Below are 94,317 nucleotides of genomic sequence, written 5' to 3' on the forward strand. Positions count from 1 at the left end.
ATGCTTCCTCGCGATCTCAAACCCGAACAATTCAATAGTTATCCTCCTGAAGCAAGAAAGCTTATTATTTCCAATCTGAAAACTCTGCAGCAATTACCGCTGAGTTTTCTACCTGGATTGCTTCACGAGATAATTGATTATGACTATAAGTTTCCTATCGAACGGCAGGAAATTAGCAAGGAGATTGCGAAACTTGGGTCACTTTCATTGGTGCAAATGAATGAGTGGTTTCGATCATTTCAAGAAGTGTCGCTTTCAACACAATTAGAACACTCGAATTGGATTAATCAGCCGTCTCAATTTGTAGAACAGCTTTCTGCATATTTATGGTCGACACGCCAGGTGGATGCTTTTCGCAAAGCTGCGAAGGAGTATGGAGAGCGGATACGAGCGGCCGTGTCACTTGAGCAACTTCCAACGCCAAGGCTTGGTATTGCGATCATTGGGCAAGGCGGCAACGGCTACGATGGTCCTTTGTTCCGTATGCTCCGAGAACACGGAACATATTTCAGCCATATCAACCCTGAAAATGGAGTGCAACAGTTATTGCATGCAGTGGAATTGCGCGCTCAATCTTATCCAACCCCATACGGACATTGGTATATAGAGGGCGGACAGGCTGTTGAGCACAACACGATGCTCACGTGCGTTTCGTATCGAGCGCTCGCTCCGGTACGTGCTGCACTGTTACGTAACCTGCAGGCAGAGATTCAGCGGCCGGGGATGGGGCCGGAAGAGTTGCGGACCAACCTCGCTACACTACAGCCAGCCGATATCGGACTCGACAAATCAGGAGATGCAGTGCTGAATCACTTTCAATTGAAGATATTGACTGAAGGTTCGGGTACACAGATATTCAGCACAACGTTTGTGCAGTGGACAGTTCGAGAGGTACTGCGCCGCGCACAACCGCTGACTCTTTTGGCGCGATTTGGTCCTCGGCAAAGGCAGCGGCCGATGAATGAGCTACTGTCCAATGCAGGCAATGACTCAGAGGTTGACTTGATCGGATCATTGATCGATGCAGAAATGGGAGCTTACTATAACTGGCTCAATCAACAGCGATTACAAGGGCTTGTCCAATCCTCATTCATCGCGTGGCTCGAAAGTGGTTCTCAAGCCGTTGCTATTGGCCCCTCTTTTGCACGTGGTACCTCCTCGAATTCTCGTATCAATCTAGAAGAACTTATTTCTTGGGCCACGAGATAGCTCTTTTGCTCTGAATGCGTCGTCCCCAGTCCTACTGCCTCCATTTTCTACAGATTGCTGAATGTAAAGCTCGTGTTACGCGTAAAGAGAGCATGGAGACAGTGAATTGCCGCGCTTGGCTTAGGGGATGAGGTAGGAAACAGGAAAAGTGCGGCTCCCTCGTTACACTTCTCGATGGCCTTAGGTCTGGTCCCGAAGTCCGCGAAGAAAGCAGTCCTCATTTGTCGGAAAACGCACGTGGATCACGCTCGCAGGTTTCTCACGCCTGATTCGCGATTTCCGCCTGAAGCATTGAGATGCTTGTTCACATCTCCTCGAATTTATGGGCTGTCGGAAAGTTATCAGATCCCCCCGGTGTCAAGAGAGACGCCAGCAACTGCAATGCAGCCAGAATCTCTTTTGCCTTGACTCGATTGATTTGGTGCAACGCTTCCATGAATGGCATAACCGCGAGATCGTGCATTTGAGTGCTCAGGAAATCTCGCACTGGCTTCGATGCCACAAGCAAGGTCAATCGCCGGTCCGTTTCATCCGTCTTTCGTTCAAGGAATTTCTGTTTCACCAATCGGTCGACAATTCCAGAAACCGTACTGTGGGCGAGGCTAACCGCCTGGCTGAGCTGCTTGAGACTGATACCGTCATGACGAACGACCACGGACATGACAAGCCTTTGAGGGCCAGTCAGGTTGCCGCGTTCCACTTCTGCGCGGAACTTTTGCCGCATTGCACGTTGAATGAGGCTCAGTTGACGTTCCACTTCCTCTGCAATTTGACGGAGTTCGCTATCACGTATCTCCGACACTGCGGCAGGCTTAGGATGGTTCTTGGACTTTTGCTTCATATCTCAAGGATGCCAGACGACACTATGGCTTGGCGGGTGGCCGTGACGAGACTCGTCTGGTTTAGATATGGGTGATATTCGAATTGATTCGTCGCGAGAGGAATGTCCGATAGTTCAACCGCGCGTTGCAGCAATGCACGATTGAAATTGCTGACCCCGATATTGAGGACCTTGCCAGCATGTACCAATGCGTTCAACTGCTCGATCTGGTCTTCGAGAGGAACGATGCCGCTAGGCCAATGGAGCAACAGTAGATCGATGTAGTCGGTACGCAACGCCTTCAGGCTTACATTCACCGATCGCTCAAACTTAGAATGCGCATAATTGGCAACCCAGACTTTCGTCGTAATGAAAACATCCTCTCGCGAAACGCCGGATATTTGGATTCCCTCGCCAACCGCATCTTCATTTTCGTACACCTGTGCCGTATCGATATGACTAAACCCCTTACGAATGGCATGGACGAGAAGACGAGAAAGCTTTGAACCCTGCATGCCGAATGTCCCAAAACCGATGCATGGAATTCCTGCACCGTTAGCGCAGACCTGACTCGATGCCTCACTGCTCATTGCTGCTCCAGTCCATGGCATATGTTTCCTTTCCGGCTATTCCGTATGGGGAGAAAAACTCTACTGCTGGTGCAATTCCAGGTCGATCGTGATCTTGATTTCGTCGCTCAACAGACTGGTGGGATACTTCGCCCCAAAATTAAAATCGCTGCGTTTGATCGTGGTTGTCGCTGATAGCCCAGTTACAGGCTCTTCTTCCATACCTTTCTGCGGCGGCGCGGGGTTTTCGGCTTCCAAGACCACGGGCCTCGTCACACCGGCGATGGTGAGATTCCCGAGCACATCGTAGCCTCTGTCAACTTTCTTGACAGAGGTTGATTTGAAGGTGATTCGTGGGTACTTCGAGACATTGAAAAAATCCTCACCTTTGAGTGTCTTGTCGCGATAGTCGTTCGCCGTGTTGACGGTTTTCACATCCAGAGTCGCTACGACGCTGTCGCGGGATGGATGGTTGGGAAACCATTCAACCGTCCCTGTAACGTTGCTTATCGAGCCCCTGATTGTCGTTATCGAAAGATGGCGCGCCTGAAACGTTGCCTGCGTGTGGACGGAATCGATTGTCCAAGTATTTTTCTGTCCGAATGCTGGTATAGCCAGCATCGGGCTAACAATCAGCATTCGTATAAAGTTTTTCATTCGAGCTCTCTCCTAACGTCTATGTCTTCCGATTCACTGGAAGACCTATGACCTCACGATAGGCTCGAAGCTATTCAGCGTCTTACAGCTTCGTCTCAAAAAGTTTCATAGATTGTTGCTCTGCAGAGCATATGGTCAATGGCGCGTCTCGCGCGAGTACGCCTTTACCGGGTTCGGCGGTACTCAGCGGGCGCTACACCCGTCTGCTTCTTGAATGTCAATGTAAGGTGAGCTTGGCTCGAGAAGCCACAGGCAACAGCAATCTCAGCCACGCCAAGCTGATTTTCCGACAGCATCTTCTCTGCATGTGCGATACGACGCTGCATTACGTATTGGTGTGGCGTCGTACCTGTTGATTCACGGAACATGCGCAGGAAGTGGGCTCTGCTGTAGCCGGCCTCGCGTGCGAGAGATTCAAGTGTGAGATCCTGATCAAGAGAGGATTCCACGAAATCTTTCACGCGGGCGAGCTTGTTGCCGGGGAGTGCCGATACCCTTGCAGGAACTTCAATCGGAACAATCGCGCCAAGGTGCAAAAATCGTAACGCAAGAGCTTCGGCAACGGTTTCTGCATAGATTCTCCCAGTCGGATTGCCGTCCTCAAATTCCGCAACCAGTGTCTGCATCAATAAATGCATCGACTTGTCTCTAAGTCCGGAGCGGAACACCAACTGGTCGGAACGAAGATTCTTTATGTCCTCAGCGATTCGCTCAATGAATTGTTCGTCGAACGAGCAATACACCAGCTCGGCTTCCGACACCAGACGCATCTCAGGGACTGGCCCCTTGGGAATCACCGTAACCTGTCCGGCAGTCTTCCGCACAAGAGTGGTCCCCGACTTAGTCTGGTGCTCACCGCGCATAACCGGAGAGCTGACCAGGGCCAGCATGTTGTGATCTGCATGGTCGTTAATACGCATGTTGGCAGCAGCCAACTGGCGCTCCATGATAAAGCCATTCCAGGAGAAGTCAGCGCTCGATCGGACTACGGAAGACTCGCCGATGCATAAGGTGGAAAGTGCCGCACTTGCATTCAGATTCATCTCAACTGACCTGGGCCTCTCTCTGGACTCCGCCTCGAACGAGCGGTGCGACTTTAGTTCCGAGAAGCTCAATCGCTCGCATTCTGTTGCGATGAGGCAAAGATGCAATGCTCATCTGAAACGTCAATCGCGATATGCCTCCGAAAACCTCACCATAGGTGATGATTTTTTCGGCGACTCTCTCCGGCTCACTCACCAGCATTGCTCCCGTAGGGCCACGTAGGGCCTCGTACTGTGAGCGGGTCACGGGGCCCCAGCCTCGCTCTTTTCCTATGTCAGTGAAAGATTGAGCGTAGCCTGGGAAGAACTCATCGGCGGCTTGTTGGTCCGTGTCCGCAATATAGCCAAGAGCATGGATGCCAACTCGCAGGCTCCCGGGCTGGTGGCCGGCTTCCTCTCCTGCCTGGCGGTAGAGGTCAATAAGCGGTCTGAATCGATGCGGCTGCCCACCAATAATGGCTACCATCAGGGGCAGCCCAAGTTCTCCTGCTCGGGCAAAGGATGCGGCTGTGCCTCCCACGCCGAGCCAAATGGGGAGCTTCTCTTGCAACGGGCGCGGATACACAGGCTGACCTTGGAGTGGCGGACGAAATCGCCCTGCCCAATGAATGCGGGCGTTCTCACGCAACTCAAGCAGCAGTTCTAGCTTTTCTGCAAACAGTGCGTCGTAGTCCTTGAGTTCAAGCCCAAAAAGAGGAAATGCCTCGGTGAAAGAACCTCGACCAACGATCATCTCCGCGCGTCCACGAGAGATCAGGTCGATAGTCGAGAACTGTTGAAATAACCGAACTGGATCACGAGCGCTGAGAACCGTCACTGCGCTGGTTAGCCGGATCTGGTGAGTCAGAGCAGCCGCGGCAGCCAGAAGAATTTCAGGCGCCGAATCGAGAAATTCGGCTCGATGGTGTTCGCCGATTCCGAACACATCCAGACCAACCTCATCGGCGAGCTGTATTTCCTCCAGAAGATGGGCGATGCGATCCTGAGGGCTCAGGTTCGCGCCGGTTAGTGCGTCAGGGACTGCCGCAACGAAACTGTCAATTCCAATCTCCATTTCGCGTCTTCCTCAACTCGCCCTACTAAATCAGATTCCTATGAACCGTCCGAGATGCTTTAACTCAGGATTCCGGCTTTGTCGTAAAGCGAAAAGGGCCGCCACCTGGGCGACCCGTGTACTCGCGTTAATAACCAATACTGAATCGTTCACCGCGGTGCTTTGGGTTCTCCAGTTCATCGACTGCCGCGATGGCATAGTCTTCCATGGAAATCCGACTGTTGCCGCTGGCGTCGGCGATCAGCTCGTCCTTGCCAAGGCGGAATTGTCCCGTCCTCTCACCGGGCTCGAAGAGCCCCGCCGGGGCGAAATAGGTCCAGTCCGCGCTACTCACCTGGAGGTCCTTATAGACCTGCTCATGAGCCGTTGCGATCGGTAAAGCCGGTTCGGGAAGGAAGCCGCTTGCGATAACCGTGACCCCCGGCGCGACGAAGAGCCCTCCTGCTCCCCCAACAACCAGCAACCGCTGTTCGTTTTTCTTAACGGCCTCTGTGATGCGCTTGGTTGTGCCGATGATCTGATTGGAGTCATCCGTTGGGGGACGGTAGGCACTCACGACCGCATCGGTACCCTTCAGGACTTCTGCCAACTGAGCGGTGTCGCTCAAATCGCTATTCGCGACCTCGAGTCCGCTCTTCCCGGAGATGTTCTTTTGAGAGCGAACAATCGCTCGAACCTGATGACCACGCTTCAGCAATTCAGTTGTGATCCTCGAACCTGCATTGCCCGTTGCTCCAATGACTGCGACTTTCATGTTCAAACCTCCATGTAGGATGTGTAATCTTTCGTATCCACAGCAACAGATGACTCAGCCATCACGAAATATTCGTTGAGTCGACAGCCAGTGGCACGAATCACGCACGAATTTGTAAAGGCCGGCACGAAACTGAAAAAAAGGTGTCGAGGTACTGGGGGCGGCTTCGACTTCGTGGTCAACTGGCCGGCGACACCAGGAGCCGAGTCTCGATCCAATCAACCATTAGCTTGCGTTCAGCGAAATACCATCTGCCTTCTTGCTTAGCAAACGTATCGAGATAACGAATAGAAGCAACCATGAGACTGTCCGTTCCATCTCGTGTGCTGACATGATGAGCGAGACAATAGGTGACTCCGGTCGCTTTGCTTCCGTCCAACTCGACTGTGCTCTGACCATTGAAGTGCGTGGTCACCCTATAGCTATTTAAATTGTCGAAGACTGGAGCGAGAGCCTCCCGACCATGAAGCTCCTGCGAAGGAGTTCCCGCCTTCGCATCCATGTAGACCACGAAGTGTGTATCCGGTGTAAAGAGCGCCATCTGGCCCGTCGCGTCACGGCGATCAGCACAATATGCATAAGCATCGACCAACTCGCGGATAGCCAGTCGATCTGCAGCTTGTTCGGAATTAAGAGTCGAGTGAAAGCTCATACTTTTGTCCCCTGTCTACGGTTTAGAGCCTCGAATCGGCAGAGCCTTGGAGATGCGAAAGGTCACCCTTGTACCGGCTGTGCGGTTGCGTACATCCGTTTCGATGTAGCTGTTGACCCTGAACCAAAGACCGTTCCCTCCAAACTGGACACCCGGCCCAAGACCAACGGTTCGCTCTTTAGAGTTCGGGACATTCTCACCATTGATATGATGGTCCGTTAGTTGTTGCAACCAATATCCGTTGAACCCCACACGAACTCGTTTCAGCACTTCATAGGAAGTCGCGTAGTTGGTATGAAATGCCTGCCCTGGTTGCATGGCCCTGATGCCAAGCCCCACAAATGGATTCTTATTGGTGGAGTTCCACAGATAGTGAAAACGAGCACTTACTTCAAACTTCCTGTTCCACTCGTACGTGAAGGCGTAGTACGGGTTGATTGTCACGAAATTGTTCCCGATATTGACGGGGCGCCGATCACTGTACTTGCCGATTGGAACGGTTAAGTCAAGTATTGCGCGTTGCACAAAGACGCCGCGTCCAACCTGCTTTGGCGCCCATTGCAACGCGAACGGCCCCAGTACCGGGTCGGCCTCGCCTCGCACGGTAGCGTTCGTTCCATTTGCGACCTTCACCTCGACATCGACAATGGGGACGAGAAACTCTGCTCCGACCCACGCGCCGAAGAGGCGCTTGTTGCTGACGTAAGCTACGTGAGACGTTGATGCGATCGCGGTGAGTGTGTTTGTCCCCGGAACGGTGATGCCTTTGCTGTCTTTTAAAGTGCTGGCAGAATAAACGTCTGGAAACTCCTCCAGCAGGAACCCGGGACCGGCGAAGCCATCCTCAAAATTAGTGTCTCCCAAATTGACCGAAGGCAATTGAACCTGCGCCGTCAGCGGAGTGGTCGAAATGCAGCCCATGATTGCAGTGCAGATCGTAAGAACGGCCTTTACCGATCTGGTCCAGCTTCGCGAGCTTGTCTGCTTTAGTGCCGCTATAATATCGACCCTCATTGCGTGATCCTTACCCAACAATTTCTCTGCCGCTGCGTATTGTCGAGCGAGTTGGAGTCAAACTCGAACCGACACAGGCGAAAAGGTGACTACGGCCTCTCTCTTGCCTGCAAAGCAATTCTGGTTGACTACGTCCTATCGATCGCCTGTATCGATAAGGCGTAGAGCGTGCCTGGCGTGTCTACTGCACAAACGCGAACGCGAAGGCTACTCCAGCGTTGGCTTCGCGGCTAGAACATCCTTGAAGCTGGCTCGATATTGCAGAAAGACCAGTATCCAGAGCACAACTGCGACCAATGCCGGCGCGATGCTCGCCGGCGCAAGCGTTAGATGAAATGCGAGAATGTTGTAGAGCTCCGCCGCTAGCAGCGTCAGCGCAAGTGGCACGAAATAACCGGAAAGCAACAGCAGCCCGCCGATCAATTGAATGGCAAAAAAGAACGCGGCAAAATGCGACGAACTGATAGCGACGAAGAATTGAATCGCCAGCGGGTTTGTTGGCGGCGGCTGATGGATGAAGTTGAGAAACCCGTTCAAGCCAAAGACCGTAAACATCAGTCCCAGCAAATACCTCGCAATAATGGACATTATTTTCATGCATCGTCTCCCTTAGGTTGTCTTCGTGTGCACCAATGATGAGGATCGTTCGATCGCTCGTCATGGCTTAAACCTCATAAAACCGTGGCCTAAACCCTGTGCGCTTCCAATCACGCTGGAGATTTACGAACCCGGCTCGCATCCAGACTCAAGTTGCCTGCGCCAAAAGCCATCAGTTGAAAGAGTCCTCCTGTGACCGCGATGTTCTTCAGGAAGTGAAATAGCATATTGTGGTCGGCGATGTGGCGATGAAAGATGAAGGCAGTCCCAATCGCGTAGACCGACACAACAATGGCTACAGGGCGTATCTGCCAACCGAGAATCAGTAGCAAGCCGCCGCCCAGCTCGATAATGATGAAGACGACATCGGCAAGGGTTGGCATCGGCAGTCCAGTCGACGCTATCCAGGCGATCGTGGCAGTTGGGGCGACAACTTTGCCAAAGCCGCTCACAAGAAGCAGCACGGCAATCAAACAACGGCCGATAAATGCAATGGTATCCGTACTCGTCGACATCAAATCCCCTCTATAAACCAATCCGATCTAGTTCTCTCGATTACTTCAAACGACAGAGATGTGCACAGCCCACGGTAGCTGTATCCGAAGCGTGCCACCTATGAGTGAGCGACGGCGGCTTCGATATTCGAGAGCACGCCGAGCTGCGCGAAGATCACCGTTCCCGAGGGGTAGCAGTTGAACGACTGGATCTTGCCGTTTACAAGACGGAAGACGTCACAGCAGGGTGCATCCATTCGCTTGCCCGTTGGCGGAAGGGTTCCCATAGGGGTCTGTAGAGGCCCTTTGTGCGTACCCTGCAAGGCGAGCTCCACGATGACGACGTCACCAACACTGAAGAAGCGGTACAAATCACGATGCATGTCCGGAAATGCCTTCGCATAGACCTCAACTGTCTTGCCTAAGCCCGTCGGGCCAACGGGCCCACGGTAGGTAAATCCGATCGAATTGTCGGTGAATGTTCCATCGGGTGTGAAGCATTCGACCCAACCCTCGACATCCTTCTTTTCGGCCAGTTCATATGCTTTGCGAATGATCTGTTCGTTGTTCATAGGAAATCCTCTCTGTTCTGTCTGTACAAACTTTGGTTGGCTCCATGATTTACGACCTGCAGATGGTTCAGATCACGCAGAGACATCTTGCACCCGGTCTCCATGGGAAGGTTAGGTTGCATTCTTTGCCTAATTCGCTATCACATCTTGCGAATGACGGAACTCAAGCGCGGAAAAAGGTGCGTAGCATTGCGTCCGAGAATGGTGTGTCTATCCCGATCACTCAGCACGGAGCTCTCCAATATCCGTTGCTTTGAGCCAACAGCCAGATCCCGCCGAAGATACGGAAAATCCGTGCCATACAAAACGTGGTCGATTCCCACTACGTCGCGCAGCATGCGGAGCACCGGATCGCTGGCCGAAAGTGCTGTGTCCCAATACATGCGCCGAAACATATCAGCTGCCGTTCCTCGTTCATCGCCCCCCGGGACGAACCCCATTTCGTCAATGATGGCGAAGCGCGCCGCCATGTACGGTATCGATCCGCCAGCGTGGGAGAAGATGTATCGCACGCTAGGGGTTCGCGCGAATCGGTTCGTGTAGTGCATTTGCGCAACAACGCGATTTGTGTCTGTCGTGAAGTCAATCAGATTGTCGGGCAGGCCAAGCGCATGCGCAGCCGGATCGGGAGACGCATTCGGATGGATATAGACAACACACTTGCGGCGTTCGAGCTCCTGAAACACCGGATCGAGTCTGGGGTCTCCCAGATAAACGCCATTGGCATTTGTGAAGGCAACGACGCCGTCCAGACCAAGTTCGTCTAGTGCGTAGGTAAGTTCTTCCAGAGAGCTGTCGACATCGGGCAATGGAAGGCAAGCAAAACCGGCGAAGCGATCCGGCCTCTGGTGGATGAGCTCAGCTAGGAACTCGTTGCATCTCCTTGCGAGCCTCTTGGCCTTTTGCCCATCACCTACATGTACCCCCGGCGTACTGATGGACAAGACCGCAATGTCGATCCCGGCATCATCCATGAATGAGAGCGATGTCTCCTTTGTCCACGCCATTGGGGCCAGCCCTCCTACAGGGGCATGAACGTCGTTTGTCTCCTCGTAGAAGAAATCTGGAAGCAAGTGGTGATGCGTATCGATTGTCAGATTCATGTCGGCCTTATTGCTTCTGAGAGGTTTCTAAAGCGTCTGCATTCACGCGGTCTTCGACGACGCAGCGAGAATCATCTTGGCGGCTTTCCCAGCAACCATCTGTGTCGGTGCATTTGTGGGTGCGGTAGTGATCCGAGGTATGACCGAAGAATCAACGACCCGCAGGCCACGAATTCCGTGGACGCGAAGCTCCGAATCAACTACGGCGAGCTTGTCGGTTCCCATCTTGCAGGTGCCGACTGCATGACCAAAGCTCGCAGAACCGGTTCGAGCAAGGTCTCGAATATCGTCGGATGTCGCTTTTGGACCAGGAATGAGCTCGCTTTCACGGACGCTGTCGAAAGCGGTTTGCCTGCCAAGCTCGCGAGCCGCTTCAATGGCCTTCATGATCGCTGCAAGATCCTGCTCCGTCCCGAGGTAGTTGCCATCTACGATGGCGGCGTCCTGCCAGTTTGCACTCGCCAGTTTTACTGAGCCTCTGCTAGTCGGTTGCACTAACGCAGGAGCGATGGTGAATGCATCAGCCGGCGGAGCGCCGAAGCGTGCAGCAGACTCCGGGGTCACAGCAGGGAGCTGTTCGAGGACGAGATTGATGTCTGTCCCTTCCGCAGAGACACCACTCGATAGATAGACTTCGGCTTCGACTGCGTTACTGTCCGCAGGGCGATCCGGCATCTTGCCTTTGTACTTGAACACCACGCCGGATACGAGCACATGATCTTGGAGGTTTTGGCCGACACCTGGCAGGTGCTCAACAATATCTATGCCAAGTTTTTGAAGAGCAGCACGATCGCCGATTCCTGACAGCATCAGAAGCTTCGAACTGTGTATACCACCGGCTGCGACGATCACCTCTTTCGTAACAGAGATGTCTTTGACACTGCCCGCAGTAAACAATTTGATTCCGACACAACTCCTGCCCTTGAAGTTCAACTTGATTGCATTGCTGTTCAGGAGCAGGGTCAAGTTCGGCCGCGAAAGGGCTGGACGGAGGAACGCGCGAGCCGCGCTCACTCTTGTGCCATCAGCGGAAATATTCATATTGATATATCCGGCACCGGGGAGCTGAGGTCCGTTCACATCCTCATGAATCGGCATACCCATCTGCCGGGCAGCCTCAAGGAACGCAGGCGCCGTTGGATGAGGATCTTCCGGCCTTCGAATATGGACTGGGCCTCCCGCGCCCCTCCACTCGTTCGCACCACCTTCCCAATCTTCCTGACTCTTGAAGATGGGAAGAACCTCTTTGAACGACCAGCCCTTGGCGCCGCTCCTTGCCCAGCCGTCATAATCACGCTGCAGACCTCGCGCCCAAACCATAGCATTGATGCTTGTTCCACCACCGAGCACATGACCGAGCGCCATGTTGAACTTACGATTGTTCAACTGGGGCAACGGCGCGAGAGGAAGGTGGTAATCGAGCGCGCCACCGACGTTATAGAACCAGATGCTTGGGTTCATAATGGTCGGCGCATCATCCGGCCCTCCGGATTCCACAATGAGCACCTGCGCGCCGGAGGCGGATAATTCGGCGGCCACGATCGATCCGGCTGCACCCGAGCCCACCACGATGTAGTCGTAGCTGGCCCGAAGCGCGGCCTGGTTTTCACGCTGATTTTGCCCCGCAGCGAAGGCATGCTCGACCAAGGACGAAGCAAGCATAGTGGAACCAGCAAAACCACCTGCGAGGGAGAGAAACTTACGACGATCGAGACGTCCCGTCGCTACTTGGTCGAGGAGAAATTGCTGCGCTTCATTGCGTGCATTGATCATTTGAGTGCTCCCAAGAGTGCTACTGTTTATCGAGTGCCGGTGTTGCGCTTAGAAGGGATACTGGCGCTGACCACTGTGAGAGTTAATCCAAATCAGATCGCTGAAATCCTCTAAGCTGCGAGGTCCCGTGCGTCCCCAGCCGCTGTCGCGCACACCGCCCATCGGCGCGTGAATCTCGTCGTTGACGGTTGGCGAATTCACGTTCACGATTCCAGCAAGAATCTTTGGCGCCATCTCAAATGCCTTGTACGTGTCGCCCGAAAGAATGGAAGACGTGAGGCCGTACATCGTGCGATTTGCAGCAGCAATGGCGTCTTCCGCCGTATCTACGGCTTCCACAATGACGACGGGCCCGAACGTTTCTTCGTTGGCTATGGAAGCATCCAAAGGAACGTCTGTCAGAATTGTTGGGAGGTAGATCTGCCCTTCGCTCCTACCGCCAGAGTGAATCTTCGCGCCTCTGGCAACTGCATCCTTGACGCGGTCATCGATCATCTTCAAGGCGTCCCGAGTGATGATTGGGCCAATGATTGTTTTATGGTCAAGGGGATCGCCGCTCGTCAGGCCGTTGGTCCTAGCAACAAACTTCGGAAGGAATTTCTCGTAGATCTTGCGTTGAATAATGATGCGACGGGTATTCAAGCAAATCTGACCTTGATGAAAGAATGATCCGAACGTTGCAGTGCGGACGGCATAGTCCATGTCCACATCGTCCAGAATGATCAACGGGTTGAACCCGCCAAGCTCCATCACTGTCCGCTTCAATGTGCGACCCGCACGTTCCGAGAGCATGCGAGCCGTCTTCACTCCGCCAATCAGATTGATAATCCGAACTTCGGGACGATTGAAAAACTCGTCTGCAATAGGACCGGCGGCTCCCGGCGCATGCGTGACGACGTTAATTACTCCCGCTGGGAATCCGGCTTCTTCTGCAACTTCGGCGAGCATGATTCCGGCAGAAACCGGAGCGAATTCTGATGGCTTCACAACAACTGTATTTCCAGCCGCCACAGGCGATATGACCGCACGCCACGAGAGGATGTTGGCGCCATTCCACGGAGTGAAGCTTGCGCAAACACCCAATGGCCGCCGTAAACCAATCGAATGAGTGCCGGGTTGATTTGTTTCCAGAACCTCTCCCTTGGGCAGATAAACCCAGCCGGCAACCTGCTGCAGAGTCGCCGCAACCAGATCCATCTGGAACGTGGAGAATGAGATGGTTGACCCGGTTTCACGAGCGAGAATCTCAGCAATCTCAGTCCGCCGACGCTTGACGATATCGGATGCCTTTAAAAACAGACGGGCTCTTTCAGCCGGCGCGGATTCGGCCCATGCAGGAAACGTCTTAGCTGCGGCATCCACGGCAGCGCGAGCGTCTGCACGCGATGCTGCCGCCACGCGAGCAAAGAGCTTTCCGCTATACGGCTCATGAACTTCGAAGGTCTTGTCGTTCTCGGCCTTCCTCCACTGATTGTCGGCAAAATAGCTGTACGTTTTTACATCGGTTTGTAGCTCACTCATAATCAAGTCGTCTCCAGAAACAGATTGGTCTCGCGCACTAGACGGCTATTGGATTGCACGAATGAGACCACTCGCATCCATCGTGTTTTCTATGTGTTAGCAAACACGACCTATCCCCGATTTTCGTGAATTCGCAATGAATGGGGGAAAGACGCCGGGATGATGAGGGCGACAGCCGCATAAAGCCGCTAGACAGGCCTAGGCCATCTACCCCGTCGGAGTAACGGAGTCGCTATTTCTCGTCTCGACAAATTCGTTTTTCTTGAAGCATCCACTCGCGAATGTACGGAGAGCAGTTCACAACTTGAATGCCTTGCGCTTGGAACTCATTCAGTAGGCGAACTCCATCGATATCGACAACGTTAACTTCATGCAGATCCAAACTTTCCGGTTGTCCTGCCCTATCGATTTCGGCGCGCAAATCAGCGAGGTGCGAACATCGAAGCTCGCCTGACAAATAAATTGTCATTCCGTGTTTTTCGCGAGTCCGTCTGATTTTCAACGTCATTGTTTGGTCACCAAGTCCGCTGGTGTGACCGCCGACTGAAACTATGCCGCCATTCGGCGTGCGAGCCGTGAAGATGCACCAATCGTGATCGTGCGCCAGTCACGACCAGTCGGCTGATGTAGATCAAGCATGTTCTCAGCCGCATCCAGCCAATCTTCTGCTGAAAGCTTCGCCTGCTCTGAACCGAACAAGGCCTCCACAGCTATGAAGAATGCCGAAAGCTCATGCTCCGCCACGTCCAACTGATCTTTGAACGACAAAATGGAAACCGGAACGCTCACAATGCCTCCTCTCAGCTGAATGGAATACTGCGAGACAGCGGTTACATAGGCCGTGGGCAAGCCGACTATGACGGGTCGGAATCGGCGCAAGCAGCTATCAGACCAACGATGCGGTCCCCAACTCCCGAAGTGTGAGATGCAACGAAGAGGCCATTCACAATTTATTTGGCACCAATGACTTAGAGTCAGCTTGAGTCTCGGTTTTTCGGGATTTCCCGTTTGGTGGCTAAAACGCGAAGGGGATGTCTGCAAGTACCTGGACGGTAAGATCAGCCTATATGGGATTTAAAGCGATATTTGTCGATTCCCAAGCGCTTGATCTTTGCTTCCAGTGTCGAATCGGGGATACCTAGTTTCGTGGCGGCGCCAGTTGGTCCTGATATCCGACCGTGACTTCGCGCGAGTGCCGCTTCAATCACTTCCTTCTCGTGCGCCAGCAAGACACCGTTAAGGGCTACGCTCGCAGGAGGAACTTCGGACGGCCCTCGCTTGAGCCACGATTCGTCCACCGCAAACGTATCAGACTCGCTCAAAGTAACTGCACGTTCAATCACATTCTGCAATTCACGGACGTTCCCAGGCCACTCGTACTCTCGCATTATCTTCAGAGTTTTCTTCTCGATGGTCTGAAACTTCTTCCCCATCTTCTTTCCAAATCGGGCAATGAAGTATTCGACAAGAATAGGAATATCGGTTGCTCGCTCGCGTAGTGAGGGCATCGAGATTGGAACAACATTCAGCCTGTACAGAAGGTCCTGGCGAAACTTGCCCTGGCTTACGAGGTTATCGAGATCACGATGTGTTGCAGCCAAGACTCGAACGTCTACGGGAACAGGTTTATCGCTTCCAACACGTTCGATCTCCCGTTCTTGCAGCACTCGCAATAATGCGATTTGAATATCTGGAGGCAGATCCCCGACTTCGTCGAGGAAAATGGTTCCACCATTCGCGGCTTCAAACCGTCCCAAACGGTGTTGCGTGGCCCCCGTAAATGATCCCTTTTCGTGCCCGAAGAGCTCAGAAGCAGCCAGCGACGTTGGGATCGCAGCGCAATTTACACCGATGAACGGCCGCCCCGCTCGCTTTGAACGCTTGTGGATGGCGCGGGCGATCAACTCTTTCCCCGTACCCGTTTGACCCAGGATGAGAACCGTAGAGTCTGAGAGCGCGACTTTGCTGACCTGGGAAAGCACCTTGCGCAGAGGCTCCGATGACCCGACGATCTCCTCGAACATTGACGCTTGGTTAAGCTCTTCACGCAAAGCGAAATTTTCTCGTTTGAGGTTCTCTTCAGCTCGTTTGCGTTCCTCAATATCCGTACACGTGACATACCAACGTCTGACTTGGCCTTCGTCGTCGCGAACGGGATTTGAACGAGCCAGAAACCAGCGGTATGTTCCGTCCGCCCCGCGCAGACGTAACTCCAACTCGAAGCTCGATCCTGCAGAGAGAGCACGATTAAAATAATCCTCTTCTCGGGCACGGTCGTCTGGATGAACGAATGCAAAACGCTGAGTTGTCCGCTGCCACTCCTCGAGACAAATGCCCGCGTAATCAAGTGCGATACGGTTGGCATAAAGGCGTTCACGTTTTGGCCCATATACGGCAACTAGCTGAGGAGCGAAGTCCAGCATCTGCCGGAGCTCCGTTTCCTGTTGCTGAAGCCTCTGTTCCGCCTCCCTTCGCTCAGTGATGTCACTCACAGCTCCAACAAACTCGATGCCGGTCGATGGCTGACCCAATGCATGAGACCGCACTTGGATGTGCTTGGTCACACCGTTTGGCATGAGCAGTCGATACTCGTGCTCAAAATCTTCGCCAGTCTTAGAGGCACGCTCAATGACGGTTTGTGCGAGAAGCCTATCCTGCGGATGAACCCGCTCCAAGATCATTGGCAATGTGATATTGCAGGAACGAGGAAATTCGAATATTCGAAAAGTCTCGTCGGACCAGAAGTGCTCGTCCGTAGAAACGTTCCACCCGAAGCTGCCTGTGTGACTGAGTGCTTGGGCTTCGGCCAGGTGCATTTCACGACGCTGGAGTTCCTGCGTCAAAATCTCGTGCTCCGTAACATCTATGGCGATGCCAACGATTTGTTTTAGTTTGCCGTTCTCGATAGAGGGGGCACCCACGCAGCGGACGCTTCGAATCTGTCCGTCCGACCGCACGATTCGCTTCGTGAAGTCAAATGTTCGATGGGACGTCAACATTTCCTGAATCTGTTGCTCCACAAATTCCCGATCTTCCGGATGCACCAGGGCCAAATACTGTTCTTTTGTTGGCGCGTTGCCGCTTGGGTCGAGCCCGTGAATTCGAAACAACTCCAAAGACCAGTAGTCGAAGCCGGCAGCGCTGAATGCCCAGCTGCCCGTGTGTGCAAGGCGCTGTCCCTCAGCGAGGTAGAACTCTGCCTGCTTGCGTTCTTCAATATCGAGATTAATCCCGACCCAACATACCAGCGTCCCATCGCTCGTTCGCAGGGGGTCGGCTCGACTCAGGAACCACCTGTACCCCCCTTCACCACTACGAACTCGAAAGGCGACCTCTCCGCCATTACCAGTGCGCAGGCAAGTAGACCAGACTCTGCGTGTCTCTTCGTGATCCTCTGGGTGCAGCATGTGAATGTGGGAATCCCACTCTGCGCCGAGGTCGATTCCAAAACGAAGAGGATGGTCATTCGGCAGCCCGAGGTAATCGGCAATCCGCACATTCACGAAGACGAGCGCACCGGCAGGATTTGCATACCATACGTGCCCCGGAATCAGATTGGCCGTGGTTCGCAGTTGTGCTTCGATCGACGCTTGTTCACCAGAAGCACCGTCACCATTTATGTCGTGGAACCGGTCGGCATCCCATTGCAGATTTACGGCCATGCTGCACCACCACCCTAACAAATGCTGATATTACACTCCCATTCTCATTCAGAAGAGCCGATCAAACTGCAGCAACCGGTTTGCCAACGGTCATTGTTGTTCGCCGACTTTCCGAGCAAGAAACGCTTTCAGAAACGCAGCAAACTCTGTCGCCTCGGGCGGCAGCTTCCTTCCGCGGTTGCTGATCTCGTAAAAATCCAGGGCCACTTCCGGCTCAAGCTTGGTCACCCTCACCTTGCGATTGCGTGTAGCCATCACACCAAAGGATGGAATGACCGCGACCCCCAAGCCTGCTTCCACTAATCCAAGCTGCGTATCCAATCCATTCACCGTCTGGCCGCGTGTACAGGTGATACCCATTTTCTCCAGTTGCTTCCGCGAGAGCTGTTCGTAGGGATAGTCCTTCGTCACCGAGATCAGAGTCTCTCCTTCCAGGTCTTTCCATGAGTTGGCTTGCGAGCGAACAGGCCTGCCATCGTCTGGCCGCGCAAGCATGAGCGAGAAGCGAAAGAAGGGTACACGCCGCATTCCAAGAATGCGGTCAAAGATGCCCAGCGCAAAGTCCAGCTTGTTGGCCTCAACCCGCTTTGCCAGCACGCTCAGGGCGCCATCGAACAGGTGAATCTCTAGCCCGGGATGCCGATCACGAAACTCCCGGATCGCTGTGGGAAGTACATGAGCCGCAATCCAGGGAGTTGTCCCAACGGTGATGCGCCGGTTCTTTCGCTTCGTGGCCTGTTCGATACGAGACATCCCGTCATCGAGCATGTGGAGCGCCGGTCGCGTGATCTCAAGAAGTTCACCGCCCTGCGCCGTCAACACCACCTGGCGTGTCGTGCGATCGAACAACCGAAATCCAATCTGACGCTCCAACTCGCGCACCAGCACGCTCAACCCTGACGGCGTAAGAAAGAGCGCCTCCGCAGCCCGCGTGAAGTTGCGATACTCAGCGACGAGATGAAACGCCCGCAGCTGCCGTGAGGTGAATTCCATTATTGAGAATCTATCAATAAATTGTAAAAATTACGAACTTCTCTTCGAAAGCAGACAGACGTACAACCGTACTTGTCAGAGGCCAGAAGGCCAACTGCAAAAAGGAGACGGACAATGAAGAGCTCAAAGGTAAACAACATCGTGTTGGTGCATGGCGGTTTCGTGGACGGTTCGGGCTGGGAGAGCGTGTACGCGATCCTGAAGAACAAGGGCTTCAACGTTTCCATCGTGCAGAACCCCACCATCTCGCTCGCCGACGATGTCGCCGTAACCAACCGCATCATCAATGCACAGGACGGCCCGGTCGTTCTTGTAGGCCACTCCTACGGTGGCGCAGTCATCACCGAAGCCGGCAACAACCCGAAGGTGGCGGCCCTAGCTTACATCACAGCCTTTGCTCTGGATAATGGCGAGTCCGTCGGCACGCTGATCAAGGACCCGGCTCCGGGCGCTCCCGTGCCTCCGATCATGCCGCCGCAGGACGGCTTCCTCCTCCTCGACCCCAAAAAGTTCGCGGCTTCCTTCGCCGCCGATGTCGAACCCGGCTTGGCTGACTTCATGGGCGCTTCTCAGGTGCCGTGGGGACTGGAGGCTCTCAATGGCGCAGTCAGCAATGCTTCGTGGAAGAACAAGCCGACCTGGTACCTTATCGCGACCGACGACAAGATGATTCCTCCCGACGCACAGCGCTTCCTGGCGAAACGCGCTGGAGCCACTGTCGCCGAGGCGAAGGGTAGCCACGCGATCTACGTTTCACAACCAGAGGCGGTGGCCGACCTCATTGCACTGGCCGCGGAGGGCGGACGATAAAAGTCCGGCCCGGGTGTGGTTCCCATCAGGGGAAGGTGCAGGAGGAGGAACTCGACTCCTGCCGCGTGGCCGGCAATAGGAGGCTGGCAGCGGGATGAGGGTGCAGGGAGAAACCAGTACGGGTTCTCCCTGCGTGTTGTTGAGCAGCAAATCGAGGGGTGGCGAACTGCCGCCCCTCGATGTATCGTTTGCTAGGCCGCTTTCTTTGCGACTCTTGCTATGGACTGCGGTGCCTTCCCAGTCTGCTCTTCTGCCGCGAACTTCAGCCGCTAGCGCCGAGCCGCGGGAGCAGGGCCTCATCGTGCAACCCCGCTGGAGTTAGCTTCGGATGAATGCGAGGATTTCTGCGTTGATCACATCGGCATGAGTGGTCATCAAGCCATGCGGATATACTGGATAGACCTTGAGCGTGCCATGCTTGAGCAGCTTGGCCTGTAGCAATGACGCATCCTTGTATAGGACCACCTGGTCATCGTCGCCCTGCAGCACGAGGGGCGGAACCGTGATCGCCTTCAGGTCGTCCGTCTGGTCTGTCTTAGAAAAAAGCCTTGATGCCCTCGTAATGGGCGAGGGGCTGCCCATCATTCCTTGACGCCACCATTTCTCAATGATTCCCTGTGAAGGCTCAAGCTCGGTCTGTTGAAACCGTAAAACGGACCCGTAGGCAAGTCGAGGAAGAACTGTGCTCGATTGGCAGCAAGCGCCTTACGGAAGTCATCGAACGAGGCAAGAACAAGGACAGATATGGATTGCCGCCATCCGACTCGGAGGCGTTCATCTTCCCTGGCCGGTTCGGTTCGTTCATGGCCCCGAGCAACTATCGCAAGCGGGTTCTGCACAAGCTGGCTGAGGATCTCGGCTTACCGAAGCTCAACTTCCAGGTCATCCGTCGCACCATCGCGACGCTGGCCCAGAGGAAGGGCAAGGGATGTTCAGGGCGTGATGCAGCACACCCGTGTCGCAACCACGACCGACATCTATATGCAGGAGATTGCGGAGGGAGTACGCGCGACTGTCGACTCCATCCACGACGAGCTCGAAAGGCACGATGAAGAAGCTGGCCGGCAAGGTAGGCCCGCAGACGGTAACGACAGCATCCGCGCTGGTGAATTAGCGGGGGCGAAAAATTGTTGGCGATGAACTTGAAGCGCGACGCGCTTCAGAAGGGAGGCGAACGATGACCGGCACGCTTGAGCAACGCGGCAAATTGAAATTTGCTACCAAACTGTTTTTGGGGAGTCCGCTATGTTGTTGAAATAATTGGTGGACCTGATCGGGATCGAACCGATGACCTCTTCCATGCCATGGAAGCGCGCTCCCATCTGCGCCACAGGCCCACTCTCAGGAAGGACTCTATCTATTTTCATGCACGATGGGCGATTCGTCAAACCTTTGGGAACATTGGCCAACCTACTGGTGTCTAAAGCAGATAGAGTGAAGCGAGCACTCGGCCGCCGGCGGCGTTGTTCCTCGCTTGCATTGTTGGTGATGCATGTTTGCCACAGGTAGCGCAAAAGTCGTAGTGTAGAGGTCACCCGGTATGCAGGCGGGCACGTTCGTGGGAAATCTGGCCAGCGCGATAGGAATTACGACGGAAGAGGCAGCGCTCGTCGCCGATCTGAAGGCCGGCAGCGAGGAGGCCTTTGGCATCCTGATCGCGCAGTATCATCAGCCGCTCTACTCGCTGATTGCACGTAGCCTTACCGATCCTGGCGACGCTGCAGATATTACGCAGGAAGTCTTTATTAAGGTCTTTCGCAGTATTCGCGGATTTCACGGTGAATCCAGCCTGCGAACCTGGCTCTACCGCATTGCCTTACATGAAGCTTCGAATCAGCGGCGCTGGTGGTCGCGGCACAAAAAGCAGGAGCTTACGATCGATGCTCCTATGGACCGCTCAGCCTCCGATGACGGCGTTCCATTGGCCGCTACGCTTGCCGATTCAGGCGTTTCTCCTTTTGACCATGCGGCTCAAGCCGAGTTGCGCCACCGGGTGGAGCTTGCACTTCGCCAGCTTCCCGAAGCATTCCGCACGGTCGTCGTGTTACGTGAGATCGAAGGATTCTCTTATGAAGAGATAGCCGAGATTCTGAACGTTCATATCGGTACCGTCAAATCGAGACTAACTCGCGGTCGCGCCGCGTTGCGTGCCTTGCTGATTTCTGAAATGGTCGCCGGAAATTCTGATACTTCCACAGCAACTGTCTCATCCAACCATAGGTCCGGGTCCTCGTTCGCCCCGGAGACGGTGACGCGATGATCTCCCCTGGCTGCAGCAAAATTCAGTCCTCCTTCTCGGCTTATCTGGATGGTGCCGTTGACGGCAGACAGATGCAGTCCATTGCGCGACATCTGGAGACCTGTGAGAACTGCCGAAGTGAGTTTGAATCCCTCAAGCGGATGCAGCACTCGCTTGCTATGCTTGGGCCGGCCAAAGCACCTGCAGATATGGGAATGCGTCTCCGCGTGGCTATCTCGCATGAGGTTGCAGAAGCTCGTTCGAGCTGGCGCGACAAGCTCGCGCTCAAATGGGAGAACGCGTTTCGTCCGTTGGTGGTTCAGGTCTCCGCGGGGCTGGCTAGCTCCGTCGCTCTAGTCGGCGGCATCATGCTTTTGCTGGGAGCAGTTGCAGCCCCTGCACCTGTGATGGCGAATGACGAGCCTCTGATGGGCGCGATGAGCACGCCGCGGTACCTTTATTCAGCCTCGCCTCGGCCCATCGTCACGGGCAACGATACGGTGATTGTCGTCGATGCTCTGGTGAACGATCAGGGACGCGTTTATGACTACAAGATCGTCTCTGGTCCGGAAGATGCATCTGTGCGGTCACAGATCATCGATCAGTTGACGCTGAGTGTTTTCGAGCCTGCACGTGTCTTTGGTACCCCGGTACGCGGACGAGTCGTGCTCACCTACTCCGGAATCTCCGTTCGCGGATAGTGCTTTTTTATCGTGCTTTCTTTGCGGGCGCAGATGTCTGTGCCTGCCGTGCAGCCGTGTCATGCCATAGCTGCGGCTCACCCCACGCGTGAGATGAAGTGAGGTCAACCCGGAAAGGACCGGATGCATGACCAGTCCCAGCCGCTTCGATCAGATCTCCAGCTGTCGCGGGGAAGGCATGCGCCAACTGGCTTAGCCGATCCTCTGTTGCCGTCCCCTGCAGGCGCAACGTGTATGCCGTTGGATTGAGTTGACCTGTGAGAACGCCTGCGTCGTGTCCACCCAACTGAAGGCCAGTTATTGAAAGCGCGAATCCATCCTGAGCTGGCGTAGGAGCAGAAACATTGCGCCGATGCCGCGTATCGGGAATGGTCGTCTGCGGCGTCTGCAGCAGGACATCTCCCGAGACAAGGGAGGCTGCTCCTGTCTCCGTAGTTGTCAGGCCAGCGTCGTGAAGCGTCAGTTTACCTGTCCAATGATGTGTCGCCGCACCATCGTACGTCAGGCTGCCAACCAGGTTCCCCGTCGCCTCGACGCCATCGGCGATACCCGGCGTAACAACCCGCGCCCAGTTCAACAAGGTTGCTGCAGGAATACCGGATGTCCCGATCTGAACGGAGGCATCTTCCAATCGCCGGATGTTCGGAACCTCCCCAGTCAGAGCCATCGTCGGACCATTTCCATTCGGCGGCCAGGAACAGCGCACATCCTGAAAGCTGTGGAAGATCGCGGTGGCCGTCGCAAAGCACTCAACCTCTGCGGAGAGCGGTTGTTGCGGCACGAAGTCTGCCCGGCGCGCGCCAATCAGATGCAGGCGGCTGGTGACGGCACTTTCGCCCACCGTGCCGCGAATGTTGGCAGAGAGCACCAGGTTACCGCGCCATCCCGCGTCATGGCCCGTGAGTACGCGACTGGCCTCGCCTAACGGAGCATCGCGCCACTGTCCTTCAAGATTGATCGGAATGCCTGCCAGCGTCTCACCACGTCCCAGCGTTGTCTCCATCTCAATCGTTCCGGTGTCCGAGGCGTTCGAATCCGTGCGTGAGGGTTTGGCACGCAGCCGCAGCCTCCACTGATTTGGATCCGGCGACCAGAGCGCGAACTGCGATTCGATCAGCGAGAACGGTTTCTTCTCCTGCTGCTCCTTGAAGTTGATGCGGGCTCCGGTTGCTTCAATGTATGGGAAGCGTGGTGCCGGACCGGCCTTCGCCTGCGCGGTGGGAGCTGTATCGATGTGTGAGGCCTGGAGCAGAATTCCCTCGATGTTCCACTTGCCCGCAGCCGAGGAGACCAGATTCACGCTTGGCTCCGTAAAGCTGATCGTCGAAAACTCAACGCGTCGGCGCCACAGCGACGAGAGCCGTACCGTCGCATGAACCTTATTGGCGCGGATGATCGGCTCGTAACCGAATGCCGGATCTTCATCCACCACCAGATTCTCGATATCAAACCCCGGCAGCGGAAGCAGGCTGATAGAGACGCGATCCAGATGCACCGGCCTGCCTAGGCTGCCGCTGATGCTCGTTACAATCCGCCGCTGATACCGGCTGATGTTGATGAGCGGAGGAAGCAGCACAAGGCTCAGGGCGACGGCGATCGTCGCACAGATCAGCCCGAAGCGACGCAGATGACTTCGCGAGCCTCTGCGCTGCCTGAGGGTGTCATTGTCCTTATGAGTCTCTGCGTCAGTGGGATCGATCTGCTGCATCGTTATTCGATTCGGAAAATCTGGAATGCTTCGTTACCGGACGACATGGAAGGTACGCTTCCAGCGCGTCTCGTCGAAGATATGAATCAGAATGTGGCTCATAAATGCCAGCCGCTCTCCGATCGTCTGCTTGTTGATCTGGTCGGCAGGTGTCTCAAACGACCAGTAGACAAACATGGGTCGCCCAACGATATTCTCCCGCGGCACAAAGCCCCAGAAGCGTCCGTCCAGCGAGTCGGGCCGGTTGTCCCCCATCGCAAAGATCTTGCCCGGTGGGACGACCAGGTCATCGCCCTGAATGTGTGTTGGCAGCTCGTATTGCCAGCTCGCCGTTACCTGATACATCGGGTCCGGCGGAATGCTGGGGAAGTCGTCACGGTATGGCTGATACTCATGCTGCGGATTGCCGTCGGAGGCGGGCATCGCAGCGTAAGGCTCGTTTTGCGCGACTCCATTCAGGTACACAACACCGTTCCTCAGATGAATGCGATCGCCGGGAATACCGATGGCGCGCTTCACGAGGAAGAGGTCCGGTTCGCCCGGCTTCAGGAAGACGATGATGTCGCCGCGGCGAACGTCCCGGTAAAAGGTGAAGGGAGCCCATTTCGCAGGAGGAGCCAGCGAGACGCGATCGACCAGCACGTGATCGCCGATCAGCAGCGTCTTCACCATCGAGGCCGAAGGAATCTCGAAGTTCTGGAAGATGAACGTCATCACGAACAGCCCGACAGCAAGCACACTGGCGATCGACGCCAGCGACTCCAGCGGAGTCTCCTGATGCTCTGTCTTTTCTGGCTGTACGGAAGCTTCTTCGTTCTGAACCGTTTCCATCGTCTTCATCGATACATCTCTCCGCAAACTGCCTCTTGTCAGTGTAGCGCTGAAGCCTCAGGGTTTCCCGGAAAACCGTCGGCGCTTCACCGGATGACGCGCAGAATCCTGTCCCAGCGGGCAAAACCGAACAATCCCGTCGCCAACTCTCCGCTGCGGGGAAGGGCTGCCGCAACGCGGGTATCGTCGGCGTTCTGTCGCAAAGAAAAGTAGATCAGCAATGGCTTGCCGACGATGTTTTCCTCGGGTACAAATCCCCAGTAACGGCTGTCCTCGCTGTCGTTGCGGTTGTCGCCAAGCACGAAATAATCTCCCGTCGGCACGATCAGCTCGCCATTGTCGACCAGTCGCCGCATTCGCACCCACCAGCGTGAGTCGATCTCCGGATCGGCACTCTCCAGCCTCGGGAAGTTGTCGCGGAAGTTGTCCGGAGCCGAAGGCCTGTACACCGCGTATGGCTCGTCGATATTGCGGCCGTTGATCAGCACATGGCCGCCGCGCAGACGAACGTGATCGCCGGGAACGCCGACGACACGCTTGACCAGATGTATCGACGGATCGACCGGATAATGGAAGATGACGATGTCGCCGCGATGGATTCGTGTCGCAGGCAGCAGCGGGCTGGAGTCAGCTACCTGCTTGTCTACCAGTAGAAAGTCGCCGATCAGCAGTGTCGGCTCCATGGAGCCTGAGGGAATGCGAAACGGCTGCACAGCAAATGTGACGATAAAGACCGCGACGACGATGATGCTGGTCAGCGATTGAACGGCGGGCAGAAATCCGTGCCGCTGGTGAAAGTGTGGAATCGTTTTGGGCGCGGTAGATGGCGTAATTTGCGTGGAGGCGGGCGGAGCAGTGTCCTGTGACGGCGCGGTGACGATCTCCGGGCTGGTCACAGGTCCACTCATCGTGCTGCTCCCATAGCGGCCATCTTGCGTGGAGCCGCGGGCGGTGTCTCGCCGTGGCTCTGTTTCTCAGAACGCGATTCGGACAGCAAACGTTCCACGGCGATTCTAGCTGCTTGCTGCTGTGCCTGTTTCTTGGTTGTCCCTTCCGATTCGCCAAGAGCACGGGTACCTCCCTCGCCGTCCGGGATGCGGACCTCGACGCGGAAGAGCTTCTGGTGGTCCGGGCCTGTCTGCGCCTTGAGCACATACTGGGGCTGTCCGGCTCCAAGCGCTTGCAGATGCTCCTGCAGGGCCGACTTGTGGTCGCCAATGGCACCGCTGAAGGTGTTTCCCGAACGCAGGGCTCCGTGCAGCTCCGGCAGCGAAGGCTCGATGATGTAGCGCTCGATAAAACTCCGCGCTGCTTCCAGTCCTCCGTCGAGATAAAGAGCTGCAATGACGGCCTCGAGGGCATTGGCCAGCAGGGCAGGTTTCTGGCGTCCACCGCTTTGTTCTTCGCCGCGTCCCAGGCGAAGCAGCTTGCCGAGGCCGATTCGTCCGGCGACTGCGCCGAGATGACGGCGGCTGACGAGCGAGGCGCGCAATCGCGTCAGCTCTCCTTCGCGGGAGTTTGGAAACTGTTTGAAGAGGCTTTCTGCAACGGCCAGGCCCAGTACAGCGTCGCCGACGAACTCCAGTTGTTCATTGTCGGCGGTTGGATCGGGCAAGCTTTCGGGCCCACTTTCATAGGCGAGAGAGCGATGGGTCAAGGCCCACTTCAGCAGCTCGGGGCGATTAAATTCATGGTCAAAGAGAGCCGGGGTCTCGCTTGTCTGCTTGCGTGCGGACTTTTTTCGGCTGGTCATGCAGGCCCTCCCGGCTTACTCTACCGGACATACTTATTGGACGCTCGTTGAGGTAGTTAGAGTCTCAACGTTGCGGTGACGGACGGTAAGCCTCCTTTTCGGCTTTGCCTCGGGGGTCCAGAGGCTCATCGTCCTCGTTTGGTTGCGTTCTCTTCGGCAGAAGGAAAGGTTCTTTCAAGCCCTTTTCAGCGGCATCGCGGGTATCCGGCTGTGCATCGCGAACGGCCAGCGCTGCCTTGTACTCGGCTATGGCCTTCGGGCGTTCCGGATGCTCCTGATCCGGGTTGTCCGGGTTGCGGGCGATGTCGTAAAGGCGGCCAAGATAGATGTGGGTCCAGGCCAGCGTGCGGGGATCTTTGGTCAGTGTCAGCGTTTTGTTCAGGTGCTCCATCGCTGCGTTGGGATCGCCGTGGATGAGCTCGATTCGTCCTGCGAGATAGTTCGCCCGCGCATCATTGGGGTTGGCCTTGAGCGCGTCGTCGGCCATCTCTTCTGCACCGGCGGTGTCGCCCTTCATCAGCTTCATCTCCGCCAGGTCCATGCCTTTCAACTGGCGCGGAGCGCGCTTGACGAAGTCGTTGCTGCCTTCGGGAAGGAAGGCGATCTGGCGGGCTGCGTGAACCTCGCGGTCCACATCCATGCCATAGACCATCTCGGCAATGTCTTCGCGGAGACTCACGCCGTCCCTTTCCATCTGCCCGAGTTTGTCGTAAAAGTACCCGGCAAGAACATACCCTTGCCGCATGTTGAGATCAACCTGTTTCTTGCGGACGACCTCGGCTTCCTTCTCCCATGCTGCGACATTGGCGTCGTAGGCAATCATGTCGGCGCGCTGCCTGATCTGCGTGGGGCGCTGTGGCTTCGGGACACCGACGTCCATGGTGTGGGCTTCGATGGCCTTGATGAGGCATTCGGTGATCAGAGCGGCGACGTCGGACTTGTAGTTGAAGTCCAGCGGAGCGTCCTGCACGGTCTTGAGGAGAGGCAGCAGCCTGTCCATCGCGCTGGCTCGTGCGTAGACCAGCGGCTCGACCATGTAGTGCAGATAGGTATGGCGAATCTGGTCCATGTGGACCTGACCGAGCGGCGAGCCGGAGGGCGAGACGACGACGATGTAGTCGTTTCCGTAGATGCGCGCGTTGGTGGTCGCTGGCGCGAGCATCGGCTCCAACAGCACCATGAAGCGGCGTCCGTCGTAGCTGGAAACGGGCATCTTCAGGTAGATGTTTGTGTTGAGGATCGCTTTGGTCATCGGGTCGTGAACCAGCTTGACCAGATCCTCATAATCGTTGCGGTGCGTGATCCAGAGAGCGTGCAGGTTGACGTCTTCGGAGAAGCTGCGCAGCAGCGGCAGGATGTTGACGACCTGCGTTGCGTCGGGAGGAAGCTCGGTTTCTCCGGCCGAAGGGGTGAGCTGCGGCGGCGGATTGAGATAGAGCGAGAGCGAGATGTACTGCGCGATGTTTTGTCCCGGATCGTTGAGCGTGTGGTCGCGAATGTAGGCGCAGAGCGCATCGCGGTGATCGCGAGCGGCTGCGCTGCCTGAGGCGAGCGCCTGAGTGATCTCGTCGCGGACCTGCTTGCGGATCGGAGCGGAGGCCTCGAGGTCCGAGTCGTAACCGCAGGCGTTAAGCGCGGTGGCGAGATCGAAGAGCGATTCGCTGGTTTCGAGCGTGACGGCAGAGCCGGTTGCTTCGGGCTGGCTGATGCGCGGCCTCGCAGGCATCGGCTGACGATCGGTGTCGTCGGCTGGCGAGGACATGCTGCTTGAGCTGGAGCTACTGCTGGAACTGGAGGGTTTCTGCTGCGCGGAGGCGAAGGAGCTGAGAAGCAGCGCAGCCGCCAGAAGCAGTCCTGAGGTCAACGATTTGCTGGTACAAAGCACAGGCACGATACTGTTCGACGCTTTCAATTCCCTGAAGTTTAAGAGAGCGCGTGGACGGCAGGCAAACCGCGACCCCCTCCCCCCCTCTTATGTTCTGAATAAATGTCCAAGATTCAGCGATTTACGTGATTTGCACAAGGCAAAATATTCAAAACAGGGAGGTTATCCCTAAAAATATTGATTACAAAGGAGATAAGTTCCTTTGGGACTGGCGGCGTTTATCGCCTTTTGCCGATGATTTAAGTCTAGCAAAGCGGGGAGGGGGAATCGGCAGATTTTTTGGTGTTTATTTGCTTTGGAATGAGTGAGTTGTGGTTTAAGGGGGCTTGACAGGTGTTTTTGCCCCATTTGGCGGCCGTTGAATTTTGACCTGACTGAAGCCGTGTCCTTAACCAAGGGCCGCGTCCTGGCTTACCACACCAAGGGATGTTGCTTGTGCTTCATGGGGTCTGGATTTGTTTGCGGTGCATGGGAGCTGTGGTTTCGGGGACGGTTCCGTCATTGAGGATGACTTCTTCGGGGACGCCTCCGAAGACGATGCGGGTGGAGGTGGTGGAGCGGGGGGCGATGCGGACGCGCTCGGTGGTGGTGAGTGTGCCGGAGCGGACGGTGACAGGCACCTCGACGTTGACGTTGCCGGCGTTGGCGATTTCGACGGCGACCAGCCAGCTTGCAGGTTTGCCTGCCGTGTTGACGAGGCTGCGCGGCGTGACGCTGGTGATGGAGAGGTCGGCGAGTCCGCGGTCGTTGTAGACCCAGTCGTCGAAGAGCCAGGCGAGGTCTTTATGCGAGTTTTCTTCGAGGAGGCGCTGGAAGGTGCGTGGATCTTCCGGCTTGGTTGCAGTGGCCTTGCGGGCGTAGTCGCGGTATTGCTGGAGCGTCTGTTTGAGCGCAGGATCGCCGGTGATGGAGCGCAGCATGACGAGGACGGCTGCGGCCTTGGCGCGGTAGTAGATCTCGTCGTGGGCCGTGAGCAGGCTTTGGCCAGCGTCCCCTGCGGGTGGCGGAAGTGTGGAGGGTGGCGGGAGCGGTGCTTCAGTCGTTGAAGAGCTCGATGAGCTTGAACTTGAAGAGGAGTAGCTTTCGGGCGGGCCGGGGAGGATGCGCGGGTCCCAGGGCATGACGCGGGGCTGCGCGGAGGCGGATGCGTCGTCGTTGCGGTTCTGGGCTTTTTGAATGGGGCCGGAGGGCTCGGGCTCGATGAGGGTGAGGGGATTGATGAGCTGGCGCAGCTCGGCGAGGGAGCGGTCGCGGCCATCGGTGGCTTCGCTTTGCAGGAGTGCCATGAACTGGGGGACGCCTTCGTTGAGCCAGGGGAGCGAGGAGCGAAACCAGGCGTGGGTGAGCGAGTGCGTCATGGCGGAGCTGACCTGGCGCGCGTCGGTGGCGGTCATGGGAAGGACGAGGAGAGAGTCGTCCTCGAAGGGCTGGCCGGGATGGTCGAGCAGAGTGAGCGGCTGCAACGGCGCGGCTCCGAGCCAGCCGCGAAGGAGCGGAGCGACGTTGTCGGACGCTGCGGCGTAAGGGGCGATGGCCTCGGGGCGCTCGGAGATGGTGGAGAGAAGCTGGTTCTCCGTGGGCTTTGTCGGGTGCCAGGTGATGAAGAGGCTGGGTGTGCGGAAGCCGATGGGAGAGGCGGCGAAGTCGGTGGTGGCGACGCCGTGGGAGTCGGCGACGAGCGCGTTGGGTTCTTCGGTGACGTGATCGAGGGGCTGACGGCGGTTATTGAGGAAGGCGTCGACGGGGGGCTCGCCGATGTACTCGATGGTGAGGCGGGCGCGGAGCGTGCTTTGTTCTTCGGACTGGCGGGAGAGGCCGATCTGCTCGAAGAGACGGCGGCCATCGCCGAGGAAGAGCTGCGGCGCGGAGACGGGATACCAGAGGACGTTGCCGAAGCCGCGCAGAGCGACGGCGTCAGGGGAGATCTGATCCCAGTCGGTGCGGGTGGCCTGCTCGGGCGGCGCGCCGATGAGAGTGAGGCGTTTGGCGGATGCGGGGATCGTGCCGGAGTAGAGCGCGGTGAGGGTGAGTGTGGCGTCGGGCGCGAGCGGCTGCGGCAGGATGACGAGGGCTTCGGTGGCCTCGCCGGTGTGGTCGGCGTCGGTGGCGATGGTGTGCTGGGTAAAGTGCAGGGGAGCGGCTGCTGCGATGGAGTCCCACTGAAGCGTGGAGGAGAGCTGGAGGGTGAGGCGGGAGAGAGGCTTGCCGGATGTGTTGCGGACGGCGAAGCGGACGCGGGCTTCGAGTCTCGAGGTTGCGGGGGCGATGTGGAGGTCGAGGTCGCGCGAGGTGAAGGCGATGGCAGAGCGCTCGGCGTTGGAGATGGCGGCGACGGTGGTTTCGGGCGTGCGAGCCAGTTTTACTGCGGCGTTGGTCTGTGGCGTCTGATCTGCCGGGTCTTCGCTGCGATGGAAGATGACTTTGCCCTGCGGCTCGGCTGGTGCAGTGGGCTGCTGCTGTGCGGTTGCGAGTGAGGACAACAGGCACAGGGATGTGATGGAGAAGCTGGAACGAATCATTTAAATACTGCCGAGGCCTTTTGGTTTCTTTGCCGGTTTGGTGGGCGCGGTCTCCTGTTGGACGGATGAGCCGCGGCGTTGGCGCATGGCCTCGTACATGACGACGGCTCCGGCGACGGAGACATTGAGGGAGGAGACCTGTCCGGCCATGGGGATGCGGAGGAGGTGATCGCAGGTTTTTTTGACCAGATCATGGAGTCCTGCGCCTTCGCGGCCTAAGACGAGGCAGCAGTCGGTGGTGACGAAGTCGAAGTCGGTGTAGTCGGGGGTGCCGCGCTCGTCGAGGCCGACGATCCAGATGTTGGCCTTCTTCATCTGTTCGAGCGAGCGGACGAGATTGGTGACGCGGGCGATGCGGACGTGTTCGGAGGCCCCGGCGGAGGTTTTGGCGACGGTGGCGGAGATGGGTGCGCTGCGGCGCTCGGGAAGGAGGATGCCGTCGACGCCCGCGCCGTCGGCGGTGCGGAGAAGCGCGCCGAGGTTGTGGGGGTCTTCGACGCCGTCGAGGGCGAGGAAGAAGCGGCGTTGATGGAGCGGCTTGGCGGCGAGGAGGTCCTCGATGGTGAGGAACTGGCGGTCGCGAAGGAAGGCGACGACACCCTGATGCATGTCGGTCTTGGCGAGGCGCGTAAGTTGTTCACGGGGCTCGAGGGAGACGCGGATGTTGGCGGCGCGGGCGAGGATGGCGAGGTGCTCGAGCTTGGCGTCGCGGCGTTCGCGCGCGATGGCTATGCGGTCGAGCCGTCCTGTCCCGGAGCGAAGGGCCTCTTCTACTGGGTGGAGGCCATAGAGAACTTCCATGAATTCAAGTTTACCTGCCGAAAACAGTGGCTGGAGGGTCGGAGGAGGCCGTAAAATTCGGGATATCGGATGAAAATCGGGCTTCTGAAGGGTTCGCAGTGGGGATTTCTGAGCCAAAGCGGGGTTTTTTTGAGCGCACCGCGTCCAACCGAGACTTTTTTGGCGCAGAGGGCGTCTCTACCACTGTGAACGCCGCAGCCATGTCCGTGAAAGCCGCAGCCCAGGCGACGCTGACGCAGAGCGAGAACCTTGCGATTGCGCGCGGGTTGAAGCGGCAGGATCCGGCTCTCCTGGACCATCTGATCGAACAATATCAGCACCGGCTGCTGCGTTATCTGCTGTTCCTGACGGGACGGCGCGATGTGGCCGAAGACCTCTTCCAGGAAACATGGATGCGGGTGCTGGTGCGTGGCGCGCAGTACAACGGCAAGGCACGGTTCGATACCTGGCTGTTTACGATTGCCCGCAACCTGGTGATCGATCTGTCGCGCAAGCGCACGATGACAAGCCTGGATGAGATGAACGATCAGAACGAGGACGATCGTCCGTTTGAGATTACGGCGGAAGGGCCTTCTCCGCTGGAACAGTTTCAATCGCGTGAGGATTCGGCGGAGGTAGGCGAGGTTCTACTGAAGCTGGAGTCTTCGCATCGAGAAGTGCTGGTGCTGCGTTTCTATGAGGAGATGTCGCTGGAGGAGATCGCGGGTGTTACGCGTGCTCCGTTGTCGACGGTGAAGTCGCGGCTGTATCGCGGGCTGGCCTCGCTGAAGCCTCAGCTGGAGAAGCTGAGAAGCTGCCGTCCTGCGGAGGCGAAGGGATGAAAGAGACCTTCGATAAGGCGGAGCCGGAACAGGGAAGCGATCTTCTGCCGCGGGCCGAGTGGATGACGGCGACGGCGCGTGCGTCGCTGGTGAATCGTACACATCGTGTGGTGCGGGCGAAGGCCGAAGAAATGTCATTGCGGCGCAAGCATATTCGCAGCCTGGTGGCTCCGATGGTGGTGAGCGCAGCGATGGTGGTGATTCTGGTGACGGCGGTGTGGACGCTGCTTGCCGAGTATGAGCTGAATCCGACGGGGACGGTGGATTCGAGCGAACAGTTCATGGTCCTGCTGCTGTGGTTCCTCCCTGTGTCGGGCGCGTTGCTGGGCATGGTGTGGTTTACGCGGATGCGCAAACGCTCTGAGAGAGAGATCGCGCAATGACAATGCTTTGGTCACGAAAGTCCGATCACGACGAGATACGCGGTGGCCATGTGGAGTCGGAAGACCAGTTGAGCCTGATTCCCGCGTGGTCGATCCTCTTGGCTGTCGCGGTGTTTGCAGCGGTGCAGTTTCTGTTCCACGGCGTGTTGCCGCATCACCGGCACGAGATGCTGCCCATGCGGTTGCTGATGGGCTACTCGTGGGGAACGGCATTTGCGAGCTACGTCCTGCTGGTGGGTTATGTGAGCCGCGATGTGAAGCGTCGCAGGATGCCGCGTGGATTGTGGATGCTGGTTGTCGTGCTGATGCCGGGAGGCATTGGCGCGGTGGTGTACTTCCTGCTGCGTCAGCCGCTGTTGCATCCGTGCCCGCATTGCAGGACGGAGATTCCTTCGAACTGCCACTTCTGCCCGCAGTGCCAGTTCCAGATGGCTCCGGTGTGCGGCCGCTGTTATCGCGGCGTGCAGATCACGGATGTCTATTGCACGCAGTGCGGCCACGATCTGGCTGAGGACCATGCTCCAGCGAGGCTGCGAGCGTATAGTGACTAGTGGTGCGCATATTTCTATTGTGCGCTGACTGCTGGTCATGTCACTGAAAGCACTCATCATCGATGACGAACCTCTGGCCCGCCAGGAGCTGCAGTACCTGCTTGAGTATGCTGGTGGCGTGGAAGTGCTGGGGCAGGGGACGAACGGCATCGAAGCCGTGGATCTGATCCGCACGCATAAGCCGGATGTGGTGTTTCTGGATGTGCAGATGCCTGGACTGGATGGCTTCGGCGTGTTGAAGAAGCTGCTGGACCGCAAGGTGCCGATGCCGCAGGTGGTCTTTGCGACGGCCTTCAATCAATATGCGGTGCGTGCTTTTGAGGTCAATGCCGTCGACTATCTGTTGAAGCCATTCGACCGCAAGCGGGTGAAGCAGACGATCGAGAAGGCGCAGGCAAGAATGATGTCTCAGGCGGAGCCGGCAAGTGGAACGCATCAGGCAGCAGGTGCGGATGCATCGGCGAAGCTGGATGCTCTGCTGAAACTGGTAGAGGAGCAGGCCCAGGCGCCTGCCGCACGTGCGTCGACGAGCAAGGTGGTTGTGCGAGCGCAGAGCCGATTGCTGCTGGTGGACCAGAAAGAGATCTGCTTCGCCTCGATTGAAGAAGGAACGATTACGGTTGTGACCGCGACGGTCGAAGGTCATTCGAACTGCCGCACGATTGAGGAACTGCAGAGCCAGCTCGACCCGGAGATGTTCTGGCGGGCGCATCGGTCGTACCTGGTGAACATCCAGCACATCCGCGAAGTGGTGCCGTGGTTCAAGTCGAGCTATCAGCTCAGGATGGATGATCCGAAGAAGACGGAGATTCCAGTGAGCCGGGCGCAGACGAAGCGGCTGCGCGAGCTATTCAACCTGTAAAGACATCTGCTGAAAATTTTTCTGGAACCGATTTTCCCTGTTCTGCGTACCAATACCTTGACTATCTACAAAACTATTGTGTAGATAATCATAGTATGGGACGACCAAACGATCTTGTGCAGGGAACGCTGGGTTTGCTGATCCTCAAAACGATTTCGCTGGAGCCGAAGCATGGCTGGGCGATAGCGAAAAGGATTGAGCAGATCTCAAACGATGTGCTGCAGGTGCAGCAGGGATCGCTGTACCCGGCGCTGCAACGTCTGGAGCAGCAAGGCTGGATTCGCTCGAAGTGGGGCGAAACGGAGACGGGGCGGCAGGCACGTTTCTACTCGCTGACGGCTGCGGGGAAGGCTCAACTGGAGCGAGAACGCGAGATGTGGACGCGACTCTCGGCGGCGATCGATCTGGTGGTCGAGAGCTAGCGGCTACTGGCCGTCTACAGCTAGCGACTGCAAGCCGTTGAGCGTTTCGTGCGAGGCAAAACGGAGGTTTCGCGATGCGTTGGATGAGTAGGTTGCAGAAGACGCTGTCAACGCTTTTTCGCCGTGGCAGTGAGACTGCGCGGCTGGATGAAGAGATGCGCTTTCACATCGAGCAGGAGATTGCGGATCGCGTTGCTCGCGGGGTGTCGCCTGAGGATGCGCGACGCGAAGCGATGCGGCAGTTCGGGAACCCAACGCTGCTGCGTGATGAGGCTCGACGAGTGTGGAGCTGGGGATGGCTGGAAGCGTTGGGGCGCGATATGCGTATCAGTACGCGCAAGCTGATGCGTTCGCCGGGTTTCACGATTACGGCAGTGGCGGTGATGGCGCTGTGTATCGGAGCGACGACGTGTCTGTTTACTGTTGTGCGCGCGGTGTTGCTGGAGCCGCTCCCGTTTCATGATCCTGACAAGCTGGTGATGGTGTATGAGCACTTTCGCAGCAATCTCTCGGAGAATCCATATAACCCTGTAGCGTCGGGAGATTTTTACGAGTGGAGGGAGAAAACTCACGGCTTCGACGACATGGCTGCATGGCAGACGACGAGTTTCAACGTAAGCGATGAGCAGGGCAAGCTGCCCGAAGTTGCAGAGGCCGGTGCGGGGTCGTGGAATCTCTTTCGGTTGCTTGGCGTGTCTCCTGCATTGGGCCGCACTTTTACGGAGAACGAAGATCGTGTTGGACAGGCACAGGTGGCGATGTTGTCGTGGAGCCTGTTTCAAAGGCGATTTGGCGGCGATGCTTCGATTGTGGGGAAGCAAATTGATCTTGATGCAAAGCCATATACGATCGTCGGCGTTCTGCCGGAATGGTTTGCCTACCCGACGGCACGGGTGCAGTTGTGGGTGCCGTATGCGTCGATCAAGACGAGCGAATCGATTCACTGGCCGGACAATCACGATAGCTCTGTGGTTGCGCGGATACGGCCGGACGTCAGCCTGAAGACGGCGATCGGCGAGGTGAGCGCGCTGCAGTATCGCATTCACATGGAACATCAGTCGCAGCCTGTGGCGGAAGATGCGATGACGAGACCGATGATTGAGGATGTGGTGTCGGATGTGAAAACTCCGCTGCTGGTGATGATGGCTGCGGTGGGTTGCATGCTGTTGATCGGCTGTCTGAATGTCTCGAATCTGCTGGTGGCGCGGGCAGCGGCACGGCAGAAAGAGATGGCGATACGTGGAGCGCTGGGTGCGGGGCGGTTTACACTGCTGCGCGAGCAGATGATGGAGACGATGATTCTGTGCGCATGCGGCGGCGCGTTTGGATTGCTGCTGGCGATGGCGGGCACGCGATGGTTGATGATGCACTGGAAGCAGCTTCCGAGAGCAGAGGCTGTCCACGTCGATGGTGTTGTGGTGTTGTTTGCCTGCGGCGTGGTTTGTTTGACGGCGGTTCTTGCGGGACTGCTGCCGGCGATTTCGGCGACGAATAAAAATGTCCTGGGGGCGTTGCAGGATTCGGCGCGTGCGGTTGGCGGAGGTCTTTCAAAGGCTCGTTTGCGCAAGTTGTTGTTGATGGCAGAGATTGCGTTGACGGTTGTATTGCTCATTGCAGCCGGACTCTTGCTGAAGAGCTTTGTGCATCTGCGCTCGTCCGATATTGGATGCGCTTCGGAAAATGTGTTGACGATGAAATACAGCCTGCCTAATGCGGGGTATGACAAGCCAGAGCAGCAGGTGGCATTCTCTGAGTCTTTGCTGGAAGGCGTGCGACGTCTTCCTGGTGTTCGTGCAGCAGCGCTGGGCACTGTGGTGCCGGGTGCCGGGTGGGGCGGCGACCGTGTGTTCCTGATACCGGGGCATCCACTGGTGGACCCACAACATCAGCCGGATGCAGTGCAACGATGGGTTGACCCGGAGTATTTCAGTACGCTGCAGATTCCATTGATTGCCGGGAGATTTTTCGATAATCATGATCGGCTGGATCATTCGAACTACGTCATCATTAGTAAAGAGCTGGCGCGCCGTTATTTCCCGAACGAGGATCCACTGCATAAGTTCATCGTGATGGGAATCGATGTAACGAACAAAAAGAACACATACGAGGTTGTGGGTATCGTGGGCGATACGCTGTATCGGGTTGGCAGCCGTGTGAAGTCGACGGTGTATTTCCCGATACTTTCCGGCGCTCCGGATTCGCGGCGAAAAACACTGGTGGTGCGAACAGATGGAGATCCGCTGCGCTTTGCGATACCCATACAGAAGCAGATCGCAGCACTCGATCCGCAGCTGCCTGTCGTCGATGTCCTGACGATTCCGCAGATTGTTGGAGAGTCGACCATGAACCAGAGCTTTACGGCATCGCTGGTGCTGGCCTTTGCTGTGCTTTCGTTGCTGCTTGCTGGCGTGGGGCTGTATGGCGTGCTCTCGTACCTGGTGACACAGCGCGTAACGGAGATCGGCATACGCATTGCGCTTGGTGCGCAGAGAAGCCAGGTGCTTGGGTTGGTGCTGCGTGACGGCATGCGTCCCGTGTTGGCGGGGCTTGCTGTTGGAGTCGCTGGCGGCGCTGCGGTAGGTGTGCTGTTACGCACGCTGCTCTATGGCACGAAGCCGATGGACCCGCTGGTATTTTTCGGGATGATTCTTGCCCTGCTGGCGGTAGCTGCGATCGCAAGTGCAGCGCCTGCATGGAGGGCCTCAAGCGTTGACCCGATGCAGGCGCTGCGGACGGAATAAAGCGTTATGATCTAGCGCGGAGAACTGCCTGGCGTTGCTCCCTGGACTATGAGATCGTTGTCGACCGAGAAGACGCCGGGTGTTCCATTGGCCTGAATATAGGCAATGGACGCGTCGCTCTGATTGAGGACGACTCCAAAGAGCGTGACGTGGCCGTTGTTCACGATGATGTGGATTGCGTGATAACCGATGGGTGGATTCTGGGTGATGCCGCCGGCCATCATGGCAAAGTTGCGTCCGCCGGGGCCCATGGCGCGGGCAATGTTGCCCTGGTTGGCGTTGTATTTACGCAGCGCAGGCTGCGTATAGATACGGTTGTAAACCTGCGCACGAATGCGGTCGTCGAAGTTCGAGAGCGGGAGGACGACGATCTCATTTTCGACCTTCGCGATGCCGTCGATGCCCTTTACGGCACGCTCTGCATCATCCTTGAGCGTGGGGCGCGAGGCATATCCCTTGAGCACGACTGTTTTGCCATGGACGCCGAAGGTGATCCAGTCGAAGACGGAGTAGTTGACGAGTCCGCCGAGCTTCTTCTGAATGTCTTTGACGATGCGTGTCATGTCCTGCTGTGACCAGGTCGGATCAGGCTGAGGTTGTTGCTGCGCAGATGCAGCAGAGGCTCCTGCGATCAGGGTGAGGGAGAGCACTGCGGCGTGAAGGCGGAAGGCTGTCGAGCGGGCCATGTAAATCTCCTCAAAAGTATGTAGAAGTCCCGAGAGAAAACATACGCGAGGCAGCGCGCTGCGTCCAGCGACAGGTGATCCGGTATAACTGTGATGCCGGAGGGAGAGCCGATGGGCCGATTGGTCGCGCGAGGGTTGCTGTGGATGGTGATGGCTGCTGCTGCGGTGTGGGTAGCGGACTGGCTGATATGGCAGGGGCGGATGCTGGGTGGTGCCGGGTATGGCTCTGTTTCGGTGGATCGGTTTGTGGTGGCGCCGCTCAAGAACAATAAAGAGGAGTATTACCCGGACGGCAGGGTTGTGGTGCAATGCACGCGGTCTCTGTTACCTGAAGGTCTTCCACAGGCTGGAGGAAAGCCGTGCTGGTGGGTCGAGCGGCATCCGGTCGTCTTCGATCGGTGAATTCGCCTGTGGATGCAGGCTCGTCTGCGGTCTTCTAGACTGGAAGTGGCCCCGCACATTGGTGGCGAAACCCCTTGCGAGGAGACGACAGATGAGCGATGAGCAAATAAAGAAGCCGGCAAAGCCACGCGCAAAGAAGTCAGCGACGAGCGCGACGGCGACGACCGAAAAGGTGAAAGCTCCGAAGGCGGCGGCTAAGAAGGCTGCACCGACAGCAGAAAAGAAGACGGCACCGAAGAAAAAGACGACAGCGAAGACTGCGGTTGCGGTAAAGGCTCCCGAGGCTGTAGCGGTAAAGTCGCGTCCGGCACATGCTGAGATTGCCGCACGCGCTTATGGGTATTTTCTTGAGCGGAATGGCGAGCATGGATTTCATGAGCAGGACTGGTTTCGTGCCGAGCAGGAGTTGTCGGGAATTTCTTAGCGCAGCGCCAGTACTTCGCGGTTGGGAGGCATCCTCCTTGCGGGAGGCCAGCGTTTTCGGTCTCCCGCACGTTTTGTGTGGTCAGATGCGCAGGAAGATATTTCTGCGATACATCCAATAGAGCGCATACCAATAGATCAGTAGCGTGAGTCCGCCGAGCAGGAGCGGTTGAAGTCCTGTGCCGAAGATATTGAGCACGCGATCGCCAAGATGCGTGCGCAGCGAGGATTCGACGAAGTCTTCCCACAGATGCGCGATCAGGTAGGCGGCGATGGAGTTCATGCCGACGACGACGAGCGGGAAGGCGAGCCTGTGTTGTTTGTGTTTATCGACAAGCCATAAAAATGCGGCGAGGATGTAGAAGCAGAGGCCGCCGCTGAAGAGCGTCCACGCCGGTGTCCAGATGCGTTTGACGATGGGGTTGATGCCGAGAACGTGCAGCAGGACTCCGCCTGCGGTGAGTGCGGTTGCGGCGATGAGCAGGCGGCGAAAGGGTATCTGCGGTGCGCTTGCGATGAGCCAGCGTCCCGCGAAGAGGCCGAGCAGCATTGTGCCAAGCGTGGGAATAAAGCTGAGTGTGAGATAACCTCCGCGATTGAAGAGGAAGGGTGAGGTGCGCGGGAAGAGGTTGAGGAACCAGACGTCGAAGGCCTGACCGAGATTGGCGTTCTTGTTCCAGTGTGCGGCGAATCCGTGCAGGAGATGCGAGTGCCACTCGGGTGTTACGCCGACGGAGGCGTAGTCGAAGTTAGCAGGGGGCAGTGGATAAAGTGCCCACGCGAGCCAGTAGCCGAAGAGGATGGCGGCGAAAGCAATCCATTGCCAGCGCGGTTTGCACCAGGCGAGCAGGAAGGCGAATGTGTAACCGAGACCGATCTGCGTGAGCGTGTCTTCGAAGGTGAAGTAAGTGATTGGCTTGCCGATGGAGCGAAGGAAGATTCCGAGAGCGATGAGAATGAAGCTTCGGATGATCGTGTGTGCGAGGCTGTGGGCGAAGGTTTCGCCTTTGCGCTGGCGGCTTCGAATGGAGTATGGCAGTGCGACGCCGACGAGGAAGGTGAAGGAGGGCTGGATGAGGTCGTGAAGTCCGAACCAGGTCCATTCAACGTGTGTCTGGTTGAAGGCGAGTATGTGCCAGAAGAGGCTGTTTGGATAGGCGCGCGCGACGGCGGAGAGCCGCAAAACTTCGGCCATCATGAGGAGCATGACGAGGCCGCGGTAGGCGTCGACGGCGACGTTGCGTGGTGGCTTCGTGAGTAACGGCGTGGAGGATTCGATGTCGGCACCACCTGTGTCGAGTTGCTTACGGTCTGACACAGGTTAAATTCTGCAGGCCAGGATGGCTACTCGGGCTGGTAGGGGCCGCCGGGGACTCCCCAGTTCCAGGCGGGCATGGGGGCGTCGGAGACGGGAGTGTCGTTGGGCAGAGCGGCGTTGATAACGGCGAGATGGGAGCCCCACTCGAGGTAGGCGACGAGGGCGGAACGGAACTCGGGGTCGGAGGGGAGAGCCTGCTCGTCGGCGGTCTCGAGGAGGAGCTGCACCCAGCGCTTGCGCTGCTCATCAGTGATGCCTCGACCGAGGTGGTGGCGGATCATGTTGGCGTGTCCGCCGTGTTGGGCGGAGTAGTCGGCGGGGCCACCGAGGACTTCGGCGATGAAGGCGGTGACATGCTGAAAGTGCTCCGGGGGCATGCTGGCGAAGAGCGGGGCGAGGAGTGGGTCGGCGGGGACCTTCTGGTAGAAGCGCTCGATGAGGGCGCGGAGGGGTTCCGCGCCACCTAGCCATTGATAGAGGGTGGGTACGGGGGAGGCCATGAGGGGATTGTAGTCGGTTCTCCCCGCGCGCTTGAGCGCTTCTTCCATGAATATGCTTGTCAATCTTCTGAGGGTTGTGTTTAGCTATGCACTCGGCCCACTCCCCCAGTAAAAATTTATTGGTTTCCTCGGAGGTTGCAATGGCAATGTGCACGCTGTGCCATGGGCACGGTAAAGTCATCCGACGTCATCCATGTCCTGTATGTCATGATCACAAGAAGGTTCGCGAGGCCTGCCATAACTGTGGCGGGAAGGCATGGATCGAGACGTTTCCTATTGAAGTGAAATGTCAGGAATGCGATGCGATGGGGGTAGCGGAGTACGATTGCAAGCATTGCGGCGGCTCGGGTGGCGTCCCTGTAGAAGAGACCTGCTCAGATTGTCATGGCAGCGGAACGTTGCCTGACTGAAGTTTTTCAAAGGGCCATGAACCATCCGTTCTTCATTGATGTACGGAGGTGAGGTATGGCAGACAAACAACCTGAAGGAAATGAGCCGCTGCGGTTTAATCTGCAGGGCGAAGATGCTGCGCTGTATGAAAAGATGCGCGAGTCGATGAAGTTGTTGCAGGAGCACCAGACCAAGGAGCAGGAAGCTCGCAGAATTTATGAGGAGATTGCTGCTCATGCGCAACGCGAGAACGAGATGCGGGAGCGGCTTCAGCGAGAGAATCTGCAGCAGATGATGAAGACGTGGTCGCAGATGCAGACCACGGTTCCGGATTTGACGCAGAGGGCAGCGGTTCCGCAGACGAATCCGGGGCTAATCGACAACAGCTGGCTGAAACAGAAGGTTGCTGAGTTTGAGCGGGATTCTGCACAGAGCCAGGCTCCGGCGGTTACGCCTGCGGTGACGCCGGGGGTTTCCGGCATGGATGCATATATCGGGTATGCTCCCAGGCCGCATAGTCAGCAGCAGGTTGCTCCTGCGAATACGGCGCAGACTCCTTCGTACAAGGAACCGTTTTTTTGCGGCATCTGGGACATCGCGTTTCCTGACGGTGCGCGCTATGAACTGGCGCTGCTTTCGAGCAGTCTGAACAAGAGGTTCAGCTATACGAACGCGGCGATGGACAATACGTCGTGGGGGCGGTGGGTACTTGAGGAGATTGCGGGCGGATTTCCGATGCTCTTCATCACGCGCGAAGGTTTCTATCCCGCGAAGTTTTATGGCATGCTCTGGACGTCGGATCTTCCGCAGCCGAGCGATGAGGCGTGGAGCATCACGGGCATCAGCGGGGACACGGTGTATTTTCCGGGTGGCGTTTCGATGACGCGGCGGACGGCGAACCTCGCAGATACCGCAGCGAGGATCGCTTATGTGCAGTCGCAGTCGAAGCGGAATGAGATGGAAGCGATGTCGCGGTCGAAGATGGCTATCGGAGAACGCGAGGCGATTATGCGGGTGCAGGCGGCGATGTGGGGATACATCGACCGGCATCGTTCTTATTGAGGGTGCATGAGGTCTGCTTAGAGAGACAGTCGGTTGACATGGAGGCGGTGAGGGAAGAGACTCAGGACGATGCGACTTGCAAGGATGCGGTCAGAACTTCTCTGCCTATTGGCGTTTGCGTTGCTTCCGGTGGCGGTGCGGGCGCAGGCCCCGGTGTTTCAGGCGTCTCCGCAGAAGAGCAGCGTTACGTTCTTTGTGAAGGCTTCGGTTGATCTGAGAGGGACGTTCAAGAAGTGGGATGCTGCGCTGTCTTTTACCTCTGCGAATGTGACGACGGGATCGCTGAAGATCATGATTGATGCGGCTACGGTGGATACCGGGAGCGGCATGAAGAATGGGAAGCTGCGGAGCAAGGACTTCTTCGACGTGGAGCAGAACCCGACGATTTCGTTTCAATCAACGGGGGTGGTGCAGACGGGGCCGGTGACGTTCGATATTCCGGGGACGTTTACGATTCGGGGCGTGTCCAAGCGGGAGACGTTGAAGCTGACGATTACGGGCAAGGGGACGCGTACCGGCGAGATTAAGGGAACGATGGCGTTTGACCGTAAGGATTACGGGATGACGAGCGGGATTCCGTTTGTGAAGATCGCCGACCGGGTGGAGGTCGATGTCGATCTGAAGGTGAAGCAGGTCAGTGGGCCTTCCCTGGTTTATAAGGAGTAGAAAATCATTCATGGCCGGTGGCCCATTCATGCGATCTCATTACATGGGCAGGCGATGGCAGCGGACTTGAGCAGGACGGTGAGGGAGACGTAGTCGGTGTCTTCGTGCAGGGCGCGGGTGTCGGGGATGCGGAGCGAATCGAGGGTGACGGTGAAGGTGGGATGGCCGAGGATGCTGACGGGCAGGTGTGGTTTAGTGGGGAGGGACATTCGGTCTCCTCAAAGGCATTGGGATGGGAAGGATCCAAGGGACGATGGTCTCAACTGAAGGTTGGTTTTCTATCTTCGAGACGGATTTTACGAATCTAGCGATAAATTTTTGAATAATGCTTCAAAATTTTCTTTTGTAGTAGATCCGATTGTTTTTAGCAATTCTGTCCGACTTGGAGAATAGAACAGGGCTTGAATTGTTCGCTCGAAAGAACAATCAACTGGTAGATGCAACTTCTCTCTTATTAAGATAAGGTCTTTCCCGTCGAACAGATTTTGCATGATTTTGTTGCTATTGGGGGTTGTAGTTGGAAGCAATTTGAAATGTCGCGCGGAAATTTCTGAGCCAAACAACGTCTCAGCCTCCAAGAACTTTTTTCTTCCTTCGCTGTCATTGTCCCATAAAGCTCGAAATCTGACCTGCCAGGCAATCATAAGAGATATATAGAATTTGATTGAACCAGCGCCTACCGACGGTAGGATTGCAACGCTTCTTTCTCCACGAAATAGCTCTAGAGCTATGTAGTCGCATATACCTTCAACTATAATCGTCATTTCTGTGTGTATTAGATCTAAGGCATATGGCTTGATGAGTAATGCGTCGAGGACAGGTTGGAGCGCTGACCGGTTATCCAACACTGAGCCTTGATAGTTAATCATGCGGGTTAAGCCGATGTTTCCATCGCTATCTTTATCCGCAATCACGACGCTTGAGATAGGAATTTTGTCAGGGTCTAGCAAGTAGTGCGAATGCGTGCAGTAAATTACCGCATTCTTCTCGGAAAGTTGCCGTAACTTTTGACAAAGTTTTCGTTGAGCGAAGGCATGTAGATAAGAGCCTGGTTCATCCAAAAGATAGATGGATTGCAGGCCACTTCCACTTACAATTTTTGGATTGAATTCCAACTTCATTACAAAGTTGAAAAACCAATAAAAGCCTTTACTCCGATCGCTTATAAAAAAGAAATGTTCGTCTCCATTGCTGTCAGTTTCGACCACATCCAGTTTAAGAAAGTTTTTTGGTGGATTTGAATCGCTCTGGTCGAATTCAATCGCTATCTTGAGGGCATCTCGATCATCGAGACGAAAGGTTTGCCATTCTCTAGTCAAGGCATCGTTTAGATGACGTTGCACCTTCGACAAAACTGTTTTTCTTTTACGAATTTCCAGGCTAGCCAAGTTGAAAATTGAGAATCCCGGGTCGGTTTTCAAGAATAGTTGTTGAATAATTTCGAGCCACTCCGGCAGCGAATCGCTTTCTTGGTCCGGTATTTCAATTTTTTCTGCAATCTTATCCCGGAAGTCGTCGAAGTAGAGAATATAGGGCAACCCTAAAATGACTTTTCTAGCTAAGGCATCTTGGGCGTCCAAATCACCGAAGTTTTCAAACGGAAATGAATATTTTTTGCTGATAAGATTGCGCCGAATAATCAACTTCGTCGGTAAAATTCTTCTATTTTTTATTATCTCGAATGTGGATTTGAGGCTGGGAAACTGTTTCTCGCAAACTCCAAGATTCTGTTTGAGCTCATGCTTTGAGATTTCAATTTCTGCCGAAACTCCTATAGGTCCAGAGGATGTTCGGTATAGGTTCGTAACATCCTTGAGGTGGCGACCGTTATCGTTTAGATCGTCGTTGTAAGGATCAAAGGCGAATATTGCTTGGAGGACTGTAGTCTTTCCTGATTCATTGACGCCAATAATCGGCATCAATGAATTCTTTGCGACGTTAATTTCAAGCGGTCCCGTAATAGCGCGGTAGTTCTCAATTATGAAGCGCAGATAGCGCATTCTTAACCTCACGTGCATGAGCTAGCACGAAACTCATGGTTTCATGCTATTTACTTGAATTTGTTGAATGTATCGAAATCAGGGATAGTCATTCAAGCCATTTGAAGGGCAAGTGCTATTTTCGATAACTACTCTACCGTCACACTCTTAGCCAAATTTCTTGGCTGATCCACGTCGCAGCCCCTACGGACTGCGATATGGTAGGCGACGAGTTGTAGCGGAACTACTTCGAGGATGGGCAGGAGTAGTTCGGGGGCTTTGGGGATGTGGATGGTGTGTTCTACCAGGCTTGCGATCTGGTCGTCGCCTTCGGTGGCGATGGCGATGACGCGGCCGGCGCGGGCGGTGACCTCCTGGATGTTGCTGAGGGTCTTTTCGTACTTGAGGACGCTGGCGGGGTCGTCGGGGTCTTTGGTGGCGATGCAGACGACGGGGAGTGACTCGTCGATGAGGGCGTTGGGGCCGTGCTTCATCTCGCCGGCGGGGTAACCTTCGGCGTGGATGTAGGAGATCTCTTTGAGCTTGAGCGCGCCTTCGAGGGCGATGGGGTAGTGGATGCCGCGTCCGAGGAAGAGGAAGTTGCTGGCGGCGTGGAAGAGGCGGGCGAGGTGCTGGCACTGCTCGTCGAGGGTGAGGCGGGGGGCGCGGCGGCGCTCAGGGCCGGGCCATGCCGGAGTGCTGGATGACGTTGCTGCGCTGGTGAGGGTTGGGGCGGCTACGCCTTCGGACATGCCGATGGTGTTGGAGGGGTCGAGGAGCATGGACTCGAGCTTGGAGGGGAGTCGGCCGAGTTCGGTGGCGAGGCGGAGCGAGTCTTCGGGCGTGATGGTGTTGCGAACCTGCGCGAGGTGCAGCGCGAGGAGAAACAGCGCGGTGAGCTGCGCGGTGAAGGCCTTGGTGGAGGCGACACCGATCTCAGGGCCGGCGTTGGTGGTGATGGTGCCGTTGGCGCGGCGGGTGATGGCGGAGCCGACGACGTTGCAGATGGCGAGGGTTTTGGAGCCCTTGGAGATAAGTTCGGCCTGGGCGGCGAGGGTGTCAGCGGTTTCGCCGGACTGGGTGATGAGGAGGCCGAGGTCGAGGGGCGAAGGGATGGGGTCGCGGTAGCGGTACTCGGAGGCGTAGTCGACGTCGACGGGGAGGCGGGCGAGGCGCTCGATCATGAACTTGCCAGCGAGCCCGGCGTGCCAGGAGGTGCCGCAGGCGGCGATGGTGATCTGGGTGGCGCGACGGAGATCGTCGGCGGAGATATCGAGGTTGTCGAGGAAGACCTGTCCGGTGTCGAAGGAGATGCGCCCGAGGGTGGTGTCGCGGATGGCGCGCGGCTGCTCGTTAATTTCTTTGAGCATGAAGTGCTTGTAGCCGGCTTTTTCGGCCTGGATGGGGTCCCAGGCGATGCGCTGAGTTTTGAGCTCGAGTGGGCGGCCGCTGAAGTCGGAGAGCGAGACACCTTCGGGCGTGAGGACGGCAAGTTCTCCGTCGGCGAGGAAGTGGATGTTGCGGGTGTGGTGGAGGATGCCGGGGACGTCGGAGGCGAGGAAGTATTCTCCGTCGCCGATGCCGAGGACAGCGGGTGGGCCAGAGCGTGCGGCGACGAGCTTGTTGGGTTCGTGCGCGGAGAGGACGCCGATGGCGAAGGCTCCGGTGAGATGTTTGACGGCTTCGCGGACGGCTTCTTCAAGTGCTGGCCGTGTGGGCTCTGAGTTTCCGCGAGTTGATGCGAGTAACTCCTCCATCTCTTTAAGCTCTTGCTCGATGAGGTGGGCGATGATCTCGGTGTCGGTTTCGGTGACGAAGGTGTGTCCTTTGGCAGTGAGTTGCTGCTTGAGGGCGAGGTAGTTTTCGACGATGCCGTTGTGGACGACGACGAGGGAGCCGGTGCAGTCGCGGTGCGGGTGAGCGTTTTCTTCGGTGGGGCGTCCGTGGGTGGCCCAGCGGGTGTGTCCTATACCGAAGGTGCCGTGGATAGGGTGCTCGGCGATGACGGCTTCAAGGTTGCGCAGCTTGCCGGGCGCGCGGCGAAGCTGAAGGCCGTCGGGGCTTCCGGCGACGGCAATGCCTGCGGAGTCATAGCCGCGGTATTCGAGGCGGCGAAGGCCTTCGATGATGACAGGGACGACTGGTTTCGGACCAATGTAGCCAACAATTCCACACATGGGATGAGTGTAGATGGAGTGCCCGGATTTTGTGCAGGCGGCGTGTATGCCTTTTGTGGGATGGGTATGTTGTGGCGTTGTCGAGCAGGAGAAAAAGATTGACTCTCGTGAAGGCAGGGACTGGATTAAATCTCTTGCAAAATTTGTGACGGGGCATTAACGTAGCGTTACTCCTTTTCAAAAGAGCCGATTTTTAGCGGCAGGGAAGCTCCTCCCCTTTTTCCGAGACGAAGCTAATCGTGGCCTGGATGCCGCGTATTGATCTCAATCCTCCGCCCAGCGTTGCGGAAGGAACCCTCACTTTATTTCACTGCGATCGAAAAGACGCCGCTATGCGGCGGATGAAAACCCATTGTGTTTTTATTTGGAGGTCAATCATGCGTTTTTACACGCACGGGATACGTACGCGCGTCGTTCGGCTTATCGCTTTCACGATTCTTTTGGCTACGTTTGCAGCGAGTCATGCCCAGACGTTTCGCGGTGGAATCAATGGCACAGTTACCGACAAGACAGGAGCCTCGATTGCAAATGCAGCGGTAGTTGCACTGCAAACAGAGACTGGTGTAACGCACACGACCGTCAGCTCCAGCGCCGGCACGTTTCTCTTTCAGGACCTGCCGTTGGGCACCTACAGCGTGACGGTGAGCTTCAGCGGATTTCAGACAGTGAAGACGGACAAGGTGATGGTATCGGCTGGAACGATCTACACGTTGCCGGTGGTACTGCAGCTTGCAAGCTCAGATACGACGGTGGAGGTCGATGCTGCGGGATTGGCATTGGATACAACTACAACCACGCAGACGACGGTGCTTGAGGCAAGGGCTGTGGCGGATATGCCGCTCAACGGTCGTGACTTTACGCAGATGATTCAGCTGACGCCAGGCTTTGCCGGATATACCGGAGGCGGCTATGGCTCGTTGAATGGAACGCGTGCCAACCAGATGAACTGGCAGATCGACGGCGTGGACAATAACGATCTCTGGCATAACGTTCCGGCTGTCAATCAAGGCGGTGTTTCAGGCATCGCAGGCATTGTGCTTCCGCTGGATGCGGTGGACCAGTTTTCGGCACAGACGCAGGCAGGGCCAGAGGGCGGACGTAATCCTGGCGGCACGGTGAATCTGACGCTACGCTCCGGCACGAACCAAATTCATGGTTCGGTGTACTACTTCAACCGCAACGAGCTGTTTGGCGCGAAGAGTCCTTTTGCGGATACGAAGCAGAAGGTGCGCAACTACAACTATGGGTTTTCGGTAGGCGGACCGATTCTTCGCGACAAGCTATTTGCCTTTGCGACGTTTGAGAAACAGAGGTTCACGATTGGAGAGTCGGGCACGGCGACGCAGCCTTCGGTTGGTTGGCAGAGTCAGGCGAAGGCGATTCTTGCGGCGAAGGGCATTCCCATCAATGGTGTCATGCAAGATGTGCTCAACAATTTGTGGGGCAACAGCATCCTTTCGCAGGACACAGCGGGCGTAAAGAACAATTATCACTCGAACGATCCGGAGTTTGGTTACAGCTATAACGGTCTGGGCAAGGTGGATTGGCAGCTCACGCCGAAAGATCAGCTGAGCGTGCACTGGTTTGCTGGACAAGGCAATCAGGTAGCTCCTGTGGGTTCGCAGCTGCTTGCTTACTATGAGGAAGCCCCCATCCATGTGCAGAACATGGCGATCGTCTATAACCGCGTGATCTCGCCGCGTATCACGAATCAGGTATTGGCTGGAGTGAACTACTTCAATCAGGTATTCAACGACTACAAGAGTCCGCCAAGCGTACAAAGCCTGGGCTTTATTACGGGTGCGACTTTTCCCAATGCTCCGAATATCACGATTAAAAACTTTGATCCTGTCGGTCTTACGCCTCCGGAAGGCCGTAACGACATTACAGGCCATCTGACTGATCAACTCTCGTGGGTCGTCGGTAAGCATCAACTGCGATTCGGCGGCGAGTATCGTCAAGCGCAATTGGATGAGTTCTATCACCGTCATGCGACCGGCAGCTTTACATTCGATGGAACGCGTGTTGCTGCAATCGGTCCTACGTTGACACCGAATCCTGATGGATTGGATGGTTATCGTTATGCTCTGGCTGATTATCTTGCCGGTCTAACATCCAATGCGTCGATTGCAATCGGCGATCCGGAACGTCAGGTATTTGTAAACAACTGGTTCTTAAATGCAGGCGACTCGTGGCAGATCTCTCCAAAGCTGAACGTGAACTATGGTCTGCGTTATGAGTATGTGGGACCGCTGCATAATAGCAATAAAGACATGTCGGTCTTTCGTCCAGCTCTGACGGCGAATAAAGGCCTGGCTTTTCAGGGTGTCGATATCGACTCTTTATACGGACGCTACTGGAAGAGCTTGAGTCCTCGCGTAGGAGCGAGCTATCAGGCTGACCCAAATACGGTTGTACGGGCCGGTTTTGGTTTTTATTTCGATACGCCGAATCTGAACCCCTTCCTGGACAATCGGCCGGGCAATGCAGCTCCGAACGGTGTGGAAGGAAATCCTGGAGGGCCGAATCCGGTGTACACGGTGGCTCCGACCGGAGGATCGAAGACGACGATTCAGAAGGGTGTTGCGATTTTTCCATCATCGCAGGGATATCCATGCAGTCCGACTGCAACGTGCGGCGTCTTTTCGGTCAACAGCAACTTCAGGCCGGCTTACAACGTAAATTACAGCCTGAATCTGGAGCATACGGTGACGTCCAGCATCATCATGCAGCTTGGCTATGTGGGTAGCGAAGGCCGTCACCTGCTGAGCCTGCTGGATATTAACCAGGGAACGAGCCAAAGCAGTCGTCCTTATTGTGTTCTCAACTCGATCTATTGCGCATACAGCAACATTAACCAACTGGAGAGCATTGGTACGTCGAACTACAACGCACTTCAGACACAGCTGCGGTTGCAGAACTGGCACAGGCTATCCGGCTCGGTCATCTACACATGGAGCCATAACATGGACGAAGTCACGGCATATCGTGGTGCGCTTCCGCAGGATAACTTCAACTTCAAAGGTGACTACAGCAACTCGGACTTCGATACGCGCAACACCTTTGTGGCTTATCTAAGCTATGCGATTCCGGGCTCGTCGCATGCGAAGCTGCTGACCAATGGCTGGCAGGTGAACTCGTTGATGAACTTTCATGGTGGGCAGCCGTTTACGGTGCACGCCTCAGGCGATATCAGCGGTACGAATGAGGGCAACGATCGTGCGGTGCAGGTGGGCCCGATCAACAAGGGGTATCAAGGACAAAAGCCTGGCGTGAATTGGCTGGATCCTTCTGCCTTTACCGATCCAGCACCGGGGACGTTTGGGACGACGCGGCGCAATGGCTACTATGGGCCGGGCTATTCCGATGTTGATCTTTCGGTGTTCAAAGACACGAAGATCACAGAGAAGGCTACGGTTCAGTTCCGTGCCGAGATGTTTAATGTGTTCAACAGAGCGAACTATGCTCCTCCGGGATTTGGTACGGTGTCGGTGGGTGGGGACTTTACGCTCGACGATACCATCGGCGATTACAACGGAGCGCCTGGCATAGGAGCAGGCGAAGCATTCAATACGCAGTTTGCTTTGAAGGTTATCTTCTAATCTGCCTCGTTCTCTTGGGCCCAAAAAGAAGCCTCATCCGCAATGGATGAGGCTTCTTTATCTTGATGCTGTTTAGACGGGCCACTTCCAGTCGGTGATGTCTTTGTGGTCGATGCCGTGCTTGTGGGCGTAATTGACGCTTTCGATGATCTTGTCCTTGAGCCATTCCTTGGTGTGGGCGGCGGTGGCCTGTAGTTTGGGGACGCGGTCGATGACGTCGATGGCGATGTCGAAGCGGTCGATCTGATTGAGAATCGCCAGCTCGAGTGGTGTGTTGATGTTGCCTTGTTCCTTGTAGCCGCGAACGTGGATGTTGTCGTGATTTTTGCGGCGGTAGGTGAATTTGTGGATGAGCGAGGCGTAGGCGTGGAAGTTGAAGATGACCGGCTTGTCGACGGTGAAGAGCGAGTCGAACTCGCGGTCGGAGAGGCCGTGCGGATGCTCGGACTCAGGCATGAGCCGGAAGAGGTCGACGACATTGACGAAGCGGATTTTCAGGTCTGTGCAGTGCTCGCGCAGGATGGCGACTGCGGCGAGTGCTTCGGCAGTGGGAATGTCGCCGGCGCAGGCGATGACGATATCGGGCTCGGAGCCTGCGTCGGTTGAGGCGAAGTCCCAGATACCGATGCCTTTGGTGCAGTGTTTGATGGCCTCGTCCATATCGAGGTACTGAAGATGCGGCGCTTTGTCGGCGACGATGACATTGACGTAGTTGGTGCTGCACAGACAATGGTTGGCGACGGAGAGCAGGCAGTTGGCGTCAGGTGGAAGATAGATGCGCGTGACGTGCGGGCTCTTGTTCGCGACGACATCGAGGAAGCCGGGGTCCTGATGCGTGAAGCCGTTGTGGTCCTGCCGCCAGACGAGCGACGTGATGAGCAGGTTGATGGAGGAGATGGGCGCGCGCCAGCGAAGCTCGAGCTTGCTCTTCTCCAGCCACTTGGCGTGCTGATTGAACATGGAGTCGATGATGTGGACGAAGGCTTCATAGCTGGAGAGGAAGCCGTGGCGTCCGGTGAGAACATAGCCTTCGAACCAGCCTTCGAGCGTGTGCTCGGAGAGCATCTCCATGACGCGGCCGCCAGGAGCGATGTCGGTGCCGTCGGCATCTTCGGGGAAGATCTCGGCCATCCACGATTTTGACGTGGCTTCGTACATCAGCTGCAGGCGGTTGGATGCTGTTTCATCGGGGCCGAAGACGCGGAAGCTGGTCATGTTTCGCTTGATGACATCGCGCAGATAGCCACCGAGGGTAAAGGTGCTGGAGACTTCGATCTGGCCGGGCTTTTTGACCTTGATGGCGTAGTCGCGGAAGTCGGGAAGGTCGAGCGGCTTGCGCAGAAGACCGCCGTTGGCGTGTGGGTTGGCGGTGATGCGACGTGTGCCCTCGGGAGCCATGGCGCGCAACTCTGGAATGAGGCGTCCGCTTGCGTCGAAGAGCTCTTCGGGCTTGTAGCTCTTGAGCCATTGCTCGACCTGCTTGAGATGCTTGGGGTTGGTTTTGGGGTCGAGGATGGGAATCTGGTGCGCGCGCCAGAAGCCTTCGACCTTATGGCCGTCGACCTCTTTAGGGCCGGTCCAGCCTTTTGGCGTGCGAAGGATGATCATCGGCCAGCGTGGGCGGTCGGGTGATTTCGATTTACTGCTGCGAGCTTTCGATTGGATGTCGCGAATCTCGTTGATGCAGTGCTCGGTGACCTCGGCCATCTTCTGGTGCATGATCTTCGGATCGTCGCCTTCGACGATGTATGGGTGCCAGCCGTAGCCGAAGAAGAGAGCTTCGAGTTCGTCTTGCGGGATGCGAGCGAGGATGGTCGGGTTTGCGATCTTGTAGCCGTTGAGATGGAGGACAGGGAGCACAGCTCCGTCGCAGATGGGATCGAGAAATTTGTTGGAGTGCCAGCTAGTGGCGAGCGGGCCGGTTTCGGCTTCGCCGTCGCCAACCATAACGGTAACGATCAGGTTGGGGTTGTCGTACGCCGCTCCGAAGCCGTGCGAGAGCGAGTAGCCTAGTTCGCCGCCTTCGTGGATAGAACCGGGCGTCTCCGGAGTGCAATGACTTCCGATTCCACCGGGGAAGGAGAACTGCTTAAAGAACTTCTGCATGCCGGCTTCGTCCTGGCTCTTATCGGGATAGACCTCGGAGTAGACGCCTTCGAGGTAGCAGTTCGACAAGGTTGCGGGCGCGCCGTGGCCGGGTCCGGAGAGAAAGATCAGATCGAGATCGTACTTCTTGATGAGCCGGTTGAGGTGCACCCACGTGAAGGATTGGCCAGGATCGGAGCCCCAGTGGCCGAGCAGGCGGTTCTTGATGTGTTCGGGCTTGAGTGGTGTGCGGAGCAAAGGATTGTCCTGCAGATAGAGCATGCCAACGGAGAGATAGTTGCAGGCGCGCCAGTAGGCGTCTATCTTGCGTAGTTCTTCCGGAGAGAGAATAACTGTAGATGTCTTCTTTGCTTTGGCGCTTGATGGCGGCATGACGATCTCCCTTTCGAAACCGATGAGAACTGTATCGCTAAAAGCGGGGCCGTTCGTTGCTGAGCATGTGTTGAACATGCGTGGCGATCATCCAGTCTTCTTTTGCTGGAATGAGCAGAATGCGTGTCTTTGATTCTGATACGGAGATGCAGTGGATGTCACTTTGTGCACTGCGTTTTTCGGCGTTATTTAATACAGGGTCCATCTGTACGCCAAGTGTGTTGAGGCCGCTGACGATCTCATCGCGTGAACGGGCGTCGTGTTCGCCGATGCCTCCGGTGAAGACGATGGCGTCGAGTCCTCCCAGCAACCATGAGAAAGAGCCGATGGTTTTACGGACGCTGCGTGTGAAGACGTCGATGGCGAACTGCGCGCGTGGATTGCCGCTGGCTGCTGCCTCGCGTGTGGAACGCATGTCGTTGGGGAGGCCGGAAAGAGCGGCGATGCCGGAGTCGTGGTTAAGGAGTGTTTCGACGGCGCTGAATGCCTGCGTGCGATCGCCGGTCATGGCGCGCAGCAGGTAGAGGACGAGGCCCGGATCAAGATCGCCGGGGCGCGTGCCCATGACGACGCCGCCGGTGGGGGTGAGTCCCATGGAAGTGTCGACGGATGCTCCGTCGATGAGCGCGGTCACGCTGCATCCGCTACCAAGATGCGCGATGACCATGCGATGCGGGATGGGTTCGTTTGCTGTGCGGATTTGTTCGACGATGGATTCGCAGCTGAGGCCGTGGAAGCCATAGCGGCGTACACCTTGCGCGCGATACTTGTCGGGGATGGCATAGGCGGTGGCGACCTCAGGCATGGTGTGATGAAAGACGGTATCGAAGCAGGCGAAGTGCGGCACGTTCGGGAAGCGCTTCATTGTCTCGCGAATGATTTTGATCGCAGAGGGATCGTGCAGCGGCGCGAAGATCACGGCTTCGTCGAGATCGCGCAGCACTTCATCGGTGATGCGTACGTGGCGATCGAGTTTAGCGCCGGGATGCACGACGCGATAGCCGACGGTATCGATGGCGGGGATGCCCGGAGCGGAGACAGCGTCTACGACTTTGCCGATGGCCTTGATTGGATCGTCAGCTTTGACCGCAGTGGCTGGTTTTCTGTCCGGGTGGGCGATGTTGTGAAAGGCAAAGGTTGCGTGGCCGGAACCGATGCCGGAGACTTCGCCTTCGTAGCGGGACTGCGGTGTTTTGTTTGCCGCAGCGAAGACGGAGAACTTGATGGACGACGATCCGCTGTTGATGACGAGCAGGTGCAATGCGCTTCCTCCGTCGTTTAGCTGTGTTTGTCCCCGGGTTCAAGTGCGGCCGTTTCCTGACTCTTCTGCATGACGTCGATGACGGTCTGATAAAGCTTATTGCGCGTGTTGAAGCGATCTTCAGCGCGCGTGACATATCGCACGATGATGTCGACTCCTGAGGATGCAGGCCGTAGATCGATGGAGGGCGACGCGTTGAACTGGCTGAGCCCGTGAGCTCCGGTGGCGCGTCGCCATTCTGCTTCGGCGCGCTTGGAGCTTTCTTCCGTCTCCTGCAGCACAGCTGTGTGGATGTCTTCGATGGTCTGGTAGCTGTTGGGACCGGCAGGGATGTTGAGCCTGATCTCATCCCAGAGCCACTGGCCAGAGGTAGAGAAGTTGAAGTACTGGCCGCGAATGGCGAAACTGTTCATGAAGTTGACGCGGCGTCCGGTGGGGTGGCCTTTGTCGGTCCAGTTGCCGGTCTCGAGCAGCGTGGTGCGGAAGACACCGAGCTCAACGACTTCGCCGCCGACCCCGTTGATTTCGACCCAGTCGCCGACACGGATGCCGTGCTTGCCCATGAGAACGAACCAGCCGAAGAAGGCGAGGATGAAGTCCTGGAAGACGACGGTGAGGCCGGCGGTGGCGAGTCCGAGGATGGTGGGCATCTGGCTGGGCGCACCGAAGATGATGAGCAGCACCAGCAAGACGGTGATGACCTGGATGGCGAGACTGATGATGGTGCGCAGAGTAATCAGGTTGCGCCGGTCGAGATGCAGCCGGTCAAGCAGCCTGCGAACTGCGGCAGCGAGAATCGCCGCGCAGAGCGTGAGGAAGGCAATGGCCGCGATGGATTGAAGAATGAGGTGGGCGACGATCTGGTGCTGCCGGTAGACCTGATCGTGCCAGCGGCCGTAGACCGCGCCGAGCTGCTTCTGGGTCTGGATGCGGTCGTCGAGGATGGAATGGATCTGTGCGAGCGAATGCATCTGCTTCAGTCGCGTGACGCGGCTTGTTGCTACAGTGTCTTTCGCATTTGCATCATTGGCATCGGCCAATTTCTTTTCGATATCGGCGTGTTGCGTGGAGAGAGCTGCTGCATCGGCGAAAGCTTTCGCCTGAGCCTGCGCGATGGAGTCCATGCGGCTGCGTTGATCGAACCATGCGCCGACACGGCCTGCGAGCGTACCGTAGCGGCGTGCGGACTGGATGGCAGAGGGGCTGGAAGAGGCGTCGCCCTGCTCATCGAACTTCTTCATGGCAGCTTCGCGCTCGGTCAGCTCCTGCTGAATCTGTCCGCGCTTATCGCCACTGACAGTGGCAAGATCTTCGGTGGCATCGGTCAACTCGTCCGTATCGAGTTGAAGCTGGGCCTTGGCCGTGTCGAGGTCGTCGGTGCTGGGTGGGTTGGCTCCCTTGGATGCTGCATTGAGGCTGTCGACTTTTGCCTGGTCCTCTTTGACCATAGCTTGCAGCGCTACAACCTTCTGCTGAAGGATCAGGGCTTCGCCGGTAAGCGTGCGGGTGTCGAGGGTGGCCTGCCGGAGCGCCTGCGCGAAAGCCTGATCCACCTCATGGTCTGCCAGACGCTGCGCTTCACCGGCAAGCCGCTTCTCTTCTGCGGAGATGGCGAGAGGAGCGAGTGCCTCGATGGTCTGCCAGGGGCTCTGATCGACGAGGTCGGTTGAAGATTTTGCTCCCGGAGTGCGATTGCCTTTGAGCAGGAAGGGGAGGTTCGCCATGGCTCCGCGCGTGAGGAAAGAGCCGATGAGGCTTGCGATAAGAATGATGGCCGGTATAACGATGGTGAGTCTGCGCAAACCCGTCATGTTCTCACCCTACAACGTCGAGACCCCTTCCTTCAAAAGCTGAGCGAAGAAAGAAATTCTGGAAAATTATGCATCTCTTGACAACCTTTCAGGATCCAAGTAAATAACTAAAAGGTTATATAACCTGCGAGCTATGGTATGCAGTCACTGAATCGATCGATGAAACCGAATCTCGATATCATTTTCGCGGCGCTTGCCGATCCGACACGCCGGGCCATCGTTGCCCGGCTTGCGGAGGGCGAGGCGTCGGTTGCGGAACTGGCAGAGCCGTTTGCGATGAGCCAGCCTGCGGTCTCGAAGCACCTGAAGGTGCTGGAACATGCCGGGTTGATCTCGCGTGGACGCGATGCGCAACGCAGGCCGTGCAGGCTTGAGGCGGAGCCGCTGGCCGAGGCGAATGCGTGGCTGGAACGCTATCGCGAGGCATGGGAGCAGAACTTTGCGAGGCTGGATTCCTTGCTGGAAGAATTGAAGGCCGAAGAGGCACAGCCAAGAAGCGTAAAGACACGACAGAAGAGAAAGAACCACAGAAAGCACGCATAAGGACGTTCATGGCACGGTACGTTTTCGAAACGGATTTCAACCTAAGGAGAGAGAGCAGATGCTAACGAAAGAGACAGGAAAACTGAAGCTGGCCGCGATGGGCGACCGTGAGGTTGTGATCACACGTGAGTTCAAGGCATCACGCAAGCTGGTCTATGCCGCGTTTACCAATCCCGATCTGGTGAAGCGGTGGCTGGCCGGGCCGGAAGACTGGGCAATGACGGTCTGCGAGATCGATCTGCAGGTCGGCGGCTCATATCGCTACGAGTGGAAGAAGGCGTCCACGGGCGAAACGATGGGGATGGGCGGCGTCTACAAGGAGATTATTTCCGACGAGCGCATCGTGGCGACTGAGAAGTTTGATATGGCGTGGTATCCGGGCGGCGCGACGGTGACAACGTCATTTCGCGAGGGTAGTGGCGTGACTACAGCAGAAACGCGTGTGCTGTATGACTCAAAGGAGGCTTGCGAGATGGTGCTGCGTTCGCCAATGGATGTGGGCATGGAGGCGAGCTATGCGCGTTTGGACACATTGCTGGAAACGAAGTTCGCCTGAAAACAGAATGCCGATGCGGTGCTGTGCAGGTCGTGTCGGCGTTCTCGTCTGTAAGCAGCTATGACCAGCTACGCAGACCAGCTGCGTAGTGCGATCACAGCGTTGAGCCCACCGAAGGCAAGTGAGTTGGAGATCGCAACGGTTGGGCCCGTAGGGCGTGGCTCATTGAGGATGACGTCGACGTTGAGCGAGGCGTCGGGTGCGGTGACACCGGCAGTCTGCGGGAGTCGGCCTTCTTGCAGTGCGAGCACCGTGGCGAGTGCTTCAAGCGCGCCGCTGGCTCCGATGGCATGGCCGTGCAGCGATTTGGTGGAGCTGAGCGGAATCTGTGAAGCGCGTGCGCCGAAGACCTGGTGGATTGCGGCGGATTCCGTCGCGTCGTTGGCCTGAGTTCCGGTGCCGTGTGCGTTGATATAGCCCACCTCGTCCGGTGAGATACCGGCATCGGCAATGGCCTTGCGCATCGCGGCTGCGGCGCCTTCGGCCTGAGGCTGCGTGATGTGGTTGGCGTCGGCAGACATACCGAAGCCGATTAGTTCCGCGAAGATAGTGGCGTTACGTGCCTGCGCGGATTCCAGTGTTTCGATAACGAGCATCGCAGCGCCTTCGCCCAGCGTCATGCCGTCGCGGTCTGCGGCGAAGGGCTTGCACTGCGTGGGGGAGACGACTCGCATGGAGTCCCACGCGCGATAGAAGCCCCAGCTCAGCGGAGCTTCATGCCCTCCGCAGATAGCCGCAGTCGACATGCCGGAGCGCACCATGTGAAAGGCGAGTCCGATGGCGTGCGTTGCGGAGGCACAGGCAGTGGAGATGTCGAGCGTTGGGCCGGTGATCTTCAGATCGATCGAGATATTGCTGGCTCCCGCGGACGACATGGTGCGCACGATGGTTAACGGATGCGCACGGGCATTACGCGTGTAGAGGTTTTTGACTTCGCTCTCTTCGGACGAACGGCCACCGCAGGCGCAGCCCATGATGATGGCGATGTCGCCGGGAGCGTGATGCTTTGTCAGCTCGGCCTGCTGCGCTGCCTGACGCGCAGCGACGATGGCGAAGTGCGTGTTGCGGTTGCTGGCGGAGATGATGCCTGAATCGAGGTGCTGGGCTGGATCAAAATCGAGTACCTGCGCAGCCTGCGTGTAGCGGACACCGGGGTCACCGTCGGGTGCGTCGGGAACATTCGCGATGCGGGAGATGCCGGTTCTTCCGGAGAAGAGCGATTCGCGGAATGCGGAGACGGAGGAGCCGATGGGGCTGACGCAGCCGAGACCTGTGATGACAACGCGGTTCACGTTCGAGAGCCGTCTCCTGTGGGTTACGACGTGGCTGCAGGCGCGGAGCCGGCTTCTTTGGCCTCGACGAGCTGCTTGACGCCGTTGACAACATCGCCGACGGTCTTGAGCGAGCCGAGAGCATCGTCGGGAATCTCGATGTGGAACGCCTCTTCAACCTCGAAGGAGATGTTGATCTTATCGAGCGAATCGATATTGAGCTCTTCGAAGGTGGTGTTGAGATTGATATTGTCTGCGGGGATGTTCTTGGCCTTGGCGATGATCTCAATAGAACGTTTTGTAATGTCGTCCATGGTCTCTCCCCCTTTCTGGTTGCACAAAGTTACCGGGCCGCCAGAGACAGTGTAAAGGCAGTATCAGGAATTCGCTATGTCCTTGCATCGCATGAGGAACCTGACTGGTTGCTACCACTGAAGCAGAACCAGCTCGGAGCAGAAGGCCGGTCCCATGGCGGCAAGGATAGAGTACGTGCCAGGCTTGCCGGGGTGCACCTTGAGGTAGTCCTCGAGTACAGCCAGAACGGAGGCTGCGGAGAGGTTGCCGACTTCGCGAAGACTCTTCCAGGAGGGAGCGAGGGCGTCGGCTGGCAGACCGAGCGACTTCTGCATGGCCTCAAGCACTTTGGGGCCGCCGGAATGGAAGATGTAGGTCGAGATGTCGTCACGCGTGAGATTGTTGTCGGCAAGGAAGCCTTCAACGTTGCCGAGCAGGTTCTCTTCGACGACCTTTGGCACGTCAGGCGAGAGGACGATACGGAAACCGGTGTTGACGATGTCCCAGCCCATAACTCGCTCGGTGTTGCGGTAGAAGGTGGAACGCGTAGCAAGCACGCGGGGGCCGGTGCTGCGTTTAGCGAGCGGAGTCTCGGCGCCGGCGAGGACTACAGCGGCTGCTCCGTCGCCGAAGAGTCCGCAGGAGATGAGGTTCGCGATGGACTGGTCGTCGTCCTGCCAGGTGAGCGAGCAGAGCTCGACCGAAAGCAGTAGCGCGTATTGGTCGGGAAAGGCGCGAACGTAGTCGGAGGCGCGCGAGATCCCGGCGGCTCCTGCAACACAGCCCAGGCCGAAGATCGGTGTGCGCTTGACGTTGACGGAGAAGGGCAGCCGGTTGATGAGCCGTGCGTCAACGGTCGGGCTGGCGATGCCGGTCACCGAAGCGAAGAAGATGGCACCGATGTCTTCAGGAGAGATCTCGGCGTGGTCGAGCGCACGGCAGATAGCCTGCTGGCCGAGATCGACGGCGGCTTTGATCCAGGCATTGTTGGTTTTCTCGAAGGTGTCGAGAGACGGATAGCTCTCAAGCGGGAAGACAGTATTGCGGAAATCGACACCACAGTTAGCAAAGAGGCGCGTCAGCAGACGAGGCTCTTCCATTTTGTGCTCCCAGCGGCCGCGGAGGGCTTCGGCGATGACAGATTGTGGATAACGATGAGGAGGGTAGGCAGTTCCGACCGAGGCGATGCGCATGCTTGATAGAAGCCCTTTTTCTAGTTCGTGGTGACAGCCAATGTAAGGAATCGCAAACGTGAATTGATGCCACAAGCGTACATGTTGCAGAGGAAAAGCGGTTGAAAAATTTGCGAAGGGATGAGAATGTGCCCGTTTTCCGCAAGTCCTGGTCAGTGGATACGAGCCAGCTCCCGGTCATACAGGGCGTTCAACGGGAACTCTTTTTTGAGATCGATCAGAATGGCGCGGGCCTCCTGTGGACGGTTCTCGCGTAGTGCGGCAACGGCGAGCATCATGCGGGCAAACGGAGCCAGATAGTAGCCCTCTCCAGCGGTGAGCTTCAGCAAGCGAATGCCTTCTTCGCGGCTGGTTTGTGCTCCTGTCAGGTTGAGCAGCCAGCGCAGCGGAGCGAATTTCAGGCTGAGCATGTAGTTCTCCACGCCGGAGGCGAGGTAGGCATCGTACATGTGCGGATCGGCAGCCAACACCTGTTTGGAGTAGGCGCTGGCCTCTTTGCTGTAGTTGAGTGCGGCCAGGTCCTTCTTGTCGATCATCAGGGCGTAGTCGGAGCGCATGCCGCTGACCAGCGTTTTGACGTAAAGCGCGCGAGCATCGCGAGGATTGCGTTTGAGTACTGCGTCGGCGAGGTTCGAGGCCTGATTAAGACGATCCTCAAACGATTTGCGAACGTTGGGATCCGGCGTGAGACGGTTGCGACTGTCGAACCGGTCCTGGTTGGCGAAGAGCTCGACATCAATCACGTGAAGGCGCTCGAACTCGCCAAAGAGGAAGGCCGCGGCATCGGAGACAGGCCCCATTGGATCGTCAGGATGATGATTCATCCATTGCTGGAATTTCACGTGAGCGTCGTTGAATCGCAGGTTGTACATATCGCGGTAGCCATCGTCGAGTGGCGTACCCGAGAGTGCAGCTGCGGCATGCGCAGCGGGAAGAGCGATGAACAATAAAAGGAGTGACAAGATGCAGGAAAGAGAGCGCTGTGATCCGGCATAAGTGAATGCAGTCTGAGTGGAATGGTTCAACATGTTTTGAGCTGACCGTATCACCTTTCCATGCTCCATCCTGTTAGATGGCGAATGTGGCCTGTGACAACAGGTTAACAACTCTGATTCTGGAAAGAATCGGCACCGCCTGTCCATAAAATTCCCTATTACCTTGCAACGTTTTGCATGATTTTGCGCTCTCGATGTCACCAAGTGACTGAAAGCATAGCCCCTTCAGTTTGGAAGGCCATATGCTCTTACCTTCTTAGAGAAAGCCCATAAACTGCCTGCTATCCGTCCCCAGGGGCCATATTGACCTTCCGGAGGCAAGGCAGAACCTTTGGAGGGTTTAAATATATGAAGTTTCACTCGAAGCTAGTTGCTCTAGCAGCTGCGGTTGTACTAGGCACGACTTTTGCGGCAGCTGACACTATCACTTTAGGGAGCTACGCGACGATGAACGGCGCAGGAGGTTCTGCTCCGTCAACACTCCCCGACAACACCGCTGTAATGTACTCCAAGAGCAATACTTACAACATTGGTTCTGGCGCCAGCTCCACCTGGGCTGCTGCCGGACCGAACTCGAGCTGGGTTTCGTTCGATCCTCAGTCGGGGCCTACAGGCAACAGTGTTGATCCGAACGGTATTTATACATACACCTCAACCTTTACAACGACCGGCGGTAACTATAACGGCTATTTCTCCATCCTCGCTGATGATACGGCTGACGTTTACCTGAATGGCGTCAAATTGATCAGCGCAGGCACGATCGGAGGAAACTCCCACTGTGCGGACGGTACGCCAAACTGCTTGACGCCGGCTACCTACTACTTCTCAAACTATAGCCTGCTGAGTGGCGTAAATCTGCTAACGATCGACGTCTACCAGACCAACCTTGTCTATCAGGGCATGGACTTTTACGGTTCGCTGACCACAACTCCAGAGCCTGGTACGCTGCTGATGCTCGGAACCGGATTGCTGGGTTCGGCAGGGCTTCTGCTTCGCAGAAAGCGTGCATAGTTTTCAAGATTCCTGCGGAGGTGCCGGGAGCCCTTCTGCAGGAGAGATGGTCCTTCAGTGGATCCAATCAAAACAGTGCGGAGATCTTCTCCGCACTTCTTTTTTGCCCGGCAGATTATTTGTGCCGCTCAGACGGCCGTTGAACTGGGCTCCATACGCCGGGTAAAGCGATCGATGAGGTGACTCAGCGGAGACGCAAGAGCAGGTGGGCAGGCGTTAGCGATGATCTTGAAGCGGTTGCCGTCTTCGGGCTCCAGCATTTTGAAGATGTAGGCGAGCACAAAGAAGACGGTCATGGCAGTGATGCCGCCGCCAATGAGTCCGCCAAGAGGCGAGAGATGCGAGGCGACAGCGTAGGCTGCGAGCGAGGCGGTTGCACTGATCGCAGATAGCTTGAAGAAGAAGCTCCAGGGAAGCTGGATGTGATACTGGCGGATGCCGATGGCCCACATCAGGCCGATAGCCGTGATCTGCGCGGCACCACTGCCGATACAGGCCCCGAGTGCTCCATAGTGCGGGATAAGAGACCATGCGATGGCTACGTCGACAAACGAAGCAAGGATGGTTGTCATGATGAAGTACTTCTGCTGTTCTGTGCTTTCAAACAGGCTCTGAATGGGGCCGAGAAAAGCTTTTGGCAGGCAGAGCAGAGGAGAGACTGTCGCTACCAGCAGCGCGCCGACATACTGTTTGCCATAGAGCACTAAAAGCACCGGCGCTGCCAGAGGTACGGCGATGACGTGCATCGGGATGGAGATCAGCGCAATGTACCGCGCTGCCGAAGCAGCCATGGCAGGCAGCCGGCTTCGGTCACGGCCGAACTGCGCGAGGATACTTGCTCCAGAGGCCGCGGCGAAGATTGTGGGAAAGAGCAGCAGGCGCTCCGCAAGACCGATGGCAACGGAGTAGAAAGCTATTTGCCGAATATCGAGGGAGCGATGCTCCAGAAGAAATATCTCCGAACGGTCCCATACGATGAGGGCCAGCAACATTCCCACTACGCTTTGCAGGCCGAAGCGCACCATCCGCGCGCGAAGATCAGCCGGGGGATGGGCGTGGCCGCTGTCCCAGGTCAGTACGCGGCGCACGGTGGGGAAGAAGCGCACCAGGAAGTCCACCATGCGCATAGCAAACATTGCGAAAGCGATGCCGGTGACTCCCCAATGAAAGAACACTGCCGAGAGTGTGAGGATGAAGTAAGTCGCCGTGGAGGCAAGAGAGGCAGGTAGATTCGCAGAGAGGTTTTCCGACGCCACATTTGCCTGCGCCGAGATGAAGTTCACCATCGCAGGCAGAATGCCGCATACCAGCAGCAGCGCTGCAACGCGGTATTGGGCCGGAGCTCCGTGCAGCACCCAGACGACCGCGCCGAGCGTGGCTACACTCGCAAAGATGGTCTGCGTGATCAGAGTGCGGAAGTAAACAAACCGCGCGGTGGAGTAGTCGCCGCCCCCGATGTATTCGGCCAGGTATTTTCGCGTCGTCTCCGGGAGGCCAACGGAGCTGAGGCTGCTGATGATGGTCGTCAGCCAGCTGACATAGACGAAGTAGCCCATCCTGGCCGGCCCCAGCGTGCGGGCAATGGCAATCCCGGTGATCAGCGAGGTGACAAGGCCGATCAGATTCTCGAGGCCATACCAGGCCGTATTGCGGGCGATGGTTTTACTGTTCACATAAGTCCTGAGAGCATTGAACCGGGTCTGAAGTCTGGAAGCTCAGACCCGGAGGTAAGCGGTCCATCAGCTCTGGCCAAGCGCCTTTTCGGCGTCTTTCGCGGTCTGCGTGTTTGGGGCCAGTGCCACTGCTTTCTTAAGATGCAGGGCAGCGTCGGAGCTGTTGGCGAGTTTACTGTACGTCATTCCCAGGTGGTAATGCATGGCGGCACTGTTGGGATCGACTTTGAGAGCATCTTCCAGCAGATCGCGCGCCTGCGTGTAGTTGCCTTTCTGGTAGTACGCCCATGCCAGCGTATCGGCAGTGCTGGGTGAATTGGGCATGTTGCGGCGCGCTGTCTGGGCCAGCGAGAGAGCGACGTCCAGGTTCTGGCCGGTCTCCATCATCAGGTAGGCGAGATTGTTCGCGGCGATGGGCTGCTCCGGTTGAATTTGAAGGGCCTTCTTGTAGGAGGCCATTGCCGAATCGCGATCGCCCTGCGCTTCCTGAAGGCTGCCAAGAATGGTGTAGGCCGAAGGATCGTTCGGATGGTCGTGAACCCATTGCTGCCACTTGCCGAGCGCCTTGGGCGTATCACCTTCCGCGACGAGCGCATGCGTGTAGGCAACGACAGCCGAAGGATTGTTGGGGTTGAGCTGCATAGCCTTCTCGGCGCTGGCTAAAGCGCCCGCCAAGTCTCCGTTGCGTCCCTGCAGATCGGAGAGCAGGTTATACATATCCGCGTTCTGCGGGGATTTGGCAATCTGCTCCTGCACACGAGAGATGGCTTTCGCGGGCTGCTTTTCCGACAGATAGGTCGCAGCCAGTAGGCGCAGCGCAGAAGCCGAGTTGGGGTTGTGCGCGAGCGTCTGTTCCAGCAGTGCGCGACCTTCGGTGCCATTGTGCTGGGCCAGACGAAGCTGGGCGAGCTCGAAGTATCCGTTGGAGTTGTTGGGATCGACTTTCATGGCCTGCTTGAAGTCGGCTTCGGCCTTGTCGAACTGCCGCTGGTTCGCCTCAGCCATGCCACGCCACAGATAGCCGTTGGGGGACTGTGGGTTGGCTGCGATCGTGCTTTCGGCGACTTGCGCCAGAGTGGTGAAGTCATGACGCTCGATGGAGATCTGTGCCAGGCCTTCCTGCGCCTCGGTATTATGCGGAGCCAGGCGCGTCGCATCGTGGAATGCCTGCTGCGCGGCGGGAATATCGCCCTTGGCGCGCGCGGCGCGGCCCAGCCAGATCTTGACCAGGGCATTCTCCGGGTTGGCTTTGGAGGACTTCTGCAGTGCGTCGAAGGCGTCGCTGGCCTTGCCGTCGTTCAATAGCAGTGAGCCGTTGAGGATCGCGATATCGGGCAGCGTAGGATCGGCAGCGACAAGTTGCTGGACGACCTCGCGCGCTTTGGGAAGGTCCTTCTTCATGAGGAGAAGGCGTGCGTAGCTGATCTTGATTGGCGTGCTCTTCGGATGCGCAGAGAGAAGATCGGCGTAGACGCTGACGCCGTGATCCACCTGTTGTGTGCGAACGAGATAGGTGGCCAGCAACCGCGCGGCGTTGGTGTCGTCGGGTAAATCGTCGGCTGCCTTGCGCAGAGTCGCCTCTGCTTTGGCGGCGTTGTTCTGACGAAGATAAAGTTCGGCGAGACCCGAGCGTGCAACGACGCTCTGCGGGTCGGCGGCAACGGCAGCGTTCATCTGATCGAGCGCGCCATTCAAGTCGCCTTTGTTCTGCAGCATCGAGGCCAGCACCAGATGCGAGCCGACGTTCTTGTTGTCCAACGCGACAGCCTTGCGCAGCTGCTCTTCAGCCTGGCCGGCAGTGGTGGGGTTTGCAGCCTGCAACACGCCAAGCGTGGTGTGGAAGTCTGCGCGATTGGGATCGATCGAAAGCGCCTTCTGAATGTCGGTGAGTGCGGTGGCCTGATCTCCCTTGCGCGCGGCAACGCCGGAGAGAATCGCATAGGCATCGGCGTTGTTGCTGTCGATAGCGAGGATGGCATTGGCCTGTGCCTCGGCCTTGTCAGTGGCATTGCCCGCAAGCAGCAGGTTGCCTAGATCGGCGCGCGCTTTCAGGTTGTTAGGAGCAAGATCGACCGTGCGCATCAGCTCTGAGTAGCCGGGCATCGTGGAACCCTGTTTGAGCAGAACCTTCGCCAACTCGTAATGCGCATCCGCGAAGTTGCGGTCAACCTTGAGCGCATTCGAAAACTGGATGGAGGCTTCCTTCAGCTTGCCTTCATCGGCGTACCGCTTGCCGCTCTCGAGATATTTCTGCTTCTGTTTGTTCGGATCGCGGGAACAGCCGGTAGCGGAGCCCAGCGTCAGTGTGGCCGCCAGCATGGCGACGGTGAGGCGAAGTGCTGCAGGTGACATCTTCATGATGCGATTCCTCAAACTACCTTCCATTCTCGAAATGTTGCTTATGCTGCGCGGCCTTAGTTCGGAATGAACTGAGGCAGGTAAGGGGTCATAAGGCCCGTGAAGCGAACGGCGCGGGCACGTGCTGCATCGACTGTTTCTGTGCCGGAGATCGGGGTGATGACGCGGACCAGCGCGCCGTCGGTACGGTTGTAGCGGATAGCGTCGGCAAGCATATAGGCCTTGGCGCGGTATTCATTCGCGACGCTGCGGCCGTGGGCCTGATACCAGTAGATGACGAACTGTCGCGACTCTCCGTTGTTGATGATGTATTCACCGACATTGAAGGGCTTGCCGTTGATATCGGCAATGTTGGTATAGCGCGAGGACTCAAACGTCCATCCCGCTCCAGGCAGGCAGTGCTGCGGCGAATGGATCGTCTGGCCGGTGCGCTGCGTCGCAAAGTAGCCAATAAAGAGGCTGACGGGAGCAATATCGGATGATCCTGTTTGCGGCACATACAGCCGATTGAGGAAGTCCCCCTTGCCGAGGACGGTGAGGGTCTCGTCATCGAGCGGGAAGTCGCGTGCGTTCATTCCGTCAATCGTCAGAGGCATCATGCTGAGCGGCAGGCTGTGCGGCACATTATCTGCGTCGCGGCGATGCAGTAGCAGGCCGAGCGTGACAAGCATGAGCAATGCGATGGTCCAGAAGCGAGGCGATTTCATGCAGCCTCCTTTGTGGCCGGTGCAATCAGACTCATCACGCGATGCACCAGATAGAGACAGCAGAGTGAAACGACAAACATCACCCAGCCAGAGAACTCATGGAAGAAGCCGAGTGCCTTGTTGGGATCCCAGTACTGCACGCACAAGCCGGTTCCTACGATGCGGGCTACATTGGCTGCGACGGCAATCGGAATGCTGGCTAACGCGAGGATAATGCGACGACTGGTACTCTTCTCCAGGAAGTAGCCGTAGAAGACAGCCAGGGTGAAGAGGCTCATCAGCGAGCGAATACCACTACAGGCCTCGGCGACCTCGAGCTTCATCACAGGCAACTGGATAACATTGCCTTCCTGTAGAACGGGAACTCCCATGAGAGGAAGAACTGCACTGGCCAGCCGCGAAGCCAGAAGCTGCAGCGGAAAGGTGATCTGGTTGAAGATGATCGCCGGGAAAGGAATCGCCAGCAAAAGTACAAGAATAGGAAACAGCACTTCGCGCAGAATCGCCTTGCCGAAGAATATCCAGACGAGGCCGATGGTGAGGATGACAAATGAGACGCGCGAGGTGAAGAGGTCAACGCCGTAGATACCGAAGACAAGCGTGATGAGCCCGAAGACGACCAGTGGGAGTCCGGCCCATGACGGCTGAATTGGCGTTGCCGCGATCTTGTGCCGCTTGTCCCAGAGAAGAAAGAGAGAGAAGAGGGGAACCAGGAAACCGTGGGAGTAGTCGGCGATGTTATACCAGTCAACAACGAGCTTGATGCCGACGCGGAAGTAGAGTGCAACCAGCAGACCGAGGATAATAAGAAAGGGCAGCCAGAATCCGCGGGGAACCCGGAGTTGGGATACGGCCGTCGGGCCGCCGGATCTCATCTCTGTTTCAGAGATCGCGGGGGCGGTCTGTGTGCTTCCAGCCATCATGTGCGAGGAGTTGCGGTCCACGGAAATTCCTGTAAGCAATTAGTATGCCGCTAATTGAATTGTATTTGGCTGAAGTTTTGGCCGGGAAAACTGAAGGGGCAGAAGGAAGCCGACCATAGTTGTAGGGAAAAAGGGAAAAACATTTCCCATGTTGGCTGCCATTCTGCATACCATGAGAAGAGTTTTATCCATCCGGGAAAGCCCACCTTCCTGAGAGAAATTGGCAAGGAAGGGCGAATATGTCTCTCGATAGCCAATAGTAAAGGGTTTCTCCTTTTCTGCCAGGTTTGGCATGATATGTGCTGGTGTGCAATTGAATGCCCACAAAGGTGCTATTGGGCTCTCTGGTCCCGTCGTAGATCATGGATGGTTGATACGTTCAGAAGCAGAGACTTAGGCCCGCACCGCATCTAACGGGGTTACGCAGTAAAACCTTGGAAAGACCTCTCGCAAGGGGGAGAGTACATCAGGATGGTTGGAGAGCGAATGAGCCTGAAGAGGCGCAGCGGGCGATACAGGGGAGAGACAGAGGGTTCTCGTTCCAGAAAAATGAGAGTTCTAGCGCAGCAAGGATGCAGTATGGGGATGGCGGTCGTCTTGTTGGCGGCTGGCATTCCCATGCTTGCTCAAGCGGCTGATAAAAAAGCGGATACAGCGCCGCAGGTACAGTCAGCCCCAGCTGCTGCTACACAGGTGGCTGCTCCATCCGGTACCTCGGCGGGGGTCGATGCTGCACGCTACATCATTGGGCCGGAGGATGTGCTTCAGGTCACAGTCTGGAAGGAGCCATCGCTCTCCGGTTCGGTTCCGGTACGTCCGGATGGAAGAATTTCCCTGGTTCTGGTAGGCGATTTGCAGGCCGCTGGCAGGACTCCGATGCAGCTGGCCGATGACATTACTGTAAAGCTGAAGAAGTATATTCAAGACCCGAATGTCTCGGTCGTCGTGATGTCGGTCAACAGCCAGAAGGTCTTTGTCATTGGTGAGATCAGCCACGCCGGTCCTATCGCGATGACGGCGGGGATGACGCCTCTTCAGGCGATTGCAGCTGGCGGAGGACTGAGTCCGTATGCCAATGCCAAGAAGATTTACATCCTGCGTGGCGATCCTGGGAAGCAGCAGAAGATTCCCTACAACTACAAACAAGCCTTGAAGGGGGATAGCTCCCAGAACTTCGAACTGAAGCCAGGAGACACAATCGTCGTCCCATGAGATCACTGATAATGAAGCGAATTTCTATCTCGACGATGCTGCTGGCTGCGTTTGTGACCAGTGTTCCTGGCTTTGGCCAGGCTACTCCAACAGCCCAGGCAGGCATTACGGCAACACCGGCTGCAGCTGCGGGACCGCGCATCTCATGGCTGGACGGGACCGTCCACTATGGGCTAAGCGCGACGGAGCTGCTCCAGTTCGGCTACTACGGCGCAAACAACGTTACCAGCACAACCGCCCTTTCGGGCAATGTCGGCTATGCGAACCTAAGCCAGACCCATCCGTTCATGATGCTCTATTCCGGTGGTGTGTTGATTGGGCAGGGCGGACAAGGAACGACGACCTTTCAGAACATTGCGCTCTCACAGTCCCTTGTGAAGGGCCGGTGGATTCTCGGTGTTAACGATTCATTCAGTTATTTGCCGCAGTCTCCGACGGCGGGAGTGTCGGGAATTGCCGGTGTAGGGCAGATTGGAACGGTGCCGATTCAGGGACCGTCCTATGGCCCGACTGGCGGCGTCCTGACCTATTCGGGAAACCGTATCGGCAACACCGTAGGAGGCGACATCGAGCGCCTGTTGACGGGAAGAACGTCCATCAGCGGTCAGGGTTCCTGGTCGGTTCTGCACTTCATCGATGACAATGCCGGGCTGGACACGACGACCACGACGGGACAAGTTGCCCTGAACCATCGGTTCGACCTGCGCAACTCGGCTAGCCTGAGCGGGGTGTATTCGACCTACAACACGACGGGCCTCTTTCAGAATCTGCCCGGCTTCCCCCGCAATAATGTGACGTATCAGACCAAAGGGCTGAACGCAACCTATCAGCGGATGTGGACGCGCTCTCTTTCCACAAACATTTCTGCTGGTCCGCAGTGGATCTCAAGCTCGGCGGCTCAGCTTGTTCCCAATCGTCTCAATGCCTATGTAGATGCCGGGCTGAACTATAACCGGGAGCTGACGAACTACGGTATCCATTACAACCACGGCGTCAATGCGGGATCGGGTACGTTTGCGGGCGCGGAAGCGGACAGCATCTCTGCTTCGGTGAACCATACCTTCAATCGATACTGGGCGGCTTCAGCGTGGGTGAACTACACGCGGACCACGGGGCTGCTGGTGACGGCGCCTGGCGGCGTTGCAACGAATGGTGCCGTCAACACGGAGTATGGAACGATTCAGGTCACGCACGGATTTACAAGGACGATCTCCGGGTATGTGAGCTATTCGGCACAGAACCAGGATGTGAACAGTTCGCTGGCTTCGCAGAATATCTTCAGCGGCCTTTCGCATACGGTTGGTTTTGGAGTTTCATGGACGCCGCGGTCAACACGCCTCGGCGACTTTTAGGAGTAAGCAATGTTAGGACATCGCGCACTGACGCTGGACGACTATCTCGCAATCCTGAAGCGGAGAGGGTGGATCATTGCCGTTCCGGCCGTGCTGCTGACGCTGTTGGGCCTTGGGCTGAGCTACGTTGTGCAGCCGAAGTACGTTTCGCAGACGTTGGTGCTGGTGGAGCAGCAGAAGGTTCCCGAGGACTATGTCAAGCCGATTATTGAAGAAGACCTGACAGCGCGTCTGGCTTCGATGAAGGAGCAGATTCTGAGCCGCTCGCGCCTGCAGCCGATCATCGAGCGCTTTAACCTGTACGGCACCAAGAACATGACGATGGACGACCGCATCGACCAGGCGCGGAAGGACATCAACATCAAGCCGATCCATTCGGAGATGGCACGTACCGGTGGCCTGCCGGGCTTCTATATCTCCTTCACTGCCTCAGACCCGCGCATAGCGCAGCAGGTATGCGGCGAGATTACGTCTTTGTTCGTGAGTCAGAACCTGAACGCCCGCGCACAATCGGCTGAAGGTACGACGGACTTTATCAAGGGCCAGCTTGCAGACGCCAAGCGCGCGCTCGATGAGCAGGACGCCAAGCTGGCTACTTTCCAGCAAAAGTATATGGGGCGGCTGCCGGGTGAAGAGACGACCAACATGAACATGATGACCAGCCTGAACACGCAGCTGGATGCTGCGACACAGCAGCTGGCCCGTATGGAGCAGGACAAGAGCTACGTCGAAGCGATGCTTGCCCAGCAGCAGAGTATCAGCATGCCCACGGCCGGAGGATCGACGACTTCCGTCAGCGCGCAGCAGACCGAGTTGCAGACGCTCCAGACCGAAGAGGCTGATCTGACGAAGCGTTATACCGATGATTATCCCGATGTGGTTGCCGTGCGCCGCAAAATCAAGGATCTGCGCGCACAGATGGCTGCGACGCCCGCGGCTGCGCCAACATCGGTAAGTTCGGCACCCAGCAGAACGGACTCTCCTGGCGTGCAACAGCTTCGTGCTCAATTGAAGGCACTGGAGCAGGGTATCTCGCAGAAGCGTCATGACCAGGCAGCGATCGAAGCGCAGATTCGCATGTATCAGGGCCGCATCTCCTCCAGTCCGATGGTGCAGGAAGAGTACAAGAATGTGACTCGCGACTATCAGACGGCGCAGGCCTTCTACGACGATCTGCTGAAGAAGATGAACGCTTCAAAGATGGCCACCGACCTCGAGCGGCGGCAGCAGGGAGAGCAGTTCCGCATCATGGACGAACCAAATCTGCCGGATGAACCAACCTTTCCGAAGCGTGGTCTCTTTATTGGCGCGGGTCTTGCTGCCGGACTTTTTCTGGGCTTCATCATCGTGGCCTGGCGTGAGTATCGCGATACGGCTCTTCGCAGCGAGCGCGATGTATGGGCTTTCACCAAGCTGCCTACGCTGGCCGTGATCTCGTTCACAGGCGATGTCGATCCGCTGAAGCCGCGCGGTGGTCTCTTCGGACGCTCGAAGCCCGATCTTCCGGCTTCGGCCAAACCATTGACGGATACGGGTGCCTAGCGATGTACAACAACTATTTCAAACTGCATACCAGCCCGTTCGGCACCAGCCCCGATCCGCGTTTTCTTTACATGATGCCGCACACGCGCGAGGCACTGGCCTGCCTGGAGTACGGGATCTCGGCTCGCAAGGGGTTTACGGTTCTCACCGGCGAGGTAGGTACGGGCAAGACGACGCTGCTGAAGCGCGCCCTGGCTTCTTTTAGCGGACGCCGCATTGCAACCTCGTTCGTCTTCAACCCACGGCTTGAGGTGTTGGACTTCCTCGAGTTTGTGCTGACCGACTTCGGTATTGTTCCTACGACGCGCACCAAGTCTGGGATGCTGCTACAACTCAACCGCTGGCTGATCGAGCGCTTCCGTATGGAAGAGACCTGCGTTGTTGTCGTCGATGAGGCGCAGAATCTCTCCTGGGAACTGCTCGAAGAGATTCGCCTGCTGACCAATCTCGAGACGTCGTCAGAGAAGTTGTTGCAGATCGTTCTCTCCGGCCAGCCTGAGCTTGAAGAAAAACTGCGTCACCCCAGCGTCCGTCAGCTTCGCCAACGCGTCGCTTTGTGGTGCCGCACGCAGGCTTTGACCGAAAAGCAGACCATCGCCTACGTGGGCGAGCGTCTGCGGCTTGCTGGTGCGACGACGCAAATATTTACTCCAGAGGCTCTGGAACGGGTCCATCGTTACAGCCGTGGCATTCCGCGCATTATCAATCTGCTGTGTGAGCACTCGCTGATTGTGGCGTACGTGGAACAGGTACAGCAGGTCACCGGCGAGATCGTGGATGGTGTTGCTGTGGAGCTCGAGTTGGAGACGCAGCCATTTTTGATCTCTTCGACTGCCATGGGCAGTAGAGGAGTTGAGCCGTTGCGCGCCCAGGCAGAGATGTCCGGGTTGATGACGGCATTGGATGGAGACCCCAAGGGAAGGCAAGACCGATGAGCCGCATATACGAAGCACTCCAGAAAGCAGAGTCAGAACGGAAGGAGCGACCAGAGTCCAGGATATCCCCGGAATCCATGCCCTCCTTTGAGGCGATAGACCAGACTCCAGTTGCCTCCGCAGCTGTGGCGGAGTTCGATCAGACTGCGCCGTTTGTGGAGTCGAATTTCGCTGCAGCCGAGCCTGCTGCCACAGGAGGACTGCGCTTTGAGACCATCGCGCGCCATCCCTGGAATCCGTCGATCGACAAGCTGCCTGCTCTGCTGGATCGCGGCCCGTCGACAGAACAGTTTCGCAGCCTGCGCTCGCGTCTGTATGAAGCACGCGACATCCGTCCCATCAAGTCGATCCTCGTTTCGAGCGGCCTCCCGCAGGAAGGGAAAAGCTTCGTTTCGGCGAACCTTGCCGTCAGCCTCGCGCGACACAAGAATGCTCGCGTATTACTGATTGACGGCGATATGCGCCGCTACACCATTCACGAGATGATCGGCACCGCGCCAAGTCCCGGACTGGCGGATTATCTGGCCGGTAAGGCGACGCTTGAAGAGATCATGCAGCGCATCGAAGAACCGGAGACTCCGACGGCGAACAGATCGATCCTCGCGAATCTTGCCTTCATTCCTGGCGGTAACGGCGGAGATCGCGCCGCGGACCTTTCCGGCAGCGCACGCTTTGGTGAGCTTATCCGCACGGTGGCTCCCTTGTTTGACTGGATCGTTGTCGATTCATCGCCGGTGTTGCCGGTCTCCGATGCGGTGAATCTTGCCCGCTCGTGTGACGGCGTTCTGCTGGTGGCTCGGGGCGGTGTGACCAAGTATCCGGTCGCGCAGCGTGCGGCGGCGGAACTGAAGGCTTCCAACGTTCTCGGCTTTGTCCTGAACGCTGTGCACGACGCTCCTCAGGCAGGGAGCTACTACGGATACAGCGCCAACAGGGAGTAGAAGGGACGTCCCTGGCCAATGATTCGGTTATTCAATGTTTACTATCCGACTCGCACGATTGTGCTCTTATTGTGTGAGGCGGTGATCGTCAGTGGGTCCTTCCTGCTGGCGATGCTGGCGTTGCTGGGTCCGCTGAATACTTCGATCTGCCTGAGCTACGAGTACGGCTGGCTGAAGATCGCATCCCTTACGATCCTGACGCTGCTCTTCTCCTATTACTTTGATCTGTACGAGCCGCAGCGCATCTCCGAGCGATGGGAGATATATTTCCGCCTGCTGCTGGTGCTGGGCTTCCTTTCGTTTCTTCTCTCCGCCATCATCTATTTCTTTCCCGCAGTCGATATGGCGAACTATGTTCTGCTGCTGGGGCTGATGTTCCTGACGCTCGGCCTGCTGATCTGGCGCAGTGCCTACGAGTGGGTTATCGGACAGAAGATCTTTCGCGAGCGTGTCTACGTCCTCGGCGATGGTCCCCGTGCTCATACGATCGTCGACATGCTGAAGGCGCGTAAGGATGCAGGCATGGAGGTTGTCGGCTTCGGCAGTGTTCCTGTGGAGACAACAGACCGCAGGGAGCAATTCAACAAGTCGCTGAAGGCGTTGCGCGAGCAGAATCCCGGCATCAACCGTGTCATCATTGCGCTCGAAGACCGTCGCGGCCAGCTTCCCCTGCGCGAGCTATTGAAGCTGCGCTTCGATGGCGTGGTGATTGAAGAGTCTGGCGCGTTGCTCGAGCGGCTGACCGGCAAGCTGTATCTCGACGGCCTGCATCCCAGCAGCTTTATCTACAGTGAAGGCTTTCGCGTAAGACCCTCGCAACAGATTGCGCGGCGTCTGGTTTCGACGCTGGCCGCTGCCGCGGGTTTGCTTCTGTTTCTACCGTTCCTTCCGTTTGTCGTTCTAATGGTGCGGCTGTCGTCGCCCGGGCCAGTCTTTTTCAAGCAGACACGCGTTGGCATGGGCGGACGCAACTTTACCGTTTACAAGTTCCGCACGATGCGCACCGATGCCGAAGCGAAGGGAGCGAAGTGGGCGCAGCTCAATGACCCCCGCGCTACAAAGGTCGGTAATTTTATGCGTAAGGTGCGGCTCGATGAAGTGCCGCAGCTCTGGAACGTGCTCAAGGGCGATATGGGCTTTGTTGGACCGCGTCCTGAGCGTCCGGAGTTTGTGCCGGAGCTCGCGGAGAAAATTCCCTACTTCGATCTGCGACACATGATTCGCCCAGGACTTACCGGCTGGGCGCAGGTGCGCTACGGTTACGGTGCTACGCTGGAGCAGGCGCGCGAGAAGCTGGAGTACGACCTTTACTACATCAAGCACATGACGCTCGGCCTCGATCTGCTGATCATGTTCGAGACCATCAAAACTGTCGTCAGGCGTCGGGGCTCGCAATGAGGTTGCTGTTCTGGCTCTCGTTTGCAGTGATTGCGTACACCTATGTGGGTTATCCGGCGATCATGTTTCTGATGGCGCGCTTTGCCCCATGCCGCTGGCGTAAGGGCAATTTCAACGCTCCAGTGAGCATCGTCATGGCTGTGCACAATGGAGCCGACAAGGTGCAGGCGCAGGTTGCGCATCTGATGTCGCTCGATCCGGAGCGCGTTCGCGAAGTGATCGTCGTCTCGGACGGTTCCAATGACGGCACGGCGGAGACGCTTGCAGGCCTGCAGGATGCTCGCCTCAAGAAGGTCATTCTTCCCGAGCAGGTTGGTAAGGCAGCTGCCTTGAATGCTGGGATTGCTCAGGCTGCTGGCGAAATTCTGCTGTTCATCGACATTCGCCCGAAGGTTGCTCCCGGAGCATTGGCGGAAATGATGAGCAATTTTGCCGATCCGAAGGTCGGCTGCGTCGCGGGCGAGCTGGTGCTCAACACCGATGGGCACGATGCTGCGGCTTCGGCGGTCAGCGGCGTGTATTGGCGCTACGAGCAGTGGATTCGCAACTGCGAAGCAGCGTGGGATTCGCCGGTTGGCGTCTATGGCGGCTTTTATGCGGCGCGCCGCAGCCTGGTGCAGAGTTTTCCTGCGGGGATCATTCTGGACGATATGTATCAGCCGTTGGCGATCATTCGTCAGGGATATCGCAGCGTACTCGACCGCTCGGCGATTGTTGTGGACACGTGGCCGGGCAAGGTTGCAGGAGAGTTTCAGCGTAAGGTGCGCACACTGGCGGGTAACTATCAGCTGTTGTCGCTCGCTCCGTGGACATTGAGCCCGCGCAATCGCGTTCTCTTTCAGCTGGTCTCGCACAAGCTGATGCGCCTTGTGGTGCCGTATTTCTTCCTGTTGCTGCTGTTGAGTGCGACCTGGCTTGGCGTGGACGATACTGCGTGGCGCGTAGTGGCTGCGGCGCAGTGGGCGTTCTGGCTGGCTGCGCTTGCGTCGCTGCGCGTGCACGTCCCGATTGTGCATCGGTTCGTGGCAGCGGGAGGCGCTTTGCTGGTGCTGAATCTTGCCGCGGTGGTTGGGCTCTACAAGTTTCTGTTTACTTCAGGGCCATTATGGAAGATCTGGTCGCCTGCATCTTCTGCCCGCAGTGTTGCTCGGCTTGAAGCGAAGGAATCTGCCTAATCCGCTTTATTTGCGTGGGCGCGTGTAGAGGTTCATGTATGCCTCGTACATGCGATCGAGCGTGAAGTTTTCGCCATAAGCGGTGCGTGCGTTTTCGGCGAAGGTCTCTCGTTGCGCCTGATTGGTAGCGATCTGAACGATTGCGTCGGCCATCGTTCGAACGTCATCGACGGGAGCTGTCAGGCCGGCGCGCGCGTTTTTGACGACTTCGGCCATGCCGCCAACACTGGTGACGACTGCGGGGACTCCAACGGACATGGCCTGCAGCAGCGACATCGGCAGGCCTTCGGAGAAGGATGTCATACAGTAGATGTCTGCGTCGGTGAAGAAGGCGGCGACGTCAAGGCGTTCGCCCCAGAAGGTGACTTGTCCGTCGAGGCCGAGCTCGTGTGAGAGTGCTTCGAGCTTTTCGCGCTCCGCGCCGTGACCGACGATCCACAGCTTGATGTTGGGGAGCTGCTGTTTTGCGGCGGCTGTGGCGCGCAGCAGCATCGAGAGATTTTTGATTGGAGCGAGACGTCCGACGAAGAGCAGCGTGAAGCCTTCTTTTGGATGTGCGTTCGCGGGCTCGACGGGATCGACTCCGTTATAGACGCGGACGATGCGGTTGCGCAGCGCGAGCGGCGTGTGGCGAAGGTTTTCGCAGGTGGCGTCGCAGATGCCGACGATCCAGTCGCAACAGCGGGCGACGAGGTTGTAGGCGATTTCTTCACCACGGTTGTATGGTGGCGCGACGAGGCTGTGGCGCGTGGAGACGATGCATTTTGCGCCTGCGATTCTTGCCGGAATCGCAGCCTGCAGCGTCGGTGCGGGATTGTGGCAATGGACGACATCGGGACGCAGACGGCGCAGCTCGCCGATGAAGCGTGTTAAGGTTTTCGGTAAAGGCGCTTCGCCGAGCACCTGAACAACAAAGCCTTCGGCGACGAGCGCTTCGCCCAGTGTGCCGAGATTGCTGTAGGCGATGACGGAGACCTCGTGTCCGTGCGCTCTTTGCAGGCGGCAGAGCTGCGCGACGAGGATTTCGGCTCCTCCCATCTCAAGGCTGTAGACGACGTGAACGATCTTCATGCGCTGCCGTGGCGGACCCCCTCCCCCCTCATCTGATCTTGTAAGCGATTTATTTTGAATAGCTTGCTCGATTTGCACAGGGCAAAATATTCAAAACAGAGGAGTTGAGGGTAAAAATATTGATTCGCAAAGAGTTACGTCTATCTTCCCCGGTATGGAGCCTTTGCTGACTGTTTTAAGTGTAGCAAGCCGGCAAGGGGGAATCGGCAGTTTTTTTCGGGTTTATTTGCTTTGGAATGAGTGAGTTGTGATTTAAGGGGGCTTGACAGCCATTTTTGCCCCAGATGGCGATGGTCGCGGCGCTCTACCGGCTCTGCTCCTGTCTGTACCCCAGCGAATAAGTTCGCAGGAAAGCCGGTCCCCGCTACGTGCTTCGCACTTCGCTCGGATGATGCGGTTTGCGATGGTTTAGTGCGGGAGCATGTGTTGGATGCGCAGCATGATGTAGACGATGAGAATGAGCACAACGGACCAGATGGCGGCATATCTGGCGATCTGGAAGAACTTCAGGCGCGGTGGGGCGAGGTCCTGATCGAGCGCCATGCGATAGATGGCTTGCACCATGCCTCCATAGATGAAGAGGGTCATGACGTAGGCGCGGGAGAGGAACCAGCCGGCGACGAAGTAGCCAACGAGGCTGACGAGCATGAGGCCAGCGATGCGTTGAATCTCTTCGGGAGGCAGCTTTTCGTCCTGCTGCTCGTTCTGGAGGTAGAGCGGGATGTCGTCTGCGGCGGATTCGCGCGTGTCGTGACGGGGAGAGAAGGACGCGGCGGTGGAGCGTGTGTCGGCGAGGTGGCCTGCGGGTTGCCAACGCAGCTCGGGGACGGGTTCGCGGCGTGCCGCATATGCCATGTAGGGCAGAGGCTCGTCGCTCTCGGCGGTTTCTTCTTTCTTTCCGGAGGCGGAGACGGAGGCATCGCGAAGGGTGGGCAGGATGAACATGAGCCACCAGAAGAGTCCGAACATGCCAAGCTCGGCGGCGCAGACGACGACGGTGTTGTGCGCGGTGATGATGAAGTATTCGCCGAAACGCTGGTAGCCGACACCGAAGAGGGGATGAGTTTTGATGAGCTCAAGGCCGGTGGACCAGGCTTCCATGCGATCGGCACCGGAGCCTACGGAGACGTCGCGGCCTCCGGTCCAGCCGACGAGGCTTCCGGCGGAGAAGAGTGCTGCGGCGATGATGGCTGCGGGGATGGTGCCGATCTTTTTGCGGAAGGCGAAGAGGACGACGGCAAGCAGAGCAACCATGCCTCCGCGGGAGTGCGTGAGGAACATGCCGTAGATCAGGATGGCGGTGGGCAACAGAACGAGAAAGAGGTTGCGTAATCCGCTGCCTTTGCGCCAGAGGAAGAAGAGGCAGGGGATAAGACTCGCCATGAGCTGGGCAAAGTCATTCGGGTCGTTGATGAAGGCGAGCCCGCGGAGCCGGATCAGGTACTGGCCTTCGTCGTTGCCCTGAGCGATGACGTAAGGGCTGTAGATGTTGCCAGCGTGAACGGCAGGAGCTCCGCGCGCGATCGTGAAGATACAGGCGGCGACCAGTGTGGCGACGACGAACTGAAGATGCTTCCGGGTACGGCAGTTGATGGCAACGAGGAAGAAGGTGAAGGCGTTGGGGATGAAGTTGAAGAGCGCTGCGGGAATGGAGCCGAGCCATCCGGTCATGACCATGGAGCAGAAGACGGCGACGGTCATGCCGCCAAGGGCGTAGCTCTGGGGGATGGTGAAGATTCTGGAACGCTGCAAGCCACCCAGCGAGGCGACAGTGGCCAGGAAAGCGAGGACGATCTCGATATGGAAGTCGGCGAGGGGACCCCAGAGCGTCTCGGGCGCGAGATACGCGGTGAAGATGTAGAGCAGAGTGAGGAAGAGTCCCATAGAAAGCCGGTGCATCCGGTGCGATACTTACGTAGATGCAATTGCTTGCAATATTAGTGTATCTGCCGGTCCCGGCGGGATGGCGAATAGGTGGCAGACACCGGGCGGGGCTGTTCGATATAGAGTGTGGCAGGTAGAGTGGCAGGAGCCACAGATTTCACGATGAAGCTTCCCCGTCATGCAGAGATATGGTTGCCCGCGTACCTGAGGGAACGTGCGCGGTACTGGTCTGGCAGGCCAAAGCCGAAGCGTGTATGGGTGGCGATTACGGATCATTATGAGCCGTTGGGCGGCCGTGTCCCGATGGAGCGGGCGCTGGCGCGGGTGGGGCGCTGGCAGGAGCTGTGGCCGAGGATTGCCGATGCGGCTCCGCGGGACGCTGAGGGGAAGCGACCGTGTTACAGCTTTTTCTATCCGCAGGAGGAGTATCGGGCGGAGCTGCTGGAGCCTCTGGCGGAGATGACGCGGCTGGGAGTGGGCGATGTGGAGGTTCACATCCATCATGACCAGGAGACGCGTGAGGGGTTTGTACAGAAGATGACGGAGTTTTGCCGCTGCCTGCGCGAGGATCACGGGCTGCTGCACGATCATCGGGGCAAGATGGTCTTCGGGTTCATTCACGGAAACTGGGCGCTGGATAATTCGCGTCCCGATGGACGGATGTGCGGCGTGGCGGGAGAGATTGAGCTGCTGCGCGATCTTGGATGTTATGCGGACTTCACGATGCCGTCGCTGCCTTCGCCGACGCAGGGCAAGGTGGTCAACCAGGTGTACTGGTGTACGCAGCGGCAGGGCGGGCGGAAGTCGTACGACGGCGGGGTGGAGGCCACGGCAGGCGGAGGAGCGCAGGGCGATCTGCTGATGATTACGGGGCCTGTGGGGCTGCGGTTCGGTGGCGGACGGCTGATGCCTCGCGTGGAGATGGGCGAGATTGCGGCGAACGATGTTCCGACGAAGGAACGCGTGCGGCTATGGCTGGATGTGGCTCCGCGTGTGGGCGAGGATGTGTTTGTGAAGCTGTATACGCATGGCGCTCGCGAAGACAACGCGGACGCGCTGCTGGGTACGGCGACGCGTGCAAGCGGGCTGGCGGAGATGTTTCGTTGGTTCCGCGAGATTGCAGACGAGGATGGCATCGAGCTGCACTGGGCGAGCGCGTATGCGATGTTTTGCGCGGTTGAGGCGCAGACGGGTCCGCTTAACCCTGGCGCACATCGTGCGGTGACCCAGACTGCCGTCGCTGGAGTGGGCCGGTCTTGAATCTTCTGTTGATCACGTTTTCGTTTCCTCCGGCTGGCGGCGTGGGTGTGCTGCGGGCGCTGTCGCTGGCGAAGTATCTGCCGGAGAACGGCGTGCGCGTGGATGTGCTGACAGCGAGAAATGCTCCAGCGGTGGGCAAGGATATGTCCCTGCTTCGGCAGGTGCCGGGTGAAGTGACGGTGCATCGGAGCTGGACGCTGGACCTGCCGTTCTGGCTGCGGAAGTCGGTGAAGAAGGCGGTTACGGGCGGCAAGGCGAAGCCTGCTCCGGCGGCTGCACCGCAGGCAGGCAAGGGCGGCGGGAATCCGCTGAAGCAGTTTATCGGCAACCTGCTGCTGCCGGACCCGCAGGTGGGCTGGCTGCCGTTTGCGCTGCCGGCGGCGGAGAAGATTATTCGGAAGCGAAAGATCGATGCCGTGGTGATTACAGTGCCTCCGTTTTCGAGTGTGCGGCTGGCGACGCGGTTGAGAAAGAAGTTTCCCGCGCTGCCGATCATTGTGGACTTCCGCGATGAGTGGCTGACGACGACACTCGACCTGGTGAGCTTCAACAGCAACCGCAAGGCGCGTCTTGTCGCTCACAAGGCCGAGGCCGAGGCCGTGCGCGATGCGTCGACGATTGTGCTGGTGACCGAGGCGGCGAAGCAGGAGCTGCAGGGTCGTTATCCGGGTGTGCCGAAGGAGAAGTTTGTCTGTATCCCGAATGGATATGACACGCCGCCGCCGACAGCGGAGTCGGCGAAGAGTGCGCCTCCAGAGGGTTCGCGTCGCATCACGCTGACGTATACGGGTACGGTGTATGGCTCGACGGCTCCCGGAAGTTTTGTGGAGGCTGTGCTGGGATTGCCGGAGGCGGTGCGGTCGCGTCTGCTGGTGCGGTTTATCGGGCATATTGAGACGCCGGCGTATCGTGAGCAGCTGCTGTCGCTGGGCGATACGGTGGAGCTGAAGGGATTTGTGCCGCAGGCCGAGGCGTTGGCGGCGATTCGTGAGACGGATTACCTGTTGCTGATTACGCACGATCGCATCAATGTGGCCGCGAAGTTCTACGATTATCTGGGCGGCGGCAAGCCGATCCTGGGTGCGGTGCATGCGCAGGGCGATGTGCGCAGATTGCTGGAGGAGACGCGTGCGGGGCGCTGGGCGGATGTTAATGATCCAGCAGCGATACGACAGATGCTGATGGATGCGGTGGGCAAGGATGGCGTGGGGCTTGCGCCGGACTACGAGCGGATCGCGGCGTATCATCGGCGTCCTCTGGCTGCGCGTTATGCTGCTTTGCTGGATGAGCTGATCGGGAAGGCGCGCGGATGAGAGTTGCCGTCATTACGCGATACTTTCCTACTTCGCATGAGCCCTGGGCAGGGCACTCGGCGTATCAAACGCTGCGGTTTCTTGCGCAGCGATGCGAGCTGAAGGTGTTTTATCCGGAGTCGCAGTATCCTCCGCTGCTGACGCCGAAGAGCCGGGCGGGCCGCAGGATCGACTTCGACTACAAAACGGCGGGCGTGGAGACGGAGTACATTGCTTATCCCGCGCTGCCGGCGGTGTCGCGGCCGTTGAATGGCTGGTCGGCGGCGCGGAGCATTCTGCCGTATGTGCGTGCGTATGCGCCGGACATCATTCTGAATTACATCGTCTATCCCGATGGCGATGCGGCGCGACGGGTTGCGCGGACGCTGAAGGTTCCGTTTGTGGTGACGGCGATTGGTACAGATCTGAATGTGATTCCTCCGCTGTGCGAGGGGCTGACACGGCGTGTGCTGCGTGAGGCGGACTACACGATTACAGTAAGCGGCGATCTGCTGCGCACAGCGCGCAGGCTGGGAGCTCCGGAGGCCCGCAGCCGCGCGGTGTTGAATGGCTGCGATACGACGACCTTTCATCCGCGCGATCGAGGTGAGGCGCGTCGAGCGTTGCAGATGGATGCGGACGAAGAGACGATTGTCTACGTCGGGCGGCTGGACATGGCGAAGGGGCTGGGCGAGCTGGTGACGGCGATTGCGGCTCTGCGCGTGCGAAGGCCGCGCGTGCGCGGCTACATCGTTGGCGATGGCCCGGCTCGTCAGGCTATAACGGAGATGATCGCAGCGCAGGGAGCAGGCGATTGGATACGGCTGATGCCATCGTGCGCGACGGAGGGTGTGGCGCAGTGGATGGCTGCGGCGGATCTGGTGACGCTGCCGAGCTATCGCGAGGGGTGTCCGAATGTAGTGATCGAGGCTCTGGCTTCGGGGCGTCCGGTGGTGGCGACGCATGTGGGCGGGATTCCTGAGCTGATGGACGATGCGGACGGCAGGCTGGTTCCGGCACGCGATGCGAAGTCGCTGGAGACGGCGCTGGATCAGGTGCTCGGTCAGCAGTGGAGCGCAGAAGCGATCTCGGCACATCATAGCCGCGGCTGGAAGGATGTCAGCGACGAAGTGGAGTCGATTTTGACGTCCGTGCTTGCGCAGAAAACGAAGGTTTAAAGAGAAGGCCGATGCATAGGTTCTATGCATCGGCGGGTACGGCCTGGGAGCGTGTTGGCTTAGTACAGCCGTGTGCGCGCCACAGCGGCTGAGATGGCCGGGCGAGCGACCTGATCTTCCGGACGCTTGATGCTGGTGGGACGCAGAGGGCGCGGCGGTACCTCGGGCATGCCGGCTTCGCTGAGTTTATAGAGCAGAGACCGATAGCTGATCTGGAGCCACTTGGCGGTCTTCTGCCGGTTCCAGCTATTGGCCTGCAGGACCTTGAGGATGATCTGGCGCTCGAGATCGTGGGTGGCTTTGCGGGTGATCTCCTTAAGGGAGATGGGCTCGCTGAGGTCGATCTCGGCGGTGACGCCGTTGCGGGGCTGGTCGGGCATCAACTCGGCGACGAGGGCTTCTTCGCTGCCGATGAGCACGTAGCTGCGGATCAGGTTTTCGAGCTGGCGGATGTTGCCGGGCCACTGATAGTTCTGCATCAGGCGCATGGCGCTCTTGGAGAGCAGGTCGGGCGTCTGGTGGAAGATCTTCGAGTAGTGCTCGATGAAGTAGTCGATCAGAACGGGCAGGTCCTGGATGCGCTGGCGCAGCGGCGGCAGGTTGATGGTGACGGCATTGATGCGGAAGAGGAAGTCCAGCCGGAAGGTGCCGCTATCAACCTGAGTGCGAAGGTCGCCGTTGGCCGCCGTGACCAGGCGCGTGGCGATGAAGCGGGATTCGTGACTGCCGACGCGGGTGAAGGTGCCGTCCTGGAGGACCTGAAGGAGCTTGGACTGGACGTTGAGGTCGAGGCTGCCGACTTCATCGAGAAAAAGTGTGCCGTTGTGCGCCTGCTCCACGCGTCCGAGCTTGGTGTGCATGGCGCCGGTAAAGGCACCTTTTTCGTAGCCGAAGAGTTCGGTTTCGATCAGGGAGTGAGGGATAGCGGGGCAGCTGACTTTGACGAGAGAGTTGCGTGCCCGCTGCGACAGCAGGTGCAGCAGATGGACGCAGAGCTCTTTGCCGGTACCGCTTTCGCCCTGGATCAGGACGGGGACGTCGGTTTCTGCAACTCGTTCAATTTTATTGCGCACAGCCTGCATGGCTGCCGTCTTGCCGAAGAGGACGTCTATCGGCGGCAGGGTAGTGGTGGCGGATTCGGCGGTTTGAACCAAGGATGACCTTCCCGTGCTAGCAGAGAGAGAATGCAAAATAATGCAATGCTTCACCTCTTTGCACGTTGAGAGCCAATCTGGAACAAACATCGGCAACAGGAAGACGCCCTGTTGAAATATGGGGATAAATAGCCTTGTTTCAAGCAGGGAGACGAAGCGGTCGCGGTCAGAAATCGTGAGTTTTCAAGGGAAATGGAGAGCGATTCCCGCGGTTGAGGCGGCGGAGGGGCACTGCCTGTTTTGTCGGGGCCATGGATTCCAGAGGCAGCGAGGCGAACGAGAAGGAGGTGAGGCAGGTTAGGAAGTGGTAAATATTTGTCCCTTTTGTCGGCAAAATTCTTAACATTTTTGTGTAGAAGTTTGCGTATTCCGCCTTAGAATTCTCAACAGGGCTGTGAAGCACTCCCCACTTCAGAGTCTAGTTGGTTTGTTTTCAATAAAAGTTGGGCCACCTTGTAGAGATTTGTAAGCAGATGTTGGGTTCAACATTTGGAAGGCTCGAACTGTTTCCCAGGGGTACTTTATGTCTGCATCGTTGTCTTACCCGGTGTCCACGTTGAAGGCAAATACCAAGACTCGTCCGCAGGTCCTTATTCTTGAACCGGATATCGCCGTGCTGGAGTATATGCGGCTGACACTGGGGGATCGCTACGCACTGAGCCTCTTCTCGGAGGAGCAGTCTCTGCTGAACCGCCTGGATCATGATGATTCGTCGGACATTCTGTTGTTGGCGACGCATCCCGGGGGAGATTCGATGCCTCTGTTGACACATATTCGTTGCGCGAAGCCGCAGCTGCCCGTGGTGGTTTTGTCGTGCTCGGCGGAGCTGCGCGATGTGGAGATGGTGATCCGGCTGGGTGTGAAAGCCATCATCATGAAGCCGTTTGTCGGCAGCGATCTTGAAGAAGCGATCGAGGAGCAGCTGGCGGCACGCGAAGGCAAGATTCCGGCGGTGGATTCGCCGCGCGAAATTCCGCTGAATGAGACGCACTCGTTTGTACGGTCGAGCAAGCGGATGCGCGATCTGGAGTCGCAGGCTGCGCTGGTAGCGCGTGCGGATATTCCGCTGCTGATCCTGGGCGAGAGCGGAACCGGCAAGGAGATTCTTGCTCTCTACACGCACAAGATGTCGGCGCGCAGCCAGAACACCTTCCTCAAGGTGAACTGCGCCGCGGTTCCCGCTGACCTGCTGGAGAGCGAGCTGTTCGGTTATGAACAGGGTGCGTTTACGGGTGCGGTGAAGACGAAGCCCGGCAAGTTTGAGATCTGCACCGGCGGAACGATCTTTCTGGATGAGATTGGTGAGATGCCGGCGCTGCTGCAGGCCAAGCTGCTGCAGGTGCTGCAGGACGGCACCTTCTCGCGCCTGGGCAGCCGTTCGCCGATGAAGGTGGATGTTCGCGTGATTGCGGCTACCAACATCAATATGAAAGAGGCGATGGCGAATAAGACGTTCCGCGAGGATCTGTACTACCGCCTGAATGGATTTACGCTGAATATTCCTGCTTTGCGCGACCGCAAGGAAGAGATTCCGGTGCTGGCGGAGTACTTTATGCGCAAGGGTGCTCGCCGTTACGGACGCGAACCGCTGCCGTTTTCCCAGAGGCTGCTGGACACGCTGACGTCGCACAACTGGCCGGGCAATCTGCGCGAGCTGGAGAATGTGGTAAACCGTTATCTTGTCCTCGGTGAGGAGAGCTCGATCATCGAGGAGCTTGCTCCCGCACCTGCAGCACAACCTGCAGCAGGTACCGCTGTTGAGGCCACCTCTGGTGCCGGACTCAAGGCACTGGTAAAAAATCTAAAGGGCGGCGCCGAAGCGGCTGCGATTGCACAGGTGTTGGAGGGAACTGGATGGAACCGCAAGGCGGCGGCAAACGATCTGCAGATCAGCTACAAGGCTCTGCTCTACAAGATCAAACAGTACGATCTGTCTCCGCAAGATCGCGCATAGCTGCCAAGATTGCCGCAGTAGCGGCAGCGGCGGCTGAGGGCGTGTACCGGATTGTCGTTCGTTTTGAAGACCGCATTGTGCGGGGTACGGTTCAACTGGAAGACCTGGGATCGGTGGAGCAGTTGCTCCACAATAATCCTCACTCCTCACTGGACACCATCAAGCTCAGACTGATCGAGACGGGCGAGGAAGAGCATATCTCCACCGCCAATGCGAAGGCGGTCTTCTTTGTGAAGACCTTCGATGGCGATACGCGCCACAACGCACTTCACTTTCACAAGAATGTTCCGCTGGTCCCGAATCTGTGGGTCAGGATCACCTTCTTCGATGAAGAGGAGATCGAGGGGATCATCAGCAACTCAAGCGACTACGTGCTCGAGGATGGCTTCTTTCTGATCCCCACCGATCCGAACAGCAATAACCGGCTGGTGTACGTGAATAAGAGTGGCCTGAAGGACTTTCACATCCTCGGTATGCGGAACCCGCCGAAGAATCTCCACAAAATTTAGTTCGGCAGAACCAACGCTAAAAGACTCAGGCGACTGGCACGGACTCGCGTGCCCAGGCGATCGTCTGTTCGAGGCCATAGGCGAGGTCGGCGACGACTTGGTAGCCGAATGCTTTCTGCGCGAGCGAGATATCGGCTCCGGAGTGCTTGATGTCGCCCTGGCGCTCGGCCTCGTGCCTGACGTCGCCTTTGAAGCCAGTGATGCGCTTGATCTCGGCGAAGGCGTCGAGCAGTGTGACGCGGCGTCCGGTGGCGATGTTGAAGATGCGTCCGGCGACGTTCTCGCGTGGGGCCCTCGCGGCGAGAAGGTTCGCGCTGACGACGTTGTCGATGTAGGTGAAGTCGCGGCTGGTCAGTCCGTCGCCGTAGATCGTCGGCGTCTGTCCGGCGAGCATTAGCGAGATGAAGCGCGCGAGGACGCCGGAGTATTGCGAGGATGGGTCCTGCCGCGGGCCGAAGATGTTGAAGTAACGCAGCGAGACAGTTTCCAGCCCGTAGACGCGATAGTAGCTGGCGAGGTAGTGCTCGCCCGCTACCTTCTGCACGGCGTAAGGGGAGATGGGGGAGGGCAGCATAGCCTCGGTCTTCGGCAGGGCGGGGTCGTCGCCGTAGGCTGCTGAGGAGGCAGCGTAGAGCAGCCGCTTGACGCCGGCCTGGCGTGCCGCTTCGAGAACGTTGAGTGTGCCGGTAAGGTTCGGGCCGTTGGTGCCGACCGGGTCGTTGACCGACTTGGGGACCGAGGGGATTGCCGCTTCGTGGAAGACATAGTCGACGCCCTTCATGGCGGAGGCGACTGCGGCGGTATCGAGCACATCGGCGTCGCGAAAGTCGATCTGTGAGCGAATTTCTTCGAGGTTGGCCATGGAGCCAGAGGAGAGATTGTCGATGCCGCGGACCTGAGCGCCTTCAGCAACGAGCGCGCGAGCGATGCTCGATCCAATAAAGCCTGCGATGCCTGTGATGAGAACAGTGGACATAAGGGGAGTCTCCCGAAGAGATGAAAGGCGCTCGGGCTGCCTGCATTTAAAGATTATCGTAGCGTGCAGGCCCTGAGAGTGGGTGAGTGCTACATCAAAAGTGTCACTCGATGAAGTGTTTGCAGCGCATGCGAAGAGAGAGCGATCTCTGTAAGATGCATGGAATCACGTTGTGGTTCGACTGCGCGGATGGGATAATGAAGCCCTCCCCCCCCGACACGGTAGTATGGGCTTGAAATCTCGCAGGGATATCTCCGCAAAGGCTGGTTCTCTCCAACTCTTATGGCCGTATTGAACGACTACTTCGAACGAGTTCAGGTGATCAATCTCGTTGAGCGTCGCGACCGCCGCCGCGATATGGAAGCGCAGCTTAAAAAATTCAATCTCACGGCGGAGTTCTTTCCTGCGGTCAAGCCTGCAGAGGTCGGTGACTGGCCGAGCCTGGGTGCGAGAGGCTGTTTTCTGAGCCACTACAACATCCTCAAGCAGGCGCTCGATGCCGGGGCGCGCAACGTTCTCATCCTTGAAGATGACCTGGATTTTTCTCCGCATCTTCCGGAGGTGACGGACGAACTGCTTCGGCAGATCGAGGGCGGGAACTGGGGCTTTCTTTATCTCGGACACGTAGAGCCGCAGGCTGCTTCCGGCGTTGGGCTGCAACTGGTTCCGTGGACGGGGCCGCTGATGACGACGCACTTTCTTGCCGTCAACCAGAGTGTGCTGGAACGCGTGGTCTTCTTTATGGAGCAGGTTCTGTCTCGTCCGGATGGGCATCCGCTTGGTGGTCCACAGCACGTGGATGGGGCGTACTCGATGTTCCGGGCGCAGAATCCGGATATCAAGACGCTGCTGGCGGCTCCTCCGCTGGGATGGCAGAGAAGCTCACGCAGCGATGTTTCTGTTTCACGGTATGAGTCGATTCCTGTGGTGCGGGATCTGCTTGGCGCGGCGCGGCGCATCAAGCGTGCGCTGAAGTAAGAAGTATATTCGTTGGAATTAAGACAGATATGCCTCTGGCTCTGCGTGGACAGAGACAGAGGCATGTTGTGCGCGGTGCGCGTATGATACGCGGCTATTTGGGGCCCTCGAGGTGGAAGTTGGCTGGAGGCTCGAAGAGCTGGCTGGCTGGCTCGCCAAGTTTGATGTTTTGAAGCTGATAGGTCGTCTGGCCGAAGCGCGGGTCGTTGGTGGTTGAGCTGACGACGGCTTCGATGGCAGGCGAAAACCAGGTCTCGGTGACGATAACGATGGGTTGCTCGTTGCCGATCTGCCCGGCGGGAATGGTAATGGTGTCGCGCTTGCCATTGCACGGAACGCCCTCGATGGTCTTCTGGCCGAGGTTTGTGGTTACGATGTCGCGGCTTTCATCCAGCTTGGGGAGCGTGGCCGGCCCGAGTGGGTGGTTCGCTGCATCTTCATGCTGAATCTTTTTGTACGTGATGTTGGTCATGTGGCGTGTTGTCTTTTCGCCGGGGTCCATCACCCAGAAGCTGTTGGTTGAAGGGTTTTCAAGGAAGATTTTGGTTTCGCCAGGAATCGAGGGGCTGACGTTGGCGAAGGTTTGCTCGCGGCGGGTGCGTCCGGTGCTGTCGCGGTAGAACTTGCCCGAGGTGTGGCGCACAATGCGATTGCCATCAGCCAGTGTCTGCACGACGTCGGTTTGGGAGTCGGCGGAGTAGGGCTTGCCGAGGACGGGTGTGCTCTTGGCGAGCATGATTTCCATGACCTCCTTGCGGCCTTCGATCTCCTGGGGGCCTTGTTCTCCGCCGGACATAGAGTGAAGAAGCGCAAGCTGCTGTGTCTGAGGCTGCGGCTCGATGGAAGCCAGCTGCGCGTATGCGGAGCTGGAGAGTGCGAAGGCGGTTGTGAGAAGCGTGAGAGTTACGGCTGTGCGGTGGATGGGTGGCATGGTCGATCTCCTGTGCATGATGGGTTAGCGGATGAGGCGAATTGCTCGAGGAAGGCCGTCTTCGCCGACGACGAACTCGGCGAGGACGGTCTGAGGCGGAGCGAATGGCGGAACGTCGATTCCGTACTGCGGTAGAGAGCTGGTAAGAATGCGCGTCCGGACGAAGCTGGGCTGCATGGGCTCAGGCAGGCCTTCGCTGGCTGGAAGCCGGACGAAGCGCTCTGCGGAGGCATCCTGAACAACCGAAGGATTTGGCTTGCGTGGTCTACGCGTTGATTGAGCCGTGAGCGGGGACACGGCATGTGGCTGAGGAGCAACCTGTGTCTGTGCCGTTTGTGGAGGCTGCTGCGTGGGTGCGGGTACCGGGTGTATCTGGACCTGTTGCGGCACATGCGGTGATGTGTGGACGAGCAGCCCTGCTACTGCCGCAGCGATTGCGAGCAGAGCGAAGCTCAGGCCCCAGGCATGGCTTCGGAGCCAGCCTGGGTTGTGCGATGTGTGTGCACGGGCCTGTTGTGTCTGACGGACGAGACGCTCTTCGAGAGCAGCAGGAGCCTGGATCGCGCGGTGCTCATCGCGTAGTGCATGGAGGATGTTGTCGAGCTCGTTTTCCGGATGGCTCATCGTGGAGTCTCCTTTCCGGTGGTTGTGGCAACGGGACGAAGAAGCGGTTGCAGGCGAAGCTTGGCGCGATGCAAGCGCGAGCGTACGGTGCCGACGGGGATGGCGAGAATCAGAGATGCCTGCTCGTAGCTGAGCTCTTCGATCTCGCACAGCAGCAGCACCTCTTTGAGGGGAAGGGGTAGCGTGTCGATGCCGTCGCGAACGGCGGCGACCGCTTCCTCACGGGTAAGGCGCTGGTCTGGGGTGTCTTCAGGCGAAGGAGGATCGTACGTGTTGTCCTCGTCGTCTGCGCTCTGGTAGCGGCTATTGCGCTCGAAGTGCTTCAGCAACTGATGGCGTGCGATGCCGCAGAGCCAGGTAGAGAGCGATCCGCGGCTGGGATCGAAGCGGCCGGTGTGCTCGAGCAGCGCGAGGAAGGTCTCCTGGGTGATTTCTTCGGCGATGGAGGCGTTCTGGCTCATACGCAGGGTGAAGCGATAGACAAGCGGCCCGTGTCGTCGGTAGAGCTCGGCCATTGCCTCACCGCGGCCCTGAAGGGCGGCGCGGTGTAGATCGGCGTCGGATTCCGGGCTGCGTGTGAGCCGCTTGAACATACGTTGATGATTACGCCTGCGACGAAAGAAGTTCCCTGCGAAGAAGAAAAAGTTCGAGCGAGGTTTAGACGCAAAAAGAAGGAGGCAGCGCCAGGGCTGCCTCCTTTAGGGTTTGCTGTATCGAATGCTTACGCGCCGACGGTCTCCGCGACCTTGACGTTGACCGGCGTGAGCCAGTTGTAGCGATCGGGCTTCAGGCCGTTGACGATGGCGAAGAACTCTTCGTGCAGCGCCGTGGTGACCGGCCCCATCTTGCCATCGCCTACGAGGATGCGATCCACCGAGCGCAGGTGCGTAACCTCGGCAGCGGTGCCGGTGAAGAAGGCCTCGTCGCAGATGTAGAGCAGCTCGCGCGGCAGTGCCTGCTCGACGACTTCGATGCCGAGCTGCCGGGCCAGCGTGATAACGGAGTTGCGGGTGATGCCGTTCAGGACCGAATTGGCCAGGGGCGTTGTGTACAGCACGCCGTTGCGAATGATGAAGAGGTTCTCGCCCGAGCCCTCGGACAGATAGCCGTTCACGTCGAGCGCGATGCCTTCGGAGTAGCCGTTGATCTCGGCCTCCATACGAATGAGTTGCGAGTTCATGTAGTTTGCGCCGGCCTTTGCGAGCGAAGGCATCGTGTTGGGCGCGAGACGCGACCACGAGGAGACGCAGACATCGGCGCCGTCGTTGCCGGGGACATACTTGCCCCACGGGAAGTTTGCAATGTAGACCTCAACGGGCGACTTCAGCGGATTGACGCCGACCTCACCATAGCCACGGAAGGCAATGGGGCGAATGTAGCAGGGAGCGACGCCGTTGGCCTCGATGACATCGACGACGGCAGCGCAGAGCTGGTCGACGGTGTAGGGCAGGGGCATGCGATAGATCTTCGCCGAGTCGATAAGGCGCTGCATGTGCTCCTGCAGGCGAAAGACGCTTGCGGCAGCGGGCTGCGTGTAACAACGGATTCCCTCAAAAACCGAGGAGCCGTAGTGGACGACGTGGCTCATGACGTGGATCTGAGCCTTGTCCCAGGGGATGAGTTTTCCGTTGTGCCAGATATTCGCGGTAGGTTGGACGGGCATGGTCGCTCCTATGGTGGGTAAAGATCGATTATAAACGGCGTCGAAACAGCCCTGGGACGCGCTTTGGAGATGGAAAGGCGAATCTTCCGAGAACGGTTCTTAAAGAGTTACGAATGTTCAATCATGCAGGTGACCAGCGTTTTGGAGGAAAAGTGCGTCTTAACTGGTAGGCTCAAATCCACTCCTCCCCCCTCGCTTGATAGTGGGAATCTAAATCTAAAGGCCGCTGTGGGATGAAGATATATCTGGTCTGTCTGCTGGAAAGCACCTACGACGCAATGCTTGAGTTATATCGTCAGGCAGAGCCGAAGGTGCACGTGCTGGTGGATGACCCGGAAGAAGCGGACATGATTCTGTTCGTGGGCCGCTGGTCATTCTACGGAAACGGAGTGGTAGGACATCCTCTGCCGAAGAAGTATCCGGAGAAAACGTTCGTCTATAACGATGACGACATTCTGGCCCCGCTGCTGCCGGGGGTCTATGCGAGTGCGGAGCAGCCGCGCCTGTTCAGGCTGAACCGGCAGGAGAACCAGAAGTTCATCGACTGGCGGAACGAGCATGTGCAGCCGATCGAGGCCGAAAAGAAGTACCTCTTCTCCTTCTCCGGGCGCTCGAGCTCCTGGCTGCGGAAGCGGCTTTTTCGTATCGATTTCGGGCGGTCCGACGTCTTTATTGAGGACACCTCGTACTACGATCACTGGACGATTCAGCCGGACCGCGAAGAAAACCAGAAGCGGTATGTGAGGACGCTGGCCGAGAGCCGGTTTGCGCTTTGCCCCAAGGGCGCGAGCGCCGGGTCGTACCGGCTGTTCGAGGTGATGGAGATGGGTATCGCGCCGGTGATTCTCTCTGACCGGTATATTCTGCCGGAGGGGCCGGACTGGGACAGCTTCGCGTTACGTGTACCGGAGAGCAGGATCGGCGATCTGGCGCAGATCGTCGATGCGCACGCGCATGAGGCCGAAGAACGCGGCCGACTGGCTCGCAAGGCGTATGAGGAGTGGTTCGACTCCCCGAAGGTCTTCAACCATGTTGTCTCGCTGTGCGAGCGTATCAAGGCTCGCCGCAGGGTGCCGGAGCGTTGGGTGCAGCCGTTCTGGAGGCTGATGCTGCTGAAGCTGCGTCTGGTGCGTGGCATGCGCAATGCGCTGCGCGCGGCCATTCTATGGGTGCGACAGACGTTGAGTAGCCGGTCGGCAGGGACCGCGCAGTTCGACGCTGAGTAGCAGTGGTCGAGCCACGCGTTTTCGCTGAACATGGGAGAATACGAGGGTGGCGTTCGATCCGCATTCCATGTCGCTTTCCGGGTTGCAGCACTCGGTGTATGTGCGGTTCTCTGTTCTGGCGCTTAGCTCGATCTTTTTCCTGGTCGATCCCTTCGCGGCGCTCCCCACATTTCTTGCCGTAACCGCAGGGGCCGATGAAGCGCGCAGGAGACGCATCGCGCGCAAGGCGTCGTTGACGGCGCTGATTTTTCTGAGTGCTTTCGCTGTTGCGGGACAGTACATCTTCAAGATGTTCGGCATTACGCTGCCCGCATTTGAGATTGCCGGCGGCGTGATTCTTCTGCTGATCGGGCTGGACATGCTTGAAGCCAAGCGCTCGGCGACGCAGGAGGCCAGTGGCGATACCGAGGATGCGGCGAAGAAAGAAGATGCAGGCATTGTTCCCCTTGGCATCCCCATGCTGGCGGGACCTGGCGCGATTGCCAGCGTGATGGTGCTGGTTGGTCAAGCGCAGACGATGTGGCAGATGGTGGCGATTCTTGCATCGATCTTCATTACGGCGGTTATCTGCTACTTTGTGCTCGGCAATTCTGACAAAGTAGCGCGTGCGCTGGGAGATACGGGCATCCGCATCCTGGTGCGCATCATGGGCTTGCTGCTGGTGGCCCTGGCGGTGCAGTATTTTGTCAACGGGATGGCGGACCTGGGCGTCATTGCCAAGCCGTCGTAAGCGGCGAAGGATTTAAGCGGCGTTATTGTTCGAGAGCGACTCTGATTCACTGAGAAGGAGAAGGCGGTAGACCTATGTTTCGAGACTGGCGGATTGCACGGCTGATTCTGAGTGTGGGCCTGTTGATTGGAAGCGCATCACAGGCGGCATGGGCGCGATTCCAGATTCCTCCTCCATGCAAGAACGCGTATACGGTGGAGCAGGAGCAGACTGAAGGCGCGAAGGTTGCGGAGGAGGTCTTCAAGCAGATGCCAGTGCTCCCGGACAGTTCTCCTGTCTCGCAGTATGTGCGGCAGCTTGGAGCGAAGCTGGTGAACGTGACGCCGGGCTATCGCTGGCCGTTCAATTTCCACGTCGTTGCCAGCGATGAGATCAACGCCTTCGCGCTGCCCGGCGGAGCGATGTTTGTGAATCTCGGCGCGATCAATGCGGCAGAGACCGAGGCGCAGCTTGCGGGCGTAATGGCGCACGAGCTGTCGCACGTCGTACTGCGTCACTCCACCTGCAATATGACGAAGCAGGCGGCGCCCAAGATGTGG

General features: G+C 57.6%; 86 protein-coding genes and 1 tRNA gene (2 of these 87 cut by a window edge). 35 read left to right on the plus strand and 52 right to left on the minus strand.

The window, feature by feature from the left end; all coding sequences use genetic code 11:
* Window positions 1-1,209, plus strand: the 3' portion of a protein-coding gene (locus KFE13_RS13190; protein ID WP_260703576.1) for a hypothetical protein. 36 nt of this gene lie to the left of the window's left edge; 1,209 of the gene's 1,245 nt are visible here — the last part of the coding sequence; the start codon falls outside the window, past its left edge; the stop codon is at window positions 1,207-1,209.
* A gap of 304 nt (window positions 1,210-1,513) precedes the next feature.
* On the opposite strand, the gene KFE13_RS13195 is transcribed toward KFE13_RS13190, so the two are convergent.
* The 17 genes from KFE13_RS13195 to KFE13_RS13275 all read right to left on the minus strand — a co-directional run bounded on the left by KFE13_RS13195 (window position 1,514) and on the right by KFE13_RS13275 (window position 18,487).
* Window positions 1,514-2,050: a MarR family winged helix-turn-helix transcriptional regulator gene (locus KFE13_RS13195; RefSeq protein WP_260703577.1), complete on the minus strand. Its 537-nt coding sequence runs from the start codon at window positions 2,048-2,050 to the stop codon at window positions 1,514-1,516.
* The gene (locus KFE13_RS13200; RefSeq protein ID WP_260703578.1) at window positions 2,047-2,619 is read right to left on the minus strand and encodes an aldo/keto reductase; all 573 of its coding nucleotides are present in this window, start codon (window positions 2,617-2,619) and stop codon (window positions 2,047-2,049) included. Before KFE13_RS13200 ends, KFE13_RS13195 begins: the two co-directional genes overlap by 4 nt.
* A gap of 60 nt (window positions 2,620-2,679) precedes the next feature.
* Window positions 2,680-3,255 carry a YceI family protein gene (locus KFE13_RS13205; protein ID WP_260703579.1) on the minus strand — a complete coding sequence of 192 codons (576 nt, stop codon included), beginning with the start codon at window positions 3,253-3,255 and terminating at the stop codon, window positions 2,680-2,682.
* A gap of 164 nt (window positions 3,256-3,419) precedes the next feature.
* The gene (locus KFE13_RS13210) at window positions 3,420-4,298 is read right to left on the minus strand and encodes a helix-turn-helix domain-containing protein (RefSeq protein ID WP_260703580.1); all 879 of its coding nucleotides are present in this window, start codon (window positions 4,296-4,298) and stop codon (window positions 3,420-3,422) included.
* A gap of 1 nt (window position 4,299) precedes the next feature.
* A complete protein-coding gene (locus tag KFE13_RS13215; protein WP_260703581.1) occupies window positions 4,300-5,352 on the minus strand; it encodes an Atu2307/SP_0267 family LLM class monooxygenase in 1,053 nt (350 codons plus the stop codon).
* A 127-nt stretch (window positions 5,353-5,479) separates the two neighbouring features.
* Window positions 5,480-6,106, minus strand: a complete 627-nt coding sequence (locus KFE13_RS13220; RefSeq protein ID WP_260703582.1) for an NAD(P)-dependent oxidoreductase — start codon at window positions 6,104-6,106, stop codon at window positions 5,480-5,482.
* A 178-nt stretch (window positions 6,107-6,284) separates the two neighbouring features.
* Entirely contained in the window at window positions 6,285-6,758 is a 474-nt protein-coding gene (locus KFE13_RS13225) for a nuclear transport factor 2 family protein (RefSeq protein WP_260703583.1), read from the minus strand.
* A gap of 15 nt (window positions 6,759-6,773) precedes the next feature.
* A complete protein-coding gene (locus tag KFE13_RS13230; RefSeq protein ID WP_260703584.1) occupies window positions 6,774-7,772 on the minus strand; it encodes a SphA family protein in 999 nt (332 codons plus the stop codon).
* 207 nt (window positions 7,773-7,979) lie between these two features.
* A complete protein-coding gene (locus KFE13_RS13235; RefSeq protein WP_260703585.1) occupies window positions 7,980-8,369 on the minus strand; it encodes a hypothetical protein in 390 nt (129 codons plus the stop codon).
* Window positions 8,370-8,479: 110 nt separating this feature from the next.
* Window positions 8,480-8,884 (minus strand): DoxX family protein, encoded by a 405-nt coding sequence (locus tag KFE13_RS13240; RefSeq protein ID WP_260703586.1) that lies wholly within the window; start codon window positions 8,882-8,884, stop codon window positions 8,480-8,482.
* Between the two features lie 98 nt (window positions 8,885-8,982).
* Window positions 8,983-9,435 carry a nuclear transport factor 2 family protein gene (locus KFE13_RS13245; RefSeq protein ID WP_260703587.1) on the minus strand — a complete coding sequence of 151 codons (453 nt, stop codon included), beginning with the start codon at window positions 9,433-9,435 and terminating at the stop codon, window positions 8,983-8,985.
* Window positions 9,436-9,575: 140 nt separating this feature from the next.
* Window positions 9,576-10,538: an amidohydrolase family protein gene (locus tag KFE13_RS13250; RefSeq protein ID WP_260703588.1), complete on the minus strand. Its 963-nt coding sequence runs from the start codon at window positions 10,536-10,538 to the stop codon at window positions 9,576-9,578.
* A 42-nt stretch (window positions 10,539-10,580) separates the two neighbouring features.
* Entirely contained in the window at window positions 10,581-12,311 is a 1,731-nt protein-coding gene (locus tag KFE13_RS13255) for a GMC family oxidoreductase (RefSeq protein WP_260703589.1), read from the minus strand.
* Window positions 12,312-12,359: 48 nt separating this feature from the next.
* Window positions 12,360-13,832, minus strand: coding sequence for an aldehyde dehydrogenase family protein (locus KFE13_RS13260; protein ID WP_260703590.1), 1,473 nt, complete (start codon window positions 13,830-13,832; stop codon window positions 12,360-12,362).
* A 549-nt stretch (window positions 13,833-14,381) separates the two neighbouring features.
* Window positions 14,382-14,621 carry a hypothetical protein gene (locus KFE13_RS13265; RefSeq protein WP_260703591.1) on the minus strand — a complete coding sequence of 80 codons (240 nt, stop codon included), beginning with the start codon at window positions 14,619-14,621 and terminating at the stop codon, window positions 14,382-14,384.
* A 269-nt stretch (window positions 14,622-14,890) separates the two neighbouring features.
* On the minus strand, window positions 14,891-17,494 hold the full coding sequence (locus KFE13_RS13270) for a sigma 54-interacting transcriptional regulator (RefSeq protein ID WP_260703592.1): 2,604 nt from the start codon (window positions 17,492-17,494) through the stop codon (window positions 14,891-14,893).
* Window positions 17,495-17,584: 90 nt separating this feature from the next.
* Window positions 17,585-18,487, minus strand: a complete 903-nt coding sequence (locus KFE13_RS13275) for a LysR family transcriptional regulator (protein WP_260703593.1) — start codon at window positions 18,485-18,487, stop codon at window positions 17,585-17,587.
* Window positions 18,488-18,601: 114 nt separating this feature from the next.
* On the opposite strand from KFE13_RS13275, the gene KFE13_RS13280 reads away from it, so the two are divergent.
* Complete coding sequence (locus tag KFE13_RS13280) at window positions 18,602-19,297, plus strand: alpha/beta hydrolase (protein WP_260703594.1); 696 nt, start codon at window positions 18,602-18,604, stop codon at window positions 19,295-19,297.
* 318 nt (window positions 19,298-19,615) lie between these two features.
* On the opposite strand, the gene KFE13_RS13285 is transcribed toward KFE13_RS13280, so the two are convergent.
* Window positions 19,616-19,882: an alpha/beta fold hydrolase gene (locus KFE13_RS13285; protein WP_260703595.1), complete on the minus strand. Its 267-nt coding sequence runs from the start codon at window positions 19,880-19,882 to the stop codon at window positions 19,616-19,618.
* 406 nt (window positions 19,883-20,288) lie between these two features.
* Here KFE13_RS13285 and KFE13_RS13290 point away from each other — a divergent pair, with 406 nt between their 5' ends.
* A complete protein-coding gene (locus KFE13_RS13290; protein ID WP_260703596.1) occupies window positions 20,289-20,411 on the plus strand; it encodes a hypothetical protein in 123 nt (40 codons plus the stop codon).
* A 147-nt stretch (window positions 20,412-20,558) separates the two neighbouring features.
* Here the strand turns inward: KFE13_RS13290 and KFE13_RS13295 are convergent.
* Window positions 20,559-20,634 (minus strand) — tRNA-Ala (locus tag KFE13_RS13295).
* Window positions 20,635-20,837: 203 nt separating this feature from the next.
* On the opposite strand from KFE13_RS13295, the gene KFE13_RS13300 reads away from it, so the two are divergent.
* Window positions 20,838-21,557, plus strand: a complete 720-nt coding sequence (locus KFE13_RS13300; protein WP_260703597.1) for an RNA polymerase sigma factor — start codon at window positions 20,838-20,840, stop codon at window positions 21,555-21,557.
* The gene (locus tag KFE13_RS13305) at window positions 21,554-22,237 is read left to right on the plus strand and encodes an anti-sigma factor family protein (protein ID WP_260703598.1); all 684 of its coding nucleotides are present in this window, start codon (window positions 21,554-21,556) and stop codon (window positions 22,235-22,237) included. The genes KFE13_RS13300 and KFE13_RS13305 overlap by 4 nt, the downstream gene beginning before the upstream one ends.
* 7 nt (window positions 22,238-22,244) lie before the next feature.
* Here KFE13_RS13305 and KFE13_RS13310 read toward each other — a convergent pair whose 3' ends face one another.
* From KFE13_RS13310 to rlmB, 7 genes are all read right to left on the minus strand, one after another.
* Window positions 22,245-23,945, minus strand: a complete 1,701-nt coding sequence (locus KFE13_RS13310; RefSeq protein WP_260703599.1) for an AsmA family protein — start codon at window positions 23,943-23,945, stop codon at window positions 22,245-22,247.
* 33 nt (window positions 23,946-23,978) lie between these two features.
* Window positions 23,979-24,776, minus strand: a complete 798-nt coding sequence (lepB, locus tag KFE13_RS13315; RefSeq protein ID WP_260706956.1) for a signal peptidase I — start codon at window positions 24,774-24,776, stop codon at window positions 23,979-23,981.
* Between the two features lie 86 nt (window positions 24,777-24,862).
* Window positions 24,863-25,684: a signal peptidase I gene (lepB, locus tag KFE13_RS13320; protein WP_260703600.1), complete on the minus strand. Its 822-nt coding sequence runs from the start codon at window positions 25,682-25,684 to the stop codon at window positions 24,863-24,865.
* Entirely contained in the window at window positions 25,681-26,529 is an 849-nt protein-coding gene (rnc, locus tag KFE13_RS13325; protein WP_260703601.1) for a ribonuclease III, read from the minus strand. The genes lepB (KFE13_RS13320) and rnc overlap by 4 nt, the downstream gene beginning before the upstream one ends.
* A gap of 64 nt (window positions 26,530-26,593) precedes the next feature.
* Window positions 26,594-28,393, minus strand: a complete 1,800-nt coding sequence (locus KFE13_RS13330) for a hypothetical protein (protein WP_260703602.1) — start codon at window positions 28,391-28,393, stop codon at window positions 26,594-26,596.
* Between the two features lie 461 nt (window positions 28,394-28,854).
* Entirely contained in the window at window positions 28,855-30,933 is a 2,079-nt protein-coding gene (locus KFE13_RS13335) for a gluzincin family metallopeptidase (protein ID WP_260703603.1), read from the minus strand.
* Window positions 30,934-31,734 carry a 23S rRNA (guanosine(2251)-2'-O)-methyltransferase RlmB gene (rlmB, locus tag KFE13_RS13340; RefSeq protein WP_260703604.1) on the minus strand — a complete coding sequence of 267 codons (801 nt, stop codon included), beginning with the start codon at window positions 31,732-31,734 and terminating at the stop codon, window positions 30,934-30,936. It abuts the gene before it with no gap.
* Between the two features lie 200 nt (window positions 31,735-31,934).
* Between rlmB and KFE13_RS13345 the strand changes: the two genes are divergently transcribed.
* The 6 genes from KFE13_RS13345 (at window position 31,935) to KFE13_RS13370 (ending at window position 37,514) form a co-directional block, all read left to right on the plus strand.
* Window positions 31,935-32,555: an RNA polymerase sigma factor gene (locus KFE13_RS13345; protein ID WP_260703605.1), complete on the plus strand. Its 621-nt coding sequence runs from the start codon at window positions 31,935-31,937 to the stop codon at window positions 32,553-32,555.
* Window positions 32,552-32,938, plus strand: a complete 387-nt coding sequence (locus KFE13_RS13350; RefSeq protein WP_260703606.1) for a hypothetical protein — start codon at window positions 32,552-32,554, stop codon at window positions 32,936-32,938. The genes KFE13_RS13345 and KFE13_RS13350 overlap by 4 nt, the downstream gene beginning before the upstream one ends.
* Complete coding sequence (locus KFE13_RS13355) at window positions 32,935-33,489, plus strand: zinc ribbon domain-containing protein (RefSeq protein ID WP_313900646.1); 555 nt, start codon at window positions 32,935-32,937, stop codon at window positions 33,487-33,489. Before KFE13_RS13350 ends, KFE13_RS13355 begins: the two co-directional genes overlap by 4 nt.
* Window positions 33,490-33,526: 37 nt before the next feature.
* The gene (locus tag KFE13_RS13360) at window positions 33,527-34,351 is read left to right on the plus strand and encodes a LytR/AlgR family response regulator transcription factor (protein ID WP_260703607.1); all 825 of its coding nucleotides are present in this window, start codon (window positions 33,527-33,529) and stop codon (window positions 34,349-34,351) included.
* 95 nt (window positions 34,352-34,446) lie between these two features.
* Window positions 34,447-34,773, plus strand: a complete 327-nt coding sequence (locus tag KFE13_RS13365) for a PadR family transcriptional regulator (protein ID WP_260703608.1) — start codon at window positions 34,447-34,449, stop codon at window positions 34,771-34,773.
* Between the two features lie 92 nt (window positions 34,774-34,865).
* The gene (locus KFE13_RS13370; protein ID WP_260703609.1) at window positions 34,866-37,514 is read left to right on the plus strand and encodes an ABC transporter permease; all 2,649 of its coding nucleotides are present in this window, start codon (window positions 34,866-34,868) and stop codon (window positions 37,512-37,514) included.
* 11 nt (window positions 37,515-37,525) lie between these two features.
* Here KFE13_RS13370 and KFE13_RS13375 read toward each other — a convergent pair whose 3' ends face one another.
* Window positions 37,526-38,200 carry a BON domain-containing protein gene (locus tag KFE13_RS13375; RefSeq protein WP_260703610.1) on the minus strand — a complete coding sequence of 225 codons (675 nt, stop codon included), beginning with the start codon at window positions 38,198-38,200 and terminating at the stop codon, window positions 37,526-37,528.
* Window positions 38,201-38,311: 111 nt separating this feature from the next.
* On the opposite strand from KFE13_RS13375, the gene KFE13_RS13380 reads away from it, so the two are divergent.
* Together KFE13_RS13380 and KFE13_RS13385 are read left to right on the plus strand one after the other, a co-directional pair.
* Window positions 38,312-38,602, plus strand: a complete 291-nt coding sequence (locus tag KFE13_RS13380; RefSeq protein WP_260703611.1) for a hypothetical protein — start codon at window positions 38,312-38,314, stop codon at window positions 38,600-38,602.
* 91 nt (window positions 38,603-38,693) lie between these two features.
* Window positions 38,694-39,026, plus strand: a complete 333-nt coding sequence (locus KFE13_RS13385) for a DUF2934 domain-containing protein (RefSeq protein WP_260703612.1) — start codon at window positions 38,694-38,696, stop codon at window positions 39,024-39,026.
* An 81-nt stretch (window positions 39,027-39,107) separates the two neighbouring features.
* Here KFE13_RS13385 and KFE13_RS13390 read toward each other — a convergent pair whose 3' ends face one another.
* Together KFE13_RS13390 and KFE13_RS13395 are read right to left on the minus strand one after the other, a co-directional pair.
* Window positions 39,108-40,343, minus strand: coding sequence for an acyltransferase family protein (locus KFE13_RS13390; RefSeq protein WP_260703613.1), 1,236 nt, complete (start codon window positions 40,341-40,343; stop codon window positions 39,108-39,110).
* A gap of 26 nt (window positions 40,344-40,369) precedes the next feature.
* Window positions 40,370-40,891: a group II truncated hemoglobin gene (locus tag KFE13_RS13395; RefSeq protein WP_260703614.1), complete on the minus strand. Its 522-nt coding sequence runs from the start codon at window positions 40,889-40,891 to the stop codon at window positions 40,370-40,372.
* 417 nt (window positions 40,892-41,308) lie between these two features.
* On the opposite strand from KFE13_RS13395, the gene KFE13_RS13400 reads away from it, so the two are divergent.
* Together KFE13_RS13400 and KFE13_RS13405 are read left to right on the plus strand one after the other, a co-directional pair.
* Window positions 41,309-42,295, plus strand: coding sequence for a hypothetical protein (locus KFE13_RS13400; RefSeq protein WP_260703615.1), 987 nt, complete (start codon window positions 41,309-41,311; stop codon window positions 42,293-42,295).
* 69 nt (window positions 42,296-42,364) lie between these two features.
* Window positions 42,365-42,961, plus strand: a complete 597-nt coding sequence (locus tag KFE13_RS13405) for a YceI family protein (RefSeq protein WP_260703616.1) — start codon at window positions 42,365-42,367, stop codon at window positions 42,959-42,961.
* A 26-nt stretch (window positions 42,962-42,987) separates the two neighbouring features.
* Here KFE13_RS13405 and KFE13_RS13410 read toward each other — a convergent pair whose 3' ends face one another.
* From KFE13_RS13410 to glmS, 3 genes are all read right to left on the minus strand, one after another.
* Window positions 42,988-43,170 carry a hypothetical protein gene (locus KFE13_RS13410; RefSeq protein ID WP_260703617.1) on the minus strand — a complete coding sequence of 61 codons (183 nt, stop codon included), beginning with the start codon at window positions 43,168-43,170 and terminating at the stop codon, window positions 42,988-42,990.
* Window positions 43,171-43,257: 87 nt separating this feature from the next.
* A complete protein-coding gene (locus tag KFE13_RS13415; RefSeq protein WP_260703618.1) occupies window positions 43,258-44,961 on the minus strand; it encodes an ATP-dependent nuclease in 1,704 nt (567 codons plus the stop codon).
* A gap of 128 nt (window positions 44,962-45,089) precedes the next feature.
* On the minus strand, window positions 45,090-47,117 hold the full coding sequence (gene glmS, locus KFE13_RS13420; protein ID WP_260703619.1) for a glutamine--fructose-6-phosphate transaminase (isomerizing): 2,028 nt from the start codon (window positions 47,115-47,117) through the stop codon (window positions 45,090-45,092).
* Window positions 47,118-47,494: 377 nt separating this feature from the next.
* Between glmS and KFE13_RS13425 the strand changes: the two genes are divergently transcribed.
* Window positions 47,495-50,719 carry a TonB-dependent receptor gene (locus KFE13_RS13425; protein ID WP_260703620.1) on the plus strand — a complete coding sequence of 1,075 codons (3,225 nt, stop codon included), beginning with the start codon at window positions 47,495-47,497 and terminating at the stop codon, window positions 50,717-50,719.
* A 72-nt stretch (window positions 50,720-50,791) separates the two neighbouring features.
* Here KFE13_RS13425 and KFE13_RS13430 read toward each other — a convergent pair whose 3' ends face one another.
* Genes KFE13_RS13430 through KFE13_RS13440 form a run of 3 tightly spaced genes read right to left on the minus strand, consistent with a single transcriptional unit; the run spans window position 50,792 to window position 56,269 of the window.
* Window positions 50,792-53,197: a phosphoketolase family protein gene (locus tag KFE13_RS13430; protein ID WP_260703621.1), complete on the minus strand. Its 2,406-nt coding sequence runs from the start codon at window positions 53,195-53,197 to the stop codon at window positions 50,792-50,794.
* A 37-nt stretch (window positions 53,198-53,234) separates the two neighbouring features.
* Complete coding sequence (locus KFE13_RS13435; RefSeq protein ID WP_260703622.1) at window positions 53,235-54,458, minus strand: acetate/propionate family kinase; 1,224 nt, start codon at window positions 54,456-54,458, stop codon at window positions 53,235-53,237.
* Window positions 54,459-54,475: 17 nt separating this feature from the next.
* Window positions 54,476-56,269, minus strand: a complete 1,794-nt coding sequence (locus tag KFE13_RS13440; protein ID WP_260703623.1) for a mechanosensitive ion channel family protein — start codon at window positions 56,267-56,269, stop codon at window positions 54,476-54,478.
* 159 nt (window positions 56,270-56,428) lie between these two features.
* On the opposite strand from KFE13_RS13440, the gene KFE13_RS13445 reads away from it, so the two are divergent.
* Both KFE13_RS13445 and KFE13_RS13450 read left to right on the plus strand, forming a co-directional pair.
* Complete coding sequence (locus tag KFE13_RS13445) at window positions 56,429-56,812, plus strand: ArsR/SmtB family transcription factor (RefSeq protein WP_260703624.1); 384 nt, start codon at window positions 56,429-56,431, stop codon at window positions 56,810-56,812.
* A 58-nt stretch (window positions 56,813-56,870) separates the two neighbouring features.
* Window positions 56,871-57,368 (plus strand): SRPBCC family protein, encoded by a 498-nt coding sequence (locus KFE13_RS13450; protein ID WP_260703625.1) that lies wholly within the window; start codon window positions 56,871-56,873, stop codon window positions 57,366-57,368.
* 68 nt (window positions 57,369-57,436) lie between these two features.
* Here the strand turns inward: KFE13_RS13450 and KFE13_RS13455 are convergent, their stop codons facing one another.
* From KFE13_RS13455 to KFE13_RS13470, 4 genes are all read right to left on the minus strand, one after another.
* Window positions 57,437-58,660: a beta-ketoacyl-[acyl-carrier-protein] synthase family protein gene (locus KFE13_RS13455; RefSeq protein WP_260703626.1), complete on the minus strand. Its 1,224-nt coding sequence runs from the start codon at window positions 58,658-58,660 to the stop codon at window positions 57,437-57,439.
* Between the two features lie 23 nt (window positions 58,661-58,683).
* Window positions 58,684-58,953: an acyl carrier protein gene (locus tag KFE13_RS13460; protein ID WP_260703627.1), complete on the minus strand. Its 270-nt coding sequence runs from the start codon at window positions 58,951-58,953 to the stop codon at window positions 58,684-58,686.
* Window positions 58,954-59,064: 111 nt separating this feature from the next.
* Window positions 59,065-60,126: a type III polyketide synthase gene (locus KFE13_RS13465; RefSeq protein WP_260703628.1), complete on the minus strand. Its 1,062-nt coding sequence runs from the start codon at window positions 60,124-60,126 to the stop codon at window positions 59,065-59,067.
* 152 nt (window positions 60,127-60,278) lie between these two features.
* Window positions 60,279-61,088 carry a hypothetical protein gene (locus KFE13_RS13470; protein ID WP_260703629.1) on the minus strand — a complete coding sequence of 270 codons (810 nt, stop codon included), beginning with the start codon at window positions 61,086-61,088 and terminating at the stop codon, window positions 60,279-60,281.
* A gap of 381 nt (window positions 61,089-61,469) precedes the next feature.
* Between KFE13_RS13470 and KFE13_RS13475 the strand changes: the two genes are divergently transcribed.
* Entirely contained in the window at window positions 61,470-62,132 is a 663-nt protein-coding gene (locus KFE13_RS13475; RefSeq protein WP_260703630.1) for a PEP-CTERM sorting domain-containing protein, read from the plus strand.
* A 128-nt stretch (window positions 62,133-62,260) separates the two neighbouring features.
* On the opposite strand, the gene KFE13_RS13480 is transcribed toward KFE13_RS13475, so the two are convergent.
* From KFE13_RS13480 to KFE13_RS13500, 5 genes are all read right to left on the minus strand, one after another.
* Complete coding sequence (locus KFE13_RS13480) at window positions 62,261-63,805, minus strand: oligosaccharide flippase family protein (RefSeq protein WP_260703631.1); 1,545 nt, start codon at window positions 63,803-63,805, stop codon at window positions 62,261-62,263.
* A gap of 66 nt (window positions 63,806-63,871) precedes the next feature.
* Window positions 63,872-66,163, minus strand: coding sequence for a tetratricopeptide repeat protein (locus KFE13_RS13485; protein ID WP_260703632.1), 2,292 nt, complete (start codon window positions 66,161-66,163; stop codon window positions 63,872-63,874).
* 56 nt (window positions 66,164-66,219) lie between these two features.
* Window positions 66,220-66,870: an exosortase C-terminal domain/associated protein EpsI gene (locus KFE13_RS13490; RefSeq protein WP_260703633.1), complete on the minus strand. Its 651-nt coding sequence runs from the start codon at window positions 66,868-66,870 to the stop codon at window positions 66,220-66,222.
* Window positions 66,867-67,814, minus strand: a complete 948-nt coding sequence (locus KFE13_RS13495; RefSeq protein WP_260703634.1) for an exosortase/archaeosortase family protein — start codon at window positions 67,812-67,814, stop codon at window positions 66,867-66,869. The genes KFE13_RS13490 and KFE13_RS13495 overlap by 4 nt, the downstream gene beginning before the upstream one ends.
* An 18-nt stretch (window positions 67,815-67,832) precedes the next feature.
* Window positions 67,833-68,087 carry a hypothetical protein gene (locus tag KFE13_RS13500; protein ID WP_260703635.1) on the minus strand — a complete coding sequence of 85 codons (255 nt, stop codon included), beginning with the start codon at window positions 68,085-68,087 and terminating at the stop codon, window positions 67,833-67,835.
* A gap of 291 nt (window positions 68,088-68,378) precedes the next feature.
* Between KFE13_RS13500 and KFE13_RS13505 the strand changes: the two genes are divergently transcribed.
* The 7 genes from KFE13_RS13505 (at window position 68,379) to KFE13_RS13535 (ending at window position 76,348) form a co-directional block, all read left to right on the plus strand.
* A complete protein-coding gene (locus KFE13_RS13505) occupies window positions 68,379-69,005 on the plus strand; it encodes a polysaccharide biosynthesis/export family protein (protein ID WP_260703636.1) in 627 nt (208 codons plus the stop codon).
* Window positions 69,006-69,016: 11 nt separating this feature from the next.
* Window positions 69,017-70,357: a hypothetical protein gene (locus KFE13_RS13510; protein WP_260703637.1), complete on the plus strand. Its 1,341-nt coding sequence runs from the start codon at window positions 69,017-69,019 to the stop codon at window positions 70,355-70,357.
* A gap of 9 nt (window positions 70,358-70,366) precedes the next feature.
* Window positions 70,367-71,899 (plus strand): GumC family protein, encoded by a 1,533-nt coding sequence (locus tag KFE13_RS13515; RefSeq protein WP_260703638.1) that lies wholly within the window; start codon window positions 70,367-70,369, stop codon window positions 71,897-71,899.
* A gap of 2 nt (window positions 71,900-71,901) precedes the next feature.
* Complete coding sequence (locus tag KFE13_RS13520) at window positions 71,902-72,834, plus strand: ExeA family protein (RefSeq protein ID WP_260703639.1); 933 nt, start codon at window positions 71,902-71,904, stop codon at window positions 72,832-72,834.
* 77 nt (window positions 72,835-72,911) lie between these two features.
* The gene (locus tag KFE13_RS13525; protein WP_260703640.1) at window positions 72,912-73,775 is read left to right on the plus strand and encodes a CpsD/CapB family tyrosine-protein kinase; all 864 of its coding nucleotides are present in this window, start codon (window positions 72,912-72,914) and stop codon (window positions 73,773-73,775) included.
* 18 nt (window positions 73,776-73,793) lie between these two features.
* Window positions 73,794-75,173 (plus strand): TIGR03013 family XrtA/PEP-CTERM system glycosyltransferase, encoded by a 1,380-nt coding sequence (locus KFE13_RS13530; RefSeq protein ID WP_260703641.1) that lies wholly within the window; start codon window positions 73,794-73,796, stop codon window positions 75,171-75,173.
* Complete coding sequence (locus KFE13_RS13535) at window positions 75,170-76,348, plus strand: glycosyltransferase (protein WP_260703642.1); 1,179 nt, start codon at window positions 75,170-75,172, stop codon at window positions 76,346-76,348. The genes KFE13_RS13530 and KFE13_RS13535 overlap by 4 nt, the downstream gene beginning before the upstream one ends.
* A gap of 6 nt (window positions 76,349-76,354) precedes the next feature.
* On the opposite strand, the gene KFE13_RS13540 is transcribed toward KFE13_RS13535, so the two are convergent.
* Together KFE13_RS13540 and KFE13_RS13545 are read right to left on the minus strand one after the other, a co-directional pair.
* Window positions 76,355-77,419, minus strand: coding sequence for a glycosyltransferase family 4 protein (locus KFE13_RS13540; RefSeq protein WP_260703643.1), 1,065 nt, complete (start codon window positions 77,417-77,419; stop codon window positions 76,355-76,357).
* A gap of 408 nt (window positions 77,420-77,827) precedes the next feature.
* Entirely contained in the window at window positions 77,828-79,303 is a 1,476-nt protein-coding gene (locus KFE13_RS13545; protein WP_260703644.1) for an O-antigen ligase family protein, read from the minus strand.
* A 162-nt stretch (window positions 79,304-79,465) separates the two neighbouring features.
* On the opposite strand from KFE13_RS13545, the gene KFE13_RS13550 reads away from it, so the two are divergent.
* From KFE13_RS13550 to KFE13_RS13560, 3 genes are read left to right on the plus strand one after another with little or no spacing between them, the layout of a single operon-like run.
* The gene (locus tag KFE13_RS13550) at window positions 79,466-80,563 is read left to right on the plus strand and encodes a hypothetical protein (RefSeq protein ID WP_260703645.1); all 1,098 of its coding nucleotides are present in this window, start codon (window positions 79,466-79,468) and stop codon (window positions 80,561-80,563) included.
* On the plus strand, window positions 80,560-81,876 hold the full coding sequence (locus KFE13_RS13555; protein WP_260703646.1) for a glycosyltransferase: 1,317 nt from the start codon (window positions 80,560-80,562) through the stop codon (window positions 81,874-81,876). The genes KFE13_RS13550 and KFE13_RS13555 overlap by 4 nt, the downstream gene beginning before the upstream one ends.
* Entirely contained in the window at window positions 81,873-83,033 is a 1,161-nt protein-coding gene (locus KFE13_RS13560; RefSeq protein WP_260703647.1) for a glycosyltransferase, read from the plus strand. The genes KFE13_RS13555 and KFE13_RS13560 overlap by 4 nt, the downstream gene beginning before the upstream one ends.
* 59 nt (window positions 83,034-83,092) lie before the next feature.
* Here the strand turns inward: KFE13_RS13560 and KFE13_RS13565 are convergent, their stop codons facing one another.
* Window positions 83,093-84,187, minus strand: coding sequence for a sigma-54 interaction domain-containing protein (locus KFE13_RS13565; RefSeq protein WP_260703648.1), 1,095 nt, complete (start codon window positions 84,185-84,187; stop codon window positions 83,093-83,095).
* Window positions 84,188-84,734: 547 nt separating this feature from the next.
* Here KFE13_RS13565 and KFE13_RS13570 point away from each other — a divergent pair.
* Both KFE13_RS13570 and KFE13_RS13575 read left to right on the plus strand, forming a co-directional pair.
* On the plus strand, window positions 84,735-86,141 hold the full coding sequence (locus tag KFE13_RS13570; protein ID WP_260706958.1) for a sigma-54-dependent transcriptional regulator: 1,407 nt from the start codon (window positions 84,735-84,737) through the stop codon (window positions 86,139-86,141).
* A 41-nt stretch (window positions 86,142-86,182) separates the two neighbouring features.
* Window positions 86,183-86,650, plus strand: a complete 468-nt coding sequence (locus KFE13_RS13575) for a DUF6982 domain-containing protein (protein WP_260703649.1) — start codon at window positions 86,183-86,185, stop codon at window positions 86,648-86,650.
* A 25-nt stretch (window positions 86,651-86,675) separates the two neighbouring features.
* On the opposite strand, the gene KFE13_RS13580 is transcribed toward KFE13_RS13575, so the two are convergent.
* Entirely contained in the window at window positions 86,676-87,626 is a 951-nt protein-coding gene (locus tag KFE13_RS13580; protein ID WP_260703650.1) for an SDR family oxidoreductase, read from the minus strand.
* A gap of 282 nt (window positions 87,627-87,908) precedes the next feature.
* On the opposite strand from KFE13_RS13580, the gene KFE13_RS13585 reads away from it, so the two are divergent.
* Window positions 87,909-88,604, plus strand: coding sequence for a glycosyltransferase family 25 protein (locus KFE13_RS13585; protein ID WP_260703651.1), 696 nt, complete (start codon window positions 87,909-87,911; stop codon window positions 88,602-88,604).
* A 94-nt stretch (window positions 88,605-88,698) separates the two neighbouring features.
* Here the strand turns inward: KFE13_RS13585 and KFE13_RS13590 are convergent, their stop codons facing one another.
* The 4 genes from KFE13_RS13590 to KFE13_RS13605 form a co-directional block, all read right to left on the minus strand.
* Window positions 88,699-89,535 (minus strand): hypothetical protein, encoded by an 837-nt coding sequence (locus KFE13_RS13590; protein ID WP_260703652.1) that lies wholly within the window; start codon window positions 89,533-89,535, stop codon window positions 88,699-88,701.
* 24 nt (window positions 89,536-89,559) lie between these two features.
* Window positions 89,560-90,159, minus strand: coding sequence for a hypothetical protein (locus KFE13_RS13595; RefSeq protein ID WP_260703653.1), 600 nt, complete (start codon window positions 90,157-90,159; stop codon window positions 89,560-89,562).
* Window positions 90,156-90,752, minus strand: a complete 597-nt coding sequence (locus KFE13_RS13600) for an RNA polymerase sigma factor (RefSeq protein ID WP_260703654.1) — start codon at window positions 90,750-90,752, stop codon at window positions 90,156-90,158. Before KFE13_RS13600 ends, KFE13_RS13595 begins: the two co-directional genes overlap by 4 nt.
* A gap of 128 nt (window positions 90,753-90,880) precedes the next feature.
* Entirely contained in the window at window positions 90,881-91,822 is a 942-nt protein-coding gene (locus KFE13_RS13605; protein WP_260703655.1) for a branched-chain amino acid transaminase, read from the minus strand.
* 233 nt (window positions 91,823-92,055) lie between these two features.
* Here KFE13_RS13605 and KFE13_RS13610 point away from each other — a divergent pair, with 233 nt between their 5' ends.
* The 3 genes from KFE13_RS13610 to KFE13_RS13620 all read left to right on the plus strand — a co-directional run.
* Complete coding sequence (locus tag KFE13_RS13610; protein WP_260703656.1) at window positions 92,056-93,048, plus strand: glycosyltransferase family 47 protein; 993 nt, start codon at window positions 92,056-92,058, stop codon at window positions 93,046-93,048.
* A 46-nt stretch (window positions 93,049-93,094) separates the two neighbouring features.
* Window positions 93,095-93,778, plus strand: a complete 684-nt coding sequence (locus tag KFE13_RS13615) for a MarC family protein (RefSeq protein ID WP_260703657.1) — start codon at window positions 93,095-93,097, stop codon at window positions 93,776-93,778.
* A 74-nt stretch (window positions 93,779-93,852) separates the two neighbouring features.
* Window positions 93,853-94,317, plus strand: partial view of a M48 family metallopeptidase gene (locus KFE13_RS13620; protein ID WP_260703658.1) — the beginning only. It continues 1,026 nt past the right edge of the window; 465 of the gene's 1,491 nt are visible here — the first part of the coding sequence; the start codon lies at window positions 93,853-93,855; its stop codon lies beyond the right edge, outside the window.

The sequence above is a fragment of the Edaphobacter flagellatus genome (assembly GCF_025264665.1).
GTDB lineage: Bacteria > Acidobacteriota > Terriglobia > Terriglobales > Acidobacteriaceae > Edaphobacter > Edaphobacter flagellatus.

What these genes read in the sequence shown, in the direction of transcription:
- KFE13_RS13510 (WP_260703637.1), top strand. Translation starts at nt 69,017, where the DNA reads ATGAAGCGAATTTCTATCTCGACGATGCTGCTGGCTGCGTTTGTGACC.
- KFE13_RS13475 (WP_260703630.1), top strand. Translation starts at nt 61,470, where the DNA reads ATGAAGTTTCACTCGAAGCTAGTTGCTCTAGCAGCTGCGGTTGTACTA.
- KFE13_RS13355 (WP_313900646.1), top strand. Translation starts at nt 32,935, where the DNA reads ATGACAATGCTTTGGTCACGAAAGTCCGATCACGACGAGATACGCGGT.
- KFE13_RS13505 (WP_260703636.1), top strand. Translation starts at nt 68,379, where the DNA reads ATGGCGGTCGTCTTGTTGGCGGCTGGCATTCCCATGCTTGCTCAAGCG.
- KFE13_RS13255 (WP_260703589.1), bottom strand. Translation starts at nt 12,311, where the DNA reads ATGATCAATGCACGCAATGAAGCGCAGCAATTTCTCCTCGACCAAGTA.
- KFE13_RS13205 (WP_260703579.1), bottom strand. Translation starts at nt 3,255, where the DNA reads ATGAAAAACTTTATACGAATGCTGATTGTTAGCCCGATGCTGGCTATA.
- KFE13_RS13305 (WP_260703598.1), top strand. Translation starts at nt 21,554, where the DNA reads ATGATCTCCCCTGGCTGCAGCAAAATTCAGTCCTCCTTCTCGGCTTAT.
- KFE13_RS13395 (WP_260703614.1), bottom strand. Translation starts at nt 40,891, where the DNA reads ATGGAAGAAGCGCTCAAGCGCGCGGGGAGAACCGACTACAATCCCCTC.
- KFE13_RS13360 (WP_260703607.1), top strand. Translation starts at nt 33,527, where the DNA reads ATGTCACTGAAAGCACTCATCATCGATGACGAACCTCTGGCCCGCCAG.
- KFE13_RS13445 (WP_260703624.1), top strand. Translation starts at nt 56,429, where the DNA reads ATGAAACCGAATCTCGATATCATTTTCGCGGCGCTTGCCGATCCGACA.
- KFE13_RS13400 (WP_260703615.1), top strand. Translation starts at nt 41,309, where the DNA reads ATGGCAGACAAACAACCTGAAGGAAATGAGCCGCTGCGGTTTAATCTG.
- KFE13_RS13335 (WP_260703603.1), bottom strand. Translation starts at nt 30,933, where the DNA reads ATGATTCGTTCCAGCTTCTCCATCACATCCCTGTGCCTGTTGTCCTCA.
- KFE13_RS13580 (WP_260703650.1), bottom strand. Translation starts at nt 87,626, where the DNA reads ATGTCCACTGTTCTCATCACAGGCATCGCAGGCTTTATTGGATCGAGC.
- KFE13_RS13595 (WP_260703653.1), bottom strand. Translation starts at nt 90,159, where the DNA reads ATGAGCCATCCGGAAAACGAGCTCGACAACATCCTCCATGCACTACGC.
- KFE13_RS13485 (WP_260703632.1), bottom strand. Translation starts at nt 66,163, where the DNA reads ATGAAGATGTCACCTGCAGCACTTCGCCTCACCGTCGCCATGCTGGCG.
- KFE13_RS13560 (WP_260703647.1), top strand. Translation starts at nt 81,873, where the DNA reads ATGAGAGTTGCCGTCATTACGCGATACTTTCCTACTTCGCATGAGCCC.
- KFE13_RS13270 (WP_260703592.1), bottom strand. Translation starts at nt 17,494, where the DNA reads ATGGCCGTAAATCTGCAATGGGATGCCGACCGGTTCCACGACATAAAT.
- KFE13_RS13300 (WP_260703597.1), top strand. Translation starts at nt 20,838, where the DNA reads ATGCAGGCGGGCACGTTCGTGGGAAATCTGGCCAGCGCGATAGGAATT.
- KFE13_RS13410 (WP_260703617.1), bottom strand. Translation starts at nt 43,170, where the DNA reads ATGTCCCTCCCCACTAAACCACACCTGCCCGTCAGCATCCTCGGCCAT.
- KFE13_RS13235 (WP_260703585.1), bottom strand. Translation starts at nt 8,369, where the DNA reads ATGAAAATAATGTCCATTATTGCGAGGTATTTGCTGGGACTGATGTTT.
- KFE13_RS13440 (WP_260703623.1), bottom strand. Translation starts at nt 56,269, where the DNA reads ATGACGGGTTTGCGCAGACTCACCATCGTTATACCGGCCATCATTCTT.
- KFE13_RS13415 (WP_260703618.1), bottom strand. Translation starts at nt 44,961, where the DNA reads ATGCGCTATCTGCGCTTCATAATTGAGAACTACCGCGCTATTACGGGA.
- KFE13_RS13515 (WP_260703638.1), top strand. Translation starts at nt 70,367, where the DNA reads ATGTTAGGACATCGCGCACTGACGCTGGACGACTATCTCGCAATCCTG.
- KFE13_RS13285 (WP_260703595.1), bottom strand. Translation starts at nt 19,882, where the DNA reads ATGATGGGCAGCCCCTCGCCCATTACGAGGGCATCAAGGCTTTTTTCT.
- KFE13_RS13380 (WP_260703611.1), top strand. Translation starts at nt 38,312, where the DNA reads ATGGGCCGATTGGTCGCGCGAGGGTTGCTGTGGATGGTGATGGCTGCT.
- KFE13_RS13535 (WP_260703642.1), top strand. Translation starts at nt 75,170, where the DNA reads ATGAGGTTGCTGTTCTGGCTCTCGTTTGCAGTGATTGCGTACACCTAT.
- KFE13_RS13365 (WP_260703608.1), top strand. Translation starts at nt 34,447, where the DNA reads ATGGGACGACCAAACGATCTTGTGCAGGGAACGCTGGGTTTGCTGATC.
- KFE13_RS13220 (WP_260703582.1), bottom strand. Translation starts at nt 6,106, where the DNA reads ATGAAAGTCGCAGTCATTGGAGCAACGGGCAATGCAGGTTCGAGGATC.
- KFE13_RS13605 (WP_260703655.1), bottom strand. Translation starts at nt 91,822, where the DNA reads ATGCCCGTCCAACCTACCGCGAATATCTGGCACAACGGAAAACTCATC.
- KFE13_RS13280 (WP_260703594.1), top strand. Translation starts at nt 18,602, where the DNA reads ATGAAGAGCTCAAAGGTAAACAACATCGTGTTGGTGCATGGCGGTTTC.
- KFE13_RS13200 (WP_260703578.1), bottom strand. Translation starts at nt 2,619, where the DNA reads ATGAGCAGTGAGGCATCGAGTCAGGTCTGCGCTAACGGTGCAGGAATT.
- KFE13_RS13225 (WP_260703583.1), bottom strand. Translation starts at nt 6,758, where the DNA reads ATGAGCTTTCACTCGACTCTTAATTCCGAACAAGCTGCAGATCGACTG.
- KFE13_RS13375 (WP_260703610.1), bottom strand. Translation starts at nt 38,200, where the DNA reads ATGGCCCGCTCGACAGCCTTCCGCCTTCACGCCGCAGTGCTCTCCCTC.
- KFE13_RS13240 (WP_260703586.1), bottom strand. Translation starts at nt 8,884, where the DNA reads ATGTCGACGAGTACGGATACCATTGCATTTATCGGCCGTTGTTTGATT.
- KFE13_RS13195 (WP_260703577.1), bottom strand. Translation starts at nt 2,050, where the DNA reads ATGAAGCAAAAGTCCAAGAACCATCCTAAGCCTGCCGCAGTGTCGGAG.
- KFE13_RS13250 (WP_260703588.1), bottom strand. Translation starts at nt 10,538, where the DNA reads ATGAATCTGACAATCGATACGCATCACCACTTGCTTCCAGATTTCTTC.
- KFE13_RS13585 (WP_260703651.1), top strand. Translation starts at nt 87,909, where the DNA reads ATGGCCGTATTGAACGACTACTTCGAACGAGTTCAGGTGATCAATCTC.
- KFE13_RS13460 (WP_260703627.1), bottom strand. Translation starts at nt 58,953, where the DNA reads ATGGACGACATTACAAAACGTTCTATTGAGATCATCGCCAAGGCCAAG.
- KFE13_RS13530 (WP_260703641.1), top strand. Translation starts at nt 73,794, where the DNA reads ATGATTCGGTTATTCAATGTTTACTATCCGACTCGCACGATTGTGCTC.
- KFE13_RS13545 (WP_260703644.1), bottom strand. Translation starts at nt 79,303, where the DNA reads ATGGGACTCTTCCTCACTCTGCTCTACATCTTCACCGCGTATCTCGCG.
- KFE13_RS13600 (WP_260703654.1), bottom strand. Translation starts at nt 90,752, where the DNA reads ATGTTCAAGCGGCTCACACGCAGCCCGGAATCCGACGCCGATCTACAC.
- lepB (WP_260703600.1), bottom strand. Translation starts at nt 25,684, where the DNA reads ATGAGTGGACCTGTGACCAGCCCGGAGATCGTCACCGCGCCGTCACAG.
- rlmB (WP_260703604.1), bottom strand. Translation starts at nt 31,734, where the DNA reads ATGGAAGTTCTCTATGGCCTCCACCCAGTAGAAGAGGCCCTTCGCTCC.
- KFE13_RS13405 (WP_260703616.1), top strand. Translation starts at nt 42,365, where the DNA reads ATGCGACTTGCAAGGATGCGGTCAGAACTTCTCTGCCTATTGGCGTTT.
- KFE13_RS13385 (WP_260703612.1), top strand. Translation starts at nt 38,694, where the DNA reads ATGAGCGATGAGCAAATAAAGAAGCCGGCAAAGCCACGCGCAAAGAAG.
- KFE13_RS13430 (WP_260703621.1), bottom strand. Translation starts at nt 53,197, where the DNA reads ATGCCGCCATCAAGCGCCAAAGCAAAGAAGACATCTACAGTTATTCTC.
- KFE13_RS13450 (WP_260703625.1), top strand. Translation starts at nt 56,871, where the DNA reads ATGCTAACGAAAGAGACAGGAAAACTGAAGCTGGCCGCGATGGGCGAC.
- KFE13_RS13260 (WP_260703590.1), bottom strand. Translation starts at nt 13,832, where the DNA reads ATGAGTGAGCTACAAACCGATGTAAAAACGTACAGCTATTTTGCCGAC.
- lepB (WP_260706956.1), bottom strand. Translation starts at nt 24,776, where the DNA reads ATGGAAACGGTTCAGAACGAAGAAGCTTCCGTACAGCCAGAAAAGACA.
- KFE13_RS13275 (WP_260703593.1), bottom strand. Translation starts at nt 18,487, where the DNA reads ATGGAATTCACCTCACGGCAGCTGCGGGCGTTTCATCTCGTCGCTGAG.
- KFE13_RS13230 (WP_260703584.1), bottom strand. Translation starts at nt 7,772, where the DNA reads ATGAGGGTCGATATTATAGCGGCACTAAAGCAGACAAGCTCGCGAAGC.
- KFE13_RS13245 (WP_260703587.1), bottom strand. Translation starts at nt 9,435, where the DNA reads ATGAACAACGAACAGATCATTCGCAAAGCATATGAACTGGCCGAAAAG.
- KFE13_RS13550 (WP_260703645.1), top strand. Translation starts at nt 79,466, where the DNA reads ATGAAGCTTCCCCGTCATGCAGAGATATGGTTGCCCGCGTACCTGAGG.
- KFE13_RS13310 (WP_260703599.1), bottom strand. Translation starts at nt 23,945, where the DNA reads ATGCAGCAGATCGATCCCACTGACGCAGAGACTCATAAGGACAATGAC.
- KFE13_RS13525 (WP_260703640.1), top strand. Translation starts at nt 72,912, where the DNA reads ATGCCCTCCTTTGAGGCGATAGACCAGACTCCAGTTGCCTCCGCAGCT.
- KFE13_RS13590 (WP_260703652.1), bottom strand. Translation starts at nt 89,535, where the DNA reads ATGCCACCCATCCACCGCACAGCCGTAACTCTCACGCTTCTCACAACC.
- glmS (WP_260703619.1), bottom strand. Translation starts at nt 47,117, where the DNA reads ATGTGTGGAATTGTTGGCTACATTGGTCCGAAACCAGTCGTCCCTGTC.
- KFE13_RS13610 (WP_260703656.1), top strand. Translation starts at nt 92,056, where the DNA reads ATGAAGATATATCTGGTCTGTCTGCTGGAAAGCACCTACGACGCAATG.
- KFE13_RS13350 (WP_260703606.1), top strand. Translation starts at nt 32,552, where the DNA reads ATGAAAGAGACCTTCGATAAGGCGGAGCCGGAACAGGGAAGCGATCTT.
- KFE13_RS13210 (WP_260703580.1), bottom strand. Translation starts at nt 4,298, where the DNA reads ATGAATCTGAATGCAAGTGCGGCACTTTCCACCTTATGCATCGGCGAG.
- KFE13_RS13425 (WP_260703620.1), top strand. Translation starts at nt 47,495, where the DNA reads ATGCGTTTTTACACGCACGGGATACGTACGCGCGTCGTTCGGCTTATC.
- KFE13_RS13540 (WP_260703643.1), bottom strand. Translation starts at nt 77,419, where the DNA reads ATGAAGATCGTTCACGTCGTCTACAGCCTTGAGATGGGAGGAGCCGAA.
- rnc (WP_260703601.1), bottom strand. Translation starts at nt 26,529, where the DNA reads ATGACCAGCCGAAAAAAGTCCGCACGCAAGCAGACAAGCGAGACCCCG.
- KFE13_RS13215 (WP_260703581.1), bottom strand. Translation starts at nt 5,352, where the DNA reads ATGGAGATTGGAATTGACAGTTTCGTTGCGGCAGTCCCTGACGCACTA.
- KFE13_RS13345 (WP_260703605.1), top strand. Translation starts at nt 31,935, where the DNA reads ATGTCCGTGAAAGCCGCAGCCCAGGCGACGCTGACGCAGAGCGAGAAC.
- KFE13_RS13500 (WP_260703635.1), bottom strand. Translation starts at nt 68,087, where the DNA reads ATGCCAAACCTGGCAGAAAAGGAGAAACCCTTTACTATTGGCTATCGA.
- KFE13_RS13490 (WP_260703633.1), bottom strand. Translation starts at nt 66,870, where the DNA reads ATGAAATCGCCTCGCTTCTGGACCATCGCATTGCTCATGCTTGTCACG.
- KFE13_RS13520 (WP_260703639.1), top strand. Translation starts at nt 71,902, where the DNA reads ATGTACAACAACTATTTCAAACTGCATACCAGCCCGTTCGGCACCAGC.
- KFE13_RS13465 (WP_260703628.1), bottom strand. Translation starts at nt 60,126, where the DNA reads ATGCGCATCGCCTCGGTCGGAACTGCCTACCCTCCTCATCGTTATCCA.